The organism is Comamonas sp. CMM03, assembly GCF_019218715.1.
Classification (GTDB): domain Bacteria; phylum Pseudomonadota; class Gammaproteobacteria; order Burkholderiales; family Burkholderiaceae_C; genus Comamonas; species Comamonas terrigena.
Map to the genome: position 1 here is coordinate 508,932 of NZ_JAHUXB010000004.1, position 115,343 is coordinate 624,274.

General features: G+C 66.2%; 94 protein-coding genes, 1 pseudogene and 1 riboswitch (2 of these 96 cut by a window edge). Of the genes and pseudogenes, 48 read left to right on the forward strand and 47 right to left on the reverse strand.

Annotated features, from left to right (window positions below; genetic code table 11):
- On the forward strand, positions 1 to 275 hold the final stretch of the coding sequence (locus KW830_RS16175; protein ID WP_280025223.1) for an alkene reductase. 838 nt of this gene lie to the left of the window's left edge; 275 of the gene's 1,113 nt are visible here — the last part of the coding sequence; its start codon lies off the left edge, out of view; it ends in the stop codon at positions 273 to 275.
- A 23-nt stretch (positions 276 to 298) separates the two neighbouring features.
- Here the strand turns inward: KW830_RS16175 and KW830_RS16180 are convergent, their stop codons facing one another.
- Together KW830_RS16180 and KW830_RS16185 are read right to left on the reverse strand one after the other, a co-directional pair.
- Positions 299 to 1,294, reverse strand: coding sequence for a porin (locus KW830_RS16180; RefSeq protein ID WP_370626144.1), 996 nt, complete (start codon positions 1,292 to 1,294; stop codon positions 299 to 301).
- Between the two features lie 183 nt (positions 1,295 to 1,477).
- Positions 1,478 to 2,485 carry a LysR substrate-binding domain-containing protein gene (locus KW830_RS16185; RefSeq protein ID WP_218333725.1) on the reverse strand — a complete coding sequence of 336 codons (1,008 nt, stop codon included), beginning with the start codon at positions 2,483 to 2,485 and terminating at the stop codon, positions 1,478 to 1,480.
- Positions 2,486 to 2,619: 134 nt separating this feature from the next.
- Here KW830_RS16185 and KW830_RS16190 point away from each other — a divergent pair, with 134 nt between their 5' ends.
- The gene (locus tag KW830_RS16190) at positions 2,620 to 3,372 is read left to right on the forward strand and encodes a sulfite exporter TauE/SafE family protein (protein ID WP_218333726.1); all 753 of its coding nucleotides are present in this window, start codon (positions 2,620 to 2,622) and stop codon (positions 3,370 to 3,372) included.
- Between the two features lie 128 nt (positions 3,373 to 3,500).
- On the opposite strand, the gene gdhA is transcribed toward KW830_RS16190, so the two are convergent.
- From gdhA to KW830_RS16210, 4 genes are all read right to left on the reverse strand, one after another.
- Complete coding sequence (gdhA, locus tag KW830_RS16195) at positions 3,501 to 4,847, reverse strand: NADP-specific glutamate dehydrogenase (RefSeq protein ID WP_218333727.1); 1,347 nt, start codon at positions 4,845 to 4,847, stop codon at positions 3,501 to 3,503.
- A 718-nt stretch (positions 4,848 to 5,565) separates the two neighbouring features.
- On the reverse strand, positions 5,566 to 6,411 hold the full coding sequence (locus KW830_RS16200) for a MurR/RpiR family transcriptional regulator (protein WP_066536420.1): 846 nt from the start codon (positions 6,409 to 6,411) through the stop codon (positions 5,566 to 5,568).
- 92 nt (positions 6,412 to 6,503) lie between these two features.
- A complete protein-coding gene (mutL, locus tag KW830_RS16205) occupies positions 6,504 to 8,579 on the reverse strand; it encodes a DNA mismatch repair endonuclease MutL (protein WP_218333728.1) in 2,076 nt (691 codons plus the stop codon).
- A gap of 192 nt (positions 8,580 to 8,771) precedes the next feature.
- Positions 8,772 to 9,008: a glycine zipper 2TM domain-containing protein gene (locus KW830_RS16210; protein WP_066536417.1), complete on the reverse strand. Its 237-nt coding sequence runs from the start codon at positions 9,006 to 9,008 to the stop codon at positions 8,772 to 8,774.
- A gap of 345 nt (positions 9,009 to 9,353) precedes the next feature.
- Between KW830_RS16210 and KW830_RS16215 the strand changes: the two genes are divergently transcribed.
- Positions 9,354 to 10,010: a DedA family protein gene (locus KW830_RS16215; protein ID WP_218333811.1), complete on the forward strand. Its 657-nt coding sequence runs from the start codon at positions 9,354 to 9,356 to the stop codon at positions 10,008 to 10,010.
- A gap of 142 nt (positions 10,011 to 10,152) precedes the next feature.
- Here KW830_RS16215 and KW830_RS16220 read toward each other — a convergent pair whose 3' ends face one another.
- The 7 genes from KW830_RS16220 to tsaE form a co-directional block, all read right to left on the reverse strand.
- Positions 10,153 to 10,374, reverse strand: a complete 222-nt coding sequence (locus KW830_RS16220) for a glycine zipper 2TM domain-containing protein (protein ID WP_066536412.1) — start codon at positions 10,372 to 10,374, stop codon at positions 10,153 to 10,155.
- A gap of 142 nt (positions 10,375 to 10,516) precedes the next feature.
- The gene (pgaD, locus tag KW830_RS16225) at positions 10,517 to 11,044 is read right to left on the reverse strand and encodes a poly-beta-1,6-N-acetyl-D-glucosamine biosynthesis protein PgaD (protein ID WP_218333729.1); all 528 of its coding nucleotides are present in this window, start codon (positions 11,042 to 11,044) and stop codon (positions 10,517 to 10,519) included.
- On the reverse strand, positions 11,041 to 12,387 hold the full coding sequence (pgaC, locus tag KW830_RS16230) for a poly-beta-1,6-N-acetyl-D-glucosamine synthase (protein WP_218333730.1): 1,347 nt from the start codon (positions 12,385 to 12,387) through the stop codon (positions 11,041 to 11,043). The genes pgaD and pgaC overlap by 4 nt, the downstream gene beginning before the upstream one ends.
- Positions 12,384 to 14,426: a poly-beta-1,6-N-acetyl-D-glucosamine N-deacetylase PgaB gene (gene pgaB / locus KW830_RS16235; protein ID WP_218333731.1), complete on the reverse strand. Its 2,043-nt coding sequence runs from the start codon at positions 14,424 to 14,426 to the stop codon at positions 12,384 to 12,386. The genes pgaC and pgaB overlap by 4 nt, the downstream gene beginning before the upstream one ends.
- Positions 14,427 to 14,434: 8 nt before the next feature.
- Entirely contained in the window at positions 14,435 to 16,747 is a 2,313-nt protein-coding gene (gene pgaA / locus KW830_RS16240) for a poly-beta-1,6 N-acetyl-D-glucosamine export porin PgaA (RefSeq protein WP_218333732.1), read from the reverse strand.
- A 698-nt stretch (positions 16,748 to 17,445) separates the two neighbouring features.
- Positions 17,446 to 18,927, reverse strand: coding sequence for an N-acetylmuramoyl-L-alanine amidase (locus KW830_RS16245; RefSeq protein ID WP_098066429.1), 1,482 nt, complete (start codon positions 18,925 to 18,927; stop codon positions 17,446 to 17,448).
- Positions 18,924 to 19,439 carry a tRNA (adenosine(37)-N6)-threonylcarbamoyltransferase complex ATPase subunit type 1 TsaE gene (gene tsaE, locus KW830_RS16250; protein ID WP_370626145.1) on the reverse strand — a complete coding sequence of 172 codons (516 nt, stop codon included), beginning with the start codon at positions 19,437 to 19,439 and terminating at the stop codon, positions 18,924 to 18,926. Before tsaE ends, KW830_RS16245 begins: the two co-directional genes overlap by 4 nt.
- 12 nt (positions 19,440 to 19,451) lie before the next feature.
- On the opposite strand from tsaE, the gene queG reads away from it, so the two are divergent.
- Complete coding sequence (gene queG / locus KW830_RS16255; RefSeq protein WP_218333812.1) at positions 19,452 to 20,510, forward strand: tRNA epoxyqueuosine(34) reductase QueG; 1,059 nt, start codon at positions 19,452 to 19,454, stop codon at positions 20,508 to 20,510.
- 4 nt (positions 20,511 to 20,514) lie between these two features.
- Here the strand turns inward: queG and KW830_RS16260 are convergent, their stop codons facing one another.
- Positions 20,515 to 21,420 (reverse strand): AEC family transporter, encoded by a 906-nt coding sequence (locus KW830_RS16260; RefSeq protein ID WP_370626146.1) that lies wholly within the window; start codon positions 21,418 to 21,420, stop codon positions 20,515 to 20,517.
- Positions 21,421 to 21,719: 299 nt separating this feature from the next.
- On the opposite strand from KW830_RS16260, the gene KW830_RS16265 reads away from it, so the two are divergent.
- Entirely contained in the window at positions 21,720 to 22,688 is a 969-nt protein-coding gene (locus tag KW830_RS16265) for a tripartite tricarboxylate transporter substrate binding protein BugE (protein WP_066536388.1), read from the forward strand.
- Between the two features lie 173 nt (positions 22,689 to 22,861).
- Here KW830_RS16265 and rpoD read toward each other — a convergent pair whose 3' ends face one another.
- The 4 genes from rpoD to KW830_RS16285 form a co-directional block, all read right to left on the reverse strand.
- Complete coding sequence (gene rpoD / locus KW830_RS16270) at positions 22,862 to 25,321, reverse strand: RNA polymerase sigma factor RpoD (protein WP_066536386.1); 2,460 nt, start codon at positions 25,319 to 25,321, stop codon at positions 22,862 to 22,864.
- A 557-nt stretch (positions 25,322 to 25,878) separates the two neighbouring features.
- Positions 25,879 to 27,984, reverse strand: coding sequence for a DNA primase (dnaG, locus tag KW830_RS16275; RefSeq protein ID WP_218333735.1), 2,106 nt, complete (start codon positions 27,982 to 27,984; stop codon positions 25,879 to 25,881).
- An 837-nt stretch (positions 27,985 to 28,821) separates the two neighbouring features.
- On the reverse strand, positions 28,822 to 29,352 hold the full coding sequence (locus KW830_RS16280; RefSeq protein ID WP_218333736.1) for a Fur family transcriptional regulator: 531 nt from the start codon (positions 29,350 to 29,352) through the stop codon (positions 28,822 to 28,824).
- A 148-nt stretch (positions 29,353 to 29,500) separates the two neighbouring features.
- Positions 29,501 to 30,517, reverse strand: coding sequence for a cytochrome-c peroxidase (locus KW830_RS16285; protein ID WP_218333737.1), 1,017 nt, complete (start codon positions 30,515 to 30,517; stop codon positions 29,501 to 29,503).
- A gap of 294 nt (positions 30,518 to 30,811) precedes the next feature.
- Between KW830_RS16285 and KW830_RS16290 the strand changes: the two genes are divergently transcribed.
- Together KW830_RS16290 and thiC are read left to right on the forward strand one after the other, a co-directional pair.
- Positions 30,812 to 32,455: an acyl-CoA synthetase gene (locus KW830_RS16290; protein ID WP_066536376.1), complete on the forward strand. Its 1,644-nt coding sequence runs from the start codon at positions 30,812 to 30,814 to the stop codon at positions 32,453 to 32,455.
- 139 nt (positions 32,456 to 32,594) lie between these two features.
- Positions 32,595 to 32,713: riboswitch (TPP riboswitch) on the forward strand.
- A 319-nt stretch (positions 32,714 to 33,032) separates the two neighbouring features.
- Entirely contained in the window at positions 33,033 to 34,979 is a 1,947-nt protein-coding gene (gene thiC / locus KW830_RS16295) for a phosphomethylpyrimidine synthase ThiC (RefSeq protein WP_255578479.1), read from the forward strand.
- A 172-nt stretch (positions 34,980 to 35,151) separates the two neighbouring features.
- Here thiC and KW830_RS16300 read toward each other — a convergent pair whose 3' ends face one another.
- From KW830_RS16300 to yjgA, 5 genes are all read right to left on the reverse strand, one after another.
- The gene (locus KW830_RS16300) at positions 35,152 to 35,664 is read right to left on the reverse strand and encodes a GNAT family N-acetyltransferase (protein ID WP_066536373.1); all 513 of its coding nucleotides are present in this window, start codon (positions 35,662 to 35,664) and stop codon (positions 35,152 to 35,154) included.
- Positions 35,665 to 35,765: 101 nt separating this feature from the next.
- Positions 35,766 to 36,974, reverse strand: a complete 1,209-nt coding sequence (locus tag KW830_RS16305; RefSeq protein WP_066536372.1) for an ABC transporter substrate-binding protein — start codon at positions 36,972 to 36,974, stop codon at positions 35,766 to 35,768.
- Between the two features lie 238 nt (positions 36,975 to 37,212).
- Positions 37,213 to 38,421, reverse strand: coding sequence for a multidrug effflux MFS transporter (locus tag KW830_RS16310; protein ID WP_066536370.1), 1,209 nt, complete (start codon positions 38,419 to 38,421; stop codon positions 37,213 to 37,215).
- A gap of 298 nt (positions 38,422 to 38,719) precedes the next feature.
- On the reverse strand, positions 38,720 to 39,334 hold the full coding sequence (gene mog, locus KW830_RS16315) for a molybdopterin adenylyltransferase (RefSeq protein WP_218333738.1): 615 nt from the start codon (positions 39,332 to 39,334) through the stop codon (positions 38,720 to 38,722).
- Positions 39,327 to 40,004: a ribosome biogenesis factor YjgA gene (gene yjgA, locus KW830_RS16320; protein ID WP_218333739.1), complete on the reverse strand. Its 678-nt coding sequence runs from the start codon at positions 40,002 to 40,004 to the stop codon at positions 39,327 to 39,329. The genes mog and yjgA overlap by 8 nt, the downstream gene beginning before the upstream one ends.
- 65 nt (positions 40,005 to 40,069) lie before the next feature.
- Between yjgA and pmbA the strand changes: the two genes are divergently transcribed.
- From pmbA to KW830_RS16340, 4 genes are all read left to right on the forward strand, one after another.
- Entirely contained in the window at positions 40,070 to 41,479 is a 1,410-nt protein-coding gene (pmbA, locus tag KW830_RS16325; protein ID WP_066536363.1) for a metalloprotease PmbA, read from the forward strand.
- Positions 41,480 to 41,718: 239 nt separating this feature from the next.
- Positions 41,719 to 42,639 (forward strand): EamA family transporter, encoded by a 921-nt coding sequence (locus KW830_RS16330; protein ID WP_066536361.1) that lies wholly within the window; start codon positions 41,719 to 41,721, stop codon positions 42,637 to 42,639.
- A gap of 402 nt (positions 42,640 to 43,041) precedes the next feature.
- Positions 43,042 to 45,648, forward strand: coding sequence for a GGDEF and EAL domain-containing protein (locus KW830_RS16335; RefSeq protein ID WP_218333740.1), 2,607 nt, complete (start codon positions 43,042 to 43,044; stop codon positions 45,646 to 45,648).
- A gap of 169 nt (positions 45,649 to 45,817) precedes the next feature.
- Entirely contained in the window at positions 45,818 to 47,611 is a 1,794-nt protein-coding gene (locus tag KW830_RS16340) for a monovalent cation:proton antiporter-2 (CPA2) family protein (protein WP_066536359.1), read from the forward strand.
- Positions 47,612 to 47,721: 110 nt separating this feature from the next.
- Here KW830_RS16340 and KW830_RS16345 read toward each other — a convergent pair whose 3' ends face one another.
- Together KW830_RS16345 and KW830_RS16350 are read right to left on the reverse strand one after the other, a co-directional pair.
- Positions 47,722 to 48,792, reverse strand: a complete 1,071-nt coding sequence (locus KW830_RS16345) for a hypothetical protein (protein WP_218333741.1) — start codon at positions 48,790 to 48,792, stop codon at positions 47,722 to 47,724.
- 183 nt (positions 48,793 to 48,975) lie between these two features.
- Positions 48,976 to 50,067 (reverse strand): tartrate dehydrogenase, encoded by a 1,092-nt coding sequence (locus tag KW830_RS16350; RefSeq protein WP_098066235.1) that lies wholly within the window; start codon positions 50,065 to 50,067, stop codon positions 48,976 to 48,978.
- Positions 50,068 to 50,159: 92 nt separating this feature from the next.
- Between KW830_RS16350 and KW830_RS16355 the strand changes: the two genes are divergently transcribed.
- A complete protein-coding gene (locus KW830_RS16355) occupies positions 50,160 to 51,080 on the forward strand; it encodes a LysR substrate-binding domain-containing protein (RefSeq protein ID WP_227657915.1) in 921 nt (306 codons plus the stop codon).
- A 97-nt stretch (positions 51,081 to 51,177) separates the two neighbouring features.
- Here the strand turns inward: KW830_RS16355 and KW830_RS16360 are convergent, their stop codons facing one another.
- Positions 51,178 to 51,624 carry a GatB/YqeY domain-containing protein gene (locus KW830_RS16360; RefSeq protein WP_066536352.1) on the reverse strand — a complete coding sequence of 149 codons (447 nt, stop codon included), beginning with the start codon at positions 51,622 to 51,624 and terminating at the stop codon, positions 51,178 to 51,180.
- A gap of 199 nt (positions 51,625 to 51,823) precedes the next feature.
- A complete protein-coding gene (rpsU, locus tag KW830_RS16365) occupies positions 51,824 to 52,036 on the reverse strand; it encodes a 30S ribosomal protein S21 (RefSeq protein ID WP_003052999.1) in 213 nt (70 codons plus the stop codon).
- Positions 52,037 to 52,535: 499 nt separating this feature from the next.
- Between rpsU and KW830_RS16370 the strand changes: the two genes are divergently transcribed.
- The gene (locus tag KW830_RS16370) at positions 52,536 to 55,787 is read left to right on the forward strand and encodes an EAL domain-containing protein (protein ID WP_083520424.1); all 3,252 of its coding nucleotides are present in this window, start codon (positions 52,536 to 52,538) and stop codon (positions 55,785 to 55,787) included.
- A gap of 64 nt (positions 55,788 to 55,851) precedes the next feature.
- Here KW830_RS16370 and KW830_RS16375 read toward each other — a convergent pair whose 3' ends face one another.
- Positions 55,852 to 57,132 carry an NAD(P)/FAD-dependent oxidoreductase gene (locus KW830_RS16375; protein WP_066536349.1) on the reverse strand — a complete coding sequence of 427 codons (1,281 nt, stop codon included), beginning with the start codon at positions 57,130 to 57,132 and terminating at the stop codon, positions 55,852 to 55,854.
- A gap of 174 nt (positions 57,133 to 57,306) precedes the next feature.
- Between KW830_RS16375 and KW830_RS16380 the strand changes: the two genes are divergently transcribed.
- From KW830_RS16380 to KW830_RS16405, 6 genes are all read left to right on the forward strand, one after another.
- Positions 57,307 to 57,789, forward strand: a complete 483-nt coding sequence (locus tag KW830_RS16380; RefSeq protein WP_066536347.1) for an acyl-CoA thioesterase — start codon at positions 57,307 to 57,309, stop codon at positions 57,787 to 57,789.
- Between the two features lie 130 nt (positions 57,790 to 57,919).
- Positions 57,920 to 59,899, forward strand: coding sequence for a PhoX family phosphatase (locus KW830_RS16385; protein WP_066537296.1), 1,980 nt, complete (start codon positions 57,920 to 57,922; stop codon positions 59,897 to 59,899).
- 235 nt (positions 59,900 to 60,134) lie between these two features.
- Positions 60,135 to 60,629 (forward strand): nickel-responsive transcriptional regulator NikR, encoded by a 495-nt coding sequence (gene nikR, locus KW830_RS16390; protein ID WP_218333742.1) that lies wholly within the window; start codon positions 60,135 to 60,137, stop codon positions 60,627 to 60,629.
- Between the two features lie 181 nt (positions 60,630 to 60,810).
- Positions 60,811 to 62,838, forward strand: a complete 2,028-nt coding sequence (locus KW830_RS16395) for a TonB-dependent receptor (RefSeq protein WP_255578501.1) — start codon at positions 60,811 to 60,813, stop codon at positions 62,836 to 62,838.
- A 55-nt stretch (positions 62,839 to 62,893) separates the two neighbouring features.
- Positions 62,894 to 63,610, forward strand: coding sequence for a DUF4198 domain-containing protein (locus tag KW830_RS16400; protein ID WP_218333744.1), 717 nt, complete (start codon positions 62,894 to 62,896; stop codon positions 63,608 to 63,610).
- A 133-nt stretch (positions 63,611 to 63,743) separates the two neighbouring features.
- Positions 63,744 to 64,250: a RidA family protein gene (locus tag KW830_RS16405; protein WP_218333745.1), complete on the forward strand. Its 507-nt coding sequence runs from the start codon at positions 63,744 to 63,746 to the stop codon at positions 64,248 to 64,250.
- A 190-nt stretch (positions 64,251 to 64,440) separates the two neighbouring features.
- On the opposite strand, the gene cobA is transcribed toward KW830_RS16405, so the two are convergent.
- Positions 64,441 to 65,259 carry a uroporphyrinogen-III C-methyltransferase gene (cobA, locus tag KW830_RS16410; protein WP_218333746.1) on the reverse strand — a complete coding sequence of 273 codons (819 nt, stop codon included), beginning with the start codon at positions 65,257 to 65,259 and terminating at the stop codon, positions 64,441 to 64,443.
- On the reverse strand, positions 65,256 to 66,200 hold the full coding sequence (gene ybiB / locus KW830_RS16415; protein WP_218333747.1) for a DNA-binding protein YbiB: 945 nt from the start codon (positions 66,198 to 66,200) through the stop codon (positions 65,256 to 65,258). Before ybiB ends, cobA begins: the two co-directional genes overlap by 4 nt.
- Before the next feature lie 410 nt (positions 66,201 to 66,610).
- Here ybiB and KW830_RS16420 point away from each other — a divergent pair, with 410 nt between their 5' ends.
- The 3 genes from KW830_RS16420 to tsaD all read left to right on the forward strand — a co-directional run bounded on the left by KW830_RS16420 (position 66,611) and on the right by tsaD (position 69,120).
- Positions 66,611 to 67,264, forward strand: a complete 654-nt coding sequence (locus tag KW830_RS16420) for a DUF937 domain-containing protein (RefSeq protein ID WP_218333748.1) — start codon at positions 66,611 to 66,613, stop codon at positions 67,262 to 67,264.
- Positions 67,265 to 67,534: 270 nt separating this feature from the next.
- On the forward strand, positions 67,535 to 67,987 hold the full coding sequence (locus KW830_RS16425; protein ID WP_066536329.1) for a CBS domain-containing protein: 453 nt from the start codon (positions 67,535 to 67,537) through the stop codon (positions 67,985 to 67,987).
- A gap of 92 nt (positions 67,988 to 68,079) precedes the next feature.
- Entirely contained in the window at positions 68,080 to 69,120 is a 1,041-nt protein-coding gene (gene tsaD, locus KW830_RS16430; protein WP_218333749.1) for a tRNA (adenosine(37)-N6)-threonylcarbamoyltransferase complex transferase subunit TsaD, read from the forward strand.
- 107 nt (positions 69,121 to 69,227) lie between these two features.
- On the opposite strand, the gene wrbA is transcribed toward tsaD, so the two are convergent.
- Entirely contained in the window at positions 69,228 to 69,830 is a 603-nt protein-coding gene (wrbA, locus tag KW830_RS16435) for an NAD(P)H:quinone oxidoreductase (RefSeq protein ID WP_218333750.1), read from the reverse strand.
- Positions 69,831 to 70,231: 401 nt separating this feature from the next.
- Between wrbA and KW830_RS16440 the strand changes: the two genes are divergently transcribed.
- Genes KW830_RS16440 through KW830_RS16455 form a run of 4 tightly spaced genes read left to right on the forward strand, consistent with a single transcriptional unit; the run spans position 70,232 to position 75,147 of the window.
- A complete protein-coding gene (locus KW830_RS16440; RefSeq protein ID WP_218333751.1) occupies positions 70,232 to 71,719 on the forward strand; it encodes an efflux transporter outer membrane subunit in 1,488 nt (495 codons plus the stop codon).
- A 40-nt stretch (positions 71,720 to 71,759) separates the two neighbouring features.
- Positions 71,760 to 73,142, forward strand: coding sequence for an efflux RND transporter periplasmic adaptor subunit (locus KW830_RS16445; protein ID WP_218333752.1), 1,383 nt, complete (start codon positions 71,760 to 71,762; stop codon positions 73,140 to 73,142).
- Positions 73,139 to 73,942, forward strand: a complete 804-nt coding sequence (locus KW830_RS16450) for an ABC transporter ATP-binding protein (RefSeq protein ID WP_218333753.1) — start codon at positions 73,139 to 73,141, stop codon at positions 73,940 to 73,942. Before KW830_RS16445 ends, KW830_RS16450 begins: the two co-directional genes overlap by 4 nt.
- On the forward strand, positions 73,942 to 75,147 hold the full coding sequence (locus KW830_RS16455) for an ABC transporter permease (RefSeq protein ID WP_066536307.1): 1,206 nt from the start codon (positions 73,942 to 73,944) through the stop codon (positions 75,145 to 75,147). Before KW830_RS16450 ends, KW830_RS16455 begins: the two co-directional genes overlap by 1 nt.
- A gap of 526 nt (positions 75,148 to 75,673) precedes the next feature.
- Here KW830_RS16455 and KW830_RS16460 read toward each other — a convergent pair.
- Entirely contained in the window at positions 75,674 to 76,057 is a 384-nt protein-coding gene (locus tag KW830_RS16460; RefSeq protein ID WP_066536305.1) for an Hsp20/alpha crystallin family protein, read from the reverse strand.
- Between the two features lie 180 nt (positions 76,058 to 76,237).
- Between KW830_RS16460 and KW830_RS16465 the strand changes: the two genes are divergently transcribed.
- Positions 76,238 to 77,542 (forward strand): branched-chain amino acid ABC transporter substrate-binding protein, encoded by a 1,305-nt coding sequence (locus KW830_RS16465; protein WP_370626148.1) that lies wholly within the window; start codon positions 76,238 to 76,240, stop codon positions 77,540 to 77,542.
- A 105-nt stretch (positions 77,543 to 77,647) separates the two neighbouring features.
- Here the strand turns inward: KW830_RS16465 and mltB are convergent, their stop codons facing one another.
- The gene (mltB, locus tag KW830_RS16470; protein ID WP_066536301.1) at positions 77,648 to 78,772 is read right to left on the reverse strand and encodes a lytic murein transglycosylase B; all 1,125 of its coding nucleotides are present in this window, start codon (positions 78,770 to 78,772) and stop codon (positions 77,648 to 77,650) included.
- 351 nt (positions 78,773 to 79,123) lie between these two features.
- On the opposite strand from mltB, the gene KW830_RS21560 reads away from it, so the two are divergent.
- The 14 genes from KW830_RS21560 to KW830_RS16540 all read left to right on the forward strand — a co-directional run bounded on the left by KW830_RS21560 (position 79,124) and on the right by KW830_RS16540 (position 94,989).
- A complete protein-coding gene (locus KW830_RS21560) occupies positions 79,124 to 79,297 on the forward strand; it encodes a hypothetical protein (RefSeq protein WP_218333815.1) in 174 nt (57 codons plus the stop codon).
- On the forward strand, positions 79,251 to 80,204 hold the full coding sequence (locus KW830_RS16480) for a histone deacetylase family protein (RefSeq protein WP_066536299.1): 954 nt from the start codon (positions 79,251 to 79,253) through the stop codon (positions 80,202 to 80,204). Before KW830_RS21560 ends, KW830_RS16480 begins: the two co-directional genes overlap by 47 nt.
- Before the next feature lie 36 nt (positions 80,205 to 80,240).
- Positions 80,241 to 81,032 (forward strand): enoyl-CoA hydratase, encoded by a 792-nt coding sequence (locus tag KW830_RS16485; protein WP_218333814.1) that lies wholly within the window; start codon positions 80,241 to 80,243, stop codon positions 81,030 to 81,032.
- Positions 81,033 to 81,362: 330 nt separating this feature from the next.
- Entirely contained in the window at positions 81,363 to 82,112 is a 750-nt protein-coding gene (locus tag KW830_RS16490) for an electron transfer flavoprotein subunit beta/FixA family protein (RefSeq protein ID WP_218333755.1), read from the forward strand.
- Between the two features lie 27 nt (positions 82,113 to 82,139).
- Positions 82,140 to 83,072 carry an electron transfer flavoprotein subunit alpha/FixB family protein gene (locus tag KW830_RS16495; RefSeq protein WP_218333756.1) on the forward strand — a complete coding sequence of 311 codons (933 nt, stop codon included), beginning with the start codon at positions 82,140 to 82,142 and terminating at the stop codon, positions 83,070 to 83,072.
- 189 nt (positions 83,073 to 83,261) lie between these two features.
- The gene (locus KW830_RS16500; protein WP_066534164.1) at positions 83,262 to 85,052 is read left to right on the forward strand and encodes an acyl-CoA dehydrogenase; all 1,791 of its coding nucleotides are present in this window, start codon (positions 83,262 to 83,264) and stop codon (positions 85,050 to 85,052) included.
- Between the two features lie 93 nt (positions 85,053 to 85,145).
- Positions 85,146 to 86,108, forward strand: a complete 963-nt coding sequence (locus KW830_RS16505; RefSeq protein WP_066534163.1) for a nitronate monooxygenase family protein — start codon at positions 85,146 to 85,148, stop codon at positions 86,106 to 86,108.
- A gap of 205 nt (positions 86,109 to 86,313) precedes the next feature.
- A complete protein-coding gene (locus KW830_RS16510; protein ID WP_098066227.1) occupies positions 86,314 to 86,988 on the forward strand; it encodes a hypothetical protein in 675 nt (224 codons plus the stop codon).
- 346 nt (positions 86,989 to 87,334) lie between these two features.
- The gene (cydD, locus tag KW830_RS16515; protein ID WP_218333757.1) at positions 87,335 to 89,092 is read left to right on the forward strand and encodes a thiol reductant ABC exporter subunit CydD; all 1,758 of its coding nucleotides are present in this window, start codon (positions 87,335 to 87,337) and stop codon (positions 89,090 to 89,092) included.
- Positions 89,089 to 90,825: a thiol reductant ABC exporter subunit CydC gene (gene cydC, locus KW830_RS16520; RefSeq protein ID WP_218333758.1), complete on the forward strand. Its 1,737-nt coding sequence runs from the start codon at positions 89,089 to 89,091 to the stop codon at positions 90,823 to 90,825. Before cydD ends, cydC begins: the two co-directional genes overlap by 4 nt.
- Positions 90,826 to 90,843: 18 nt before the next feature.
- Positions 90,844 to 92,430 (forward strand): cytochrome ubiquinol oxidase subunit I, encoded by a 1,587-nt coding sequence (locus KW830_RS16525; protein ID WP_066534157.1) that lies wholly within the window; start codon positions 90,844 to 90,846, stop codon positions 92,428 to 92,430.
- Between the two features lie 23 nt (positions 92,431 to 92,453).
- Positions 92,454 to 93,605, forward strand: a complete 1,152-nt coding sequence (gene cydB, locus KW830_RS16530; protein WP_218333759.1) for a cytochrome d ubiquinol oxidase subunit II — start codon at positions 92,454 to 92,456, stop codon at positions 93,603 to 93,605.
- A 20-nt stretch (positions 93,606 to 93,625) separates the two neighbouring features.
- On the forward strand, positions 93,626 to 93,763 hold the full coding sequence (gene cydX / locus KW830_RS16535) for a cytochrome bd-I oxidase subunit CydX (RefSeq protein WP_066534155.1): 138 nt from the start codon (positions 93,626 to 93,628) through the stop codon (positions 93,761 to 93,763).
- Between the two features lie 320 nt (positions 93,764 to 94,083).
- Positions 94,084 to 94,989: a DUF3014 domain-containing protein gene (locus KW830_RS16540; protein WP_218333760.1), complete on the forward strand. Its 906-nt coding sequence runs from the start codon at positions 94,084 to 94,086 to the stop codon at positions 94,987 to 94,989.
- A 94-nt stretch (positions 94,990 to 95,083) separates the two neighbouring features.
- Here KW830_RS16540 and KW830_RS16545 read toward each other — a convergent pair whose 3' ends face one another.
- Together KW830_RS16545 and rnk are read right to left on the reverse strand one after the other, a co-directional pair.
- A complete protein-coding gene (locus tag KW830_RS16545; RefSeq protein WP_066534154.1) occupies positions 95,084 to 95,680 on the reverse strand; it encodes a GbsR/MarR family transcriptional regulator in 597 nt (198 codons plus the stop codon).
- 129 nt (positions 95,681 to 95,809) lie between these two features.
- Positions 95,810 to 96,220, reverse strand: coding sequence for a nucleoside diphosphate kinase regulator (gene rnk / locus KW830_RS16550; protein WP_066534149.1), 411 nt, complete (start codon positions 96,218 to 96,220; stop codon positions 95,810 to 95,812).
- Positions 96,221 to 96,599: 379 nt separating this feature from the next.
- Between rnk and KW830_RS16555 the strand changes: the two genes are divergently transcribed.
- Positions 96,600 to 97,757: a PA0069 family radical SAM protein gene (locus tag KW830_RS16555; RefSeq protein ID WP_066534144.1), complete on the forward strand. Its 1,158-nt coding sequence runs from the start codon at positions 96,600 to 96,602 to the stop codon at positions 97,755 to 97,757.
- Positions 97,758 to 98,001: 244 nt separating this feature from the next.
- Here KW830_RS16555 and KW830_RS21390 read toward each other — a convergent pair.
- The 11 genes and pseudogenes from KW830_RS21390 to KW830_RS16605 form a co-directional block, all read right to left on the reverse strand.
- Positions 98,002 to 98,214, reverse strand: a pseudogene (locus KW830_RS21390) (tripartite tricarboxylate transporter substrate binding protein); the annotation flags it as partial.
- A gap of 253 nt (positions 98,215 to 98,467) precedes the next feature.
- The gene (locus KW830_RS16560; protein ID WP_066534142.1) at positions 98,468 to 99,388 is read right to left on the reverse strand and encodes an SMP-30/gluconolactonase/LRE family protein; all 921 of its coding nucleotides are present in this window, start codon (positions 99,386 to 99,388) and stop codon (positions 98,468 to 98,470) included.
- Between the two features lie 86 nt (positions 99,389 to 99,474).
- Positions 99,475 to 100,374, reverse strand: coding sequence for an amidohydrolase (locus KW830_RS16565; RefSeq protein ID WP_218333761.1), 900 nt, complete (start codon positions 100,372 to 100,374; stop codon positions 99,475 to 99,477).
- 4 nt (positions 100,375 to 100,378) lie between these two features.
- Positions 100,379 to 101,335, reverse strand: coding sequence for a tripartite tricarboxylate transporter substrate binding protein (locus tag KW830_RS16570; RefSeq protein WP_066534140.1), 957 nt, complete (start codon positions 101,333 to 101,335; stop codon positions 100,379 to 100,381).
- 67 nt (positions 101,336 to 101,402) lie between these two features.
- A complete protein-coding gene (locus tag KW830_RS16575) occupies positions 101,403 to 102,374 on the reverse strand; it encodes a tripartite tricarboxylate transporter substrate binding protein (RefSeq protein WP_066534138.1) in 972 nt (323 codons plus the stop codon).
- Between the two features lie 23 nt (positions 102,375 to 102,397).
- A complete protein-coding gene (locus tag KW830_RS16580; RefSeq protein ID WP_218333762.1) occupies positions 102,398 to 103,366 on the reverse strand; it encodes a tripartite tricarboxylate transporter substrate binding protein in 969 nt (322 codons plus the stop codon).
- Between the two features lie 170 nt (positions 103,367 to 103,536).
- Positions 103,537 to 104,466: an NAD(P)-dependent oxidoreductase gene (locus KW830_RS16585; protein WP_218333763.1), complete on the reverse strand. Its 930-nt coding sequence runs from the start codon at positions 104,464 to 104,466 to the stop codon at positions 103,537 to 103,539.
- Positions 104,463 to 105,149: an RraA family protein gene (locus KW830_RS16590; RefSeq protein ID WP_218333764.1), complete on the reverse strand. Its 687-nt coding sequence runs from the start codon at positions 105,147 to 105,149 to the stop codon at positions 104,463 to 104,465. Before KW830_RS16590 ends, KW830_RS16585 begins: the two co-directional genes overlap by 4 nt.
- Before the next feature lie 61 nt (positions 105,150 to 105,210).
- On the reverse strand, positions 105,211 to 106,227 hold the full coding sequence (locus tag KW830_RS16595) for a tripartite tricarboxylate transporter substrate binding protein (RefSeq protein WP_218333765.1): 1,017 nt from the start codon (positions 106,225 to 106,227) through the stop codon (positions 105,211 to 105,213).
- Positions 106,228 to 106,246: 19 nt separating this feature from the next.
- Positions 106,247 to 107,152, reverse strand: coding sequence for an amidohydrolase (locus KW830_RS16600; RefSeq protein WP_218333766.1), 906 nt, complete (start codon positions 107,150 to 107,152; stop codon positions 106,247 to 106,249).
- 36 nt (positions 107,153 to 107,188) lie between these two features.
- The gene (locus KW830_RS16605; protein ID WP_218333767.1) at positions 107,189 to 108,187 is read right to left on the reverse strand and encodes a tripartite tricarboxylate transporter substrate binding protein; all 999 of its coding nucleotides are present in this window, start codon (positions 108,185 to 108,187) and stop codon (positions 107,189 to 107,191) included.
- 119 nt (positions 108,188 to 108,306) lie between these two features.
- On the opposite strand from KW830_RS16605, the gene KW830_RS16610 reads away from it, so the two are divergent.
- Positions 108,307 to 109,107, forward strand: coding sequence for an IclR family transcriptional regulator (locus tag KW830_RS16610; RefSeq protein WP_083520311.1), 801 nt, complete (start codon positions 108,307 to 108,309; stop codon positions 109,105 to 109,107).
- A 640-nt stretch (positions 109,108 to 109,747) separates the two neighbouring features.
- Positions 109,748 to 111,358 (forward strand): phosphoethanolamine transferase, encoded by a 1,611-nt coding sequence (locus KW830_RS16615; protein ID WP_370626147.1) that lies wholly within the window; start codon positions 109,748 to 109,750, stop codon positions 111,356 to 111,358.
- 32 nt (positions 111,359 to 111,390) lie between these two features.
- On the opposite strand, the gene KW830_RS16620 is transcribed toward KW830_RS16615, so the two are convergent.
- Positions 111,391 to 112,242 carry a LysR substrate-binding domain-containing protein gene (locus tag KW830_RS16620; protein ID WP_218333769.1) on the reverse strand — a complete coding sequence of 284 codons (852 nt, stop codon included), beginning with the start codon at positions 112,240 to 112,242 and terminating at the stop codon, positions 111,391 to 111,393.
- Positions 112,243 to 112,415: 173 nt separating this feature from the next.
- On the opposite strand from KW830_RS16620, the gene phnD reads away from it, so the two are divergent.
- From phnD to psrA, 4 genes are all read left to right on the forward strand, one after another.
- Positions 112,416 to 113,297: a phosphonate ABC transporter substrate-binding protein gene (gene phnD, locus KW830_RS16625; protein ID WP_218333770.1), complete on the forward strand. Its 882-nt coding sequence runs from the start codon at positions 112,416 to 112,418 to the stop codon at positions 113,295 to 113,297.
- A complete protein-coding gene (gene phnC, locus KW830_RS16630) occupies positions 113,294 to 114,127 on the forward strand; it encodes a phosphonate ABC transporter ATP-binding protein (protein WP_218333771.1) in 834 nt (277 codons plus the stop codon). The genes phnD and phnC overlap by 4 nt, the downstream gene beginning before the upstream one ends.
- Complete coding sequence (gene phnE, locus KW830_RS16635; RefSeq protein ID WP_066534111.1) at positions 114,127 to 114,966, forward strand: phosphonate ABC transporter, permease protein PhnE; 840 nt, start codon at positions 114,127 to 114,129, stop codon at positions 114,964 to 114,966. Before phnC ends, phnE begins: the two co-directional genes overlap by 1 nt.
- 208 nt (positions 114,967 to 115,174) lie before the next feature.
- A protein-coding gene (gene psrA / locus KW830_RS16640) for an iron-containing alcohol dehydrogenase PsrA (protein ID WP_218333772.1) crosses the window boundary here: on the forward strand, positions 115,175 to 115,343 show its beginning. Its footprint extends 923 nt past the window's final position; only the first 169 of its 1,092 coding nucleotides appear in the window; its start codon is at positions 115,175 to 115,177; its stop codon lies off the right edge, out of view.

Here is a 115,343-nt window from a genome sequence, read left to right on the forward strand (position 1 = left end):
CCGAGATGCCGGTGGCGTTCAAGGAAGCGCTGCGTCTGGTCTACCGCGGCACGCTGATCTACGCGGGAAAATACACCGCCGCCACGGCCGAAGCCGCCTTGCAGGCCGGCTGGGCCGATCTGATCGGCTTTGGCCGGCCCTTCATCGCCAACCCGGACCTGCCATACCGCCTGCAGCATGGGCTGGCGCTGAATCCGCCGGACGGCAGCACCTTCTTCGGCGGTGCGGCCAAGGGGCTGACCGACTATCCCCTGGCATCCGCCCTCCCGGCCTGAATGCCGCAGGGCCGGAGGGCGGCTCAGAAATACTGGCGCAGCCCCACGCCGAAGGAGCGCAGATCCCCGCCGGCGGTGCCCGTGCCGTAGCTGGCTTGGGCACGGTTGTCCAGCCGGGTGAACAGGGCGTACAGCTTGGTGCGCGGGCTCAGGTTGTAGTTGTACGCCAGCGTCCATTGCAGGGCCTGGGTGTCGGCCGCGTTGCCGGCCTTGCCGGCGTAGCCCACGTTGACGTGGTATTCGCTGGCGCCGCGGGTGTGGATGGCGGCGATGCGCGTGGTGTGGCGACCGCTCTGGGTCGCGTCCACCGCATAGCCGGCGTGGTCCCAGCCACGGCTGTACTGGTGGTAGGCCGAGAAGGTCCAGCTTTCGCTGAGGACATAGGTGGCACGCAGCGTGGCCTGGCGGGCCGGTCCCCAGTCGCCATAGCCCAGGCCGAAGGACCAGTCGCCCAGCGCGTAGGTGGCGGCCAGGTCCCAGGCGTTCCTGGCGGGCTCGGCGGCCTGTTCGTGCAGGCTGGTGCCGATCTCCACCGTCAGGTCGTTCCAGGTGGGCGTGCGGTAGGACACATGGTTGCTGCCCTGCGACACAAAGGCGTACAGCGCATCCGCCGAGGTGCCGGTGTCGAAGTTGTGCGCATTCACCACATCGGCGGTGGCGTAGTAGGCCTCGCTGATGATGCGGCCCATGCGCAGCATGCCGAAGTGGCCGGACAGATGGACTTCGCTCTTGCGGTTGAAGAACGTGGTGTCGGTGTTCGCTCCGGTGTCGGATTCAAAGCCGCTTTCCAGCTGGAAGCCTGCCCGCAGGCCGCCTCCCAGATCCTCCTGCCCGCGCAGGCCGAAAAAGGATTCGTTGTTCAGCATGCCGGTGGTGCTGACATGGTCCTGGGTGCTGCGTTCCACCGAGGTGTTGATGCGGCCATAGATCTGCAGGCCGGCGGTTTCGGCCTGGGCGGTCAAAGCCAGGGCTGCCAGGCTGGCGGCAACGGCCAGCACGGAAGGGGTGCGTAGGTTCACGGGAATGGGAAAAGAAAGGCTGAAAACACATGCCCGGGCCGCTGCTGGGCAGCGACGGGGCAGCGGGCGCGCATGGGCTAGCGGGGCGATGGCGGCTCCGCGGGCCGGCCATGCGGCAAGGGGCGACATGCTAGGCCAAGCAGGGCCCGGGTGCAGGCTCTGGGGGCCAAAGCGCAGCAGAGGCTATGGGTTTGGGGCGGTGCGGTCGGCCTGGCCCGGCAGATCGGCACAGACCTGCTGCAAGGCCTGGACCAGCAGTTGCTGCTCGGCGTAGCGGGCGCCTGCCTTGCGCTGGAACAGCGTGATCGGCGGCAACTGCCAGCTGAACTGGTGGGGCACGATGGCCACGCCGGCAATGCGCACCAGCTCCTGGGCGATGTCGGCCGGCACGATGGAGACGGCGCGTTCATTGGCCGCCACCAGCTCGCCAATCACCTTGGCGGACAGGCTTTCCACATAGGGCGGCGGGGGCTCCACACCGGCGCGCAGAAAGAAGTCGGTGATCTGCTCGCGCATGGGCGTGTTGCGCGGGCCCAGCACCCAGTCCAGTTCGGCCAGTCCGGCCCAGTCCAGCGGCCGCCGGGCCAGGCGTGCCGCCAGCTTGCGGTGGGCCACCAGCTGCGGTGCCTGGGCATAGAGCACGGTGTGCTGCAGACCGTCCATGTTCAGGATGGCCGAGGTGCGGCCGACCACGCAGTCCAGCTCGTGCGCACGCAGCCGCTCCAGCAGCTGGTCGCTGGTGGATTCGTGCAGCGTGACGGTGATGCGCCGTCCCTGCAGGCGCGTGCGGTCGATGGCCTGGGCCAGCATGCGCCCGGGCAGGAAGGGGATCACTCCCACCTGCAGGTGGGCCGCACGCTCCTGGGCCACGGCGGCCATGTCCAGTGCCCAGTGGTCCAGATCCGCCAGCAGGGTGCGGGCACGGGCCAGCACCAGCGCACCCAGGTCCGTGGGGGCCATGCCCCGGGACGAGCGGGTGAACAGCGGTGCGCCGAACAGGGCTTCCAGTTCCGCCAGGGCCTGGGTGACGGCGGGCTGGCTGGTGGCCAGCTGCTCGGCCACGCGTGTCAGCGAGCGCTGCTCGGCAATGGCCACCAGCAGCAGCAGGTGCTTCATCTTCAGCCGCTGGGCCAGGCGGCGGGCCAGTGCCAGCTGGGGCAACGGTGTGGCGGGGGCTGCAGGGGGCTGCATGGCAAGCGTTATTCCATAAGTAAAAAGATATGAGGCAATAAAAATACGCGATTTTCTGCTTATGGCAAGTGGCCAGAATCCCCGCCATGGCCCGCGCCTTTGCGGGCGGTGCAGACACGAGGGAGGGGCAGGACATGGAATCGCTGTGGATGGTGGTGGCGCTGGGTGCCGGGGTGGCGGGGTTTGTGCAGGGGCTGTCGGGCTTTGCTTTCGGCATGGTGGCCATGTCGCTCTGGGCCTGGGTGCTGCCGCCGCAGCTGGCGGCGGTGCTGGTGGTGTGGGGGGCGCTGCTGGGCCAGTTGCTGGCGGCGTTCACGGTGCGCCGGGGCTGGAGCTGGGCGCTGCTGCTGCCGTTTGTGCTGGGGGGGCTGGCAGGCATTCCGCTGGGGGTGTGGTTGCTGCCGCAGCTGGACATGCGCTGGTTCAAGGCGCTGCTGGGCGGCCTGCTGGTGCTGTGGTGCCCGGTGATGCTGCTGGCGCCGCGCTGGCCGGCACTGGTGGTGGGCGGGCGCTGGGGCGACGGGCTGGCTGGCATGGCCGGTGGGGTGCTGGGCGGCGTGGGCGGCTTCACCGGCGTGGTGCCCACGCTGTGGTGCACCCTGCGGCGCTACCCCAAGGAGCTGCAGCGGGGGGTGATCCAGAACTTCAACCTGTCCATGCTGCTGGTGACCATGGCGGTGTACCTGGGCACGGGCATGGTCACCCGCGAGATGCTGCCGCTGTGTGCCGTGGTGGCGCCGGCCATGCTGCTGCCGACCTGGCTGGGCACCCGGCTTTATATCGGCATCAGCGAGGCGCGCTTTCGGCAACTGGTGCTGGGCTTGCTGACCCTGTCTGGGGTGGCCATGCTGGCGGCGGCAGTGCCGCAACTGCTGGCAGCGTCCTGAACCAGCAGGGCGGAGCGGCCAGGGAATAGTCGGGTTGGGATTCTGGTGTGCCGCACCACGCAAAACAGGGACCCGAAGGTCCCTGTTGGAGTGCGTGCACTGCGCGCTGCGGCAGCGCAGCGCCGGGCTTAGATCACGCCCTGGGCTTGCATGGCTTCGGCCACCTTCACAAAGCCGGCGATGTTGGCGCCGTCGATGTAGCTGGTGGTGCCGTCGGCACGCTGGCCGTACTTCACGCAGGCTGCGTGGATGCCTTGCATGATCTGCAGCAGACGGGCGTCCACTTCTTCGGCAGGCCAGCTCAGGCGGGCTGCGTTCTGCGACATTTCCAGGCCCGAGGTGGCCACACCACCGGCGTTGGATGCCTTGCCCGGGGCGTACAGCACGCCAGCGGCTTCGAAGGCCTTGGCGGCTTCGATGGTGGAAGGCATGTTGGCGCCTTCGGCCACGCAGATCACGCCGTTGGCGATCAGGGTCTTGGCATCGGCCAGGTCCAGCTCGTTCTGGGTGGCGCAAGGCAGGGCCACGTCCACCTTGATGGACCAGGGGCGCTGACCGGCCAGGAATTCCACGCCCTGCACCTGTGCGGCGTAGTCGCTGACGCGGCCGTACTTGTTGTTCTTGATATCCATCAGGATGGCCAGCTTCTCGGTGGTGAAGCCGTTCTTGTCGTACACGGTGCCGGACGAGTCGGACACGGTCACGACCTTGGCACCCAGGGCCATGGCCTTTTCCACGGCGTACTGGGCCACGTTGCCGGAGCCGGACACGGAGACGGTCATGCCTTCGAACGACTTGCCGCGGGTCTTGAGCATTTCGTCAGCGAAGTACACGGTGCCATAGCCGGTGGCTTCAGGGCGGATCAGCGAACCGCCGAAGGTCAGGCCCTTGCCGGTGAACACGCAGGCAGCGCTGTTCGACAGCTTCTTGTACATGCCGGCCATGTAGCCCACTTCGCGGCCACCCACGCCGATGTCACCCGCAGGCACGTCGGTGTCCGGGCCCACATGGCGGAACAGTTCCTGCACGAAAGCCTGGCAGAAACGCATGACTTCGGCCGGGCTCTTGCCCTTGGGGTCGAAGTCCGAACCGCCCTTGCCGCCGCCCATGGGCAGCGTGGTCAGTGCGTTCTTGAAGGTCTGCTCGAAGGCCAGGAACTTCAGCACCGACTGGTTGACCGAGGGGTGGAAGCGCAGACCGCCCTTGTAGGGGCCGATGGCCATGCTGTGCTGGATGCGGAAGCCGCGGTTGACTTGGACCTGTCCCTTGTCGTCGGTCCAGCTGACGCGGAACTGGATGATGCGCTCGGGTTCGACCAGGCGTTCCAGCAGGGCGTTGTCAGCGTACTTGGGGTTCTTTTCGATGAAGGGCCACAGGGATTCCATCACTTCGGTGACGGCTTGCAGGAATTCGGGCTGGCCAGGGTTGCGGGCAGCAACTTCTTGCAGGAACTGGTCGAGAGAGGCGTACTTCATCAGGAACTTTCAGCAGACAAAAGGTCGATCGCGGAAATGCGAAGAAGAAAATTATGCCAAAAATGTATGGCGGCATGCACCAAAAAAGACATAACCTCTACAAGACTGGTGCATGAATGATTGTTTTTGGTGCGAATTTGTGGATTTGCGCACAAATTTGGAGCATTTGAGGCGCGAGCCGCGAAGCGGACCGTGCACGCGCCGAGATGGCGCCCAGCAACGGCCAGCGGCCGGTGGGCTGCATGGCGTGCTGCCGGGCTGGCGTGGCGGCAGCGCCTCCAATCCATGTGCAGGGGCGATGCAAGACATCGCGAATGGCGATGGTGTGCGCCTGAAGGGGAATGGCGTGCCGCACCGGTACAGGCCGGTCGCGCAGACTGGCAAAAAGCGGCAGCAAGCGGCAAGGGTGCGGCGGCAGTAGGCGATGCCGGTGCCGCAGGGGGGGGCTGTCCCGGAGGGCTGTGGGTCTAGTCAGACGGTCTTGCGGCGGCCCAGACCGGGTGGTTGCTCACGCTGTTCTGCCGACTGCGCGATTCTGGTGGCCCGCGCTGCGGGCGTGCATGGCGGCTGGCGGGGCCGCTTCATGTCAGGTGCGCCGGTGTCTGTGACTGGCTGCGCACCGATACCGCCCAGGGTCGGCAGGCACTGCGGCCAATCCGTGCCGCGTGCCGTCCGGGCCAGGCGGTTCAGTCCCTGCGCTGCAGCGCTGGCCGGCCGCTCAGATCAGCTCGAACGGCTGGTTGCTCCACTGCACGGCGTGGGCGGTCAGGCTGTAGATCAGGGCCGATGCGGCGGTGGTGTCGAAGACCGGGGGCACATGGCGTTCGGCCCCACCCTGGTTGCGGCTGTAGGCGCTGGTGTGGCAGCGCAGCAGCCAGTCGGATGCCGGGGCGGTGCTGGCCAGATCGGTGATGCACAGCACCTTGGCGCCGGCCGTGCGCGCGGCCTGGGCCACTTCGCCCAGCAGCGGGTCGGTGCTGTGCAGCGCAAACAGAACCACCAGATCGTGGGTGTCCAGGCGCGGCAACACGTCCTGCACGGTTTCGCCCAGGTCGGGCACCAGAAAGGCCCGCTTGCCCAGGCCATGGCGCAGCTGCCAGCGCAGGTGCGTGGCCAGGCTGTGGTTCTGCTGCAGGCCCATGCAGAACACCTGGGGGGCCTGGTTCAGCGCGGAGGCCATGGCATCCATCACCGGAGCGGGAATCTGGGCCACGGTGGCCGCCACGTTCTCCTGCACCTGCTGCCACAGCTGCATGGGGGTGGGCGCATGCTCGGCCACATGCACCGACAGCGGCACGCCACTGGGCGTGCTGTCCAGCCGGGCCTGGCGGCGCGCTTCGTCATAGCTCTCAAAGCCCAGACGGCGCACAAAGCGGGTGACGGTGGCGTTGGACACACCGGTCAGCTGGGCCAGTTCGCTGGCGCTGTAACCGGCCGGGTTCAGCGGCTGGTCCAGCACCATCTGGGCGAGCTTGCGCTCGGTGGGCGAGAAATCGGGCAGCGCCTGGCGCACGCGGGCAAAGAAGGGGGCGGCGGGAGCAGGGCTGCGGGGGGTGGTGGCCATGAAAACAGACGGTTCGGCGGAAACTGGGGCGAAAGTGTAGAGACAAATGGCGGCGCGCGCTGCAGGCAGGCTGCAGCACGGGCCGCCCGGGATCAGCGGCCGCGCAGGAACAGCGCGTCCAGCTCCTTCATGCTCAGCTGGCGCCAGGTCGGGCGGCCGTGGTTGCACTGGTCGGAGCGCTCGGTGGTCTCCATCTGGCGCAGCAGGGCGTTCATCTCATCCAGGGTGAGGCGGCGGTTGGCCCGCACGGCACCGTGGCAGGCCATGGTGGCCAGAATCTCGTTGCGTGCGCGCTGCACCACGCCGCTGGCATCCTGCTGCTCCAGCTCGGCCAGCACGCTGCGCGCCAGCTCCACCGCATCGCCCTGGGCCAGCGTGGACGGCACGGCCCGCACGGCCAGGGTCTTGGGCGAAAACGGAGCCACTTCCAGCCCCAGCTCGCGCAACGTGTCGGCATGGGCTTCGGCCGTGGCCACTTCCTGCGGTGTGGCAGCAAAGGTGGCGGGAATCAGCAGCGGCTGGCTGGCGATGGGCTGGTCGTTGCCCAGCTGGGCTTTGAGGCGCTCGTAGACGATGCGCTCGTGCGCCGCATGCATGTCCACAATCACCATGCCCTGGGCGTTTTCGGCCAGGATGTAGACGCCATGCACCTGGGCCACGGCGCGACCCAGCGGCCAGGCTGCCGCATCGGCGGTGGCCTGGGTGGCGGAGGATGTGCTTTCTGCCGCCGGCGTGCCGGGAGTACCCGGGATGGCCGTGGGCGACGGTGCCGGCACGGTGCTGGCCGGGGCCAGCTGCGGACCGGCCAGGGCAGGTTCTGCGGCCAGGGGCGCCATGGCCGCGAAGGCCGGTGCGGAGGCAGCGGCAAGCGCATCGGCAGCTGCGTCGGTCGCAGCGGCTGCGGGGACTGCCGTGCCGGCCGGGTTGGCTTCGCGCATCGGGGCCCAGAGCGCTGTCATGTCGTTGACCACATGGCCGGCGCGCTCGGTCAGCGGCATGGTGTACTGCACCTGGGGCGTGCGGGTGGGTGTTGGGGTCTGGGGCTGCCAGGCGGCTGGTGCCGCCGCGCTGCCCGCAGGCGTGCCGCCTTCCGGATTCGGTGACTGCGCCTCGGCCTGGGCGGCCAGCAGCGCGGCGCGCGGGGCGGCCAGGGCGTCCTCAATGGCGTGGCGCACGGCCTGGTGCACTTCGCGGCTGTCGCGAAAGCGCACCTCGATCTTGGTGGGGTGCACGTTCACATCCACCCTGGCCGGATCGATGTCGATGTACAGCGCATACAGCGGTTGCTTGTGGCCGTGCAGCACGTCTTCGTAGGCGCTCTTGGCGGCATGCGTCAGCACCTTGTCGCGCACAAAGCGGCCGTTGACATAGCAGTACTGCTGGTCCGGGCGCGAGCGGGCGGCGTCCGGCAGACCGGCACGGCCGATCACCGTGATGCCGCTGCTGCTGGTGCGCTGCACCGGCAGGGTGTTGTCCACAAACTCCTGGCCCAGCACATCGGCCAGGCGCAGGGCCAGGGCGGCGTCCGTCAGGGTGCCGGCGGGCACGGCGCGCCACTGCTCCACCAGCTTGCCTTCGTGCCAGATGGCAAAACCCACGTCCGGGCGGGCCAGGGCATGGCGGCGCACGGCTTCGATGCAGTGCGCCAGCTCGGTGGCATCGCTTTTCAGGAACTTGCGACGGGCAGGGGTGCTGAAGAACAGTTCCTTGACTTCCAGCGTCGTGCCCTGGCCGCGGGCGGCAGGGCGCAGCTCGCCGCTGCGGGCGTCGAGCAGGAAGGCGTTGTCCTGCCCCTGGGGGCGGGAGAGGATGGAGGCCTCCGACACCGAGGCGATGGCCGCCAGTGCCTCGCCCCGAAAGCCCATGGTGACCACGGTTTCCAGGTCGTGCAGATCGCGGATCTTGCTGGTGGCGTGGCGGCGCAGGGCCACGGGCAGTTCGTCGCGGGGAATGCCGATGCCGTCGTCTTCGACCGAGATCAGGCGCACACCGCCTGCCAGCAGGCGCAGCGTGATCTGCGTGGCACCGGCATCCAGGGCGTTGTCCACCAGCTCGCGCACCACGGAGGCGGGGCGCTCCACCACCTCGCCGGCGGCGATCTGGCTGATGAGTTCGTCAGGAAGGTCCTGGATGCGCCGGCGAGCGGGCGTGCTGTCAGAGGAAGTCATTGCCGGTGATTCTATGCAGTGCCGGCCCAGGTGCCCGCCGCAGCGGCCATACCGCAGGCCGGGATAGGGGTGGGCCGGAGCGGGATAGGAGCGGGCATAAAAAAACCCGCAGCCCTGGGGGCGGCGGGTGAAGTGAACGCGCTGGCCGCAGGCAGCCGGCGCGGATCAGTACCAGGTCGACCGGGAAGGGGCTCAGCGGCGGTAGCGGCGGCCGCCTTCGCTGTTCTTGCCCACTTCATTGCCCAGCAGGGCACCGGCAGCGGCGCCGCCGATGGTGCCCACCGGGCCGCCGAAGAGGGCATTGCCCAGCACGCCGCCGGCGACGGCACCCACACCGGTGCCGATCTGGCTGTTCGATGGGTGGTGGGCACATCCGGCCATGCCGAAGGCAGCCAGGGTCAGGGTGGTCAGGGCCAGGGTTCGCTTCATCACAACAATTCCTCCTTATGGAATCACCAACTCTCACCAACGGAGTTGTTGGCGCATGGGCGCACTGTGCCGTCTCGCAGGCCGGGTTTTGCGAAGAACGTGTCGCCAGCACATAAAGATGTGTAACAAAGCGCATGCGTTGACAGGGCAAATGGAATTGCTTGAAAGCAAAAGTTTCTATTGCATGGAAAGGTTTGCAGATATCGCGCAATGCGCAACGGCCCCACCGACAGCGCTACAGTACGCGCAGCAAGCGCGCACCGGTGGGTGCGCGTTCTGGGCGTGTGCCGGAAAATCCGCCGGAATGACGGTCCCATGCCTTACCGATTACTGAGAGAGCGCATTTTGGAAATCATCCAGTTTCTGATCGACTTCATCCTCCACGTGGACAAGCACCTGGAGGCATTTGTGGTGGCCTATGGTCCGTGGGTGTACGGACTGTTGTTCCTCATCGTGTTTGTGGAAACCGGCGTGGTGGTCATGCCGTTTCTGCCGGGCGACTCGCTGCTGTTCATCGTCGGTGCGCTGGCCGGCGCCGGCATGATGGACTATTCGCTGGCCTGCGGGGTGTTGCTGGCTGCGGCGATCCTGGGCGACCAGAGCAACTACAGCATCGGGCGCTTTCTGGGGCCCAAGGTGTTCCAGTGGGAGGATTCGCGCTGGTTCAACCGCCGGGCGTTTGACCAGGCGCACAACTTCTATGAGCGCTATGGCGGCATCACCATCATCCTGGCGCGGTTCATGCCGTTCATTCGCACGTTTGCGCCGTTCGTGGCCGGTGTGGCGCACATGGGACGCGGCAAGTTCACGCTGTTCAACGTGGTGGGGGCACTGATCTGGGTGCTGGGCATCACGGCCGCCGGCTATTTCTTCGGCAATCTGGCATTTGTGAAGCAGCACCTGGAAAAGATCATCTGGGCGCTGATCCTGGTGCCGGGCCTGATCGCCATCTATGGCGCCTGGCGCGCCGGCCGCAAGGAGCAGCAGGTCGCCATCCGCTGACCGGAGGGCGGATCCCGCACGGCGCCGTGCGGGCCGGGATAAAAAAAGCCACTGCAGCGCTGCAGTGGCTTTTTCATGGCGGGTGCGCTGCCAGCCACGCCCGGCACGGTGGCCGGGGGTTGGCAGTCCCCCGTTCAGGCGGTCAGCGGCGGTCCTGGTTCTTGCCGATCTGGTTGCCAATCACGGCGCCTGCGGCCGCACCACCGATAGTGCCGACAGGGCCGCCGAAAACGGCATCCCCCACCACCCCACCGGCGACGGCGCCTACGCCCGTCCCCAGTTGCTGGTTGTTGGCACAGCCACCGAGGCCTGCTGCCAATGCCAGCACGGCGACACAGCTACCTAGGCGTTGCAATGTGTGCATTTCAGCTCCTTTCATCCATCTGTGAGCTGCAGTGCGCAGCCCCATTGCAGACAGTCTTGCCTGCTGGGCTGCACCAGCGTGTCGGACATCCATCGGGTATCCATGTAGGACGCAAGGAGGGCTACGCTTTGTCTCGGTTGTTTCATGCCTGGCGCAGGCTGGGCGGCTCCGTGCGCGAGCGGGGTGCTGCACGCTCCTGGGCGATGGCCGTGATCGAGCCGTCAGGCGCATGGTGGATCACCGATACCGGTTGGGAACGCAGGCTGTCGAGGGCCGCCTGGTCGATGCCGTAGCTGCGGGTCAGACGTGCATCGTCCAGGGCGCTGGCGGAACTGCGGCGGGTCTTGCCGTGGAAACGGCTCCAGTTGTACAGCGCCCAGACCAGCAGGAACAGACCTTGCAGCACCATGGCCAGGGCGTAGATGATCAAGGTGTCCACGGACGGCATGACGCGGGAGAAGAACGGCATGTCCACGCCCTGCATCTGGTTGCTGCCCACGGCCATGATGCCGCGGACCAGCAGGTACAGAAAGGCGCACCAGGCCAGCAGGGTCACGATCCAGTCCACGGCATGCCGGAACGCGGAGCGCTGGCTGCGGATCACCATGGTGGAGGCATCGATTTCAAGCGGCAGGTGGTTGGCTGCCGGTGTGGTGGGGGTGGCCATCATGGTGTCTCCAGTTGTTGGATACCCCGGTCCGGGCTGACCCAGCGGGCGCGCTGGGGCTGGCGGCGGAGCATGACCTTGGGAAAGCTCACCAGGCTGGTGAACAGATTGGTCATCCAGAACACCAGCGGGTACCAGATCACCCAGAACAGGGTGCCGACCAGGCCTTTCTCATAGCGCCGGTCGATGTAGATGCTGACCGCGAACTGCAGCAAGCAGGTCGCACCCAGCACCAGGCCGGTGAACGCCGGCGGGAACAGGGTTTCCACATGGATATGGGTCGGCAGCGGCATGACCTTACCCAGCAGGAACAGCAGGATCGACAGCACAAAGGCGTAGGCCCACAGGGTGGAGACCAGAAACTCCGCCAGCAGCGGCCACATGCGGCGGTTGCGCCAGCGCAGCAGGCTGCCGAAGTTCTTCAGGAAGATCTCGGCGCCGCCCTGGGCCCAGCGCAGGCGCTGCTTCCACAGGCCGCGCAGGGTTTCGGGCATCAGAATCCAGCCCAGCGCGCGGGGTTCGTAGAAGATGGACCAGTGGTCGCGCTGCAGCTTCCAGCTGATGTCGATGTCCTCGGTCACCATGTCCAGGCTCCAGTAGCCCACGCGGTCCAGTGCCTGGCGGCGGAAAGCCGCAATCACACCCGACACGGTGAACACCTGGCCGTACACCCGCTGGGTGCGCTTGATCAGGCCGATGATGGACGAGAACTCGCCGACCTGGACAATGCCCACCAGCGTGGAGCGCGTGCGCACCCGGGGGTTCCCGGTCACGGCGCCGACGCGCGGGTTGTCCAGCATGGGCCGCACCAGAAAGGACACGGCATCGGGGTCGAGAATGGCGTCGCCATCGATGCAGACCAGGTACTCGCTGTTGGACGCCAGCGCGCCCATGCGCAGCGCCATGGCCTTGCCCTGGTTCTCGGCCAGATGCACCACGCGCAGACGGGGGTGGGCGGCGGCCATGCGCTCCAGCAGGACGGCCGTGCCGTCGGAGGAGCCATCGTTGACGGCGATCACCTCCACATTCGCGTAGCGCTGCTGCAGCGCCGCCAGCAAGGTCTCCTCGGCATTCTTTTCTTCGTTGAAGCAGGGGATGATGATGGCCACCTGGGGTGAGCCGGGCAGGGGGGGCACCTCGCGGTCTTCCAGGCGGTCACCCCATTTCCATTCGCGCTCCAGGTGCAGATAGAAATACAGGCCCCCCGCCATCCACAGCGCCGACATCAGCAGCGGGTAGAAGAAGACAAAGTCCAGGACCAGGTCGCCCGTGACAGCCACGGCGACCACGAATGGCATGGCGATGACACACACCATGAGCACAAAGGCAAAGATTCGGTGTTTCATGGGTAGGGATACCAGGTAATGGACATGTGGGGACGGATGTCCTTCAGCACGGGATGGTCCTGGGTGAAGTCATCCGGGTAATAGCCGTAGTGCTGCACGCCACGCAGTTGCAGCCGGCGCATCCAGGTGGCAATCACCTGGGAGTCGATCAGCTGAGCGGTGGAAGACGCGTGCGCGCCGGGTTGGCGCCAGTCGCGCGTCTGCAGCTCGAAAATGGTTTTCTGCAGCGCGCCCGGGCGTTGGGCCATGTGGTCCACCAGCTGGTCCAGCCAGCGGTTGGCGTCCTGCCGGGGCACCGATTCCATGTACGGCATGGCCATCGGTGCGGTCCAGTCATAGGCGTTCAGGAAGTCGTCGGGGTTCTGCGCGAACCATTGTTCGGCCTTGGGGTCCAGGATCGGGGCCGCAAAAATGTTGCGGGCGGTCTTGATTTCCGGGCCGCGGATCCTGCGCACCTTGTCCGTCAGCTCCTGCGTGAACTGCACCAGGGCCTGGGATTTGAAGCGTGTCCAGCGCTGCATCAGCGCCGGATCCGCGCGGATGGCACGGATGTCCTGGGGCAGCCCGGCACGCTCATAGGCCGCCAGGGCATCGGGGCCGGCATCCTCAAAATCGGACAGCAGGGCATCATCGTGGTAGAGCACCCCGGCAAACGATGCATGGCGGGCCAGGTCCTCGTACAGCCTGCCGATGGCCGCGCGGTTGCGGGCATTGAAAGGGCTCAGGCGCTGGTACTGCCCGGGATCGACCGCCACCTGGCCATCGGCCGGGTTCCATCGGCTGACGCGTGGGTAGCTGTCGTCCAGCGCCAGGCTCAGCACCGGCATCCAGGCATAGACGCGCACACCGCCGCGGCTGGCCAGCTGCCAGGCCACACGGTTGAAGAGGTCGGCACGCATGGGCAGCACCGTGTTGGGAAAGTAGACCTCCCGGACCAGACCGTCGCCATCGGGATCGGAAAACGCCTGCAGGAAGACGGTGTTGATCTTCATGTCCGCAATGCGCTGCACCAGCAGGTCCAGGTTCTTGGCCTGCTGCGCCGGATCGGCGTCGTACAGGTAGTCCAGATCGATGTGCGCGACCCGCAGATTGGGGGAGGGAGCCTCGTCCACCATCAGTGCCGCAATCGACTCGATGTTGTCGCGCCCCGTCATCAGCAGGCGCGGCACGTTGTCGGGTTTCTGCACATCGGCCAGACCCACTTCCAGGGTCAGAAACAGCTCGTAGCCTTCTTCGCGGATGACCTGCAGCGCTTCGCCGCTGGCGCGGCCGTAGGGCCAGACCCAGACCCTGGGCTTGCGGCCTGTGGTTTCGATGATGGTGCGCGTGACGGCCCGCACATCGTCGCGCACCCGCTGCTGGAATTCCTGCGAGGTCTCGTAGCGCTGCTGGTCCGGCAGGTACTGGTGGTTGGCCATATGGGGCATCAGATTGCCCTGGGGGTTGCCCTGGCTGCCCTTGTGGGAGGCGAAGGTGTGGGCGCCGATTTCCACCAGCGGCGACTTGGCCACCTGGCCCAGCTCCTTTGCGTTCAGGAACAGCTCCCGGGGGGCAGGTTCATCGCCAAAGATCACGGGCTGGGAGGCCGGGGTCAGCATCCAGCTGCCCACCGGCGCCAGCACCGCCGGCCAGTGGAAGCTGCGCAGCAGAGGGATCACCCGGGTGTAGAAGTCCTTGTAGCCATCGTCGAACGTCAGCAGCACGGCCTTGGGCGGAAGCTCCGGACCGCCTTTCTGGGCGGCCAGGATCTGGTCCACCGACACGGCCTGGTAGCCGTTCATGCGCAGCCATTGCAGCTGCGCCACCAACTGGTCCGTGCGCACGGCAATGAAGGACTGGTCGGCCACGCCGTCCTGGATGGCGTGGTAGGCCAAGGTCAGATAGTGGTTGCGGGGCCAGGCCTTGTCATGGCTGGCGACAGTGCGTTCGGCGGGCGGGGTGAACACCGGAATGTCTTTGGCACAGCCAGCCCCGAGCAGTGCTGCGGCGGACAGCAGCAAGGCCAGCAGGCGGCGGAAGGAGCGGGTGGGTGTGTTCATGGCTTGCTTCAGAATCGGTAAGTCAGATCAAACACAAGACGCCATTCGCGCTCATGCACCCCGTCATAGGGGCGGCGCAGTGCAGACAGCGTGGCCCCCATCTCCAGCACATCGTTGTGCTTGTAGCGCTGCCCGTAGCTGATGAATTGCGCGGCGCCCGTGCCATAGCCCTGCTGGTGCACCCCACCCAGGCCGATGCTGGCTTTCTGGGTCCATTGCGTTTCATAGCGCTGGTAGATCGTGTGGTTCCATTGCAGCGAAGGCATCAGCCCCACTTCACGGCGCGGGCTGTAGTACGGCACATCGGTGCGGGAGTTGCGCGCCGCGTAGCCCTCGATCCCCAGGTCCAGGAACCAGGTGGTGCGGGTCATCAGACGTTCCTTGCCGGTGACCAGCAGCTCGGTGCGGTGGTTGCCATCGCTGAAGCGCGACGGGGTGATGCCGACGCTCCACTCCCGCAGCTCGCTTTGGCGCCAGCGCAGGCCCAGTTCCACACTGTTGCTGGTGATGCCGTTGTGCAGGGCGCGCAGCGGCGTGGCACGGGAGCGCCAGTTGGCCGCAGCGCTCAGTTGCCAGTGGTCGTCGATGTCATAGGCCGCCGCCACGCGTGCCCCGGTCTTGGAGCCCTGCCCGAAGCTGCTGCTGGAGACTTCGGCCTCGGCCCACCAGTCGCGGCTGCGCCACTCCAGGCCGACACGGCCGAAGTTCTGTTGCCCCTTGCCTTCGGGGAAGTTGCCGGTGCGGTGTCCCGCCCCTGCAAACAGACGCCAGTTGTAGTTCAGCGGCGGGGTGTAGAGCGTGGTCTCCAGCCCGAAGTCGCGGCTGCCGAACACGGGGTTGCCGTCGCCGTTGCTGCCGCCCCTGCTCAGCCCCTTGTAGCCGGAAACCTGCAGTTCCGCCATGTTGTGGACCTCCCAGGCGCGGGCCAGGCGCTTGGCGGAGGGAGCTTCCGGAAAGCGGCCAATGGTGTCGGCGCTCAGCAGCTCGGCCTGGCGCCATTCCTGCAGCACCAGCGCCGTCTGGCCCTGGTGGGTTTCCACATTCAGGTCGCGCGGCTCGTAGCCTTCGGCAATCTTCAGTTCCTGCTCGGCCAGGCGCGGCCAGCCCCGCATGCGGTAGGCCCAGGCCAGGTCGGTGCGCAGGCTGTTGTTCCAGGGAGCGGCATCCACCAGATCCTTGAGCCGGGCCTGCCCGCCCGCCAGGTCGTTGGCATAAAGGTCCACCATGATGGCGGTGTGCTGCACTTCCAGATAGGACTCGTTGGGCACATTGGATTTTTCGCCTTCCACATAGCGCCACTTGGCATAGTCCTGCTGCATGGCGCGCACATGCTGCTGTGCTTCGGCCAGCCGGTCCTGGTCGGTATAGGCGTACAGCAGCCCCTGGTCCTGGGCCAGACGTGCCTGGTCGTCGTTGCGCATATAGCCGGATGCCGCCAGTTTCCGGTAGATCGCTTCGGCCTGTTCGGGCTGGCGCAGGTAGAGATAGGCCGATGCCACATCACCCAAGGCAAAGACCGGGATGTCCACGCCCGCGGCCTGCAGGTCTTCGTATTCCCGCACCAGCTCGGACATGTAGGCGCGTGAATGCAGGGCCTGCAGCCGGTCGATGCGTGCCTGCTGGATCAGCGGCGCCGTCTCCGGGCCCTGTGCCGCCCATTGCGCCAGCAGTGCGTCGTAGCGTGCCAGGGCCTGGTCGGCGACCGCGAAGCGCTCGGCTTCGCTGCGGGCGGTAACGCGGGAAAAGCGCACCCACTCGGCCGCTTCATCGGCCTGCAGGGTACGGAACTGGGCGGGGGTAAGCAGGCCGGGCTGGCGCGCGGCCAGTTCCAGTGCCTGGTGGGCCATGCCCGCCCGCTGCAACGCAAAAATGTATTCACGCAGCACATAGCCCTGGCCGGGGGCGATCTGCTGCGCCCGGTCGACATATTCCAGGGCCGCAAAGCTGCCGTTTTGTCGCAGCTGCGTATAGGCCTTGACCAGCAGGGCGTCGGCACTGTCAGGGGCCTGGCGCAGCACGCCATCGGCCAGGGCACTGGCCTGCGCCTGCTGGCCGCTGTCGGTCAGCACATAGATCTCGCCGTACTGGAAGGCCGTGTCCCGGGGGTATTGCGCACGGCCCTGGCGGTAGTACGCCAGCGCTTCGTCCCACTGCTGGGCGTCCCGCTTTTGCTGCGCCAGCTGCAGCAACTGGTCCCGGGCAGCCGGGGCGGAGGGCGTTTGTGCCAGTGCGGCGCTGCCCAGGCAGGTCACCAGCACGGCGACAGAAATGGCCCGGGGCACTCGCTGCAGGAAAGGGCTGGATGCAGAGCGTATGTGCATGGGAAATGGCCTCTCTCGTATGGGCAATGCGGTGCGCAAGAATTGAAAATTTCTATGTAAGTAGATGCTTGCATTTGATTCATGTATTCAAGCACTTTTCCTTTCAAAACCGATGCGACTTTGGAGTGGGAATGACGTTTATTTGAGGTTTCCTAGGGTTTGCACCGAGGTGAGCCGTTGCTGGCGAGACCGCTGTGTCACCATGGCAGTGGGTGCAGGGAAGTGTGTGCACGCACTGATGTGATTTGTTGCAGTATCTGAAATCTATGCCCCGGTAGTTCCTCCCTGGCGGTCCGCGGCCCTGACTGAATGGGGGTGCTGAAATTCGTGTTAATGATTGGAATTTACGAATCGATAGCTGATTTTTATGCTTTGGTGCGCCGCCGCGTTTCGGACCTGTCCTACCCTTTTGTAGGTGGTGAGCGTGGATTCAAACCGGGATGTTTTTCAGACCGAGGGCATTGCGCACTGCTGCAGCGGGGAGGCTGGCCGGGCAGGTCTGCGCCCGGGAACGCGTTGCCGGCCTGTTGCATGCCGGTGGTGTGCAACGTGAACACCCGTGAGGCGGTGTAACCTGGGGTGTGGCGTCGGCCGTGGTGGTGGCCGCGGCGCGGAGGCAGAAAGGGGAGAGGCCGGAATGGCCCATAAAAAAGGCCCATCCGGGGGATGGGCCTGGTCGGGCCGCGGGGGCCGTCGGTTTACACCGTGCGGCTGCGGGCCAGCGGCGGGTTCTTGGCGAAGTAGAGCTTGATGCCGCGCATCAGCGCGTCGGCCAGCTGGGTCTGGTAGGCCGCACTGCGCAGCTTGGCCTCTTCTTCCGGGTTGCTGATGAAGGCGGTTTCCACCAGCACGCTGGGAATGTCGGGGGCCTTGAGCACGGCAAAGCCGGCCTGCTCCACCCGCGGCTTGTGCAGCTTGGCCATGTCGCCAATCTGGCCCAGCAGATGGGAGCCGAGCTTGAGGCTGTCGTTGATCTGGGCCGTGGTGCTCATGTCCAGCAGCATCTGCTGCACATTGCGATCCTGGCTTTTGACGTTCAGTCCGCCCACCAGGTCGGCCTGGTTTTCCTTGTTGGCCAGCCAGCGCGCGGCCGTGCTGGAGGCGCCTTTCTGGCTCAGGGCGAACACGCTGGCGCCTTTGGCGGCGGGCGTGGTGAAGGCATCGGCATGGATGCTGATGAACAGATCGGCCTGCACGCGCCGGGCTTTTTCCACCCGCGTGCCCAGGGGCACGAAGAAGTCGGCATCGCGCGTCAGGAAGGCGCGCATGGGGCTGCCGCCCACGCTGCTGGCGTTGATGCGGTCCCGCAGCAGATGGGCAATGCGCAGCACCACATCCTTCTCCCGCGTGCCGCCAGGGCCGATGGCGCCGGGGTCTTCGCCACCATGGCCGGGGTCGAGGGCCACGATGATGATGCGGTCCGTGCGCTGGGCCGTGGCCACCGTGGGGCCGACCGGACGCTTGGAAGGTGCCGGTTCGGGCGGCGGTGTGACAGGGGGCGTGGGTGCCGTGGCCACCACCGAAGGGGGCGTGGCAGGTGCCGGGGCCGGCGCAGGTTTGGCCGGCACGCTGGGGGCCGGCCTGTTGCCATGCTGGGCAATCAGGTCGCCCAGCGGGTCAGCTTCAGGCGGCACGCCGCTGCCCATGGCGGGCTGGTGGGATTGTGCGGTCTGCGGGCCGGCGTCGCGCAGGCGCTCGCTGATCAGCGCTTCCATCGGATCCACGGCCTTGGCCGGGTAGAGGTCGAACACCAGCCGGTGCTGGTAGGCCGCCACCGGCTGCAGGGTGAAGACCTGGGGCACGGCTTCCTGCTTGAGGTCGATGACCAGTCGCACCACATTGGGCGCGTTCTGGCCCACACGGATGGCTTTGATGTTCGGGTCGTCGGGGCGGACCTTGGCCACCAGGTCCTTGAGGGCCGGGTTCAGGTCGATGCCTTCGATGTCCACCGCCAGCCGGGGCGGCGAGGCCACGAAGAACTGCTTGGCCACCAGCGGCGTGTCGGATTCCAGCGTGACGCGGGAATACTCCGGCGCAGGCCAGACGCGCACCGCCACGATGCTGGCGCCACGGGCGATCTGCTGGCTGCCGAGCAGCAGCACCAGCGAGCCGGCCTGCAGCAGATGGCGGCGGGTCAGCGGGGAAGAAGGGGCGGGACGGTTAGTGGTGTCGTCACTCATGCGGGCCATTGCTGCAGCATCTGGGCGCCAGCTTGCGTATGGGCATGCAAGCTCACGCGGCGCTGCGTGTCATCAATTGCTTCGATATGGATAGCTATGTCCGCAGGAGGCGTGAGCGCTGCGGCCTTTTCCGGCCATTCTGCCAGTTTCAGGCCATCGCTGGCAAAGATGTCCCGAAAACCGGCATCTTCCCACTCGCGCGGATCGTCAAAACGGTAGAAATCAAAGTGCCACACCGGCATGGCTGCGCATTCATGCGGTTCCACCACGGCATAGGTAGGGCTTTTGATGCGGCCGCTCACGCCCAGGGTGCGCAGCAGATGGCGCACAAAGGTGGTTTTGCCGGCGCCCAGGTCGCCATGCAAGGTGATGTAGGCATTGCGCAGCTGGGGCAGTGCGGCCAGCTGGCGGGCAAAGGCGGCGGTGTCGTCCTCGCTGTGCCAAATAAGCTGGCGCGAGGCAAGGGAGAGCGTCATTTCTAAAATAGCGGGGTTATGGTCTGCAGCAGTCAACTCGTTCCTCACATACAAGACTGGGCTCGCGAGTTGGGATTTTCCCAAATTGGCGTGGCCGGTGTCGACTTGTCCTCTGCAGAGCCTGGGCTGCTGCAATGGCTGGCCGCCGGTTGCCATGGCGAGATGCACTATATGGAAAGCCATGGCCTCAAGCGTGCCCGCCCGGCCGAACTGGTGCCGGGCACGCTGAGCGTGATCACCGCCCGCATGGATTATCTGCCCCAGACCACCCCCGCGGGGTGGCAGGCCGTGGAGTTCGGGCGTCTGCAGCGGCCCCAGGAGGGCATTGTCTCGGTCTACGCCCGGGGGCGGGACTACCACAAGGTGCTGCGCGCACGGCTGCAGAAACTGTCCGACCGCATCGCCCAGGAGATCGGCCCCTTCGGCCACCGCGTGTTCACCGACTCCGCGCCGGTGCTGGAGGCTGAGCTGGCCCAGCGCAGCGGCCAGGGCTGGCGCGGCAAGCACACGCTGGTGCTCAGCCGGGAGGCCGGCTCCATGTTCTTTCTGGGCGAAATCCTGGTGGACATGGCGCTGGAGCCGACCGAACCGGTCAGCGGCCACTGCGGCAGCTGCAGAGCCTGCATGCAGGCCTGCCCCACCGGTGCCATCGTGGCGCCGCACCAGGTGGATGCGCGCCGCTGCATTTCCTACCTGACCATTGAGCACGATGGCCCCATCCCGCTGGAACTGCGCCCGCTGCTGGCCAACCGCATCTACGGCTGCGATGACTGCCAGCTGGCCTGCCCGTGGAACAAGTTTGCCCAGCCCAGCCGCCTGGCGGACTTTGATGCGCGCGACGGTCTGGCCGGCAGCAGCCTGGTGCAGCTGTTCGCCTGGGACGAAGCGCAGTTTCTGCGCCGCACCGAAGGCAGTCCCATCCGCCGCATCGGCCATGCGCGCTGGCAGCGCAACATCGCCGTGGCCATGGGCAATGCGCTGCGCAGCCTGCCGGCCGGCGCCGAGCGCGATGCGGTGCAGTCCGCCCTGGCGGCCCAGGCCGCCCACCCCAGTGATCTGCTGCGCGAGCATGTGCAGTGGGCGCTGGCGCAGTGTGCCCAGGCGTAGAGCGCTAAGGAACCAGCGACAGCGCAAACGGCAGGCTGGCCACCCCCAACACCGTGGACAGCGTTACCAGACCCGCCACATACGGCCCGTTGTAGCCCATGCGCGCCGCCAGCACATAGCAGGTGCTGGCCGTGGGCATGGCCGAGAACAGCAGCAGGATCAGCGCCTGCGTGCCTTCCAGGCCCAGCAGGTGGATGGCGCCCAGCGCAATCAGCGGCTGGATGAAGTGGCGGATGGCCAGCATCCCCACGCTCAGGCGCTTGGCGTGGGTCAGCAGGCCCAGTTGCATGCCGGCACCGGCGGACATCAGTCCCAGTGCGATGGAGGCGGCGCCAATGCGGCTGACCGGGGGCTCCAGCCAGCTGGGCATGCGAAAGCCCAGCAGATTGGCCACCAGACCGCAGACCGTGGCCACGATCAGCGGGTTGCGTACCAACTGGCCCCAGAAGCTGTGCTCTCCCGCACGGGCCATGGGCCAGACGGCCGCGATGTTGAACATGGGGACGCAAAAGCCGATCAGCACCGAGATATAGAGCAGCCCCTCGGGCCCGGCCAGCCGGTCGGCCAGCGCCAGGCCGATGAAGGAATTGAAGCGGAACGCCACCTGGGCCGCGCTGGCGTGGTCGCGCAGGTTCACGTGGCCTTTCAGGCCCGGCCACCAGGGCAGGCTGTATGCCAGGGCCACGCCCACCAGGCCGGACAGCACGCCGGCCGCAATCAGATTGGAGGTGGCCGCCCAGTCCAGCGGGCTTTTGACGATGGAGTGAAACAGCAGCACCGGAAACAGCAGGTAGTACACCAGTGCTTCGGCGCCTTGCCAGACGCTGCGGTTCAGCGGCGTGAACCGGCACAGCAGGTAGCCCAGCAGGATCAGGGAGAAATCGGGGAAGAGGAGCTGGGCGTAATTCACGGGCGCCAAGCATACGCCGGGAATGCGCAGCACCGGAGCAGGGGGGCGATGGCCCTGCCACGGAAGTGACAAGCGATGCCGCGCTGCGGCGACGGCGCACAGCGGCCCACGGCGCGAATCTGCGTGAAAACCCGGCATGCCTAGCGCAGAAACAGGGTCTGTGATGTCAGCTTTTGTCAGTGTTTGCGCTAGTCGGGGGTAAACACCTAGGTATTTGGCTGTTGCTAGTGGTCGGCTGGATAAAAGGGCGCTTTAGCATCGCCATTCCCCCCTTGGAGACAGAATTGAGGAGTACTTTCATGGATCGTCGTTGCTGGATGGGTGTTGTGTTGGCGTTGGCCGGTTCGGCCGCCATGGCTGATGCATCGTTCCCCAACAAACCCATCAAGTTGCTGGTGCCGTTTGCGGCCGGCGGCACCACCGACATCATCGCGCGCGTGATTTCCGAGCCCCTGTCCAAGGAGCTGGGCCAGCCGGTGATCGTGGAAAACCGTGGCGGTGGCGGCGGCGTCATTGGCGCGCTGGAAACCTCGCGCCAGAAGGCCGATGGCTACAACCTGGGTATTGCCACCGTGTCCACCATGGCCACCAACCCGGCCATCAACCCCAAGAACCCCTATGACCCGCTGACAGCCTTCACCCCCATCGTCAACATTGCGGCCACGCCCAATGTGATCGCGGTGAACCCCAAGTTTGCCGGTGCGGCCAACTACAAGGCATTTGAAGCCGAGCTCAAGAAGAACCCCGGCAAGTATTCCTACGGTTCCTCGGGTACGGGCGGCATCCAGCACATGCTGATGGAGCTGTACAAGAGCCTGACCGGCATCGAAATGACCCACGTACCCTACCGTGGCGCGGGTCCGGCCCTGAACGACGCTGTGGCCAACCAGATCCCGATGATTCTGGACAACCTGCCTTCGGCACTGCCCTTCATCAAGGACAAGCGTCTGGTGGCCATCGCCGTGGCGGCCCCCCAGCGCCTGAGCGTGCTGCCCGATGTGCCCACCTTCAAGGAAGTGGGCCTGGAGCCGGTGAACCGCATGGCCTTCTACGGCCTGATCGGCCCCAAGGGCATGCCCAAGGAAGTGGTGGACAAGATCAATGCCGCCACCCGCAAGGCGCTGCAGGATCCCGCCATCCGCAAGCGCATCGAAGACACGGGCTCGGTCATCGTGGGCAACACGCCCGAGCAGTTCGCCAAGGAAACCAAGGACGAACTCACCATCTACAAGGAAGTGGTGGCCAAGCAGAAGCTGACGCTGGAATGAGCGCCACCTGAGCTGGAAAAAAAGCCGCGCAGTGCGCGGCTTTTTTGTGCCCGGAAATTCCCTGCAGCAGGGCCGCCGGGGCATGCGGCAGGGCACATGAAAAAGCCTGCGCGGCGGTGGCCGGCAGGCTTTGGTGAATCTCTCCCGCACACGGTGCGGGAGGAGGCTGGCGCTTACAGCGAATCGATGAAGCTGCGCAGCTTGTCGCTGCGGCTGGGGTGCTTCAGCTTGCGCAGTGCCTTGGCTTCGATCTGGCGGATGCGCTCGCGCGTCACGTCGAACTGCTTGCCTACTTCTTCCAGCGTGTGGTCGGTGGACATTTCAATGCCGAAGCGCATGCGCAGCACCTTGGCTTCGCGGGGGGTCAGGCCATCGAGGATGTCCTTGACCACGTCGCGCAGGCCGGCCTGCATGGCGGCATCGATGGGGGCGGTGTTGTTGCCGTCCTCGATGAAGTCGCCCAGGTGCGAATCGTCGTCGTCGCCGATGGGGGTTTCCATCGAGATCGGCTCCTTGGCGATCTTCATGATCTTGCGGATCTTGTCCTCGGGGATCTCCATCTTGGCCGCCAGGATGGACGCATCGGGCTCGAAGCCAAACTCCTGCAAGTGCTGGCGCGAGATGCGGTTCATCTTGTTGATGGTTTCGATCATGTGCACCGGGATGCGGATCGTGCGGGCCTGGTCCGCGATGGAACGCGTGATGGCCTGGCGGATCCACCAGGTGGCATAGGTCGAGAACTTGTAGCCGCGGCGGTATTCGAACTTGTCCACCGCCTTCATCAGGCCGATGTTGCCTTCCTGGATCAGGTCCAGGAACTGCAGGCCGCGGTTGGTGTACTTCTTGGCAATGGAGATCACCAGGCGCAGGTTGGCCTCGATCATTTCCTTCTTGGCATCGCGGCTGGAGCGTTCACCGTCGTTCATGCGCTTGTTGATGCGCTTGAGCTCTTCCAGCGGCACCACCACGCGGGACTGCAGGTCGATCAGGTTCTGCTGCAACTCCTGCACGGGCGGGATGTTGCGGGCCATGACGTTGCTCCAGGGCTTGCCGGCGGCGGCTTGCTTGGTGACCCAGTCCAGGTTGAGCAGGTTGGGCGGGAAGTCCTTGATGAAGGTTTCCTGCGGCATGCGGCACTTGTCCACGATGATCTTGCGCAGCTCGCGTTCCTTCTTGCGCACATCGTCCACCTGGGCACGCACCAGATCGCAGAGCTTTTCGATCGTCTTGGCCGTGAAGCGGATGGTCATCAGCTCCTCGGTGATCGTCTTCTGGATCTTCATGTACGTGGCCGAGCCGTAGCCCTCCTTGTCGTACACCTTGTGCATCTTCTCGAAGTGGCCGCGGATGCTGTCGAAGCGCGACAGGGCTTCGTTCTTCAGCTCTTCGAGCTTCTTGGTCAGTGCCTTGGAGCCGCCCTTGCCGTCGTCGTCGTCCTCTTCGTCGTACTCGTCGAAGTCTTCTTCGGCCACATAGTCGTCGTTTTCGTTGGCGTTCACGAAACCGTCGACCACGGTGGAGATCACGACCTTGCCTTCACGGATTTCCTCGGCCATGCCCAGGATTTCCGCAATGGTGGCGGGGGAAGCCGAGATGGCCTCCATCATGTCCATCAGACCGCCTTCGATGCGCTTGGCGATTTCGATTTCGCCTTCGCGCGTCAGCAGTTCCACCGTCCCCATTTCGCGCATGTACATGCGCACAGGGTCAGTGGTGCGGCCGAATTCCGAGTCCACGGTGGACAGGGCCGCTTCGGCTTCTTCTTCCGCTTCTTCTTCCGTGGTGGCCGATTGTCCGGTGTTGTTCAGCAGCAGGGTTTCGGCGTCGGGCGTCTGCTCGTAGACCGCCACACCCATGTCGTTCAACATGGAGATCACGACTTCCAGCGTTTCGGCATCGACCAGCTTGTCGGGCAAGTGGTCGGAGATTTCCGCGTTGGTCAGGTAGCCACGGGTCTTGCCCAGCTTGATCAGGGCCTTCAGGCGCTGGCGGCGGGTGTTCAGTTCGTCTTCGGTCAGGACGGTTTCGTCCAGGCCGAATTCCTTCATCAAGGCGCGTTCCTTCGCCTTGCTGATCTTCATGCGCAGGGGCTTGGCCTTCTCGGTGGTGGTCGTGGTCTCCACTTCCACTTCGGCTTCGGCCTCCACTTCGACATCGCCATCGATGTCGCCGTCAATGTCACCGTCCAGATCGGCATCGTCCATGTCATCCGACATGTCCTTGGGCTTGCCGCCCTTGGCGGCCGTTTCGGCCTTGGGCTTGCGGCCGCGCTTGGCGGGCGCCTTGTCGGTGTCGGCTGCAGCGGCCTTGGCCGTGGTGGTCTTCTTGGCCGCGGCCTTCTTGGCGGCGGCAGGCTTCTTGGCGGGGGCTTCGGCTTCGTCGCCGTCTACAGCTGCAGCTTTCTTGCTGACGCGTTTCTTGGAATCCGCTGCGAGCAGCGCGTCGGCCAGGGCTTTGAGTTCAGCTTGTGATTTGGTTGCCACTTTGGTGTCTTTCTTGGCTTCGGCCGCCTTGGACGAGGCGGGCTTTTTCACGGCAGCGGTCTTTTTGGCAGCTGCAGTCGTGGAAGAGGTCTTGGACTTCGCGGAAGCATCGGGGGCCTGCTGGGACTTCGCGGACTTTGAAACGGGCATGCATACCTCACGGTCAAAAGCGGACACACAAAGAAAACTCGCAAGCGCCTCGAAAACCGGCGCGCACAACACATGCCATGGACGCGCCAAGGCATGTGGGGAGCGGACGGGCTCCCGGGGCAAGATGGGTGGGCGAACATTTGGTGTGCAGTCCTTGCGGTGGAATTGGCCATGCACTTGCTGCAATCCGCGTGAGTTCTGTCACGGGGGCCGGGTCCGGAGGTGCTGCTGTCGCTCTTGCCGAATAGCCTTTAATTATACCTTCGGCAGAAAAAATCAAGAGGTTCGGCGTTATTTTTTCAAAAAAACCTTGCGGATCAATAGTGGCTTGCTAAAGATGCTACGGTTTTTGATGAATTTGAGGGCTGTATGGCCGTTGATCCTGCCCGTACGGCAGCCAGGGGCATGGTGCACCAGGACCCCAGCAGCGTATTTAGAGTAGCTAGCCACAACCCTTGATTCACCGTTGCTTCGCCTTGTCGTACGGCTGTACTGTCTGCGGCTTCGCGCCTCGTCTCCACCGCAAACCTGTGGTTTGCTGGGTCGTGTTGCCGCTCTTATTCGCCGACCTGCGGCGCAGGTGCCGCCGCCAGCTGCTTGCGGCGTTCCTGCAGCGCGCGGTAACGGTGCACGGCCTGCGGGTCGGTGGCGACTTCGGCCAGGGCCTGGGCTTCCAGCGTCTTCAGGCGCTTGACCAGCATCAGATTGAGCACGCTGCGCAGCTCGCAGCGCAGCTCGGGCAGCTCGCCTTCGGGCTGGCCATGGGGGCCGTCCATCAGGGTGCGGGCCAGCTGGGCTTCGCCGCTGCTGCCCAGGCGGGACTGCAGCACCGCCCAGGATTGGGGGCCATGCTCCTGGTACTGGCTCTCTACCCAGGCGAACAGCGGGCCGTGCGGGGCGGGCTGGCTGACCAGGGCATCCAGGTCTTCGTTGGCCAGCTCTTCCATGAACTCCATGTGCGACAGCAGCAGGCGGGCGGCCTGGTCCGGGCCCAGCGGCTGGGCGATGCGGGGCGGGCGCGGGGCTTCGTTCCAGCCCGTATTGCCGGCGCGGTCGCGGCCCCAGGGCTTTTTGCCCCAGCCGTTGCGGCCTTCGCCGCGCGGGCCGTTGCCATTGCGAAAGTTGCCCCGGTTGCCATAGCCATTGCCGCCCTGGCCGCGCGCGCCGCCGGCATAGCCCGTGTAGGTGTTGCCACCACCACCGGCATCGCCCCAGCCGTCATGGGCGCTGTGGCCGTAGTCTGCGTCCGGCGGTGCCCATTCGGCCGAAGGGGGGACGGACGCGGCCGGGAAGGCCTGTGAACCTGTCGCAGGGGTGGGGTTGGCGCCACCGGCACCGCCACGCTGCCAGCGGTTTTCCTGGGCAGCGGCCTGCTCCCACAGCTCGGTCAGGTCGCTGCTGGACAGCTGGGCCTTGCCCGCCATTTCGGCCAGCAGCTGGCGCTTCAGTGCGCCGTCGGGCAGCAGGTTCCACAGCGGCCGGGCCTGGCTGGCCATGCGTGCGCGGCCTTCGGCCTGGCCCAGATCGCAGCCTTCGCTGACGGCGTCCAGCAGAAAGCGCGACAGCGGCAGCGCATCGCCCACATGGCGGGCAAAGGCATCCGGGCCGTGTTCGCGGATGAAGCTGTCGGGGTCGTGCTCGGCAGGCAGGAAGAGGAACTTCACGCTGCGCGTGTCGCTGGCGTAGGGCAGGGCGCCTTCGAGCGCCTTGCGTGCAGCGCGGCGGCCGGCGGCGTCGCCGTCAAAGCTGAACACCACCGCATCGGTGAAGCGGAACAGCTTGTGCACATGCTCGGGGGTGCAGGCCGTGCCCAGCGTGGCCACGGCATTCGGAAAGCCCAGCTGTGCCAGGGCCACCACGTCCATATAGCCTTCGGTGACCAGGGCATAGCCTTTTTCGCGCAGCGCGTTGCGGGCTTCGAACAGGCCGTAGAGCTCGCGTCCCTTGTGGAACAGCGGCGTCTCCGGCGAGTTCAGGTATTTGGGTTTCTCGTCCCCCAGCACGCGGCCGCCAAAGCCGATGCACTCGCCTTTGACATTGCGGATCGGGAACATGATGCGGTCGCGGAAGCGGTCGTAGCGCTTGTCATCGTCTTCGTTGACGATGACCAGGCCCGCTTCCTGCAGTTGCGGATCGTCGTACTGCGGGAATACGCCCGCCAGGTGGCGCCAGCCGGCCGGGGCATAGCCCAGGCCGTAGCGGCTGCAGATGGCGCCGGAGACGCCGCGCTTTTTCAGGTACTCCACCGCATGGGCGGAATCCTTGAGCTGCTTGCGGTAGGAGTCGCCCGCGCGTTCGAGCACATCGGTCAGCGACGCCTGCTGGCGCTTTTGCGCGGCCTGGCGCTCGCGCTCGGCCGGGCTGATGTCGTCCTGCGGCACCTGCATGCCCACCTGCTGGGCCAGGTCCTGCACCGCCTCCACAAAGCCCATGCCGGTGTGCTCCATCAGGAAGCTGATGGCATTGCCGTTCTTGCCGCAGCCAAAGCAGTGGTAGAACTGCTTGGAGGGGCTGACGCTGAACGAGGGCGACTTTTCCCCATGGAAAGGGCACAGCCCCATGAAGTTGGCGCCGCCTTTTTTCAGCGGCACATAGCGGCCGACCACGTCAACCACATCGACGCGGGCAAGCAACTCCTGGAGGAAAGACTGGGGGATGGACACCGGCCGTATTGTGCGCCAAGGCGCCTACCCGGTGCAGCCACAGCAGTATCGGAAGTGCTGCCAGCAGCCTGCTTTCGCCGGGGTGTGCCGGGCCTGCCGTGCACCGTTGCGGCAGGGGGGGGCACCCAGACTGGCGCCGCTTGGGGACATACCGTCAGGGGCGGTGGCTGTGGCGTGCCGGAAACACCTCGGATGCCCATCAGCCGCCAGGGTCTGGAGGGCCGGCCTGCGGCTGGCCGGGCGTTGCGCCATAAAAAAGGCCCGCATCGGTGGATGCGGGCCAGTCTCCTCCGCCCTGGTACATGCCAGGGCGTTTCCTCATTGATGCACAGGATGCAAAGGACGGTGCCGACTGCCCTTGCGGGCGGGGTCTGCACAACCCATGGCGGCATTGTAGGGAGGAAAACGCACAAATCGCTATTTGTGTAATTTATGTCTTATATAAGACGTAAGTTTGTGCAATCTCTGGAATGGTGCTAGTAGGGATGTGGATGCTGCTAACTGATTGATTCATTGGGGTAGGTTGCAGTTTTGTGGGACCGGTTGCCACCGCGGTGCGATCCGGAATGTGCACAAAAATAGACTGCTGCATGGGGGCAATGTGTATGCGTTCGGCATCATTTTGTGCAGAAATTGCATGGCCGCATGCCGGCCGCAGAGGGGCATGCCCGCACGGCGACCCGGCCACCACCGCGCAGGGGGCCGGGCCAGCGCCAGGCCGTGGCGGCGGCACAGGCGTGCCATGCCACCAGCGGAGCGGCAGCGCCGGGCGGGTGTGAGAGCCGGTGCGGCGGAGCGTGAACGCACAGGCGCGCGGAGCGCGGGCCTGCGGGACGATCAGGCCGCGCTGGCGGCTGCGTCTGGCGCAGCCGCAGTGCGGCGCACGCGCACCACCATGTCGATGGCGGCCACCTCCAGGCCCGGGGCCAGGGGCGGTAGCGCATCCCAGCGGATGCAGTCGGGCGGCAGGTCCAGAACCTCGCCGCTGTCTTCGATCAGCAGGTGGGGGTGGACTTCGGTGCTGGAGTCATAGACCGTGTGCTCCAGCCCCAGCGGCAGGGCGCGCAGCAGGCCGCGCTCGGCAAACAGCGGCAGGCTGGCGTAGACCGTGGCGCGTGACAGGCTGGGGTAGTGCTGGCGTGCCGCCTGCAGCACCTGCTCGGCATGCATGTGCACCGGCGCACCCAGCAGCACCCGGGCCATGGCCAGACGCTGGCGGGTGGGCTGCAGGCCTGCCTGGCGCAGGCGCTCTGCCAGCTGTGCGTCCTGTGCCTGCTGCGGGACCTGCGCGGCCAGCGCCCGCGGACGGCGCGCGCGCACGGGGGCAAGGCGGGTGGCAGCAGTGGTGGCGGTGGTGCGCGGGGGCATGGCGGGTCGCAGTCGGGCAATCAAGGTCAGGGTCGCTATTGTGATGAAAAAAAGCGCACCCGGCAAAACACCGGGTGCGCGAGGAAAGGCCCTGCCGCAGCGCGGGCTATGGCGGGGCGGAGCTAACAGGTCGGTATCCGGGTTGCGGTCACTTCTTCTTGTCGAAGGGCGTGGGGCGCGGGGTGGCGTCGCTCGAGGGCGGCAGCACCGGCATGCCGATCTGGGGCTGGTCGCCGGTCAGGGTCTTCAGGAAGGCCACGATCTTGGCGTTCTCTTCCTTGGTGAAGTTCTTGCCCAGCTGCACGCGGCCCATGGTGTCCACGGCCTGGCCCAGGGTGTCGGCCGCACCATCGTGGAAGTAGGGGTAGGTCAGTTCCACGTTGCGCAGGGTGGGCACCTTGAAGTTGAAGCGGTCGGCGTCCTTACCGGTCACTGCGGCACGGCCTTCGGCCGGGTTGCTGGTCTTGTAGGCTTCGACCAGACCCATGCGCTGGAAGGAATTGCCGCCCACGGCCGCACCGTTGTGGCAGGCCACGCAGCCGCTGTCACGGAACAGCTTGTAGCCTTCCAGTTCGGTCTTGGTGATGGCGTTGGCATCGCCCTTGAGCCACTTGTCAAAGCGCGAGTTGGGCGTGACCAGGGTTTCCTCGAACGCCGCAATGGCATCGGTCACCTGGTCGATGTCGATCTTCTGCTTGCTGAACACCTTCTTGAACTCTGCCTGGTAGCCGGGAATGGAGTTCAGCATGTCCACGGCCAGCTCGTGGGTGAAGGCCATTTCGCCCGGGTTGGCGATGGGGCCGCCGGCCTGCTCCTTCAGGTTGCCGGCACGGCCGTCCCAGAACTGGGCCACGTTCATGCTGGAGTTCAGCACCGTGGGCGAGTTGATGGGGCCTTCCTGCCAGTTGTGACCGATGGAGGTCTTCAGGTTGTCGCTGCCACCCATGGACAGATTGTGGCAGCTGTTGCAAGAGATGAAGCCCGACTTGGACAGGCGGGGATCGAACCACAGTTTCTTGCCCAGTTCCACCATGGCCGGGTTCTTGACCACGGCAGGCGCGATGGGCTGGATGGGTTCCTGCGCGCCTTGTGCATGGGCGGGCAGTGCCAGGAAGGCGGCCGCGGCGGCCAGGGCTGCAACGAGGGGTCGGAGGGTGGTTTTCATTGTGTGCTTCCAAACGCTTGTGTGGTGAATGCCTGGTGCGCAGCCAAGGCGGCACACCCGCCACCTGCCGGTACGGCCACGTCATCCTCTGCGTGGTTTGGACTCAGTCCAGATGGCGTAACCATTGCACCGCATCACCTGACGGGTGGTATTGCGCAGTATCAAAAGTGCGGCGGGGCACGTCCGTGGCATGCGGGCTGAGGCCTGGGAATGCATGAGTGCAGCCAGGGGCTGTAAGCCTGTGTTGTGGCGTTGGCGCAAAATGCACAAAAAGACACGCTTCGGAGACATTTCATGAGCAAGTACAACGAGCACCTGGACCGCAATGCGGCCAACTTTGCGCCCCTCAGCCCGCTGAGCTTTCTGGAGCGCACCGCCAGCGTCTACCCGGACCGCCTGGCCATCGTGCACGGGGATCTGCGCCAGACCTGGGGACAGACCTACCGTCGCTGCCGTCAGCTGGCCAGTGCGCTGCACCAGGCCGGCGTGGGCAAGAACGACACCGTGGCCGTGATGCTGCCCAACACCCCGCCGATGGTGGAGGCCCACTTTGGCGTGCCCATGTCCGGCGCCGTGCTCAACACCCTCAACACCCGCCTGGATGCGGAGACCCTGGCCTTCATGCTGGACCACGGCGAAGCCAAGGTGCTGATCGTGGACCCGGAATTCACCGCCCTGATGGCCAAGGCGCTGCCGCTGCGCAAGTCCACCGCCCCGCTGACAGTGATCCGTGTGGAAGACGCGCTGTACGGCGACGCCGCCGTGCCGCTGGGCAACACCACCTACGACGATTTTGTCGCCCAGGGCGATCCGGATTTCGCCTGGGAGCTGCCCGCTGACGAGTGGGATGCGATTGCGCTGAACTACACCAGCGGCACCACCGGCAACCCCAAGGGCGTGGTCTACCACCACCGCGGTGCGGCCATCAACGCCATCAGCAATGTGCTGGAATGGGACATGCCCAAGCATGCGGTCTACCTGTGGACGCTGCCGATGTTCCACTGCAACGGCTGGTGCTTCCCCTGGACCGTGGCCGCGCGCGCAGGTGTCAATGTCTGCCTGCGCCGCGTCGATCCGCAGAATATTTTCGACGCCATCCGCAACCACGGCGTCACCCATTACTGCGGCGCGCCCATCGTGCAGTCGCTGCTGGTGAATGCCCCGGCGGCGATGAAGCAAGGCGTGCCTGCCGGCGTCAAGGCCATGGTGGCCGGCGCCGCGCCCCCTGCCTCGATGATCGAAGGCATGGAAGCCATGGGCTTCGATCTGACCCATGTCTACGGCCTGACCGAAACCTACGGCCCGGCCACCGTCTGCGCCCAGCATGCGGAATGGGACCAACTCGACATCGGCGAGCGTGCCCGCCTGAATGCCCGCCAGGGCGTGCGCTACCATCTGCAGCGCGATGCCCAGGTGCTGGACCCCGAAACCATGCAGCCCGTGCCGCACGACGGCGAGACCATGGGCGAGATCATGTTCAAGGGCAATATCGCCATGAAGGGCTATCTGAAGAACCCGCAGGCCACGGACGAAGCCTTCCGTGGCGGCTGGTTCCACAGCGGTGACCTGGCGGTGCAGTACCCGGACGGCTACATCAAGATCAAGGACCGCAGCAAGGACATCATCATCTCCGGCGGCGAGAACATCTCGTCCATCGAGGTCGAAGACGTGCTGTACCGCCATCCTGCCGTGCTGGCTGCGGCCGTGGTGGCCAAGCCCGATGCCAAGTGGGGCGAGACGCCCTGCGCCTTCCTGGAAATCAAGGCCGGCGCCACGGTGACCGAGGCCGACATCATCACCCATTGCAAGCAGCACCTGGCCGGCTACAAGGTGCCACGCGCCATCGTGTTCGGCGAGCTGCCCAAGACCAGCACCGGCAAGATCCAGAAGTTCGAGCTGCGCAAGCTGGCAGGCTCGGCCACCGCCATTGCGGTGTGAGGCGCTGACATACACCGCAGCCGGGTGACCGGGGTACTCGCCCCGGGGTGCTGCGGTGCACCCCGCCCCATACTGGGGAAACACATAACCCAATGGGAACCGCAAAATGGTGGCATTCGCGCTGTGCTGGCCTATACTCGCGGCTGCTCCGGGGTGTGCGAAAGCGCTGAGATGCGGGCTGCTGTGACAACAGCGGTCTGCGAACCCGACGAACTTGATCCGGTTCATACCGGCGGAAGAAGAGCGGGACCCTGATGCAGGGCCATGGACAGGCAGGCGCGAAGGCGGGGGTGCGAACGCACACGCCACGCAGCCCGTCCACAGGCACAGCAAACCCCAGGCGCCTCGCGCACTGGGGTTTTGTCTTTTCTGGACGGTCCACAGCGCGCACCAGCCCTGGCCGGAATCACCCGATTCCGGTGGATGCACCACCCCAATGGGCCACCAGTGGGACGGTACAGCCAGGTGCAAGGCGGTTGGTGGATGGACCAGGACAGGACCATCCCCGGCGCCATCAGAGCGGGGCCGGCACTCCACGGAGCGTTTGATGCATTTCAACCGCTTTATGGAGACCGCGATGAACGCCCCTGATGCCATCTTCACCCCCCCCGCGTCCAACTTCTCGGGCGATGCCCCCGACACCGCCCGCTTTGCCGAGCTGCTGGCCCAGTCGCGCCAGCCGTTTCCGGCATCCACCAAGAGCTATCTGAGCGGTGCCATCCACCCCGGCCTGCGCGTGCCGGTGCGCGATATCGCACTGACCAATGGTGAACAGGTCAGCGTCTACGACACCTCCGGCCCCTACACCGACCCGGCGGCGCAGATCGACGTGCACCAGGGGCTGGCCAGCGTGCGCGGCAGCTGGATCGAAGCGCGGGGCGACAGCGAGTTCTATGTGGGTCGCCAGCGCGTGGCACTGGACGATGGCGGCAAGCGCGGCGAGGAAGACGCTCGCGTGGCCCAGCTGCGTGCCGAAGCCGCCGCGCTGCAGCGCCAGCCGCGCCGCGCCAAGAGCGGTGCCAATGTGACCCAGATGCATTACGCCAAGCGCGGCATCATCACCCCCGAGATGGAATACGTGGCGCTGCGTGAAAACGGCCGCCGCGAATGGATGGCGCAGTACCAGCAGGATGCTGCGCGGGAAGCCCGCCTGGCCGGCAACAGCCTGGGCGCCGCCATTCCCAAGATCATCACCCCCGAATTCGTGCGCGACGAAGTGGCCCGCGGCCGCGCCATCATTCCCGCCAACATCAACCACCCCGAAATCGAGCCGATGGCCATCGGTCGCAATTTCAAGGTCAAGATCAACGCCAACATCGGCAACTCGGCCGTCACCTCCAGCATCGAGGAAGAGGTCGAAAAACTGGTCTGGGCCATCCGCTGGGGTGCGGACAACGTGATGGACCTGTCCACCGGCCGAAACATCCACACCACGCGCGACTGGATTGTGCGCAATTCGCCCGTGCCCATCGGCACCGTGCCCATCTACCAGGCGCTGGAGAAAGTCGGCGGTATCGCCGAAGACCTGACCTGGGAAATCTTCCGCGACACCCTGGTGGAACAGGCCGAGCAGGGCGTGGACTACTTCACCATCCACGCGGGCGTGCGCCTGGCCTATATCCACCTGACGGCGCAGCGCCGCACCGGCATCGTGTCGCGCGGCGGCTCCATCATGGCCAAGTGGTGCATGGCCCACCACCGCGAGAGCTTCCTGTACGAGCATTTCGAAGACATCTGCGACATCATGAAGCAGTACGACGTGAGCTTCTCGCTGGGCGACGGCCTGCGCCCCGGTTGCGCCAGCGACGCCAACGACGAAGCCCAGTTTGCCGAACTGCACACGCTGGGCGAGCTGACCCAGACTGCCTGGAAGCACGATGTGCAGACCATGATTGAAGGCCCCGGCCATGTGCCCATGCACATGATCCAGCAGAACATGACGGAGCAGCTCAAGCACTGCCATGAAGCGCCGTTCTACACGCTGGGCCCGCTGACCATCGACATCGCGCCCGGCTACGACCATATCGCCAGCGCCATCGGTGCGGCCATGATCGGCTGGATGGGCACGGCCATGCTGTGCTACGTCACGCCCAAGGAACACCTGGGTCTGCCCGACCGGGACGACGTCAAGCAGGGCATCATCGCGTACAAGATCGCGGCCCACGCCGCCGATGTGGCCAAGGGGCACCCGGGCGCACGTTCGCGCGACGATGCACTGAGCCAGGCGCGTTTCGACTTCCGCTGGGAAGACCAGTTCAACCTGGGTCTGGACCCCGACACCGCGCGCGCCTTCCACGACGAAACCCTGCCCAAGGACAGCGCCAAGGTGGCGCATTTCTGCAGCATGTGCGGCCCCAAGTTCTGCTCCATGAAGATCACCCAGGAAGTGCGTGACTTCGCCAAGCAGCAAGGCGTGGCGGCCGAGCAGGGCATTGCCGTGGGCATGCAGGCCAAGGCGATGGAGTTCAACCAGGCTGGCGGGGATTTCTACATCCCCATTGCCTCGGACACCACGGCGCGGTAAGCCGTGCGGCCCGGCGCCTGCGTAGGCCCTGCGCCTGCCGGGCCCTGGCCCTGACCGGGAACCGCAGCGGCTGCATGCAGCTGCCGGTGTACAAACGGTGGGCGGCGCGGGGTTGAAAAAATCTTTTCAACCCCGCGCCGAATGCGGGCGTCGTCCCGCCGCCGCGTCTGCCTTACTGCGGGCGGTGCGCCTCGAAGTGCAGCAGGTCAAACCATTGGCCGTTCAGCTCCATGCTGCGGCGCGAATGGCCGAACTGGACAAAGCCCTGCTTGCACAGCACCCGCACGGAGGCCGGGTTTTCCGGGCGGGCAATGGCCTCGATGCGCTGCAGACCGTGCGTGGTGAACGCCTGGTGCAGCACGGCGGCCACGGCCTGGCTGGCCAGGCCGCGCCCGCCGCAATCCGGTGCCACGCGGTAGCCCAGGGCGGCGCTGTGGAAATAGGGACGCCGCACCTGGGTCAGGTTGATGCGGCCGGCTAGGCGCTGGCCCTCCCACATCAGGTAGTGGAAAGCCTGGTCCTGCTGCTGGCGCTGCAGCGAGGCTTCCATTTCCTCGGCAAAACCTTCGGCGGTGTAAAAGCGCGCAGACCGGGCCTGCACCCATTGCTCGAAATAGGCGCGGTGGGCGGTTTCAAAATCCCAGAGCGCAGGGGCGTCGGTGGCGGCAAGCAGGCGGATGTCCATGGCAGTTCGGCAGGCAGAAACAAACACAGGCTGACACCCGCAAGGGTGCAGCCCGTGCATTCTAGGCAGCCACCGGGGTGGCTGCCTGTCGCCGACTCAGCTCATTTCCAGTACTGGCACTTGCTCTCGGCCTTGGTGGTCCACACCTGGTCGGCGGGCAGTTTCTTGATGATCTTGTAGTAGTCCCAGGTGCCCTTGGATTCGGCGGGGGACTTCACTTCCATCAGGTACATGTCGTGGGCGTAGCGGCCATCGGGGCGGATCACACCTTCACCGAAGAAGTCCTTGATGGGCTTGCCCTTCCATTCGGCCATCACCTTGTCGGCCTCCAGCGTGCCGGCGCGCTGCACGGCCTGCAGCCAGGTCATGGTGGCGGAATAGTCGGCGGCCTGGATCTCGCTGGGGCGGCGCTTGGTCTTGGCCATGAACTTGTCGGCAAACTTGCGCGACTCGGCGTTCATGTCCCAGTACCAGGGGGCGGTGAACTGCATGCCTTCGGTGTTCTTCACCCCCAGGCTGTGGATGTCGCTGAAGAACACCAGCAGGCCGGCCAGCTTCATGCTCTTGGTGACGCCGAATTCCTTGGCGGCCTTGATGGAGTTGACGGTGTCGCCACCTGCATTCGCCAGGCCCAGGATCTGCGCCTTGCTGTTCTGTGCCTGCAGCATGAAGCTGGAGAAGTCGCTGGCGTTCAGCGGCGTCTTGACGGCTCCCAGCACCTTGCCGCCGTTGGCCTGAACGATCTTGGTGGTGTCGGCTTCCAGCGCGTGGCCGAAGGCATAGTCGGCGGTCAGGAAGAACCAGCTCTTGCCGCCGGCTTCCACCACGGCCTGGCCCGTGCCCTTGGCCAGGGCCACGGTGTCAAAGGCATAGTGCACGGTGTAGGGCGTGCACTGCTCGTTGGTCAGGGCCGAGCTGCCGGCGCCGTTGTCCACGAAGATGCGCTTCTTCTCGGCGGCCACCTGGGCCATGGCCAGGGCCGTGGCGCTGTTGGTGCCGCCAAACACCAGGCTGATGTCCTGCTGGTCGATCCACTCGCGTGCCTTGCTGGCGGCGATGTCGGCCTTGTTCTGGTGGTCGGCCGTCATCAGCTCGATGGGCTTGCCCAGCACCTTGCCGCCAAAGTCATCGATCGCCATCTGGATGGCGGTGGCGCCATGCTTGCCTTCCACGTCGGCGTAGAGGCTGGACATGTCGGTGATGAAGCCGATCTTGACGGTGGCCGGTTCCTTGAACTGGGCCTGTGCCGCACCGTGGGCCAGGCCCAGTGCACAGATTGCCATGGCCAAGGGCGTGAGTTGCTGCCGCATGCGAGTGTCTCCTGTAGATGTTGTGGTCCGTGGCGCTGAACGCCACCTGCACTGCACATGCTGGCACTGCGGCCCGCGGCCGGATAGCGGGCAAGTGCGCAGGGGAAACTCCGGGCTTGCCAGGTCAGGCCAGCCGCTGGTCACCGACGTGAGGGGCAAACGCGGGTCACCAACTCGGGTCACCAACCGGCCCTGCCGATGCAGGCGGTGGCGCCGGTGGACACGGCAGGCAGGGCGCTCAGGCCACGCGGCTGCGGTCGGCCTGCGGGACCGGTGTGCGCGTGGCCCACCACCAGATCAGCGCCCCCAGCGAGACGGTGATGGCCTGGCCCAGCGCCAAGGCCAGGCCGCTGTGAAACAAGTGGGGTACCACGGCGCCGGCCATGGTGGCGAACACGCTCATCTGCGTGAACCCCTGCAGCGACGAGGCCAGGCCGCGCATCTGCGGGAACATGCCCATCACCTGCAGCGTGAGGATGGGCATCAGCAGCGAAATGCCCAGCGTGTAGCAGGTGATGGGCAGCACGGCCCAGGGCACCACGGGCGCATCGGTGAAGGCGTTGTAGAGCACATTGCTGGCGCAGCCGGCCAGCAAAAAGGTGTAACCCATGGCCTTTTGCACGCGGGGGGGAATGCGCTTGGCCAGCGAGCCGGACAGGGCCGAGCCGATCATGGAGCCGCCGATCAACGGGATGAACAGCCAGCCGAACGAGGTTTCCTCCAGGTGCAGCACGTTCAGGATGAATTCCGCCGCCGAGCTGATGTAGACCGAATTGGCGCCGGCCATCAGTGCCAGGCCCAGCACCATCAGCCGAAAGCGGCCGTTGCGCAGGGCGGTCAGGTAATTGCCGGCAATCACCCGCAGCTTCAGCGGCACGCGCTTTTCGGGCGCCAGGGTTTCCGGCAGCGCACGCCAGCACAGCAGGGCCAGCAGCACGCCAAAGCCGGACAGAAAGAAGAACGCTGCGCGCCAGCCGCCATGGGTCTGCAGCCAGCCGCCGAAAATCGGCGCCAGCGCCGGGGCCAGGCCAAAGCAGAACATGACCATGCTCATCATGCGCTGGGCATCGGCGCCCTGGAAACGGTCCTGCACCATGGCGCGCACCACCACCATGCCGGCACCGGCCGTCAGGCCCTGGACAAAGCGCACGGCAATCAGTGCCTCGATGCTGGTGGCAAAGGCCGCCACGCAGGAGGTGAGGGCAAAGCCCATGGCCGCACACAGCAGCACGCGCTGGCGGCCGAAGGTGTCGCTGAGCGTGCCGTAGAACAGCATGGTGATGGCCATGGCCAGCACATAGGCGCTCAGCGTCTGCTGCACGGCCGCAGGGCCCACGGCAAATTCCTGGGCGATGGCGTGGAACGAGGGCAGGTAGGTGTCGATGCCCAGTGGACCGATCATGGTGCACAGGGCAAACAGCAAGGTCAGGGCGATGGACGATTTCATGCAGCGGCAACAGGGACAGGCACCACAGCCGGGCTGGGTGCTCTGGAATAACTGGCGATGGCAGCGCCTTGGCGTGGCGCCAGCGGTGGATTGGACGGGAAAACGCACCAGCCCGCGCGCCGGGCGCGCAAGACCGCTGCAGGTGGCTGGGCACCGCCGGTAAACGCTGCGTAAAGCGGCCGGCTGTGCGCAAGCGGGGGCACGTGAGCGGCAGGGGGAAGGGCGCCCGGGGAGTGGGGCGGCCCTGGAAGCGTGGCCGAGGGCCGCCACGGCGCCACGCGGCGCCGGAGTCAGGCAGTCAGGCGGCGCGCACGCGCACCGCGTTCTTGGGGCGGAAAGCCTTGCAGACGCTGTCCTGGGTCTCCAGGTAGGGGCCGCCAATCAGGTCGATGCAATAGGGCACGGCGGCAAAGATGCCATGCACCTTCTGCACGCCCTCGGCGTCCTTCAGGCCTTCCAGCGTCTCGGCGATCGCCTTGGGCTGGCCGGGCAGGTTGATGATCAGGCAGTTGCCGCGGACCACCGCCACCTGGCGCGAGAGAATGGCCGTGGGCACAAAGGCCAGGCTGATTTGGCGCATCTGCTCGCCAAAGCCGGGCATTTCTTTGTCGGCCACGGCCAGCGTGGCTTCGGGCGTCACATCGCGCAGCGCCGGGCCGGTGCCGCCGGTGGTCAGCACCAGGCTGCAGCCGGCATCCACCAGTTCCACCAGGGTCTGGCTGATGGTGGCCTGCTCGTCGGGGATCAGGCGCGCGGCGAAGGTGATGGGGTTGTGCAGCGCACGGCCCAGCCAGTCCTGCAGTGCCGGCAGGCCTTTGTCCTCGTAGACCCCGCTGCTGGCGCGGTCGCTGATGGAGACAATGCCGATCTTCACCGGATCGGCGGCAGGCGCCTGGCGCACCTCCTCATTCATCGGTATCGTCCTCGGCGTCACCGCCTTCGGCAGCTTCACCACCGGTGATGTGGAAGCGCACCAGCTGGAACAGTTCGCGGTAGGCGCGGCCCTTGGTAGCGGGCGGGGGCGTCAGGCCCTTGGCTTCGGCCTCGGCGGCCTTGGCCTTGGCGGCGGCATCGTCCTTGCGGGCCTGGCGCATCAGCGCGCGCAGCTGCTGGGTGTCGGTGGCCGGGAACTGGTCCATCCACACGCCCAGGTGGTCGTCGCTTTCGATCAGGCGGTCGCGCCAGTGCTCGGCAATCTGCGTCTGCTGCTTGCCGATGCTGGCGCCGTTGCGTTGTTCATTGAGCGCGTCCTTGATGGCAGCGATCTGCTGCTCGTCGAGCTTGCGCATCTGCTTGCCGATGAACTGCATCTGGCGGCGCTTGCCTTCGAAGTTGGTGATGCGCAGCGCTTCGGCCAGTGCTTCGACCAGCTTGTCGGGCAGTTGCAGGCGCTCCAGCAGGCCGCGGCGCAGCGTGAGCAGCTCCTTGCCCAGGTCCTGGAGGGCATCGCTTTCGCGCTTGAGGTCGGTCTTGGTGGAATCCCAAGTGCCTTTGAGTTCGGCCTTCAGTTCAAGGTCGAGTTCGCTGCCTTCGGCGACGAACTTGCCTCGTACGAAGTAGCCCTTGGTGGGTTTGCGTGACATGGTGAGGGGGCAATTGTCTTGGCGGCGCAGGGAGCGCCGTAGTGGCAAGTATCATAGCTGCCGCTATGAAAAAACCCCGTCCCAGCTCCACAAGCACCAGCAGCGTGCAGGCCGATTCCGGATTCAGCTACCGCCGCGACTTTTTTGAGGGCCTGGTCGACCAGGCGCTGGCACATGCCAAAAAGCTGGGAGCCACCGATGCCGGCGCCGATGCCTCCGAGGGCTGCGGCCTGAGCGTGAGCGTGCGCAAGGGCGAGCTGGAGACGGTGGAACGCAACCGCGACAAGTCGCTGGGCGTGACGGTCTATGTGGGCCAGCGCCGCGGCAACGCCAGCACCTCCGACTTCTCGGAAGAAGCCGTCAAGCGCACGGTGCAGGCCGCCTATGACATCGCCCGCTTCACGGCCGAAGACCCGACCGCCGGTCTGCCCGACGCCGAAGACATTGCCCTGCCCGGCACCCACCGCGATCTGGACCTGTTCTTCCCCTGGGACGTGAGCAGCGAAGAAGCCGCACGCATCGCCCTGGAATGCGAAGCGGCCGCCCTGGGCACGCACAAGCGCATCACCAACAGCGAAGGCGCCAGCGTCTCGGCCCAGCAAAGCCATTTCTTCAGTGCCCACACCCGGGGCTTCAGCGGCGGCTATGCCAGCTCGCGCCACAGCCTGTCGGTGGCGCCGATTGCCTCGCTGCCCGGCCGGAACGGCGAGATGCAGCGCGATTACTGGTACAGCTCCATGCGCGATGCCAAGGAACTGGCATCGCCCGAGGCCGTGGGCCGCTATGCCGCCCAGCGCGCCCTGAGCCGCCTGGGCAGCCGCAAGATCCCCACTACCGAATGCCCGGTGCTGTTCGAGTCCACGCTGGCATCCGGCCTGCTGGGCGGTTTTGTGCAGGCCATCAGCGGCGGCACGCTCTACCGCAAGAGCAGCTTCTTGCTGGATTCCCTGGGCAAGAAGGTTTTTCCCAAGCACATCGACATCGCGGAAGACCCCTTCATCCTGCGCGGCAAGGGCAGCTCGCCCTATGACGACGAAGGTGTGAAGGTGCAGGCGCGCAAGGTGGTGGACGCCGGCCGGGTGGAAGGCTATTTCCTGTCCAGCTACTCGGCACGCAAGCTGGGCATGAAGACCACCGGCAATGCGGGCGGATCGCACAACCTGAGCCTGACCTCGCGCCTGACCCGCGCGGGCGACGACCTGGACGCCATGCTGAAGAAGCTGGGCACCGGCCTGTTCGTGATCGAGCTGATGGGCCAGGGCGTGAACTACGTGACCGGCGACTATTCGCGCGGCGCCAGCGGCTTCTGGGTGGAAAACGGCCAGATCGCCTTCCCGGTGCAGGAGATCACCATCGCCGGCAACCTGAAGGACATGTACCAGGGCATCGAAGCCGTGGGCGCCGATGCCTACAACTACGGTGCCAAGACCGTGGGCTCCATCCTGATCAACCGCATGAAGGTGGCCGGCAGCTGAGCGCTGCACAGGGCCGTCTCCGTGAAAGCAGCCTGCGGGCTGCTTTTTTCATCGTGGCCCGCACATGCCTGGCGAGCGCGCAGGGGGCCTGGCCGGGGTTTGCACACAGCCCGGCGGACCCGCCATGGCCACGCGGCACCGTGGCATCCAATTTGCTGCATGCCATCTGGCCTGCACGGCGGGCGCAGTCGGGCGATACTGAACGGCTGCTTTCCATTCACGCATAACAACAAAGCTTCATGACTTCTGCCTCCCCTTCTGCCACCGCGGGCATGTCCCGCGCCGACTGGCTCAGCGCTCTCATCGTCATCGTGGTCTGGGGGCTGAACTTTGTGGTGATGAAGTGGGGCCTGGCCACGCTCTCGCCCTTGCTGCTGTGCGCGCTGCGCTTTGTCGCGGCATCGCTGCCGTTTCTGCTGTTCGTGCGCCCGCCGCGCAATCTGTCCTGGGGGCTGCTGGCCGCCTACGGCCTGGTGCAAGGGGTGGGGCAGTTCGGCCTGCTGTTCACCGGCATGAAGCTGGGCATGCCGGCCGGCATGGCCTCTGTGGTGCTGCAGACCCAGGCCTTCATCACCATGCTGATGGCCGCTGCGCTGCTGGGCGAAAAGCCGCAGCGCTGGCAGTGGATCGGCCTGACGGTGGCCATTGCCGGCCTGGTGCTGATTGGCGCGGCCCATGGCGACGGAGCCAGCCAGATGACGCTGCTGGGTTTTCTCTTCACCGTGGGGGCTGCTGCCATGTGGGCCAGCTCCAATCTGCTCACGCGCATGGCCGCCAAGCAGGGGCCGTATGAGCCGGTGTCCTTCATCGTCTGGACCAGCCTGTTTCCCATTGTTCCGCTGCTGCTGCTGTCGCTGTGGCTGGACGGCGCCGACCAGGTGGCGCAGCAGCTGCAGGCCATCGGTGTGCGGGAGCTGGGGGTGATCGCCTACCTGGCCTTCCTTTCCACACTGCTGGGCTATGGCCTGTGGACGCGCCTGCTGCAGCGCTATGCCGCCAGCACCGTGGCGCCGCTGTCCCTGCTGGTGCCGGTGATCGGCCTGCTGTCGGCCATGCTGCTGCTGGGGGAGTTCCCCACGGCCTTGCAGTGGCTGGGGACCGCCGGGGTGCTGCTGGGCATGGTGGTCAACCAGTTCGGCGGGAAATGGCTGCGGCGCTGAGCGCGCCGGGCGGCACAGGCCGCCTCCGGCCTGGGGTCGCGGCAAGAGCGGCCGCATCGTCAGTAAGCTGACACGCAACTGATAACCCTGTGGCTTGGGGCCATGGGGTGCAGCACTCCTGGCATGGGGGTCGGCTTGGTGGCTCCTGCTGTGGTGGGCGGTTACTTTTCACAGATGGACAGGCGGCTGCGGCCTGTCCATGTGGCGGACGCCGTGCCGGTCGTCTGCAGGCGGCAGCAGGGCGGCGCCGGTGCGCGAAATACACCAGATATATAGTTTGTAAATATCGCGTTCGTCCTTATTATTATTGCGATCAATATAAAAAGTCACCGGTCCACGCAGAGGAGGGCTGCCGACCGTTGCCTCGCCACCGATTCGTCGGATGAAGCAAAAGGAATCAGCATGCAAGAGGGAGCTGCGCACGGCGCACTGTCGCAGGCGCTGCAACTGGCACAGTTGCAGGCCCTGGACCGGGTGATGGCCATAGCCGCGTTCGAGGTCGATGGCACCTTGTGCCATGCCAATGCCAATTACCTGAAACTGATGGGGCTCTCAGCGGCACAGGCCCGGGGGCGCCGCCACAGCAGCTTTTGCACGCCCGCCCTGCTGGGCAGCGACAAGTACGAGACCATCTGGTCCAGTCTGTGCGCGGGCCATGCCTATTCGGGCATAGTGGAACGCCTGCGCAGCGACGGCAGCAGCTGCTGGCTGGAAGCCACCTATTCGCCGGTGCTGGATGCCCAGGGCCGGGTGCTGCAGATCCTGAAGGTCGCCACCGACATCACGGCGCGCCATGCCCGCGAGCAGGCGCAGCAGGAGCACTTGCGCCGCCTGTCGCTGGTGGCGGACGCCTCCGACACGGCGGTGCTCATCAGCGACGGGGCTTCCTGCATCCTCCACGTCAACGGCGGCTTTACCCGTATGTTCGGCTGGACCACCGAAGAAGTGGCCGGGCGCACACCGATCGCCCTGCTGGCGCCCCAGATGTCGGAAGAATTCGTCAACATCTACCGCACCGAGCTGCGTGCCGGCCGGCCGGTGGGGCGCGAAGAGATCGTGGTTGGCAAGAACGGCCAGCGCTACTGGGCCAAGGTCATCAGCAATCCGATTCTGGATGCCGACGGGCAGTGGCGCTACACGGTGTCCATGCTCACCGACATCACCCGCTCCAAGATGCACGAAGCGCTGCAGCACCGGGTGCTCGAAGCCATGGCCCGCGAGCGGCCGCTGGCCGAGGTGCTGGAAATGGTCTGCCAGGAGGTGGAGCGCATCGCCCCGGAAGTGACGGCGTCCATTCTGGAAGTGGATGCGCAGGGCCTGATGCACCCGCTGGCGGGCCTAAGCCTGCCAGCGTCGTATTCGCAGCAGCTCGACGGCGTGGCCATCGGTCCCCAGGTGGGCTCCTGCGGCACGGCAGCATGGCGCAATGCGCCGGTGCTGGTGGACGACATCGCGCAGGATCCGCTGTGGAGCAACTACAAGCACCTGATCCTGCCGCTGGGCTACCACGCCTGCTGGTCCACCCCGATCCGCAACAGCCAGGGCCATCCCATCGGCACCTTTGCCTTCTACTACCGTGAACCCCGCACCGATGCCTCGTCGGCCTTTCACCAGCAGCTGGTGGATGCCTGCTCGCAACTGTGCGCGCTGGCGCTCGAGCGGGAACATGCCCGCGCACGCATCCGCCAGCTGGCGTTCTATGATGGCTTGACGGGCCTGCCCAACCGCAGCCTGCTGCAGGCCAAGGCCGACCAGGCCATTGCCTCGGCCGCACGCAACGACGAACAGCTGGCCGTGCTGTTCATCGATCTGGACCGCTTCAAGCAGGTCAATGACTCCCTGGGCCACCCGGCCGGCGATGAGCTGCTGCGCAATGTCGCCAGCCGCGTGCAGCAGGTGCTGCGCGGCTCCGACATTGCCGGGCGCCTGTCGGGTGACGAGTTTGTGGCGGTGCTGCCGCAGTGTGACGCCGAGCATGTCGCCAACACCATCGAGCGGCTGCAGGAGCTGCTGGCCGCACCGCTGACCATTGCCGAGACCTCGCTGGCCGTGTCCGCCAGCATCGGCATCGCCATGTTCCCGGCCGACGGACGCGATATGGAAACGCTGGTACACCGCGCCGACATGGCCATGTACCAGGCCAAGAGCCAGGGCCGCGGCCGCTTCAGCTTCTTCAGCAGCGAGATGAACCGCCTGGCCCAGGAGCGGCTGGCATTGGAGACCGCACTGCGCAAGGCGCTTCAGGAAGGCGGGCTGCGCCTGCACTACCAGCCGCAAATTGATATGGCCAGCGGCCAGCTCTACGGCGTGGAAGCCCTGGCCCGCTGGACCCATGCGGAGCTGGGCGAGGTGTCGCCGGCCCGTTTCATTCCGCTGGCGGAGGAGTGCGGTCTGATCGCGGATCTGGGCCGCTGGGCACTGGGCGAGGCCTGCCGCCAGCTGGCGCAGTGGCGCACCCAGGGGCTGGCGGTGCCGGCGGTGTCGGTCAACCTCTCGCCGTCGAGCTTCCACAACCTGGACCTGCCGCGCATGATTGCCGACACGCTGGACCGCAATGCGCTGGCCCCCCAGGATCTGACGCTGGAGCTGACCGAAAGCATTCTGCTGGACACCAACCCCAGCACCATGAAGACCATCGACGAGGTGCATGCGCACGGCGTGCGCCTGTCCATGGACGACTTCGGCACCGGCTATTCCAGCCTCAGCTATCTGCGCCGCCTGCCGGTCAGCGAGCTGAAGCTCGACCGCAGCTTTGTGGCGGACCTGGAGCACGACGAAGCTGCCCGCGCACTGAGCAGCGCCATCCTGGGTATCGGCAAAAGCCTGCACCTGACCGTGGTGGCCGAAGGGGTGGAAACCGCCACCCAGAACGTGATGCTGCGTGAACAAGGCTACCCGGTGGCCCAGGGCTTTCTGTTTTCGCGTCCGCTGTCGCCCCAGGACCTGGAGCAGTGGCTGATACGGCGCCAGGCGGAAGCGCCGGCCTTGGCGCCCGTGGCGCAGCTCTGAGCCGCTGCTGCCCGGGCTCTGAGGCCGCCGGTGAAGGGGCCTCAGCCGGGGCATTTCTGCCGCATGGCCATCCCGCGGAAGCGGCCGAAATGGCATGGGATGTGCGTTAGCATCGCTGACCCCGCCGCGCTTGCCGTGGCATTCGGAATGCACGTACAAGGAACTGCCAATGGCCGCAGACGGCAATACCAGCCAACTGGTGGGAATCGTGACTTTGCTGGGGGCCGCCGTCGTCGGTGTGCCGCTGTTCAAGCGCCTGGGGCTGGGCGCCGTGCTGGGCTATCTGGCGGCCGGTCTGGTGATCGGCCCATTCGGCATGGGCCTGCTGACCGATGCGCAGACCATCATCCATGTGGCTGAGCTCGGGGTGGTGATGTTCCTCTTCGTCATCGGGCTGGAGATGAAACCCTCCCATCTGTGGGGCCTGCGCGGGCAGATCTTCGGCCTGGGCAGCATGCAGGTGGTGCTGTCGGCCCTGCTGCTGACCGGGGTGGGGGTGTCGTTTGGCTTCCCGTGGCAGGTGGCCTTCGTCAGCGGCGCGGGCTTTGTGCTGACGTCCACCGCCATCGTGATGCAGGTGCTGGCCGAACGGGGCGATCTGCATGCGCCACAGGGCCAGCGCATCGTGTCCATTCTGCTGTTTGAGGATCTGTTGATCGTGCCGCTGCTGGCGGTGGTGGCCTTTCTGGCGCCGGCCGATGCGGCCGCCGCCAGTGCATCGGCCTCGCCGCTGTGGCAGCGCATCGGCGTTGCCGTGCTGTCGCTGGGCGCGCTGGTGGCCGCCGGCCGCTGGCTGCTGAATCCCATGTTCCAGGTGCTGGCCCGGGCCAAGGCACGCGAGGTGATGACCGCCGCCGCGCTGCTGGTGGTGCTGGGGGCGGCGCTGCTGATGGAGTGGGGCGGTCTGTCGATGGCGTTGGGGGCCTTTGTGGCCGGCGTGCTGCTGTCGGAATCCAGCTTCCGCCACCAGCTCGAGGCCGATATCGAGCCCTTCCGCGGCCTGCTGCTGGGCCTGTTCTTCCTGGGGGTGGGCATGGCCCTGAACCTGGAGGTGGTGGGGCGCAACTGGCCACTGATCGTGGCCGGGGTGCTGGCACTGATGGTAGGCAAGGCGCTGTGCATCTATCTGGTGGCGCGCTTTGCCAAAAGCCCGCATGCCGAGGCCATGGACCGCGCCATCCTGATGGCGCAGGGTGGCGAGTTCGCGTTCGTGCTGTTCACCGAAGCGCTGAAGCTGCGCGTCATGGACGCCGAGGTGAACGCCAATATGACAGCCATCGTGGTGCTGTCAATGGCCCTCACGCCCCTGGTGGTGGTGCTGTACAAGCGCTGGGCGCGGGCCGATGCGCTGTCGCTGGACGGCGTGGAAGCGCCGCAGGACCTGCAGGGCAACGTGCTGATCATCGGCTTTGGCCGCGTGGGGCAGATCGCCAGCCAGGGCCCGCTGGCCAAGGGGGTGCAGCTGTCCATCATCGACAACGACCCGGACACCATCCGCGCGGCGGCGCTGTATGGCTTCAAGGTCTATTACGGCGACGGTGCACGGCCGGACATCCTGCATGCGGCAGGGGCCAAGCACGCCCAGGCCATCGTCGTCTGCGTGGACGACAAGGCCGCGGCCACCCGCATCGTGGAGAACGTGCGGCGCGAATGCCCGCATGTGCAAATGGTGGTGCGGGCCTTCGACCGGGAACATGCGCTGGAGCTGGTGCGCCAGGATGCCGACCATGTGGTGCGCGAGACCTTTGAATCCGCCATGGTGATGGCCCGCCAGACGCTGAAGGTGATCGGCGTGGACGACGGTGAGGCCGACCTGCTGCTGGAACAGGTGCGCAGCCGCGATGCCGAACGCTTTGCGCTGGAAACCGCCGGAGGCATGTTTGCCGGCCGGGCCCTGGTGCTGGGCAATATCGAGCACATTGCCCCGCCGCGCCACGACGACGAGGCACGCAAGCAAGGCTGACGTGGGGCCGTCCGGGCTGTCAGGACTGTGTGTGGCCTTGCGTCAAGGGCTACGGGCTCTGGGGGGGAATGCGGGTGCGCCCGCCGCTCCGCAGTCCGGTGCGGGCGGGACTAGGCTTTGCCCCAGACCAGGGGCTGGGGGGCGGGTGCCAGGGCTTGCCCGTCCAGCTTGCCCAGTGCCGCTCCTTCCAGCCGGGTCACGCCCAGCGCGGCCAGCGTGGCGGGGTCCACCGCATCCAGCGGCCCCATCTGTGGCCCCTGGAAATGCGCACAGAAGGCCACGGCGTCGGCCTTTTTCACAAAGTACGCCCACACGGCCTCCAGGCGCAGGTGGCCGTGAAAAGCCTGCTCCAGCACCACGCTGTAGGGCGAGGCGTCGAACGGCACATAGTGGATGCGCTGGCGCAGCGCCCAGGAGGTGGGGCGTGCGGCCCGCTCGGCCAGCTTGAGCAGGCGCGGGCGGTCCTCCTGCACGCCCACGTAGAACAGCACGTCGCGGGCATTCACTTCCACCTCGCCGGCCTCGCTGGCGAAGCGGGCCTGGGTGCCGCTGTCCGCGCTCCAGCCGAGAAAGCGGCTCAGGCGCGTGGGCATGCCTTCCTTGCCCAGCAGGTACATGCGGTAGCGGTCGGTGACGGAGCTGAAGTCGTCCAGCTCGCGCGGTGCGTGCAGCTGAAAGAACCCCCCACCATGGGGCATCACGCGGCGATAGTCGCTGAAAAAGGCCGACGCGTTGAAGCTGGGGTTCTGCTGCGCAATGTGGCGGGTGAGCATGGCATGCAGGCTGTCGGTGACCACCTTGCACAGCGCCGCCACCGCGGGCTGATGCAGCACTTGCACGGCGGCTTCACCGTCCTCGTGGCAGTGCACTGCGAGGATGGGGGTGCCGTCCAAGGTGAGCAGGTGCCCGGTGGTGCGCCAGTGGCGCTTGGATTCTTCCTTGAACCGGTCTGCGGCCAGGCCAAAGCTGTAGACCTCATGCAACAGCAGCCGGTCTGCGTAGTGGGTCTGCAGTTGCTTCAGGATGTGCAGCGCAGCCGGGTCGCGCGGTGCGACGCGGATGGCCCCGCCGCTGAGCTGGCCCAGGGCCGCAAAGAAAATCTTGCGTGCCGTGCTGTCCCCCAGCGCAGGGGTGCAGGGCGACGCCTCCAGAAAGGAGTGCAACAGCTGGTCTGTGTCCATACCGGCTCCAGAAAAGGAAAAAGCAGGAAGCCGTCGCTGTGCACGCGGCCACCTGCTTTCTAGAGCCGGAGCGGCCGGAACGCAAAGGTTCCGGTCTGAAAGGCCGGGAAAACCGTTCCAAAGGCAGGACCGGCGATGCCGATGGACGGCCGCGCTGACCGCCGCCGCCCCTTTGTCAGCGCATCAGCCCTGGGCAATCTGCGCTGCAATGGCCTCGCCCACCTGCGTGGTGTTGGCGCTGCCGCCCAGGTCGGGTGTCTTGGGGCCGGTCTTGATGACGGTTTCGATGGCCGCCACGATGGCATCGTGGGCGGCGCGCCAGTTGCCCTCGCTGTGGCCCAGGAAATCTAGCATTAGCGCGCCGGACCAGACCATGGCGATCGGGTTGGCGATATTCTGGCCATAGATGTCGGGGGCCGAACCGTGTACGGGCTCGAACAGCGACGGGAAGCTGCGCTCCGGGTTCAGGTTGGCCGACGGAGCCAGGCCGATGGTGCCGGTGGTAGCCGGGCCCAGGTCGGAGAGGATGTCGCCGAACAGATTGGTGGCCGCTACCACATCGAAGCGGCCCGGCTGCAGCACAAAGCGCGCGGTCAGGATGTCGATGTGCTGCTTGTCCAGCGTGACTTCGGGGTAGGCCTGGTGCATGGCGTCGGCCTGCCTGTCCCACCACGGCATGCTGATGGCAATGCCATTGCTCTTGGTGGCCAGGGTCACATGCTTTTTGCTGCGGCTCTGCGCCAGATCGAACGCGTATTTCAGCAGGCGCTGGGCGCCGTGCTTGCTGTAGACCGATTCCTGGATGCAGATCTCGCGGTCCGTGCCTTCGAACATGATGCCGCCCAGCGCGGTGTACTCGCCCTCGGTGTTCTCGCGCACCACGTAGTAGTCGATATCACCGGGCTTGCGGCCGGCCAGCGGGCAGGGCACGCCTTCGAACAGGCGCACCGGGCGCAGATTGATGTACTGGTCGAACTCGCGGCGGAACTTGAGCAGCGAACCCCACAGGGAGACATGGTCGGGCACGGTGGCCGGCCAGCCCACGGCGCCGAAGAAGATGGCGTCCATGCCGCTGAGCTGGGCCTTCCAGTCGTCCGGCATCATCGTGCCGTGGGCCGCGTAGTAATCGCAGTGTGCCCAGTCGAAGTGGTGGAATTCCAGCGGCAGCTGGAATTTCTCGGCCGCGGCTTCCAGCGCGCGCAGGCCTTCGGGCATGACTTCCTTGCCGATGCCGTCGCCGGCGATGACGGCAATTTTCTTGGGGGGGATGCTCATGGTCGTGCTTTCCATCAAAGTGCGTGGGCCTGATTCTGACCCATGATGTAATGAAGCCAATCCTTTGTTTGTGCTTTGATTATTTACATATCGTGTTTAAAAACCTGCTGCCTGAAGACCTGCGCGTGTTCCTGGTCGTGGTGCGCCGCGCCAGCTTTGTGGCGGCCGCGCAGGAGCTGGGGGCCTCGCCGGCCTATGTGAGCAAGCGCATCCGCCTGCTGGAGCAAGAACTGGCCGTCAGGCTGTTGCACCGTACCACCCGCCGCGTGGCGGTGACGGAGGAAGGTGAGCGCGTCTTCCAATGGGCACAGCGCATCCTGGATGACATCGACCATCTGGTGCAGGATGTGAGCACCACCCGCGCCGAAGTGCGTGGTCTGCTGCGCGTGAGCAGCAGCTTTGGCTTCGGCCGCAATGTGATTGCGCCGGCCTGCTCCAGGCTGATCGCGCAGCACCCCGGCCTGCAGGTGCGGCTGGAAGTCTTGGACCGCATTGTCGACGTGGCGGCCGAAGGGTTCGATCTGGATGTGCGGGTGGGCGACGAGATTGCCCCCCATCTGCTGGCCAGGCGGCTGGCGGCCAACCACCGCGTGCTCTGCGCAGCACCCGCCTATCTGCAGCGGCGCGGGGCACTGCGCAGCATCGATGAGCTGCCGGCCCACGACTGCCTCGTCATCAAGGAGCGCGACCACCCGTTTGGCGTGTGGAAGCTGCGCGCCGGTGCCGAGGAGCGCACGCTGAAGGTGACCGGCCCGCTGTCCACCAACAACGGGGAGATGGCCGTGCAATGGGCCGTGGATGGCCACGGCATCATCCTGCGCTCCATCTGGGATGTGCAGCCCATGCTGGACGACGGTCGTCTGGTGCCGGTGCTGGCCGGCTGGACCCAGGAGGCCAATGTCTGGGCGGTCTATCCCAGCCGCCTGAGCCGCTCGGCCAAGGTGCGCGTGGCGGTGGAGTTCCTGCAGCGCTACCTGGTGGAGGAGGCGGGCCTGCAGGGGCCTGGCGCGTGAAGCCCGCAGCGGATGAGCAGCTGGCTGTAGCTGTGCTGCAGGCATAAAAAAAGCGCCCGCAGGCGCTTTTTTCCATGGCTCTCCAAGAGTCCGGCGCTTACTTGCTCAGCGCAGCCTTCACGGCGGCCGACACCAGTCCCATATCGGCCTTGCCTGCCAGCTGGGACTTCACGGCGCCCATGACCTTGCCCATGTCGCCGGGGCCGGTGGCACCGACTGCGGCCACGATCGCGGCCACGGCGGCGGTGATTTCGGCCTCGCCCATGCGTTCGGGCAGGTAGACCTTCAGCACTTCCACTTCGGCCTTTTCGACATCGGCCAGATCCTGGCGGTTGGCGCTTTCGAAGGCGGCGATGGAATCCTTGCGCTGCTTGATCAGCTTGTCGACGATGGCGATGATGGCTGCATCATCGAGCTCCACGCGCTCGTCCACTTCCTTTTGCTTCATCGCGGCCTGCAGCAGGCGGATGGTGCCCAGGCGTGCGCTGTCCTTGGCACGCATGGCGGTTTTCATATCTTCGGTAATCTGGGCCTTCAAGCTCATCGCTCTCTCCTGGGTGCGGGCGGATGGGGCGTGACACTGGTCACGGCGTTGCAGTGCCTTGCCTCGGTGTGGCGCTCCATCTGCGGGGAGGTCACTGCGCCGCAATCTGTGTTCGCAGTGGCCAGAAAACAAAAAACCCGCGCTTGGCGTCCCTAGCGCGGGTTGCGGCTTTTAAGGGCCGACGAATCCTAGAGGCTGATTAGTACAGCTTCTTGGGCAGCTGCATGCTGCGCACGCGCTTGTAGTGGCGCTTGACGGCGGCAGCCTTCTTGCGCTTACGTTCAGCGGTGGGCTTTTCGTAGAATTCACGAGCGCGCAGGTCGGTCAGCAGGCCCAGCTTTTCGATGGTGCGCTTGAAGCGGCGCAGAGCAACTTCATAGGGTTCGTTTTCTTTGACGCGGATGGTAGTCATTCAATTTCCAGATATATCTGTGCTGCCAGCGGGTTCTCGGGAAGATCGGGCCTAAGAGCCATGTACAGCGGTTGTCCCCGTCTCTATGAACTAGTATGGCGGACGGGGTTGCCAGCAAAGTCGAGCATTATAGCCGCATCCTTGGCGCATGCAAGCCGCCCGGCCGCAGCCAGCGCATTTCGCCCTGTCTCCGCTGCGCGCAGGGGGGCCTGCGGATTCCTCTGGAAGGCGCTGATGCGGCGGGCGGCCCCGGCAGGAACCGGCCCGCAGCGCCGCCTGCCGATTCCTGTCGTTCTCAGTGGCTTCCAGTCGCTGCCCATCGTTTCCTGTCGTGTCCCGCCTCCAGCCTGGGCTTCGCTGCGCTCGCTGTCGCCTGGGGGCCACCGCCGCCACGCATGCCGGTGCAATTGGGTGCGGAATTTGCTAGAGCCTCCAGGCTTTGTCAGATTCACCACAGGGCGGCCGCTGCCAGCGCAGGACGGGCCGCCGCGGAGGCGCCATGTCGTTGATGTACCGGGTTTCGAGTTGGTTGGGACGCCTGAGTGTGGGTCGCAAGTTGATGCTGATTTACCTGCTGGACCTGTCCGCGGTGATTTATGTCTCCAGCATCCTGATCCACGAGAAATACCTGTCCATCGATTTCACGCGCAAGGAAATCGTCGGCACCACCTACGCCGCCGTGGTGCGCGACGGCCTGCTGGGCCGCTTTCTGCCGGCCGACCAGCAACCCCTGCCCGTCGCGCAGGCCCTGGAGCGGCTGGCCCAGGTGCGCCAGGCGCATGACGCGCAGTTGCAGACCACCCAGGCCAGCCAGGAGTTTGCCGACACCTTGCAGGCCCTGGCCCCGCTGTCGCCCCAGGAAGGGGCGGCGCTCTCGCGCCTGCGCAACCAGCTGCTGCGCGACGGGCGCGAGCTGCTCACCACGGTCAGCAACCAGTCCAACCTGATCCTCGACCCCGACCTGGACAGCTACTACGTGATGTCGCTGGTGGCACTGCGCTACCCGGTGCTGCTGCAGACCGTCTACGACACCATGGGCTTTCTGGCCGCCAGCCCGCTGGCGCGCAACCCGCAGTGGTCGTCGGACCTGCTGACCCTGGCCGGGCGGCTGGATGCGGTGGCGCAAGGCATAGAGTCGGACTTCAACCAGGCTTTTCTGGCCGGTTCCCCGCAGATGCGCGAAGCCCTGACCGGGCCGCGCCAGCAGCTCAAAGCCACGCTGGACGACTTCCAGCGGCAGATCCAGGACATGGCCAACGGCGATGCCACGGGCACGCTGGCCCAGCTCAGCACCCATGAGGCTGCGGTGCTGGGGGCGCTGACCGGCGCCTGGAATGTCGGCATCACCGAGCTGGAACGCCTGCTCCACCAGCGGGTGGACAGCCTGTTTGCGCGCATGTGGCTGCACCTGGGTACGGCCCTGGTGCTGCTGGGCTGCATCCTGAGCCTGGTGACGCTGGTGGCGCGCCAGATTGCCCGGCCGCTGCAGCAACTGGCCGGTGTGGCCGACAAGGTGCGCACCAGCGGTGACCACACCCTGCGTGCGCACTGGAACAGCCGCGACGAGATCGGCCGCCTGGTCACCGCCTTCAACGGCATGCTGGCCCAGCTGGACCACGAACGCCTGCTGCAGCAGGAGCTGGCGGCCAGCGCCCGCGCCGCCCAGGCGCAGCGCGAACTGGTGGAGGCTTTCCCGATCCCGATGGTCGTGACCTCGATTCCGGAGCACCAGGTGCTGCACGCCAATGCCCCGGCGCAGCCCTGGCTCAACGGCCGGCGGCTGGACCCCTGGGCCGTGGGCCTGGAGGCCGGCGTACGGGCACGCTTCTTCCAGCGGCTGGCGGACCAGGGTGTGGTGGACGAATTCGAGGTGCGCTGGAAAGGCGGCGCCGAACCCTCGTGGGCGGTGCTGTCGGCACGGCGCCTGCAGTTCCAGGGGCAGGATGCGGTGCTGACGGCGTTCACGCCCATCAATGTGCTCAAGGTGATGGAGCAGCGCCTGGAGCTGTGGGCCAAGGTGTTCGAAGCCTCTTCGGAGGGCATCATCATCATGAACGCCGAGCAACACATCATCAGCGTGAACAAGGCGTTCTGCCGCAGCACCCAGTACGACTTCTACGAAGTCATCGGCGAGAGCCTGGACCTGCTGCTGGAAGAACGGGAAGGCGAGCCGCTGTCGGCACAGATTTCGCGCACCATGGTGGAGAAGGAATCCTGGCAGGGCGAGGTGCGCTTTCGGCGCAGAAACGGCGAAACCTATCCCGCCTGGCTCATGGTCTCGGCAGTGCGGCCGGTCAAGGGCGAGGCGGTGCTCAACCACATCGGCATTGCGATCGACATCACCGACCGCAAGCTCAATGAAGAGCGCATCCAGTTCCTGGCCCACCACGATGTGCTGACCGAGCTGCCCAACCGCTCGCTGTGCGTGCTGCGGTTGCAGGCGGCGCTGGCCCAGGCACAGCTGACGGGCGAGAAGGTGGCCGTGCTGTTCATCGACCTGGACCGTTTCAAGACCATCAACGACACCCTGGGCCACCACATCGGGGACGGCCTGCTGCGCTCGGTGGCCGGGCGGCTGCAGCAGTCGGTGCGCAGCTGCGACACGGTCAGCCGGCTGGGCGGGGACGAGTTCGTGGTGGTGATGCGCGGCGTGACCGGGCGCGCCGATGTGCAGAACATGGTGGAGCAGCGCCTGATCCGCCTGATCCGCCAGAGCCATTCCGTGGAAGGGCACGAGTTGAATGTGTCCTGCAGCGTGGGCATTGCGGTCTACCCCGAGGACGGCGCCGACATCGAGGAGCTGATGCGCCGCGCCGATGCCGCCATGTACGAGGCCAAGACCACTGGCCGTGACATGGCCTGCTTCTATTCGATGGAAACCGACCTGCGGGGCCAGGCGCGCCAGACCATGGAGCAGCAGCTGCGCCGCGCCATCGAGCGGGGCGAGCTGAGCGTGCACTACCAGCCCCGGGTGGGGGCGCGCAGCGCCCAGCTGCTGGGGGTGGAGGCGCTGCTGCGCTGGAACAGCGCGCTGCTGGGATCCGTGCCGCCCAGCGAATTCATTCCCATCGCCGAAGAAACCGGGCTGATCCGCAGCCTGGGTGCCTGGGTGCTGGAGCAGGCCTGTGCGCAATGGATGCGCTGGCAGGACAGCACGGTGGCGGGCGGTGCGCTGATGGGCGTGGGGCTGTCGGTCAATCTGTCGGCCGTGCAGCTGGCCGATCCCTCGCTGGCGGCCGACATCCGCGCGGTGCTGGAGCGCACGGGCATGCCGGAGCAGCACCTGGAGCTGGAGATCACCGAATCCCAGCTGATGGAAAGCGCCCCCAGCGTCGCCGACCAGGTGGTGGCGCTCAAGCTGCTGGGCGTGCAGCTGTCCATCGATGACTTCGGCACCGGCTACTCCAGCCTGGCCTACCTCAAGCGCTTTGACATCGACCGGCTGAAGATCGACAAATCCTTTGTCCACGACATGCTGGACGATCCGGCCGATCTGGCCATCACGCGCGCCATCATCAGCCTGGGGCACTCGCTGGGCCTGAAGGTGGTGGCCGAAGGCGTGGAAAACCGTGCCACGGCCCAGATGCTCAGCGCACTGGCCTGCGAGGAATTGCAGGGCTTTTATTTCAGCCGGCCCTTGCCGGTGCCCGAGCTAGAGCGCTGGGCGCATGCCTACCTCGGGTCCGATCCGCTGTGGCGGCCCGGCACGGCGGGCGGGACCGTGGCCGGCGGGGCGGCGCTGGCGGAATAGGGTGCGAAATAAGCGGGGGCGCTGCGGCTGCAGCCGCCAGCGGGGTGGCGGGTGGCGGGTGGCGTCAGTCCGCTGCCATGCCGGCCGACAGCGCCATGGCCTCGGCACAGGCGGCTGCGCTGGCCCAGGCCCACTGGAAGTTGTAGCCGCCCAGCCAGCCGGTGATGTCCACCACCTCACCAATGGCGTACAGGTCGGGCTGGGCCTTGCACTCCATGGTCTGCTGCGACAGCGCCTTGGTGTCGATGCCGCCCAGCGTCACTTCGGCCTTTTTGTAGCCCTCGCTGCCGGTGGGCGTGATTTCCCAGCGGGTGATCTGGTCGGCCAGCTTGGCCAGGGCCTTGTCGCTGGCCTCGTTGATGGGGCGCTGCAGCTCGGGGTGCTGGGCCACCCAGGCCTCGGCTAGGCGCGTGGGCATGTGCTGGGCCAGCTCGTTCACCACCAGCTTGCGCGACTGCAGCTTGGCACTGGCCAGCAGCTGCGCCACGTCCACGCCGGGCAGCAGGTTGATGTGCAGCGGTGCACCGTCCTTCCAGTAGCTGCTGATCTGCAGCACTGCCGGGCCGGACAGGCCGCGGTGGGTGAACAGCAGGTCTTCCAGAAAGGCCATGCGGTCTTTCTTGCTGCCGGTGCTGATTTCCACGGGCAGGGCCAGACCGGCCAGCTGGGCATAGGGCTGCCAGGCCGCGCCGTCAAAGGTCAGCGGCACCAGGCCGGCACGGCGCTCGATGAGCGGCAGCTGAAACTGCTGGGCCAGGCGGTAGCCGAAATCGGTGGCGCCGATCTTGGGGATGGACAGGCCGCCGGTGGCCAGCACCAGCCTGGGCGCGCGCACCAGGCCGCGGTCCGTGTGGATCTGGTAGCTGCCCGTGCCCTCGGTGTCCGCCCCCGCATCTGCGGGCGCATGCACCACTTTCTCGACGCGGCAGGGCTGCCAGCGGGTCACGCCGCCGTCGGCGCACTCGGCCAGCAGCATGCGGATGATATCTTCGGCGCTGGTGGTGGCAAACAGCTGGCCCTTGTGCTTTTCCTCGTAGGGAATGCCGTGCCGCTCCATCAGGGCGATGAAGTCCTGCGGGGTGTAGCGCGACAGGGCCGAGCGGCAGAACTGCGGGTTCTGGCCCACATAGTGCTTGTGCGGCGCGCGCACATCCAGATCGCGGTTGGTGAAATTGCAGCGTCCGCCCCCGGAGATGCGGATCTTCTCTGCCACCTTCTCGGCATGATCGATCAGCAGCACCTTCAGCCCGCGCTGGCCGGCCTGGGCGGCGCAGAACAGCCCGGCCGCACCGGCCCCCAGGATCACGGCGTCAAAGTGCAGGGCGGAGGTGGTGTCGGAAGGCATGGCGCGGTGAAAGCAGGCAGGTCAGGGCCGCCGGTGGCGGCTGCTGGGGGGCAGGTGCGGCGCCAAGCACAGGCGCCGCTGCAAAGGCGGCAGTGTAGCCAAGCCCTGTGCAGGCGGTGGGTTGAGCACGCCATGCCCTGCCAAAACGGGTGGCGCTTTCTACAATCGCCGTCCATGAACCTGCCCGCACACCAACTCAGCATGACGGTGCTGATGTCCCCCGATATGGCCAACTTCTCCGGTAATGTGCATGGGGGCGCCATCCTCAAGCTGCTGGACCAGGTGGCCTATGCCTGTGCCAGCCGTTACGCGGGCCGCTATTGCGTGACGCTGAGCGTGGACCAGGTGATGTTTCTGCAGCCCATCCATGTGGGCGAGCTGGTGACCTTTCTGGCCAGTGTCAACTACACCGGCACCTCGTCGATGGAAATCGGCATCAAGGTGGTGGCCGAAGACATCCGCAGCCAGGTGGTGCGCCACGTGAACAGCTGCTTCTTCACCATGGTGTCGGTGGACGACGACAAAAAGCCCGCCCCCGTGCCCGCACTGCAGCTGGAAACTGAGGAGCAGACGCGCCGCTGGCAGGCCGCGCTGATCCGCAAGGACATGCGCAAGGAAGTGGCCCAGCGCTTTGCCCAGACGCGCAAGCCCAGCTGACGGGCTGCAGCGCATGTGACGCTCCGGTGGCAGTGGTGTGACCGCCGCGGTCACACCGGGCCGGCTTGTCACGCGACTGTCATGGCGGCTTTCCACAATGCCGGCATCCCACACGATGCCCGAGGAAAACATGCCATTTGCCCGCACCACGCCGTCTATTGCGATCGACAGCGAAGACCTGCCCACCAACCTGTCTGACAACCCGCATTTCCAGAGCGTGGTGGAACAGGCCGTTTCGCGCCGGGGCTTTTTGCGCAGCGGCACCGGTCTGTCGGCGGCCCTGTTCCTGGGCCTGGGCGGCGGCGTGGCCGGCCTGGCGGGCTGCGCCACGGGCGGCAGCCGCAGCGGTTCCCCGCTGATGGGCTTCACCGCCATCCCCATCAGCACGGACGACGCTGTGCACATCGCCCCCGGTTACACCGCCACGGTGCTGGCACCCTGGGGCACGCCGCTGCTGGACGGTGCGCCCGCCTTCAAGGGCGACGGCAGCGAAGATGCCGCGGCCCAGGCGCTGCAGCTGGGCGACAACCACGACGGCATGCATTTCTTTGCCATCGACGGCAAGAACGACGAAGGCCTGCTGGTACTCAACCACGAGTACTGCACCGTGGACGACAAGAAGAAGCACTATGTCTGGCTGTTCGGCGCCCAGGGCGAAGCCGTGGCCCGCAAGTGGGGCCGCGACCATGTGCACAAGGCCATGAATGCGCATGGCGTCTCGGTGGTGCACATCCAGCGCAATGCCCAGGGCCGCTGGGACCTGGTCAAGGACAGCCTCTACCACCGCCGCATCACCGCCCACACTGCGATGGAACTGACCGGCCCCGCCGCAGGCGATGCGCTGCTGCAGACCCAGGGCGACCCCAGCGGCCGCCGCGTGCAGGGCACGTTCAACAACTGCGGCAACGGTTTCACCCCCTGGGGCACCTACCTGACCTGCGAAGAGAACTTCAACAACTACTTCGGCACCACCAGCGGTGCCGACCAGCGCACGGTGGCGCAAAAGCGCTACGGCCTCTCGGCCCAGGCCAGCCTGTTCCAGTGGGAAGGCCACGAGCCGCGCTTCGACTATGTGAAGCACCCCCAGGAAAGCCACCGCTTCGGCTGGATCGTGGAGATCGATCCCTTCAACCCCACCAGCATGCCCAAGAAGCGCACGGCGCTGGGCCGCATCAAGCACGAGAACGCCGCCTTCGCCCTGAGCAAGGACGGCCGCGCCGTGGTCTACATGGGCGACGACCAGGCCGATGACTACATCTATAAATTTGTCTCAGACGGCAAGTATGTGAAGGGCGGCGACAACAGCCGCCTGCTGGACAGCGGAAAGCTTTATGTGGCGCGCTTCGGCGCCGGTGCCACGCCGGGCGACTTTGCCGGCACCGGCGAATGGCTGCTGCTGGACAAGGCCGCAGACCCCAAGCTCCAGGCGGACAGCCGCTTTGCCAACCAGGCCGCTGTGCTGGTCTACACCCGCCTGGCCGCGGACGTGGTGGGCGCCACCAAGATGGACCGGCCCGAATGGGTGGCCGTGCACCCGCATACCGGCGAGGTCTACGTGACCTTGACCAACAACAGCGGCCGCAAGGCCGCGGACGAAGCCAATCCGCGCGAGAAGAACATCTACGGCCAGATCGTGCGCTGGCGCGAAACCGGCGGTGATGCCGCTGCCACCACGTTTGCCTGGGACATCTTCGTGCTGGCCGGCAACCCCATGGTGCACACCGACCGCAAGGATTTGCGCGCCGGATCGGCCAATGTCACGGCGGACAACAGCTTCAACAGCCCAGACGGCCTGGCCTTCGACAACGACGGCCGCCTGTGGATCCAGACCGATGGCAAGTACAGCAACCGTGGCGACTACGCCGGCCAGGGCAACAACCAGATGCTGTGCGCCGACCCGGTGAGCAAGGAGATCCGCCGCTTCTTTGTCGGCCCCAAGGAGTGCGAGGTCACGGGCATCAGCTTCACGCCCGACAGCAAGACCATGTTCATCAACATCCAGCACCCGGGCGAAGAGGGTGACAGCCACTGGCCCGGCGGCGGCAACAGCATCCCGCGCTCGGCCACTGTGGTCATCACCAAAAATGATGGTGGCGTGATCGGAACTTAAGGCGCGCACGCGCATCCATAGACAGGACATGCATCCGGGCCCACAAGGCCGGGGCGCATGGCAAGGGCTGGCGCAGTGGTGGATGTGCCAGCCCTTGTTGTTTGGGGAAGGCGCTTTTGGTGCATGCCAGTGCCAGGCACCAAGCTGGTGCAGAGATGCACCGGGTCGGTGGCGGCCGCGCGGGGAATTTCGGCCTTATCCTCGGCGACAGGCACCGTACTTGCTAATTTTCCGCATGCAAAGATTCACCATCTCCCTGGACGACGAACTGGCCGACGAGTTCGAGCGCTACATGCACCGGGCCGGCTATGCCAACCGCTCGGAAGCCATCCGCGACATGCTCTACATCCGCCTGGGCCAGCAGCGCGAGCAGGCCGACCACCAGGGCGACTGCATGGCCGTGCTGTCCTATGTGTACGACCACCACGCGCGCGATCTGACGGAGCGCCTGGCACGCCTGCAGCATGCGCGCCACCAGCTGACCATCTCCACCACCCATGTGCATGTCGACCCCTTGCAGTGCCTGGAAACCGTGCTGCTGCGCGGCCCGGCGGGCGAGGTGCGGGCGCTGGCCAACGCCATCATGGCCGAGCGCGGTGTGCACCATGGCCAGCTGAATGTGGTGATGGGCCAGGACGCACAGGGCCATTCCCATGAAGCTTCCCACGGCGGCTCCCATGGTCATGCACATGACCATCCCCATGAGCACTCCCATGACCATTCCCGTTAGCGACGGCCTGCAGCGGGCCTGACGGTACGGGCAGGCCTGCCGGATGCGGACCCCGGCGGCAGCGGTGTGGCGGTTGGTATGAAGTTTGCATAAATCTTCATAACTGCATGGCAGATGCAGGACAGCCTTTCCCGAAAGGCATGTACCACCACCACGTTTGCCCGTCCCGATGTCCTCTCTTTTGCGACAGACTCCCCGTTCTCCGTTGCTGACCGCCGCGGCGCTGGCCGCACTCTGCGCCTGCCTCCCCGCTGCGGCCCAAGAGGCCCGGCTGGCCGCCCTGACCGTCAAGGGCCAGGCCCTGGCCGCCAGCCAGGCCGCCTTCAGCACCCAGCATCTGACCCAGGAAGACCTGGCCGCCACCGGCGCGCAAGAGGTCGAAGACCTGTGGCGCCAGGTGCCCGGCATGCATGTGAACGACTACCAGCTCAGCGGCGTGGCCAACGCCGTGGTGCTGCGCGGTTTTGGCGGGGGCGGCCACGGTGGCGACATTGCTGCCACGCTGGACGGCATCACCCTCAACGAAGCCATGTCCCATGCCGACGGGTATTTCGACCTGAATGTGGTCGTTCCGCTGGAGGTGGAGGAAGTCACTGTGCACAAGGGCCCGGTGTCGGTGCTGCAGGGAAATTTCAACCGCGCAGGGCTGGTTGCACTGCAAACGCGCCGCTCCGGCACCTACACCGAGGCGCAGCTGCAGGCCGGCTCGCACGGCACCTACGACCTGCAAGGGGCGCTGGGCCGCCAGCTCGGGGCGGACGACCAGATGTTCCTGGCCGCACAGTCCTACACCACGGATGGTGCACGGCCCGATGCCGATGCCCGGCGCCATACGCTCAGCGGCCGCTGGCACCACCGGGTGGACCGCCGGCTGGACTTTGCGTTGTCGGCCCGCTGGCACGAGGCACGCGGCGACTCGCCCAGCTACCTGACGCAGGCCCAATGGGAGCGCGACCCGCAGGGCAAGGACCCGCGCGTGCAGGGCGACGGATCGGAAAAGACCTTCGCCACGCTGCGCCTGGATGTGAACTATGCGCTGGGCGACAGCACCAAGCTGCTGGCCTTTGCCTACGGCACCCGGCAGGATTTCGTGCGCTGGTTCACCCGCCCGCGCAGCGGCACCTGGATGCAGCGCGAAGAGCGCTATGACCGCGACGTGCTGGGCATGGGCCTGCAGCTCAGCGGCAGCGCAGCGCTGGCGGGCTCGCCGCTGGAATGGCTGCTAGGCACCGAGCGCCTGCAGGAAGACACCGACTACGGCTATTGGGAAGGCACGCAGAACCGCCAGCGCATGGCGGCGGCCGTCAGCGACCGGCGCACGGCACTGGACACCACGGCCGCCTACGCGCAGGCGCACTGGAAACTGGCTCCCTGGCTGCAGCCCAGCATGGGCGTGCGCTGGGACCGCTTCACCGGCGATTGCCGGCGCCTGGGCGCGGAAACCGGCAGCGACACCTGCGAGCGCATGGCCACCACCCGCCATGCCAGTCCCAAGCTGGGGGTGACATCGCAGATTGCACCGCAGACCACCTTGCGCGCCAGCTGGTCGGAAGGCTTTGCACTGGCCAGCGACTTTGCCAAGTACGCACTGGGCACCGCCGGGCTGGACCCCAATGTCTTTCGCCAGACCGAGCTGGGTGTGCAATGGGCACCCCACCGCAGCCTGTGGCTGGATCTGGCCGTCTACCGCACCACCTCCAGCAACGAAATCCGCAACGTGGCGCCGGGCGTGTACGAGAACTTTGGCAGCACGCGCCGCAGCGGGGCGGAACTGCAGGCGCACTGGACGCCATTGTCCAAGCTGGAGCTGCAATGGAGTTACGGCCGCATGCACTCGCGTGTGACGGAAAACGCCAACGCCGCGCTGGTGGGCAAACAGGTCACCGCCGTGCCCGCCTACACCAGCACCGTGCAGGCCAGCTACCGGCCCACTGCAGGCTGGACGCTGCGCGCCATCTGGCGCCATGTGGGCCGGGGCGCGGTGGATGCCGCCAACACCCAGTGGAGCCGCGCCTACCAGGTGGGCGATATGGGGGCGCAGTACGCGCTGCCGCGCAGCCTGGGCTGGGGCGATGCCCAACTGAGCCTGTGGGTGCGCAACGTGACCGACCAGCGCTACGCCAGCAGCACCAGCGTGATCGGTGGCGAACGCCTGGTGGCCCCCGGCGCACCGCGCACCGTGACCGTGGGCCTGAAGTTCGCGCTGTGAAGCGGCTGTGAGTCCCAGTTTCTTTTTTTATCGTTTTCCCAAGCAGGAATTCCCCATGACACCCTCCTTCCCCCGCCGCCTGCGCTGGCCTGCGGCCCTGGCCGCCCTGTGCCTGTCCGGTGCCGCACTGGCCCACAACGTCTGGCTGGAGCCGGACTCTGATGGCAGCTACCTGCTGCAGTTTGGTGGCCATGCCGGACAGCTGGAAGCGTTTGACCACGCCAAGCTGCAGAGCGTGACCGCCTATGACCGGCGCGGCCGCAGCGTGCCCGCCCAGGTCCGGACCGTGGCCCAGGGCCTGAAAGTCCACCCCGATGCCCAGGCCGCGCTGCTGGCCGTGGAGCTGGACAATGGCTTCTTCAGTGGCCAGCCTGGCGACAAGGCCATGCGCAACCTGCCCATGGACCAGAACCCTGGGTCCACACGCGGGGTGTGGGCGCGCAAGTACCACAAGACGCTGCTGGTCTGGGGCGCGGTGGCGCGCAAGGAACTGGGCCAGAAGTTCGAAGTGACGCCCCAGCAGGGCCAGGTGCCGCACGCGGGCGAGCAGGTGCTGCTGCAGGTCACGCTGGACGGCAAGCCGCTGGCCGGTGTGCGTCTGAGCCAGGGCGAGAACGGCAGCCCCGTGACCACCGATGCCCAGGGCCTGGCCCGCGTGCCGGTGGTGGCGGGGACCAACACCATCCAGGCCATCTACCGCCAGCCCGTGCAGGGCGATGCACGCACCACGGAGCTGAGCTTCGAACACCTGCTGCGCTTTGCCGTGCACTAGCCCGGGCACTGCTGCCTGCACCACGGTGCGCATGGAGGTCGGCACGGTGGCCGAGGGCCTACACTGGCCGCATCTGTAACCGGGGCTGCGCCGCAGGGGCCGTGCCCCATGCCCGAAGGGCAGGGAGAGCGAGATGACGACACGGGATCAGCGGCTGGCACAGGCCGCCCAGGCACTGGATTGCCCCATGGATGTGGAGATTGCCCCCGGCGGCAGCTACCGCCCGGTGGTGCGGGATGAGCGCATGCTCTATGTCAGCGGCCAGCTGCCGCGCCTCAACGGGGCCATGGCATCGCTGGGGCCGGTGGCGCCGGCCTCCGCCGCACCGGCCCCCGGGACCGCCACGCTGGAACAGGCACGGCGCGCGGCCCGGGTCTCGGCCCTGCGCAGCCTGATGCTGGTGCAGCGCACGCTGGGGAGCCTGGAGCCGGTGCAGCGCATCTGCCGCATGACGGTGTATGTGCACTGCACCAGCGACTTCACCCAGCACAGCGAGGTGGCCGACGGCGCCTCCGAGCTGCTGGTGGAAGTGCTGGGCGACATCGGCCTGCCCGCGCGCTCGGCGATCGGCGTGGCGCAACTGCCCAAGAACGCCTCGGTCGAGGTGGAACTGACGGCATCGGTCCATTTCGCGCTGTGACGCTGTAAGGGCGCAGACCACTGGGGTGGCATGTCGCCAGCACAGTCCGCATGCCTGAGGCATCGCAGGTGTCCGCCGCCTTCAGGTCCTGCGAGCCACCCAGCTGAGCCGTGCACCGCAAAAAAAAGAGCGCCCCTTGGGGCGCTCTTTTTTTGGGGGACCCGTGGTCCCGCCGCGGTGCGGAAGCGGCCTAGCCCGCCACCGCCTGCAGCGCTGCGGCGGCGTGCGCGCCGGCCGAGTTCTGCAGCGCCCATTGCGACACGCCGCGCACCACATCGCCAATCACCAGCACGCTGGGGCTGCCCAGCTGCTCGTCGTGCAAGGTGGCGGGCAGCTGGCCCAGCGTGGTGATGGCGTGGCGCTGCTGTGCCAGGCTGGCGTGCTGGATGACGGCCACGGGCAGGTGGCCGGGCAGGCCGCCTTCCTGCAGATCGTGGGCAATCGATTCGGCGGAGCGCACGCCCATGTAGATCACCAGCGTCAGCTTGGCCGCATGGGCCGTGGCGGCCAGCGCGCGCCAGTCGGTGCCGGCGTCACCGGGCTTGGCGTGGCCGGTGATGAAGACGACGCCATGGGCATGGTCGCGGTGGGTCAGCGGCGCGCCCAGGCTGGTCAGCCCGGCCAGACCGGCGGTGATGCCGTTGATGACCTGCACCTCAATGCCTTCTGCGCGCAGGTGCTCCACTTCCTCGCCCCCGCGGCCAAAGATGAAGGGGTCACCCCCCTTGAGGCGCACCACGTCTTCACCTTCCTGCACGGCCTGCAGCATCAGCTTTTCGATGAAGGCCTGGGGCGTGCTCTTGCAGCCGCCGCGCTTGCCCACGTACACCACGCGGGCCGTGGGGGCGGCATGGGCCACGATCTCGGGGGAGACCAGGTCGTCCACCAGCAGCAGCGTGGCGTTCTGGATGGCTTTGAGCGCCTTGATGGTCAGCAGCTCCGGGTCGCCCGGGCCGGCACCCACCAGGGTGCAGCGGCCGGTGGGGAGGGGCGTGGTGGCGGTGGTCATGGTGTGGCTCCTTGCGCAGCGGTGCTGCGCAATTGGCGGTGCAGTGCAGTCAGATACTGCACTTGTTGGGCAATCGGGGCGGGAACGGGCTGGCGCTCTGCGAGCACGTTCTCGATATAGCGGGCCGTGGACTCTACATCATGGCTGGGCGGAAGCGCAGGCAGATCGGTCAGCGTGCCGCGCTGGTTTTCCTGCAGCGGCTGCAGCTGGCCGCGCAGCACGGCCGTCATGGCCGGGTGGCGACGCGGGTCGGCCACGGGCTCGCCCTCGGTTCCGCGCAGCAGCAGGGAGGTGGCGCCCACCAGGGCCTGGGTGGCGGCCATGGAGGTGGCGTATTCGGGGTGGGTGTAGCTGCCCACCACCAGCGTGTCGTGGCCGCTGCGGCCCAGCGGGTTCAGCAGCTTGACCAGGCTGTGCGACGGGTTGCGCAGGCCGATGGCGGCGCGGGCATTCAGCAGCCTTTGCAAACCGGTGTGCAGCGCGCCCGTGGCGCAGTGCAGCAGCTGGCCGGGGGCGATGTCGGTCAATGCAGTGGCAGGGGCATGGCCCAGCGCCAGCAGCACCTGGGCGCTGGTGGTGCGGCTGGATTCGGTGGTGCTGCCGTGCAGCAGCACCGGCAGGCCTTCGCGTGCCAGCAGCAAGGCCAGCAGCGGGGTGAGCACCGGCAGCTTGCGCGCGCCGTTGTAGCTGGGCAGCACGATCCAGGGCTGCTGGGGCGCAGCCAGTGCGGGCAGGCGCTGGTGGATCGCATCCAGAAAACCGGCCATCTCTTCGGGCGTTTCGCCCTTGATGCGCATGGCCACGCAGAAGGCGCCGGTGGCCAGATCATCCACCTGGCCGTCCAGCAACTGGCCCATCAGGTCGGCGGCCTGGTCACGCCGCAGCGCCCGCGCGCCGTCTTTGCCGCGGCCGATTTCTTTGAGGTAGTGCTGGATCGACATGGGGTATATATTGTCTTTCGTTGTTATGGTTTGTTTTTAATATTTATTTTTCATATGCAAATGGTGCCAGCGGTCGAAAGACTGGACGGGAGCCCAGACCGGCTGCACCGCTGCTGCGGCTATTTTCGTGCTGAATGGATGCGGTGTTCGCGCAGGGGGCCGCTGGGGCGGTCGCTGTGCACATTTTTTTCTGTTCTTTGAAGGGCCGGTGCAGGCGCGGGTCTGCGTTGCAGGCCATCGGAAAGCCTGCAGTCACAGTGGGAGGGAACCGTCGTTGGCCCGGGGGGCACACTGGGCGGTGCACCGGGTACGGCAGTGATGATTGTTCACGATGGCAGCCATGGCTTTCGGTGGACGCCGCGTGTACGGTCTGTACGATGGGGTGCTGAATTTCCTCAGGAGTCACTGCCATGAACGCTTCCCCCTCCCTGGTCGATGAACTGATGTCCCAGCTGCAAGGTGCCCCCATGCAGCAGATGGCACAGCAACTGGGTACCGACACCGAGCAGACGCAGTCGGCCGTGGGCGCGGCCCTGCCGCTGCTGCTGGGTGCCTTGGGTCAGAACGCAGCCCAGCCCCAGGGCGCCGCCGACCTGCTGGGGGCCCTGCAGCGGGACCACAGCGCAGCCGTGCCCCAGGGCCTGGGCGGCCTGGGCGATCTGCTCGGCTCGGTGCTGGGTGGTGCACAAGGTGGTAACGGTGGCAGTGGTGGTGGCGCCGGACTGGGCGGCGGGGCCGACATCCTGGGCCACATCTTTGGCGGCAACCAGCAGCGCGCGGAAGCGGGTCTGGGCCAGGCCACCGGTCTGTGCGGCAATGCCGGCAATCTGCTGCAGATGCTGGCGCCCATCGTGATGGCGTTTCTGGCCAGCCGGGTGCAGTCCGGTGGCCTGGATGCCGGCGGACTGGGCCAGGCCCTGGGGCAGGAGCGTGAGCGGGCGCAGGCCCAGGGCGGTCTGGGCGGCGGCTTGCTGGGTAGCCTGCTGGACCAGGACGGTGACGGCCAGGTCGGCATGGGCGATCTGTTCAAGATCGGTGGCGCGTTGCTGGGCGGACGCCGCTGAGCGCCGCCGGGACAGCGCTGGCCGTTTCTGTATGGGATCGGCACGGACCGAGAGTCGGATGAAAAAAGGCAGCGCAAGCTGCCTTTTTTGTGGGCGCTCGGCGCAGGCCGGGGTAGGAGAGCGGCGCGAGGGCTGCTTACCCGCTACCGGGATACGGGCATCGCCTGATTGCTGCATTGCCGCGATGCCGCCACACTGGCGCTGCGAGTCTGGTTGGTATGCATGCCAATGGCAGTTCCGTTGGCGCTTTTTGTCCCAAGGAGATGCGGTATGACGACTGTGGCTGACATCCTGCGAGCCAAGAACAACAGCCCCGTGCACAGCGTGGCCCCCACCGACACCATGCTGGCGGCGCTGCAGCTCATGTCCGACAAAGGCATCGGCGCGCTGCTGGTGCTGGACGGCGGGCGCATCGCCGGCATCGTGACCGAGCGGGATTACGCCCGCAAGGTGGTGCTGCAGGGGCGCAGCTCCAGCACCACCCAGGTGCAGGAGGTGATGACGTCCCAGGTGCACTGTGTGCTGCCGCGCCAGACCACGGCCGAATGCATGGCGCTGATGACGTCCCGGCGCATCCGCCATCTGCCGGTGGTCAACACCGAGCACCAGGTGCTGGGCATGGTCTCGATCGGGGACCTGGTCAAGGAAATCATCTCCGAGCAGCAGTTCACCATCCAGCAGCTGGAGCACTACATCACCGGCTCCGCGCACACCACCAGCTGAGCACCGGCAGCGCTAGGCAGGATGGCAAACGGCAGGCCGGGCCAATGCCCGCCTACCAGCGCCGCTGCGCCGCAGGTTCTACACTGGCGGCCATGAGTTCGCTGATCCTCGGTATCGAATCCTCCTGTGACGAAACGGGCGTGGCCCTGGTGCGCCTGCCCGATGGCGGCGCCGTGCCCCAGTTGCTGTCGCACGCACTGCACAGCCAAATCGACATGCACCGCGCCTATGGCGGGGTGGTGCCGGAGCTGGCCAGCCGCGACCATATCCGCCGCGTGCTGCCGCTGACCGAACATGTGCTGAAGGAAAGCGGCACCACGCTGCAGGACGTGGACGTGGTGGCCTTCACCCGTGGCCCGGGCCTGGCGGGCGCGCTGCTGGTCGGTGCCGGTGTGGCCTGCGCCCTGGGCGCGGCGCTGGACAGACCGGTGCTGGGTGTGCACCACCTGGAAGGGCATCTGCTGTCGCCCTTTCTGAGCGAGGATCCGCCCGAATTTCCCTTCATCGCCCTGCTGGTCTCCGGCGGCCACACCCAGCTGATGCGGGTGGACGGGGTTGGCGACTACGCCATCCTGGGCGAAACCATCGACGATGCAGCCGGCGAAGCCTTCGATAAATCGGCCAAGCTGATGGGCTTGCCTTACCCCGGTGGGCCCGAACTGTCCCGCCTGGCCGAAGGCGGCGATCCGGAAGCCTTCAAGCTGCCGCGCCCGCTGCTGCATTCGGGCGACCTGGACTTTTCCTTCGCCGGCCTCAAGACAGCGGTGCTGACCCAGGCCAAGAAGCTGGGAGACGAGCTGGAAGCGCGCAAGGCCGATCTGGCTGCCAGCACCCAGGCGGCCATCGTCGATGTGCTGGTACGCAAGACGCTGACGGCGCTGAAGGACACCGGCATGCGCCGCGTGGTGGTGGCCGGCGGCGTGGGCGCCAACAAGCTGCTGCGCGCCCAGCTGAATGCCGCGTGCGCCAAGCGCCAGATCCGCGTGCACTACCCCGAGCTGCACCTGTGCACCGACAACGGCGCCATGATCGCCATGGCCGCCGCCATGCGCCTGCAGGCCGGGCGTGAAAAGGCGGAAAAAATCTATGCTTTTGATGTGAAGCCGCGCTGGCCGCTGGATTCACTGAAATAAAGTCCAGCGTCAGAAGCCTGGTTGCAGGATCTTCGGGTCTTGCCATCCACAAAAAAGCAGCCCCTGGAGGCTGCTTTTTTGTGGGACGGTATGGCAGTGACCGTGGCTTACCCCGCCAGCTTGACGGCCAGTTTGGCGACGGTGGCGCCCTGGTTGCGCGCAATGGCCAATTCATCCGGGTGGGGCTGGCGCGAGCCGTCCGGGCCGGCAATGGTGGTGGCGCCATAGGGCGAGTTGCCTCCCTTGACCGCCGACAGATCGGTCTGCTGCGGCAGGGCGTAGCCGATGGGCACGATCAGCATGCCATGGTGGGCCAGCGTGGCCCAGGTGGTGGTCACCGTCATCTCCTGGCCGCCGCCGGTGCCGGTGGATGCAAACACGCTGGCCACCTTGCCGATCAGTGCCCCCTTGGCCCACAGGCCGCCGGTCTGGTCCCAGAAGCTGCGCATCTGGGAGGTCATGTTGCCGAAGCGGGTGGGGGTGCCCACGATGATGGCGTCGTATTCCGACAATTCCTGCGGGGTGGCCACGGGCGCGGCCTGGTCGGCTTTGCCGCCGGCATTCTTGAACACGTCGGCAGGCATGGTCTCGGGCACGCGCTTGACGGTGACCTGGGCGCCGGCCACGCTGCGTGCGCCGTCGGCCACCGCATTGGCCATGGTTTCGATGTGACCGTACATGGAGTGATACAGAACCAGAATCTTGGCCATAGTGCTTTCCTGCAAGGGTTGGGGAAGGGGTCCCGAAGAGGCCCCGATGAGGGCCTGGGTGGGACAGAGAAGACGCCCGTGCATCGTAGGCAGCCGTGCGGGGTTTGAGAAGGCCCCATCCAGCGCCACTCTGTAGGCGCATGCCCCGTGGTGCGATGCCGGCCTGCTGCGGGCGGCCACAGTGGCGGGCAAAGTGCAGTTAGTAGGGCGGGCCACAGGGGCTGCAAATCGCCCGGGAGGGCAGGGCTTCAGAGGCAGGAGCACCTGCGCATCTCGGCACAATCGCGTGCCGTACGGATGACAGCCTGCTCTTTACCAGGGCTTCACACACAGTTTGTCGCAGCCCTACAGAGCTTGCGCACAATCCGTCACAGTTCACGGCACGATCCACCAGGGCCTTCATGCATTTTTCTTCCTCTTTCCCTGTCCTTGCTTCCTCGGCGCGGCGCCCGGCCGCACTGCCGTTGGCGGTGGCCTTGGCTGGCGCCCTGGCGCTGGCCGGTTGCAGCCACACCACTTCCTTCACGCCCGCAGGCGCCATGCCGGCAGTGCCCACGGCATGGCACGCCGCCCAGGCGGAGCCCCAGCAGCAGGCCCCGGCAGATCTTTCGCGCTGGTGGCAGCGCTTTGGCGATGCCCAGCTGACCGCCCTGATCGACCAGGCCTTGCAGGCCAACCCCAGCCTGCGGGGCGCCCAGGCGGCCGTGCGCCAGGCCCGGGCCACCCGCGATGTGCAGGCCGCCGGCCTGCTGCCCAGCGCCGGTGCCAGCGCCAGTGCGGGACGCAGCCGCCAGGGCAATAACGACGCGCGCAACAGCTATTCCGCCGGGCTGGACGCCAGCTGGGAGCCGGACTGGTGGGGGGAGCAGGGCAACCGGGTCGACGCCAGCGAAGCCACGGCCCGCGCGGCCCAGGCCACATTGGAAAGCACCCAGGTGTCGCTGGCGGCCGAAGTGGCCCAGACCTATGTGGAACTGCGCGGCCAGCAGGACCGTCTGCGCATCGCCCAGCAGAACCTGGCGCTGCAACAGCAGACCCAGCAGATCACCGAATGGCGGGTGCAGGCCGGGCTGGCCACGTCGCTGGAATCCGAGCAGGCCCGCCAGTCCACCAACCAGACCGCCGCGCAGATTCCGGCGCTGCAGACCAGCCTGGCACAGTCGCGCCATGCGCTGTCCATCCTCACCGGCCAGCCGCCGGCCGCGCTGGAGGAGCAGCTGCAGGCGCTGCAGCCCGTGCCCCGTGCGCCGGACGAGCTGGCCCTCACGCTGCCGGCCGACACGCTGCGCCAGCGTCCCGATGTGCGCGCGGCCCAGCACCGGCTGGAAGCCGCGCTGTCCACCTTGTCGGCCCAGGAAGTGGCCAACTACCCCAGCCTGCGCCTGAGCGGCTCGCTGGGCCTGAGCGCCCTGACCCTGGGCGCGCTGACCAATGGCGCCTCGGTGGCGGCCAGCATGGCAGCCGGTCTGTCGGCCACGCTGTTCGACGGCGGTGCCAACCGGGCCCAGATCCGTGCCCAGAGCGCGGTGGTGGACCAGGCCCAGGCCAGCTACCAGTCTGCCGTGCTGACGGCGTTGCAGGAAGTGGAAGACGCGCTGGTACAGCTGCAGGGCGACAAGGGGCGCCTGGTGCGCCTGCGTGCGGCCGAAGCCGCGGCACGCAATGCCTCGCTACTGGCCAACCAGCGCTACCAGAGCGGGTTGATCGACTTCCAGACCGTGCTGGACACGCAGCGCACCCTGCTGAGCTCGCAGGACAGCGTCTCCACCGTGGCGGCCAGCATCAGCACCGACCACATCCGCCTCTACAAGGCCCTGGGCGGCGGCTGGACGCCGACCGTGGCGACTGACGCCGCCGCCACGCCCGTGGCCCGCAACAGCCAGCCCTGAGCCACGCTGACCGCAGAAGAATCAACAGGATCTACCGAACATGAAAAAGAACAAAACGACTTCCAGCAGCCAAGAAGTGCAGGACCTGCTGGGCGACGGCCTGGCCCGCAAATGGTGGCAAAGCCCCACGGTGTGGATCAGCGCCGTGGCGGTGGCCGTGGCGGTGGGCGGCTTTGCCTGGTGGCAGGCCGACCAGAAGGCCAAGGCCAAGCCTGTGTATGTGACCGAGGCGCTGAAGAAGGGCACGCTGTCGCTGACCGTCTCGGCCAACGGCACCTTGCAGCCGACGCGCACGGTGAACGTGGGCTCCGAGCTGTCGGGCACGGTGCGCAAGGTCTATGTGGACGTGAACGACAAAGTGAAAAAAGGCCAGGTGATGGTCGAGCTGGACACCGACAAGCTCATGGCCCAGGTGGGCCGCTCGCGTGCCACCATGGCCTCGGCCCAGGCCAAGCAGAGCCAGGCGGAAGCCACGCTCAAGGAGGCCCAGGCCAATCTGGCGCGCCTGGAAGAGGTGCACCGCCTGTCGGGCGGTCAGGTGCCGTCGGCCACCGAACTGGATTCCGGCCGCGCCACGCTCGACCGCGCCAAGGCCGATGTGGCCGCCGCCAAGGCTTCGGTGGAAGACGCCCGCAACGCGCTGTCCACCGATGAGACCAACCTCTCCAAGGCCTCCATCAAGGCCTCGATCGACGGTGTGGTGCTGACCCGCACGGTGGAACCCGGTCAGGCCGTGGCCGCCTCGCTGCAGGCCGTGACCCTGTTCACCGTGGCCGAAGACCTGAACAAGCTGCGCCTGGAAGTGGCGGTGGACGAAGCCGACGTCGGCACCGTGCAGGCCGACCAGCGCGCCAGCTTCACCGTCAGCGCCTACCCCTCGCGCCGCTACCCGGCCAAGGTGACGCGCGTGGACTACGGTTCCACCAAGACCGACAACGTGGTCACCTATGTGGCCCGTCTGGAAGTGAACAACGAGGACCTGAGCCTGCGCCCCGGCATGACGGCCTCGGCCACCATCCGTGCCAATGAACGCCAGGATGTGCTGCTGGTGCCCAACTCGGCCCTGCGCTTCACGCCCACCGGCATGCAGAACCCCGGCCAGGTGGCTGCGGGAGGCGTTGCGGCGCGCGAAGGCGGCAAGCCGGCAGGCGGCGCGCCTGGCGCCAGCGGTGGCAACAGTGGCGGCATCGTCGGCCAGCTGATGCCGCGTCCCCCGCGCCAGGGCGGCTCCCGCCAGGGCGGCCGTGAACAGGCCCAGGCCCCCGGCCAGACCCGCTATGTGTGGGTGCTGCAGGGCGGCCAGCCCGAAGCCCGCCAGGTCAAGACCGGTCTGAGCGATGGCCGCATGACCGAGGTGGAGAGCGAAGCCCTCAAGGAAGGCGATCTGCTGATCACCGACCAGCGCAGCGGGGCCGCCAAATGAGTGAGCTGTCGAGTGCGCTCTCTCCCAGTGCCGCAGGGGAAGGCGGCCTGCCGCTGATCCGCCTGCGCGGCGTGACCAAAACCTACGGCGAAGGCGGCCTGGCCTTCCAGGCCCTCAAGGGCGTGGACCTGGACATTGCCCAGGGCGACTTCGTTGCCATCATGGGCCCCAGCGGTTCGGGCAAGTCCACGGCCATGAACACCCTGGGCTGCCTGGACCGGCCCACCACCGGTGCCTACCTGTTCAAGGGCGTGCACGTGGAAGGTCTGTCGCGTGACGAACGGGCACGCCTGCGCCGGCGTTACTTCGGCTTTGTGTTCCAGGGCTTTCACCTGCTGCCGCGTACCACGGCGCAGGAGAACGTGGAACTGCCGCTGCTGTACCGGGGCGAGCCCACGGCCCAGCGCCACGCCGCCGCCGCCCGCGCGCTGGATGCGGTGGGGCTCAAGGGCTGGGAACACCACACGCCGGCCGAACTGTCGGGCGGCCAGCAGCAGCGCGTGGCCATCGCCCGGGCCATCGTCTCCGACCCGGCCGTGCTGCTGGCCGACGAGCCCACCGGCAACCTGGATACCCAGCGCAGCGAGGAAATCATGGAGCTGCTGTGGAAGCTCAATAGCGAAAAAGGCATCACCGTGCTGATGGTGACGCACGAGCCCGAGATGGCTGCCTACAGCCGCCGCATCGTGCGCTTCAAGGATGGGATGATGGACACCGATACCCCCAACACCCCGCTGGTGCTGCGCCGCGCCGCACTGGACAGCCAGGCCCTGGCCGCGGCCGAGAAAGGCGGTGCCTGATGCTGTGGAACACCATCTGGCTGGCGCTGCGCTCCATCCGTCGCAACCTGCTGCGCTCGTTCCTGACGGTGCTGGGCATTGTGATCGGCGTCAGCGCCGTGATCACCATGGTCACCCTGGGTAACGGCGCCACCGTGGCCGTGCAGAACCAGATCTCCGGCCTGGGCACCAATCTGCTGCAGGTGCGCTCCGGCCAGCGCATGGGGCCGGGCGCCACCGTGGCGCCGTCGTTCAAGGACACCGATGCCACGGCCATCGCCCAGCAGATCGGCGGCATCCAGGCCGTGGCCCCCGAGGCGCGTTCCAGTGCCACGGTGGTGGCTGGCGGGCGCAACTGGTCCACCAGCGTGATCGGCAGCACCAATGACTGGCTGATCACCGGCAACTGGAAGCTGGCTCAGGGCCGTGAGTTCACCGATGAAGAACTGCGCGCCGGTGCTGCCGTGTGCATCATCGGCGCCACCTTGCACCGCGAGCTGTATGGCAACAGCGCCGATGTGATCGGTCAGCAGCTGCGCATCAAGGGCTTTTCCTGCAGCGTGATCGGCCTGCTGGACTCCAAGGGGCAGGGTGCCTTCGGCAACGACCAGGACGACACCGTGCTGATCCCGCTGAACACGCTGCAGCGCCGGGTGACCGGCAGCAAGCGCCTGAACACCATCCTGGTATCCATGGAAGACGGCAGCGACCCCGAGCGTGTCAAATCCAGCATGAACCAGTTGCTGCGCGAGCTGCGCAAGCTGGCCCCCAGCGATGAAGACAACTTCAACGTGCTGGACACCAAGCAACTGGCCGACACCATGGCCGGCACCACCAAGGTCATGACCACGCTGCTGGGTGCGGTGGCAGCGGTGAGCCTGCTGGTGGGCGGTATCGGCATCATGAACATCATGCTGGTGAGCGTGACCGAGCGCACCCGGGAAATCGGTCTGCGCCTGGCCATCGGCGCGCTGGAGCGCGAAGTGCTGCTGCAGTTCCTGATAGAGGCGGTGGTGCTGGCGGCACTGGGTGGGCTGGCCGGCATTCTGATTGCCACCGCCGCGTCCTATGTGCTGGCGCAGGTGATGGGCGTGCCCTATATCTTCAACGCCGGGGTGAATGCGCTGTCCTTCATCTTCTCCGCAGCCATCGGCGTGGTGTTCGGCTACTTCCCTGCCCGCCGCGCGGCGCAGCTGGACCCGATCGAGGCACTGCGCCACGAGTAAGCAGCTCGTCTGCCTGCACCGTGGCGGTGGCCACACCCCGAACGCCATCCACCCGGATGGCGTTTTTTCATGGGCGTTCAGGTGCCTGCACTGGCGGAGCCCACTGCCGGTAGCCGTGACCGATGCTGTGTGGGGTAGGCGTGCCATGCACGGGGCTACCGCCGGTGCAGGGGTTCCGGTGTCTGGTGCTGGGGAGGCTGTGGATGGAGCGCCTGTCCTGGAGAGGCCGCAGCCCTGTGCCCCCTTTTACCTTTTTACCCTTTGAGCGTGAGCGCTCCTTGGCACCAGGCGCCGGCGGCGTTCACCACCACCGATGGGGCAGAACAAGGGACGCTGCGGGCAATGGCACCGTGCATTGCACCGCGACGCTCGAAACCCGCAGGCAAAAAAGAAGCCCGTCAACGTCGTGCAACGTTGCGGGCTTCATGCTGTCTGGCGTGCCGGTGCTAATCAAGAGGAGAAGAAAGGTGGCAGGCCAGTCAACAAAAGGTGGGCAGCGCGCGCTGCACTGCCCGGGAAACGGGCGTTACTGGATGCTCAGCTGCACCGAGGTGTCGACCGGCTTGCGCTGCGCCAGCACCAGGGTCAGCACACCGTTTTCCAGTTTGGCGCTGCTGGCAGCGGCATCGATGGCATGGGGCAGTTCCCAGCTGCGCTGCACCTGGCGGGGTGCGCCTTCCACGCTGCTGAGGTGCACCTGGTGGTCTTCGATGCGCAGTTGCAGCTGCTCGCGGGCCAGGCCCGGCACATCGACGGACAGCGTGGTGGCGTCCTCGGTGGAGGTGGCGGTATAGCCGGCGGTCTTGGCAGCGGCATGCTGCGAGGCTTGCAGGAAGCGCTGCAGGGCCAGATCGGCTTGGTGGGAAGCGTTGAAGGCAGAACGGCGGATGACAGGCGATGCGAAGAACATGGTTGTTGGGCTCCTATACACTGCGCGGCGCTCCGGTTGGTTGCCGCATGCTCAGCAATTGCAGGCTGTGCCGGGGTTTTCAAGGGATGATTTGGTATGAATAAATTTGGCTCGCAGGGCTTGAAAAACCACCAACCAGCGCCATCGCGCATGCATCAGGTGGCATCTTCACTGCGCAAAATGGTGCTGGCCGGGGTGGCGGGTGCCACGGTATGGGGCCTGGGGGGCGTGGTTTCGGCAGCGTTGGCGGCCAGCCCCGCCAAGTCCGGTACGGCCGCTGCAGCGCCCACCGGCGCCCCCATCCAGCTGGCGCTGGTGGAAAGCCTGTCCGGCCCGTTTGCCAACACGGGCGAAGCGGTGTTCCGCAACATCCTGATGGCGACCGAACGTGTGAACGCGCGCGGTGGCGTGCGCCTGCAGGGCGATGCTGCCGCCCAGCCGCTGGTGGTGCAGCGCTTTGACAGCAAGGGCCAGAACGAAGAGGCGCTGTCCGCACTGCGCGCCGCCATCGACGGCGGTGCGCGCATCATCCTGCAGGGCAATTCCTCGGCCACGGCTTCGGCGCTGCTGGACGCCATCAACAAGCACAACCAGCGCGAACCCAAGAAGCGGGTGCTGTTTCTGAACTATTCGGCCGTGGACCCGGCCTTCACCAACGAGCGCTGCAGCTTCTGGCATTTCCGCTTTGACGCCCATGCCGACATGCGCATGGCCGCGCTGATGCAGCTGGTGCAGGCCGACAAGGCGCTCAAGAACGTCTACCTGATCGGCCAGGACTACAGTTTTGGCCAGGCCGTGCTGGGCGAAGCCCGCCGCCAGCTGGCCGCGCGCCGCCCGGAAGTGACCGTGGTGGGCGACGAGCTGCACCCCGTGGGCCGCATCAAGGACTTTGCCCCCTATGCGGTGAAGATCAAGCACAGCGGTGCCCAGGCGGTGATCACCGGCAACTGGGGCAACGATCTGACGCTGCTGGTCAAGGCCGCGCGCGAAGTGGGCTTTGACGGCATGTTCTACACCTTCTACGGCAACGCGCTGGGCGCGCCCGCTGCACTGGGCGATGCCGGTGTGGGCAAGGTGGTGGCCGTGGCCGACTGGCTGCCCAACACGCCGGGCGCCGCCAGCGAACAGTTCTACCAGAGCTTCCGCCAGCGCTTTCCCAAGCCCGAAGACGACTACGCCCACCTGCGCATGCAGATGATGGTCGAGGCCCTGGCCCAGTCCATGCAGAAAGCTGGCAGCACCGAAGCCGCCGCCGTGGCCCGCGCCATGGAACAGGTGCAGGTGCAGCTGGCCGGCCGCACCGGCTACATGCGTGCCGCCGACCACCAGTTCCAGCAGCCGCTGGCCGTGGGCGTGATGGAACGCCAGGGCACACCGGGGGTGAAGTTCGATGTGGAAGGCTCGGGCTATGGCTTTCGCGTGGTGCGCGAGATCACGGCCTTGCAGGCCGAACTGCCCAGCACCTGCCAGATGAAGCGTTTCTGAGTTCCGGGGACGGCTGTGGCATGCTGCCGTGCTGTCCCGTACCGCTGCGCAAGGACAAAAAAGGCCCGCATCTGCGGGCCTTTGGCATGGGGCACTGCGCGGCGCTTACGGGGCGCTCGCCGCGGAACGGGGCGCCTGCGGTGCTGGCTCCAGGCTGGCTTCCTGCACGGCGGCTGCCACTTCCTGGCCCAGGTCGTACACGGCCATGGCGTAGTAGCTGGACATGTTGTAGCGGGTGATGGCGTAGAAGTTCTGTGTGCCGATCACATAGGTGGGCGCATCTTCGCCGTTGAGCAGTTCCACCAGCGCCAGCGGTCCCTGGTGGCGCATGCCGCCATCCAGCGGAATGGCACCCAGCTGCAGCATCTGGTCTGCGGTGAAACTGGGCTTGATGTCCGGTGCCAGCAGCGTGGCCATGTCGGTGCCGTTGGGGTTGAATGCCACGCCGTACTGCACCGCCATGCCGGGCTGCCAGCCGTGGCCGCGGAAGTAGTTGGCCACGGAGCCAATGGCGTCCACGGTGCTGTTGTAGAGGTCGACCTTGCCGTCACCATCAAAGTCCACGCCAAACCGGGCCAGGCTGCTGGGCATGAACTGGCCCAGACCCATGGCACCGGCAAAGCTGCCCAGCGCCTGGGTGGGGTCCTGGCGGGCACTCCAGGCGGTGGTCAGGAACTGCGCCAGCTCGCCCTGGAAATAGGCCACGCGCTCGGCCAGGCGCGGGTGGTTGGCGGGGTAGTCGAAAGCCAGCGTGGCCAGCGCGTCGAGCACGCGGAAGTTGCCCATGTTGCGGCCGTAGATGGTCTCCACGCCGATGATACCGACAATGATTTCCGGGGGCACGCCATAGGTTTGCTCGGCGCGCTCCAGCGCGGCGGCGTTCTCCTGCCAGAAGCGCTTGCCGGCCTGCACGCGCACCGGGTCGATGAAGCGGCTGCGGTACACCGCCCAGCTGCGGGCCGTGGTCTTCTTCGGGCCGGTGCTGGGCGTCATCAGACGGCGGACCTGCTCCAGCTTCTGTGCCTGGCCCAGTTGCTGGCGCAGCCAGGCGGCATCGATGCCTTGCTGCTGGGCCAGGGTATCGGCCCAGCGCAGCGCTTCGGCACGCTGGCCGTAGCTGTTGTCCACAGCGGCCGCAGCGCGGGCTTTGGAGTTTTTGGGGCTTTGCGCGTAGCTGGGGAGGGCGCAAGCAGCGATGCAGACAAGAGCAACGGGAAGCAGACGGGTCATGAAATCTCGGTGAGGGGGGACGGCCCGGCAGCCAGGGCAGGAAGCGGAACTCCCACCGTAGCGCTTGCGGGCTGGCTGTGCCGGGGTGGCGCAGGCATTGCGGGCATGTTCCATGCATTCCCGCCAGGCCGGCAGCGCCGCGGCACCGAACCCTTATTGTGCGATGGTCCGCACTGCTCCCACGCAAGTCCATGTGCCGGGCAGTGGGTATTTTTTTGTGGAGGGCCGCACCGGGCCGTTGCGCGGTGCGCAAAGCCGCCGTGCACACCGCCTCCGTCCGCGGCAGCAGGCCGTGGCGCACAGCGCTTCGCTGCCAAGCTGACCGCCCGCCAACAGGCCAGCAACGCAGTCGTGTACTCGCTGCGGGCGGCCCGCAATGACCGTGTTAAGCTGGTCTGGAAGGTCCTTGCGCAGCGCCTGTGCGTGCTGCATCCATTGGGGGCCATGGCTGAAAAAAACAAAAACGGGGACAAGGAAAATGGGCAGAACAGGCTATTTTTCCCACAAGGATTGCTGGAAGCATGAGATGGGTCCTGGGCATCCGGAATGCCCGGAACGACTGGACGCCATCGAGGACCGCCTGCTGATCACCGGGGTGTTCGACGGGCTGGAGCGCGTGGAAGCGCCGCTGGCTTCGCTGGCCGATGTGGAGCTGGCCCATGACCGCATGCATGTGGCGGCCCTGCGCGGCCTGACGGACCGGCTCAAGGAAGAGGTGCAGGCCGGCGGCCCCGCGTATTCGCCGCTGGACACCGACACCTCCATCAATGTCCACACCTGGGATGCGGCGCTGCGCGCCGCCGGGGCGGCCGTGGCTGCCACCGATGCGGTGATCGACGGCAGCCTGGAAAATGCCTTCTGCGCCACCCGCCCGCCCGGCCACCACGCCGAGCGCGCCAAGTCCATGGGCTTTTGCTTCTTCAACAACGTGGCGATTGCGGCCTTGCACGCCCTGCAGCGCCGCCACCTCAAGCGCGTGGCCATCGTGGACTTCGATGTGCACCACGGCAACGGTACGGAAAACATCCTGGCCGGCGACGACCGGGTGCTGATGGTCAGCTTCTTCCAGCATCCGTTCTACCCGTTCAGTGGTGACAAGGAGCCGGCGTCCAACATGCTGAACCTGCCGGTGCCGGCCTATACCAAGGGCATGGATATCCGCGAGCTGGTGGAGATGATGTGGATTCCCCGCCTGGAAGCCTTCAAGCCCGAAATGATCTTCATCAGTGCCGGCTTCGATGCCCACCGTGAAGACGATATGGGCCAGCTGGGGCTGAACGAGCAGGACTTCGCCTGGATCACCGAGCGCATCAAAGACGTGGCGCGGCGTTTCTCCAAGGGCCGCATGGTGTCCTGTCTGGAAGGCGGCTATGTGATGAGCGCCCTGGCTCGCAGCGTGGAAGCCCACGTCCGCGTGCTGGCCGATATCTGATTTCGTCTGGGCATAGCAACAGGAGCGTCGGCCATGATGGATTTGCAGAATGTGGACCAACTGGTGGAAGTGCAGCGCAGCCCGCAGGGCGTGGTGCGCATCACCTTGAACGATCCCCAGCGTTTCAACGCACTGGGTGCCGAGATGCTGGTGGCGCTGCAGCAGGCCCTGGATGCCGTGGCCGCCGATGCCTCGGCCCGCGTGGTGGTGCTGGCCGCGCAGGGCAAGGCCTTCTGCGCCGGCCACAACCTGAAGGACATGGCGGCCAACCCCCAACTGGCCTATTACCAGCAGCTGTTTGCCCAGTGCAGCAAGATGATGGTGAGCATCGCCCGCCTGCCGGTGCCGGTGATCGCGCGGGTGCAAGGCATGGCCACGGCGGCCGGTTGCCAACTGGTTGCGCAGTGCGATCTGGCGGTAGCCAGCAGCGCGGCCAGCTTTGCCACCAGCGGCATCAACTACGGGCTGTTCTGTGCCACCCCCAGCGTGCCGCTGGTGCGCAACCTGCCCATCAAGCAGGCCATGGAAATGCTGCTGACCGGGGACTTCATCGATGCGAACACCGCTTTCGCCCGCGGGCTGGTGAACCGGGTGGCCGAACCCGACGCGCTGGATGCCGCCGTGGAGGCGCTGGTGCAGTCCATTCTGGCCAAGCCCGCGGCGGCCGTGCGCATGGGCAAGGCCCTGGTCTACCAGCAGCGGGAACTGGGGCTGGAAGCGGCCTACCAACTGGCAGGCCAGACCATGGCGGCCAACATGATGGATGCCGATGCCCAGGAAGGCGCACAGGCCTTCGCGCAAAAGCGCAAGCCGCACTGGCAGGGCTGAGGCGGCTGTCCGTCCTCCTGCCCTCCTGTGACGGGGCGCTGCGCAGGCGCCCCGGATGCCGGGCCTGCCAAGCCATGTCGCCATCCTCTGCCGGTCCGTGCAGGCCAGGGCGGGCTGCCGGCGGGGCTACTGAATAGGTGGTAACCCGAGGTTGGGCCGATTTCCATGCACACCGCTGCCGTTGTGCGCATAAAATAGAACGATCGTTCTTTTTTGTGCCGGCAAGGACCGTGTGAATTGTCAGGAATTCCGCCGCTGCTGCTGCAGCGCCGCATAAAATGAGTCGGTTTACGTAAACGTCAATCTTCCAAGAAATCAAGGAGCCGCAGCATGAAGGTATTGGTCCCAGTCAAGCGGGTGGTGGACTACAACGTGAAGGTCCGCGTGAAGTCGGACGGCACGGGCGTGGACATCGCCAACGTCAAGATGAGCATGAACCCGTTTGACGAGATTGCGGTGGAAGAAGCCGTGCGCCTGAAGGAAAAAGGCGTGGTCACGGAAGTGATCGCGGTCTCGTGCGGCGTGGCCCAGTGCCAGGAGACGCTGCGCACGGCCATGGCCATCGGTGCCGATCGCGGCATCCTGGTGGAGACCGATGCCGAGCTGCAGCCGCTGGCGATCGCCAAGCTGCTCAAAGCCCTGGTGGACAAGGAACAACCCGGCCTGGTGATCCTGGGCAAGCAGGCCATTGACGGCGACAACAACCAGACCGGCCAGATGCTGGCGGCCCTGGCCGACCTGCCCCAGGCGACCTTCGCCTCCAAGGTCGAAGTCGCGGGCGACAAGGTCAACGTCACGCGTGAAGTGGACGGCGGCCTGGAAACCGTGGCCCTGTCCACCCCGGCCATCATCACCACCGACCTGCGCCTGAACGAGCCGCGCTACGTGACGCTGCCCAACATCATGAAGGCCAAGAAAAAGCAGCTGGATGTTGTCAAGCCCGAAGAGCTGGGCGTGGACGTGGCGCCCCGCATCAAGACGCTGAAGGTGGCCGAGCCTGCCAAGCGCGGTGCCGGCGTGAAGGTGCCCGATGTGGCCGCCCTGGTGGACAAGCTCAAGAACGAAGCCAAGGTCATCTAAGACAGGCAGCACAAGGAGATCATAGAAATGACCGCACTCGTTATTGCAGAACACGACAACGCTTCGATCAAGGGCGCAACGCTGAACACCGTGACGGCCGCCAAGGCCTGCGGCGGTGATGTGCACGTGCTGGTGGCCGGTGACAACGCCGGTGCTGCGGCTGCTGCCGCAGCCCAGATCGCTGGCGTGTCCAAGGTGATCCACGCCGACGGCGCCAGCCTCAAGGACGGCCTGGCCGAAAACCTGGCCGCCCAGGTGCTGGCGATTGCCGGCAACTACAGCCACATCCTGTTCCCGGCCACTGCCTCGGGCAAGAACGTGGCTCCCCGCGTGGCCGCCAAGCTGGACGTGGGCCAGATCAGCGACATCACCAAGGTGGACAGCGCCGACACCTTCGAGCGTCCCATCTACGCCGGCAACGCCGTGGCCACCGTGCAGTCGGCCGATGCTATCAAGGTGATCACCGTGCGCGGCACCGGCTTTGATGCAGCGGCTGCCACCGGCGGCGCTGCGGCCGTGGAAACCGTGGCTGCCGTGGCGGACTCGGGCAAGAGCAGCTTCGTGGGCCGTGAAGTGACCAAGAACGACCGCCCCGAACTGACGGCCGCCAAGATCATCGTCTCCGGCGGTCGCGCCCTGGGCTCGGCCGAGAAGTTCAACGAAGTGATGACCCCGCTGGCGGACAAGCTGGGCGCGGCCATCGGCGCTTCGCGCGCGGCAGTGGACGCGGGCTACGCCCCCAACGACCTGCAGGTGGGCCAGACCGGCAAGATCGTGGCGCCGCAGCTGTACATCGCCGCTGGCATCTCGGGCGCGATCCAGCACTTGGCGGGCATGAAGGACTCCAAGGTGATCGTGGCGATCAACAAGGACCCGGAAGCACCGATCTTCTCGGTGGCCGACTACGGTCTGGAAGCCGACCTGTTCCAGGCCGTGCCGGAACTGGTGAAGGCGCTCTGAGCCACCACCACAGGAAAGAGGGGCTGCGTGCCCCTCTTTTTCCGTCTGCCATCAGCACAGGATGCATGGGCATGCCACCGCCGCGTGGTGCCATGCCCATGGACCCTGGCGCCACAGCGGTTGCACAGCGCAGCCAGCGCGCACGCGCCGAACCCATCCCTCAATCAAACCCAAAGAGAAGGTGACAAGATGAGTTACACAGCCCCCGTCAAAGACATGCTGTTTGCCATGGAACATCTGGCTGGCATCGCGCACGTGGCGCAGATCCCCGGCTTTGAAGATGCCGGTCTGGAGACCGCGCAGGCCGTGCTGGAAGAGTGCGCCAAGCTGTGCGAAGGCGTGGTGGCGCCGCTGAACGTGCCGGGCGATGTGAACCCCTCTGCGTGGAAGGACGGCAAGGTCACCACCACCCCCGGTTTTGCCGATGCCTTCAAGCAGTACGCCGAAGGCGGCTGGCAGGGCCTGCAGCACCCCACGGACTTCGGCGGCCAGGGCCTGCCAAAGACCATTGGTGCGGCCTGCATCGAAATGCTCAACAGCGCCAACCTGAGCTTTGCGCTGTGCCCGCTGCTGACCGATGGCGCCATCGAAGCGCTGCTCACGGCCGGCAGCGATGCGCTCAAGACCACCTACCTGGAAAAGCTGATCTCCGGCCAGTGGACCGGCACCATGAACCTGACCGAGCCCCAGGCCGGCTCCGACCTGGCCCTGGTGCGCACCAAGGCCGAGCCCCAGCCCGATGGCACGTACAAGGTATTCGGCACCAAGATCTTCATCACCTACGGTGAGCACGACATGGCCGAGAACATCGTCCATCTGGTGCTGGCCCGCGTGGCCGGTGCGCCCGAAGGCGTGAAGGGCATCAGCCTGTTCGTGGTGCCCAAGTTCCTGGTCAATGCCGACGGTTCGCTGGGCGCGCGCAATGACGCGCACTGCGTGTCCATCGAGCACAAGATGGGCATCAAGGCTTCGCCCACGGCCGTGCTGCAGTTCGGCGACCACGGTGGCGCCATCGGCTACTTGGTGGGCGAGGAAAACCGCGGTCTGGAATACATGTTCATCATGATGAACGCGGCGCGCTACGCCGTCGGCATGCAGGGCATTGCCGTGGCCGAGCGCTCCTACCAGCACGCCGTGGCCTACGCCAAGGACCGCGTGCAAAGCCGTCCCGTGGATGGCTCGGTCAAGGCCAGCGCCACCATCATCCACCATCCCGATGTGCGTCGCATGCTGATGACCATGCGCGCCTACACCGAAGGCTGCCGCGCCATGGCCTCGGCAGCGGCGGCGGCCTACGATGCCGCCCACCACCACCCGGACGCCGAAGTGCGCCAGGCCAACGCCACCTTCTATGAATTCATGGTGCCGCTGGTCAAGGGCTACAGCACGGAGATGAGCCTGGAAGTGACCAGCCTGGGCGTGCAGGTGCATGGCGGCATGGGCTTCATCGAAGAAACCGGCGCCGCGCAGTACTACCGCGACGCCAAGATCCTGACCATCTACGAAGGCACGACCGCCATCCAGGCCAATGACCTGGTGGGCCGCAAGACCGCACGCGATGGCGGCACCTCGGCCAAGGCCATTGCCGACCAGATCGCCAAGACCGAAGCCGCGCTGCGCGCCAGCGGCACGGCCGACGCCCTGGCCCTGGCCCAGCGCCTGCAGACCGCACGCGAAGCCTATGTGCAGGTGGTGGATTTCGTGGCCGGTCAGACCAAGGCCAGCCCCAACGCCGTGTTCGCCGGCAGCGTCCCCTACCTGATGCTGACCGGCAACCTGGTGGCCGGCTGGCAGATGGGCCGTGCGCTGCTGGTGGCCCAGGACAAGGCCGCCCAGGGCGAGGATGTGCAGTTCATGCAGGCCAAGGTGGCCACGGCGCGCTTCTATGGCGACCACATCCTGACCAAGGTGCCCGGCCAGGCCGAGTCCGTGCTGCACGGCGCCGATGCCGTGATGGCGCTGCCGCACGAAGCTTTCTAAGTCAGGCTATCAAAAAAGTGAGCTGGAGTCGCTTGTGTGGCAGGCACTCCAGCCTTTTTTTGTCATATTAGAACTTTTAGAGGAGACATCGTCATGTCCAAGATTCCTGCGGCGCTGCAAAAACTGGCGCTGCCCGTCATCGGATCGCCGCTGTTCATCATCAGCAACCCCAAGCTGGTGATTGAGCAGTGCAAGGCCGGCATCGTCGGCTCCATGCCGGCCCTCAACGCGCGCCCTGCGGAACAGCTGGAAGACTGGCTGGCGGAAATCACCGAAACCCTGGCCGCCTGGGACAAGGCCCATCCCGAACAGCCTTCGGCCCCGTTCGCCATCAACCAGATCGTGCACAAGAGCAATGACCGCCTGGAACACGACATGCAGGTCTGCGCCAAGTACAAGGTGCCCATCATCATCACCAGCCTGGGCGCGCGTGAGGACGTGAACCAGGCCGTGCACGGCTGGGGTGGTGTGGTGCTGCACGACATCATCAACAACAAGTTCGCCCGCAAGGCCATCGAAAAGGGCGCTGACGGCCTGATCGCCGTGGCAGCCGGTGCCGGCGGCCACGCCGGGGTGAAAAGCCCGTTTGCCCTGATCCAGGAAATCCGCCAGTGGTTCGACGGCCCGGTGGCGCTGTCCGGCTCCATCGCCACGGGCGACGCCGTGCTGGCCGCCCAGGCCATGGGTGCAGACTTTGCCTACATGGGCTCGGCCTTCATCGCGACCGAGGAAGCCCGCGCCGCCGACGAGTACAAGCAGGCCATCGTGGCCGGCAATTCGGACGACGTGGTCTACAGCAACCTGTTCACCGGCGTGCACGGCAACTACCTGGCCCCGTCCATCCGCGCGGCCGGCCTGGACCCCGACAACCTGCCGGTGTCCGACCCCAGCGCCATGAACTTCGGCTCGGGCCGTACCAAGGCCTGGAAAGACATCTGGGGCTGCGGCCAGGGCATCGGCGCCATCGAGCAGGTGGTGCCCACGGCCGAACTGGTGGCCCGCCTCAAGCGCGAATACGCCGCCGCCCGCCAGCGCCTGCAACTGGCCGCTGCCTGAGCCCGTGTTCCAGTGCACCAGTCCGGTGCGAGACTGGACGCATTGCCGGTGATTGTTACAATTGATCTGCCCCGGTAGGCCCAGGTCTGCCGTGCGCAGCCGCCAAGCCCCTGTGTGCCATTGCCCTCTGCCAAGAGGGAGGTGTACCGCAGGGGTTTGTCTTTTTTTGCGCGCTCCGTGGAGCGCGGTTTCTTGTTTTTTCTCTATGCAATTGAAATCCCTCGGCGCCGTGGCGCTGGCATCGCTGGCGTTGGCCACTTCCGTACAGGCCGCTGAACCCACGCCCCAGGCCGTGACCGACATGTTCCTGAAGTCCATCGTGCACATCGATGCCAAGTCCATGGAAGCCCTCAACGCCTACCTGCGCCCGGCGCGGACCTTTCCTGGTCAAGGCGATTTCATCAATGTGAAGGAAATGCTGGAAGTCGACCGCGACTACGCCAAGGAAATGGCGGCCACCTTCCTGGAAAACGTGAAGCTGAGCGACGCCGACAAGAAGGCGCTGGAGCCGGCTGCCGTGCAGCTGTTCGCCAACGTGCGCGATTCGCAAAAGCGCATCACCTGCACCATGGGCCAGCCCCAGAAGGTCACCGAAGGCGTGCATGCCGAGATGTTGGCCGTCAACGTGCCGTTCAAGTGCCTGGCGCCCAATCCGCCGGAAAAGGTCGTGGCCTTCCTGCAGCGCGCAGGCGGTGCCAAGTGGGACCTGGCCCAGTACCGTGAAAACGTGCAGACCCTGGCCAAGGGCTTCGAAGCCGCTCCGCTGACCCAGGTCTGGGAAGCCGAGTTCCCGCTGGCCACCGAGAAGAAGAAAAAGCCGCTGGTGTGGCAGAACAACTTCCCGCGTGAAACCATCGACGTCACGCCGCTGCAGTACTGATCGGCATTCGGCGGACCTGCACCCCTGCTGGTGGCTCCGCCACCGATGCGGTGCAGACCGCCATCGTGACCCTGGACCCCGGTGGGGTGGCGGTGTGCCATCTCCCGCCCTCCGCCGGTGCCTGCGGCACCTGCACACAAGCGCCCCTCGGGGCGCTTTTTCTTTGCCTGCGCAGCGCAGGGTGACAGCCACATGAAACCGGCTTTAGCCCTGTTGCCGTCCGGGTGAATTGATGAAAATCAACGCCGCAGTGTTTCACTCGACTACCTGAGCCAGCGTGGAAGTTGTTTTGCAGAAACCCTAGCATCTGCATAAATTTCAGTAAATACTGAAAATTCAGAAACACATGAAATCGACTGACTTCGATCAAACGGCAGGCGCACCGGCAGGCACACCCCAGGCTTCACGCCTGCGTGCCGACCACGGCACTGCGTGGTCGGTGCTGGCGTCGCTGCTGTGGCTGCCTCAGGCGGCATTGCTGGCGGTCGCCGTGCAGTGGATTGCCGAAGGGCGGGCCGCCGAAGTCGGGCGTCTGGCACTGGGCCTGCTGGTGCTGGGGGTGGCCAAGGCGGTCTGCGAGGGCCGTGGCATGCGGCTGAGCTTTGATGCTGCCCGCACCCAGCTGCAGGCACTGCGCGCCCAGGTGGTGCAGCAGCTGGCCAGCAGCTCGCCGCTGGACACGCAGCGCGCGCCGTCTGGGCAGGCCGCCAGTGCGGTGGCCGAACAGGCCGAAGCCATCGTGCCCTGGCTGTCGCGCTACCAGACGGCCATGTGGCGCACGACCGTGGTGCCGCTGGTGCTGCTGCTGGCCGTGGCCTGGCAGTCCTGGGTGGCGGCCCTGATCCTGCTGGTGGCCGCGCCGCTGATCCCCTTGTTCATGGCCATCGTGGGCTGGCGTGCCCAGGCCGCCAGCGAGGCGCACATGGTGCAGCTGGGCCAGATGAATGCCTTTTTGCTGGATCGCCTGCGGGGCCTGACCACCTTGCGCGCCCTGGGTGCGGTGGATGCCACCGCACAGCGCCTGCGGGCCCATGCCGAATCGCTGCGCCAGCGCACCATGCGCGTGCTGCGCATCGCCTTTCTGTCCTCTGCCGTGCTGGAGCTGTTTGCCGCGCTGGGCGTGGCCATGGTGGCCGTGTATGTGGGCTTTCACCTGCTGGGCTATCTGGAGTTCGGCACCTGGCAGGGCCGGCTGAGCCTGGGCGAAGCCCTGTTTGTGCTGCTGTTGGCCCCGGCCTTCTTTGATCCGCTGCGTGAACTCTCCGCCGTCTGGCACGACCGCGCCGCCGGCACCGCCGCGCTGCAGACCTTGCAGCACATGGCCTGTGGTGCCCAGCCTCTGCCGGGTGCGCTGGCGGAGGTCGCTTCCACTGCGGAAGCTGCCCCCGCCCGCGTGACCCTGCAGGCGCTGCAACTGCCCGGTTCGGTGGCCGCCACGCCGCTGGTGCCGGTGGATGTGGACATCCAGCCGGGTGAACATGTGGCCCTGTGGGGTGCCAGCGGCAGCGGCAAATCGCTGCTGCTGGCCCAGATCGCCGGCCTGTTGCCCACAGACCAGGGGCAGGTGCTGGTCGATGGCGTGCCCATGGCCGATGCCTCGGCACCGGCGCTGCGCCGCCGCATGGCCTGGATGGGCCAGCACCCGCATGTGTTCGCCGGTTCGGTGGCGCGCAATATCAGCCTGGACCGCCCCGATGTGGCAGGGGCAGACATTGCCCCGGCCTTGCAGCAGGCCGGCCTGGGCACGGTGCTGCAGGCACGGCCCAGCAGCAGCCTGGGCGAAGGCGGGCAAGGCCTGTCAGGCGGCGAAGCCGTGCGCCTGGCTCTGGCGCGCCTGGCCGTGGCCGCCCCCCATGCTGGCGTGCTGCTGGTGGACGAACCCACGGCCCACCTCGACCCCGCCACGGCCGCGCAGGTCACGCAGGCGCTGCTGCAGCTGGCCCAGGGCCGCACCCTGGTGGTGGCCACCCACGATCCGCTGCTGGCTGCCCGCATGGACCGGGTGGTGCAGCTGCAAACGCAAACCCCCATCCCAACCCAAGCCCAAACCCCGGAACAAGGCCCAGCGCCAGCATCCGCTCAGGTGCAGGAGGGCGCGGCATGAAGCGCACACGTCCATCGCTGGGCGCCATGCTGGCAGCGCTGGCTGCCATGGCACCGCGCCGCCTGTGGCTGGGCGGCATGGCACTGGCCTGCCTGACGGTGCTGATGGGCATGGCCCTGCTGGGCCTGTCCGGCTGGTTCATTGCCGCCACGGGGCTGGCCGGGCTGGTGCCGGCCACGGCCCTGGTGTTTGATGTATTCATGCCCAGCGCCGGCATCCGGCTGCTGGCCCTGGGGCGCACCGCCGCCCGCTATGGCGAGCGTCTGGTCACCCACGATGCCACGCTGGCCGTGCTTGCCGCGCTGCGCGAACGCCTGTTCCGCAGCTGGGCACCCGCTGGTGCTGCCTCGCAGCTGCGCCTGCGCCCGGCACGCTGGCTGCAGCGCCTGACCGGCGATGTGGATGCGCTGGACAGCCTGTACCTGCGCCTGGCCGTGCCCCTGGTGTCCGCCTGTGGTGCGGCGCTGCTGGCGGCCGTGGTGCTGGGCGCCATGCACTGGCAGCTGGGCCTGCTGCTGGGGCTGTGGCTGCTGCTGGTCGGCACCGCCATTGCCGTGGTGCTGGCGCGGCGCGCCCGCCGGCCCGCATTGCGCCGCGCGGCGGCGCTGGAACGGCTGCGCTCCCAGGCTGTGGACCTGGTGGCCGGGCAGACCGATCTGCTGATGGCGGGGCGCCTGCCGGCACAGTGCGCGCGCCTGGCGGCGACCGAGGCCTGCGTGGCCCAGGCGGACCGCCAGCTCAATCGGCTGGAGGCGCATGCCACCGCCGCCTATGGAGTGGTCAGCACATTGACTTTGGTGGGCGTGCTGCTGGCCGTGGGCTGGCTGGCCGAGCAGGGCGTGATCGGCGCCCCGGGGGCCGCACTGGCCTTGCTGGTGGCCCTGGCCGCGATGGAGCCGTTTGCGGCGCTGCGCCGGGGTGCCGTCGAGGCAGGACGCACCTGGCTGTCCATCCAACGGCTGGCACCCCAGGTGGTGCAGGCACCGGTGGCCGATACTGCCGTCCATCTGCCGCCGCCCGGTGTGGCGGCCATGCTGGAGCAGGTCAGCGCCAGGCACCAGGGCAGTCCGCGCTGGGCCTTGGAAGCGGTGAGCCTGCAGATCCCGGCCGGCACCCAGGTGGCGGTGGTGGGGGCCAGCGGCGCTGGCAAAAGCACGCTGCTGTCCGTGATCGCGGGCGAGCTGCCCGCCACGCAAGGCCATGTGGCCGCGCAGCCCGGCACCTGGCTGACCCAGCGCACCGAGTTGTTCCAGGACAGCCTGCGGGACAACCTGCTGCTGGCCTGCCCCGGTGCCAGCGACGAACGGCTGTGGCAGGCGCTGGAAGACGCGGGCCTGGCCAGCGATGTGCGCGCCATGCCCCAGGGGCTGGAGAGCCGGCTGGGCGAGGGCGGTCTGGGCCTGTCCGGCGGGCAGGCGCGCCGCCTGGCGCTGGCGCGGCTGCTGCTGCACCCGGCGCCGTGCTGGCTGCTGGACGAGCCCTCCGAAGGACTGGATGCCGCCACCGCGCGGGATGTGCTGGCCTGCCTGCAGCGGCAGATGAAAGGGCACACCGTGATTGTGGCTACCCACTTGCGCAGAGAGGCGGAAAGCGCCGATCGTCTGCTCTGGGTGGAAGGTGGTCGCTTGCTGGGCGACGCCCGGCGCGGCACAGCGGATTTTGACAAGCTGCTGGCACGGCTGCGCGATGACGCCGCCACCCCGGCAGCGCATGCAATGGCCAAGGGTTTTTAAGAGAGAAAGGAATTCCCCATGGACCTCGACATCGTCGACTTATCGCGGCTGCAGTTCGCGATAACGGCGCTCTACCACTTTCTGTTCGTGCCGCTGACCCTGGGCCTGTCGATTCTCATCGCCATCATGGAGACGGTGTTTGTGATGACCGGCCGCACCATCTGGCGCGACATGACCAAGTTCTGGGGCGTGCTGTTCGGCATCAACTTCGCCATGGGCGTGGCCACGGGCGTGGTGATGGAGTTCCAGTTCGGCATGAACTGGAGCTACTACAGCCACTACGTGGGCGACATCTTCGGTGCTCCGCTGGCCATTGAAGGGCTGATGGCCTTCTTCCTGGAAGCCACCTTCGTGGGCCTGTTCTTCTTCGGCTGGGACCGGCTGAGCAAAGTCAAGCACCTGATCGTGACCTGCCTGATGGCCATCGGCACCAACTTCTCGGCGCTGTGGATCCTGGTGGCCAACGGCTGGATGCAGAACCCCGTGGGCGCCGCCTTCAACCCGCAGACCATGCGCATGGAAGTGACCGACTTCTTTGCGGTGCTGACCAACCCGGTGGCACAGGCCAAGTTCGTGCACACGGTCTCGGCCGGCTATGTGATGGCCTCGCTATTCGTGCTGGGCGTGTCGGCCTGGTACGTGCTCAAGGGCCGCCACCTGCACCTGGCCAAGCGCTCGATGACGGTGGCCGCCTCGTTCGGTCTGGCCGCCTCGCTGTCGGTGGTGGTGCTGGGCGACGAGTCCGGTTACCTGTCGTCCGAACACCAGAAGATGAAGCTGGCCTCGATCGAAGCCATGTGGGAGACCGAGCCCGCACCGGCGGCCTTCACCGCCATCGGCTTCCCGGACCGCGAAGCGCGCGAAACCCATTTCGCCGTGCACATCCCCTGGGTGATGGGCCTGATCGGCACGCGCTCGCTCAACACCGAGATCCCCGGCATCAACCAGCTGGTGAGCAACGCCGAAGGCTATATCCGCAGCGGCATCGACGCCTATGACGCGCTGCAGACTATCCGCAGCGCCAGGTCGGACGCCGAAGTCCCTGCCGAGGCGCGCACGCGCTTTGAGGAAAAAGGTGTCTACCTGGGCTACGCGCTGCTGCTCAAGCGCTATGTAGACGACCCGCGCCAAGCCACCGCCGAACAGATCCAGAAGGCGGCGACCGACACCATTCCCCCGGTGGGCCCGTTGTTCTGGAGCTTCCGCGTCATGGTGGCCCTGGGCATGTTCTTCATCGTGCTGACCGGCACTTTCTTCTGGCTGTCCGTGCGCCACAGGCTGGATGCCTACCCCTGGCTGCTCAAGGTGGCCGTGCTGTCCATCCCGCTGCCGTGGATTGCGGCCGAATGCGGCTGGGTCGTGGCCGAGCTGGGTCGCCAGCCCTGGATCATCGAAGGCGTGCTGCCCACGGCCATGGCCGTCTCCCACCTGGGCGCCGGCACGCTGCTGCTGACGATTGCAGGCTTTGTGCTGATCTACACCGTGCTGCTGGTGATCGAACTCAAACTCATGGTGCGCGCCATCCAGAAGGGGCCGGAGCATGAGAGCGAGCCGCACCTGAGCTTCTACGAACCCATGATCCAAAAGCTGGCCCGCGCCCGCTGAATGCAAGCAAGGAGTACACAAAAATGATCTTGCATGAACTGATTTCGTATGACGTGCTGCGCGTCATCTGGTGGCTGCTGCTGGGCGTGCTGCTGGTGGGCTTTGCCGTGACCGACGGGTTCGATCTGGGCAGCATGGGGCTGCTGCGCGCCACGGCCAAAACCGATGTGGAACGCCGCACCGCCATCAACGCGGTCGGCCCCGTGTGGGAAGGCAACCAAGTGTGGCTGATTCTGGGCGGCGGTGCCATCTTTGCCGCCTGGCCGCAGCTGTACGCGGTCTCCTTCTCCGGCTTTTACCTGGCCATGTTCGCCGTGCTGGTGCCGCTGATCCTGCGCCCCGTGGCCTTCAAGTTCCGCAGCAAGCGCGAGAGCGCTGCCTGGCGCAACGGCTGGGACTGGGTACTGTGCATCACCGGCCTGGTGCCAGCGCTGCTGTTCGGCGTGGCCGTGGGCAATGTGATCCTGGGCGTGCCTTTCCGCCTGGGTGACGATATGCGCATCTACTACGACGGCAGCTTCTTCGGCCTGCTGACACCGTTCGCGCTGCTGTGCGGCCTGGTGTCGCTGTCCATGCTGCTGATGCACGGTGCGTCCTGGCTGGTGTTCAAGACCGAGGGCGAAGTCGCCCGGCGCGCAGCCAGGTACGGCGTGCTGTTTGCGCTGCTGACCACCTTGCTGTTTGCCGCCGCCGGCGTGTGGCTGGGCAGCATCAACGGCTATGTCATCACCAGCGAGATCAGCCACATCGGCCCCTCCAATCCGATGAACAAGACCGCTGCCGCAGTCGCTGGCGCCTGGATGCACAACTTCCAGTCCTACCCCGCGCTGTGGGTCGTGCCCGGTATCGGTCTGGTCATGCCGCTGATCGTGGCCCTGGGCCTGCGCAGCCGCCGCGAATGGCTGAGCCTGCTGGGCAGCGGCCTGGCGATTGCCGGCATCATCCTGACCGTGGGCGCTGCCATGTTCCCCATGATCCTGCCGTCCACCGTCGATCCGCGCTTCAGCCTGACGGTGTGGGATTCCTCCTCCAGCCATGTGGTGCTGTTCATCATGCTGGTGTGCGTGCTGATCTTCCTGCCCTTGATCCTGGCCTACACCAGCTGGGTGTACGCGGTGCTGCGCGGCAAGGTTGATATCGCTGCGATTGCCACCGGCAAAGGCCACTCTTACTAACCGGTAGAAAGGAATTCGATATGTGGTATTTCGCGTGGATTCTGGGCCTGCCACTGGCCGCCGCTTTTGCTGTGCTCAATGCCATGTGGTACGAGCTGATGGATGACGAGGCCACCCGCCGCCGCATCCTGGAGCGCACCAGCAAGCTGCCCGAGTAAAGGCCGCAGGCACAGTGCCTTTCGTCGCTGCATGGCGGCGGAGTCGCAGAGACTTTGCAGAGCCGCGGTGACCGAAGGTGCAGTCAGCCGCTCCGGATTCGGTCGCCCGTTCGGGTGCCCAGGCAAGGCCTGGTGCTGTGATGGCACCAGGCCTTGTGTTTTTGGGGGCGGCGCATAGCAGAGGATGCAGGCCCGTTTTGTACCGCCGTTGACATCTGGTCATGCAACAAAGCGTGTGCATGCGGTGCACAGCCACCGATTGCTGCTAGGGTAGTCCGGTCAAGATTCCCATCTCTATCGCACAGCAAGGAGGAGCCGTGATGGAAGCGCGCAGCGAACCGATTTCCCGCCAACACCACCGCAAAGAGGGCCTGGGCACCACCGGCCGATGGGCGCTGGTGGCCGTGGTGTTGCTGGGAGCGGGCTATGCCGGTTGGCACTACTGGGGCAGGGCGCCGGCAGCCCTGGAGACACCGCCTGTCGCAGCGCCCGCCCCTGCGGCCCCGGCGCCCACCATCACGGAACCCGCACCGGCAGCGCCTGCGGCGGAGCCGGCCGCTGACACCGCCCATCCGCTGGAACCAGCGGCCGACGCCCAGGGCCGCCCGCCGCTGGCCAGTGGCGATGGCGACGGCCTGGCCCAGGCTGTCACGGAATGGCTGGGGCGTGAACGCACGCTGCGCTTTGTCGCCACCGACGCTCTGGCACGCCGCATTGCGGCCACGGTGGACAACCTGGCGCGCAGCCAGGCGGCCTCGCGCTTGTGGCCGTTGCACCCGGTGGGCGGGCGCATGGCCGTCACGCAGACCGACGACGGACGCATGGAGATCGCGCCAGCCAACGCCGCGCGCTACGAAGCCGTGGTGCGCTTTGTCGTGGGCCTGGATGTGGAGCAGGCCGGTGTCCTGTACCGCCGTGTCTACCCGGTGCTGCAGCAGGCCTATGAAGAGCTGGGCTATCCCGGCCAGCGCTTCAATGACCGGCTGGTGGCGGTGATCGACCACCTGCTGCAGACCCCCGAACCTCCCGGGCCGCTGGCGCTGAAACTGGTACAGGTGCAAGGCCAGCTGGCGCCCCAGCAGCCGTGGCTGCGCTACGAGTTTGCCGATGCGGATCTGCAGTCCCTGTCGGCAGGGCAGAAGATTCTGCTGCGCATGGGCGTGGAGCACACCCAGCGCATCAAGGCCCAGCTGCGGGCACTGCGGGCGCAGATCACCCGGCGCTGAGCAAAAAGGGCCTGCAGTTGCAGGCCATTTTTTTGTGGTCGGCGCAGGGGCTGACAGCGCAAGCACCAGGGCAGCGCCGTGCCCCTGCAGGTACTCAATCCTGCGGGTCCTTGCCGCCCTTGGGGTCCTTGGGCTTGGCACGGCCGGTGAGCTTGTCCTTGATCTCCAGCACCCGCGTCACGGCGGCGCCCATGCCCATCAGCTGCATGGCGGTTTCGGGTTGCAGGCGCTGCACATCGTCAAACCAGGTCATCAGCTTTTCGATCAGCTCGTACATCTCCTGCATGCGCTTTTGCGCATGGCGTTCGTCGTCGGACTGGGCCTCTTCCAGCAGCGCCGAACGCAGCATGGACTGCGTGGGTTCGATCTCGCGGCGGCGGCGCTCCTCGGCCAGGCGGCGGAAGATGTCCCACACATCCTGCGGCGCCTCAAAGTATTCGCGGCGGTCACCGGGCTGGTGGCGCAGGTTCACCAGGCGCCACGACTGCAGCTCCTTCAAGCCCATGCTGACGTTGGAGCGCGAAAACTCCAGCGTCTCCGCAATCTCTTCCGCATTCAGCGCGCGCGGCGACAGAAACAGCAGCGCGTAGATCTGACCCACCGTGCGGTTGATGCCCCAGCGGCTGCCCATCTCGCCAAAGTGGGAGACGAACTGCCGGTTCAGGGAAGGAAGGGGTTGAAGCTGACTCATAAAGGAATTGTGCCTGTGAATTTAAGAATTTCAGCACTTCCTGAAATTGTCCGCAATGCAGGCTGGGCCGGGGGGCGGCCGCGCCGAACGGTGGCTTGCATCGGGGTCACCGGCCCGGCGCGGGCGGGCTCAGCGGTGCAGTTCGCCCGCGTTCTCGGGCTGGAAGTCGATGCCGTCCACCCGCACCGTCACCTTCTGGCCCGTGGGGCTGGGCATCTGGAATTCGTCGCCCACGCTCAGGCCCAGCAGGGCAATGCCCACCGGGGCGAACACCGACACCTTGTCCGCGCTGCCATCCATGTCCTTGGGGTAGACCAGGGTCAGGGTGTTGCTCTTGCCGCTTTCCAGCAGGGTGAAGCGCACGGTGGAATTCATGGTCACCACGGTGGCGGGCATCTGGGCCGGCTCCAGCACATCGGCACGGTCGAGTTCGGCTTCCAGCACGGCGCGGCCCGGAAACTCGCCCGGCATTTTCTCCAGCAGGGCTTCGATGCGCTCCAGGTCCAAGGTCGACAGAGTGATGGTGGGCTTGCGCTCCATGGCGGTGCTCCTTGCGGGATGGGGTGAAAGTCGGTCCGCCAGGCTCAAAAAAACAAAAGCCCACACGGACAAAAGCCCGGGCAACGGGGTTGTCCGGGCCAAGGCAATGAAAAGCACCAATTTGGTGCGCTGTCCGTATTGTGGCGCTTTGCCGCGCTCCTGCCAAGCCATCTCGCACGCCGCCAGTGCGAATTGCTTCGGCGGCGTGCAGCTTTCAAAAAAGGAGCTAGCTGTGGGCGCCGGTATTTGCTGGGAAGCGCTGCGGCACCGGCCACACCGTCTCCGGGCCTGACGAAACCGCCACTGAACAAGCCCCTGCTTGCATCAAGGTTCCGGCACCTGTATTGCTTGAATAACTGTATTTATATACAGTTATCTCATGTCTTCCTATCGCGACCAGCATTCCGATCTGCCCGCCCAGCCCGTGCCGCTGCACAAGGGCCGGGGTGCGGCCAGCTGGATCGCCCACCGCTTTGCACGCGATGCCCGGGAAGCGTTTGACGATGGCTGGGCGGATCCGGCGGTCAATGCGGCCGGCGCAGAAGGGGACGACGGCGAAGCGGCAACTGCCTTGCGCACGCAGCTGGAATGGGAGCAGTGCAAATCCGCCCTCAGCCGGCATGACTCTCCCGACCTGCCGTTTCACCTGGGCCTGAATCCCTACCGGGGCTGCGAGCACGGTTGTATCTACTGCTACGCCCGGCCCACGCACAGCTACCTGGGCTACTCGCCAGGGCTGGACTTTGAAACCCGGCTTGTCGCCAAAGCCAATCTGCCCGAGGTGCTGGGGGCCGAGCTGTCCCGCCCCCGCCATGTGGCCGCACCGGTGATGCTGGGTTCGGTCACCGACTGCTACCAGCCCATTGAGCGCGATGTGGGCCTGACCCGCCGCACCATCGAAGTGCTGGCCGCCGCGCGCCACCCGTTTTCCATCGTCACCAAGGGCAGCGGCATCGAACGCGACCTGGACCTGCTGGTGCCGCTGGCCCGGCAGAACCTGGTGGCGGTCTATGTCACCCTGACCACGCTGCAGCCCGATCTGGCGCGCAGGCTGGAGCCCCGCGCCGCCGCACCGCACCGGCGCCTGCGCACGGTGCGCGCCCTGGCGGAAGCCGGCGTGCCCGTGGGGGTAAGCCTGGCGCCGCAGATCCCGTTCCTGAACGACGACCTGGAACAGGTGCTGGCCGCCGCGCAGGCCGCCGGCGCACGCCAGGCCTTCTATGCCGTGCTGCGCCTGCCATGGGAGCTGGCGCCGCTGTTCGAGGAATGGCTGCGCCTGCACTACCCGGACCGCGCCCAGCGCGTGCTGGAGCGGGTGCGCGATCTGCATGGCATCAGCGAGGAGGGCCGTGCCGAAGGCAAGGTCTACCAGAGCCAGTTCGGCCAGCGCATGAAAGGCACCGGCGCCTGGGCCGACATGCTAGCCCAGCGCTTTTCCCTGGCTTGCCGCAAGCTGGGCCTGAACCGCGAACGTGTGCAGCTGGACTGCAGCCAGTACCACCCCAGCCTGCTGGGTGGCCAGCAAAGCCTGTTTTGAGTACGGATGACCGTACAAGAAAAAGGTGAAACCGCTGTGCGGCGGCGCCCGCCGCTAGGCTGCAGCCGGTGTATTCGCACAACGAACAAAACAGACAAAAAAATAGACAACAGCGCGCGAATCCCATGGGGACATCGGCCCCTGTACAGGCACTGCGGCCCAGCGGCTGGCGCGGCTCACCCCCCACATGCGCCCCACACACCATGCATACCTCCTGCCTCGCACGCTGCGGCCGTCGCCACAGCGGTGCGCTGGCCACGGCCTGTGCAGCCGGGATCGTGTTGGCGCCAAGCTTGTTGTCAATGATGAAGGCCTGTCCCAGCGCGCGGCTTGCATGGTCGGCGAATGCCTGAGTCACCACGTCGGTGGGGCTGCCTGCGGCAAAGCACACTACCAGCTTGATGGGCGTCGCAGAGGCTATGAAAAGTGCAACTGCCAGCGATGGGCAAGCCCGCATCGCATGCGATTTTGTCGTCGGTAAAGCGGTACTGGCCACACCAGCTCCAGGCCTGACGGGACCGCAACTGAACAAGCCCCTGTCTGCATCAAGGTTCCGGCCTACCGTTTCACCTGAGCTGGGATCCCTGGCGGGGTTGTGCGCCGCAGTGGTGGAGATCCTCGAAAGCAGCGCGGACCGGGATCGTCACGTTTTAGCTTCAGCTTCGGAGCATCTGCGATGCAAGGATGTTGGATTCACATCCTGTCGACTGTTAGTTCTTGCGCGGGTGTATGGGTTGCCCAGGGGTATCCAACGTCGTAGTCAAAATGCGGCCGTGGGTGGAATCTGTGACAAACAGCTGCTTGCGCTGCACGCCGCCAAAAGCCAGGTTGGTGGTGGAGCTGCCTGGCACACCACGCAGCACCTGCACCGGTTCAGCCCGGTGGTTGAGCACCCACACATGGCCCAGTCCGGGGTTCGCCACCAGCACATGGCCTTGAGCATCGACAGCCAAACCGTCAGGGCCGCTCGGCCCATACGACGTAAAGAACTGGCTGACCTTGGCCACACTGCCATCGGGCAACAGCGGCACCCGCCACACGCAGTTGCCCCGTGTGACCGCCAGGTACAGAACGCGTCCATCGGGCGACAAGGCCACTCCGTTGGGGCTGGGCACGTTGTGCAGCAGCAGATCAAGCTGGCCGTTGGGCCGCAGGCGGTACAAGCGTCCGCTGGGGTCATGCAGGCCGCTCTGCCCCTGGTCCGTGAAGTACAGATTGCCTTCGGCGTCAAAGATCAGATCGTTCACACCTTTGAAGCTCTCGCTGTTGCGACGCTCCAGGAACGGGGTGACAGCGCCGCTGGCCACATCCAGGCGCACCAGCCCGTTCTTGTAATCCGTGATCAGCAAGGTGTTGGCATCCAAAAATTTCATGCCATTCGGTTCGCCGTCGTACTCGGCCACCAAGCTCCACATGCCCTGCGGGTCAATGCGGAAGATGCGGCCCCAGGGAATGTCGGTCACGTACAGATTGCCGGCTCCGTCAAACACCGGGCCTTCCAGGAACGAGTCGGTGATGGTGCCTCCCCGGTTGGCATCGGCCCAAACGCTGGGCGCGGGGCGGCGGAAAACGTCCGGCATGACGCTGAACGTTTCCAGTTCGCGGACTTCAGGGGGCTGCAGCAGAAACATAAGAACAGCTTTCCTATTTGTGAAACATCAAATCCCGGCCCGCCGGATCCGACCAGTTGGCTGGGCAGGGACATCCAATGGGATTTTCAACAGTGATCGAACCCATAGAGCTGGCCCGGGTTGTCCGACAGGACGCGGTGCATGGCCGATGCGGAGCCGCACCAGGCTTGGAGCAGATCGACCAGGTCGGCGTCATTCACGCTACCCGGAGCCTCGGTGGTGTGCGGCCAGTCGCTGCCCCATACCAGCCTCTGCGGAGCATCTCTGACCAAGGCATGACCCAGGGGCAGGGTGTCGGCATAACTGGGGCCGTGCACCGACGAGCGCATGTAGGCCCCTGAGAGCTTGACCCAGGTCCGGCCACCATCGAGCAACCGGCGCAGCACCCCATAGGCCTCGGCTGCCGGACCTTCGGATGGATCTATGTGCCCCAGGTGGTCGATGACCAGCGGCACCGGCAGCTTGTGCAGCCAGGGTGCCAAGGCCACTATTTGCTCAGGGTGGGCAAACACCTGCAGGTGCCAGCCTGCGCAATCCCTGTGGCGAACCACCTTATCGGCCAGGGTGGTCAGCATCTCGGCTGTGGTGCGTCCCCAGGACTGGGGCGAGACAAAGTTCACCCGCAGCCCGCACACACCGCGGGATGCAAGATGGGTCAGTTCAGAGTCATTCACCGTGGCATCCACCACAGCCACACCGCGTGCGCTGTCGCCCAATTGCGCCAACGCATCGAGGGTACAGGTGTTGTCGGTGCCATAGGTCGATGGCGTCACGACCACCGTGCGCGATGTCCCCAGGCGCTGCTGCAGCATCCTGTAAGCTGCCACGGGAGCCGAGGGCGGTGTGCGATGCCAATGCGGCGATGGAGCGAAACGCGCGTCAAAAATGTGCATATGGCTGTCGCACGCAAGCGCAGGCAATGTGCATGAAGGGCGGTTCACGCCAGCGGAATGCGGCACGGGGGTGGATAGCGGCGGCAGCTCCATCGCTTCAGTCCAGCTTGATGTGGCCCTTGCGCACCACCTCGCCCCATTTCGCATCCTCCTGCTTCAGGAACACAGCGAAATCGGCGGGTGTCGATCCAATAGCCTGGGCACCCAGGTCGGAAAGGCGCTGCTTCACGGCATCCTCCTTCAGCACTTCGGCCAGGGTCTGCTGCAGCTTGGCCGCCACAGGCTCGGGCGTGCCGGCCGGCAGGAACACCCCGTTCCATTCATACGCCTCATAACCGGGGATTACCGTCTCGGCCACGGTCGGCACATCGGGCAGGCGCTTGGAGCGCTCGGGAGCCGATACAGCCAAGGCACGCAGCTTGCCACCCGAAATCAAGGGGTAGGTGGCAGCGACGGTACCGAACATGAAATCCACCTGCCCGCCCATGACATCGGCAATTGCCGGGCCACCGCTCTTGTAGGGCACGTGCACCATGTCCAGATTCAGTTTCTGGCGGAACAGTTCTGCCGCAAGGCGCTGCACGGTGCCGCTGCCACCGGAGGCGAAATTCAGCTTGCCTGGCTCGGCCTTGGCCCTGGCAATCAGGTCGCTCACGCTCTTGAGCGGCGAATCGGCCTTCACGACCAGCGCATTGGGCGCCAGCAGCACCAGCGACAGCGGCTGCAGCGCGTTCGCTGCGTACGGCATCTTGGGGAACAGGTGCGGGTTGATGGATTGCGGTGTGGCGTCGTACAGCATGGTGTAGCCATCCGCGGGTGCCTTGGCGACGAAGCCTGCGCCGATGGTGCCGCTGGCTCCAGCCTTGTTGTCCACGATCACGCTGACTCCCAGCTTGGCGCCCAGACGCGTGGCCACCACGCGCGCCACCGCATCTGCCGCACCGCCGGGGGCATATGGCACGACCATGGTGATGGTGCGCTCGGGAAAGGCTGCATGTGCAGCCACGGCGGCACAGGCACAGGCCGCCAACAGGTATTGCTTGAGGGATTTCATGGTGATTGCAGGCTGATTAGAAGAAAAATCTGCTGCTCTGGGTGCAGGGCGCAGCGCGGCCATGCCGTCATTGCTTGTCGATGCCGACCTTGGCGGCCACGGCCTCCCACAGCAGGGCATCGGTCTTCAGTTTGTCGGCGAATGCCGGGCCGCTGACCACCCGCGGCACTGCGCCCAGGTCGTTGGCAAAAGCCTGCACGTCAGGGCTGGCCATGGCCCTGGCGATTTCCGTGCGCAGCCGCTCCAGTACCGCATCCGGTGTGCCCTTGGGAGCCCACAAACCCGTGAAATTGACCACCTTGTAGCCGGGAACTCCGGCTTGTGCAAAGGTCGGAACCTCGGGCAGCGCCTGCAGGCGCTGGTCGCCGCTCACAGCCAGTAGGCGCACCTTGCCGCCACGCACCTGTCCCATCACCCCCGGGGTCGAGGCAATCTGGAAGTCGATGGTGCCGCCCAGCAGCGCCAGGGTGGCCTCTCCTGCGCCTTTGAATGGCACGTGGGTGGCTTTCAAGCCGCTGCTGCCTTGCAAGGCCTCCGTCGCAAAGTGCGGCATGGTTCCGGCACCACCGGTGCCATAGTTCAGCTTGCCGGGGTTGGCCTGCGAATAGGCCACCAGATCGCCCAGCGTCCTGAAAGGCGATCCCGCCGCCACCACCACAGCGGTGGGTGCGAAGTTGAAGCCTGCTACCGGCACCAGGTCCTGCGTGTAGTCCCAGGGCAGTTTCTTGAAGACCTGCGGCAGGATGGAGTAGGTGGTGTCGTTGGCCATCAGCGTGTAGCCATCGCCTGCTGAACGTGCCACCTGCTGGGCTCCGATCGTGCCAGTGGCACCGGCCTTGTTCTCGACGAAGAAGCTCTGGCCGGTCTGCTCGGTGAGCTTTTGCGCGATCCGGCGTGTGACCTGGTCCACGGCCCCGCCCGGGGGATAGGGCACCACAATCTTGACGGCCTTGTTCGGATAGGGCGATGGCGGCTGTGCGCTGGCGGCACTGCTTGCCAGCGCCAGGGCCGCGCACAGGGGAAAATACATGCGTTTCATGGATGTGTCTCCTTGCGAAAGCGTCATTCGGCCTTGAGGTTCAGGTCGCGTGCGATCTGCGTGTAGGTAGCGACTTCGCGCTCCACCTGCTTGGAAAAGGCTGTACCGCAGGTGGCGTTGGCGTCCAGTCCCAGGCCGCGCAGCTTTTCGGCTGCGGCAGCACTGCCGGAGAATTCGCGCGCGACCTTTTCCAGCTGCTGCGCGATGGGGTCCGGCAAGCCGGCAGGGGCCAGCACGCCGTACCAGGCGTCGGCCGAATAGTTGCCTCCACCGGCCTCGGCGAACGTGGCCACTTGCGGCAGCAGCGGCGAGCGCTGGGGTGAAGCCACGGCCAGTGCCTTGAGCTTGCCGCTCTGGATCTGCGCCAGCACCGAGCCCAGGGTGGCGAACGAGCTGTCGAGCTGGCCGCCCATCAGGTCGGTGACCACGGGCGCTGCACCCTTGTAGGGCACGTGGTTGAGCTGCAGGCTGTTGGCACGCGCGAACATCTCTGTGGCGAAATGGCCCGAACTACCCATGCCCGCCGTGCCGGCCGTGGTGCGGCCCGGCGCCTTGCGCACGTGGGTCATGTAATCGGCCAGCGATGCCACTGGCAGGCTCGGCCCCACCACGAGCACCGTCGGGCTGGTGGCCACCGTGCACAGCGGCTTGAAGGACTTCACTGCGTCGAACTTCACCCGGCCGCTGTATAGCCCCGGGATCATCGTGTGGTTGGTGGCGCCGAACAGCAGCGTGTAGCCGTCGGCCGGTGCGCCGGCCACGGCTTGTGCAGCCAGGATCGTGTTGGCGCCTGGCTTGTTGTCAATGATGAAGGCCTGTCCCAGCGCGCGGCTTGCATGGTCGGCGAATGCCCGCGCCACCACGTCGGTGGGGCCGCCTGCGGCAAAGCCCACCACCAACTTGACGGGCTTGGACGGGTAGGCGGCTGTCTGTGCGTGGCAGGTTGCAGAGGCGATGAGAAGTGCCACTGCCAGCGATCGACAAGCCCGCATCGCATGCGATTTTGTTGTCGGTGAAGCGGTCCGGGCGACCTGGCAGGGCGCAGCGGAGCCCCGCTGGCCTGAGCGTGTGTACATGTCTTGTCTCCTGTAGTGGACCCCGTCGAGCGGGGTCTCTTTTATGGGAGGAAGCCTGGAGCAGGCTCCAAGCTTCGCAGCGGGCCTCAGGCCACGGTTGTCTGGGCCAGTACGGCCAGCAAGTTCTTGGCAGCGCCGACGCCCATGTTCACGTAGGCATCGCTGGTGACGCCACCGATATGCGGACTGAGAACGAAGTTCTTCTCGCCCTGGAACGGATGGCCTGTGGTCATCGGCTCCACCGCAAAGCTGTCGAGACCGGCGGCCATCACCTGGCCGGAACGCACGGCGGTCAAAAGGTCTGCCTCATTGACAAGGCCTCCGCGTGCCGTGTTCACCACGATCACGCCGCGCTTGCACTGGGCCAATGTGGCGGCATTCAGCATGCCGCGGTTTTCGTCGGTCAGAGGGCAGTGCAGCGAGATGGCATCGGCCTCTCGCCAGATCGTTTCCAGGTCTACGCTCTGCACGTAGTCAGGCAGGTTCTTGGCGAACGGATCGAAGCCGATCACGCGCATGCCCAGGGCATCAGCCATCTTGGCAAAGCGCAGGCCGATGGCGCCCAGGCCCACCAGCCCCACCGTGCGACCAGCCAGCTCCAGGCTCTTGTGCGTGGCCTTGTCCCAGTGCCCGGCGTGCATGCGCGCGTCCAGTGCCACCACGGACTTGGCACATGCCAGCAGCAGCGCCAGTGCCTGCTCGGCCACCGCAGCGGCATTGGCACCCACGGCCGCCACCACTTCGATGCCGCGTGCCTTGGCAGCCTCCTTGTCGATGGTGTCTGTGCCGCTGCCATGCTTGGAGATGACCTTCAGCGAAGGCGCCGCGTCCATCACAGACGCACCCACCTTGCCGTAACGCACGATGATGGCCACCGGGTCGTGCTGCCGACTCAGCGCCACCATGTCTTCTTCGGTAGGGGTCTTGCCGGCGTAGACGATTTCGTAGCCGCTGAGCAGGTCCAGCGCCTGCTGCGCCAGGTCGGCGCCTGTGATGATGATGGTGGGGGCGCTCACAGCGATTCTCCTTCCTTGAGCACGCCGGCGGCGTGCAGCGCGGCAGGCAGCCATTTGGAGGCAGTGTCACCGCGGGCGATGGCCTCGATGCGCGCGGCCTCGTCGGCCACTTTCTTGTCGGCCAGGGCCAGCATGGCAGGTGCCTTGGCGCGTTCGATCACGACCACACCATCGGCATCGCCCACCACCAGGTCACCCGGGTTCACCGTGGTTCCACCGGCGGAGATGGGATGGTTGATGCGACCAGGCACATACTTGGTGGGGCCGGCAGGGTTGAAGCCGGCGCTGAATACGGGAAAGCCCAGGTCCAGGATCTCCAGCTTGTCGCGGATGGCACCGTCCACGATCACACCGGCCAGGCCGATCTTCTTGCAGGCGCTGAGCATCAGCGTGCCCATCAGTGCCGCGGTCTGGTCTCCCTTGCCGTCGATCACCAGCACATCGCCGGGCTTGGCCAGCGCGATGGCGGCGTGGATCATGAGGTTGTCGCCGGGACGCACTTCGACGGTGAATGCGGGGCCGGCCAGTTTCATGTCCTGGTGCACGGGGGCAATGCGGGCGTGCATGGTACCGCGGCGGCCGGCCACGTCGGCCAGGATGGCGGCCTGGAAGGTGCCGGCCTTGGCGACCACATCGGCGCTGACGCGCTCGATGTCACGGATCATTTCGGGAAGTTGGCTCATGGTGTGGTTCCAATAGGGTTGGGAAAAAGATGCAGTACGGTCAATGGCAACAACATGGGCCTCACTCGGCCTTGATGTTTCCGTCCTTGATGACCTTGGCCCACTTGGCCGAGTCGGCCTTCTGCAGGTCGCCGAGCTGTTTGGAAGTGCCGCCCACCAGCGTCACACCGAGGCGGTCTGCCAGTGCAATGAGCGCGGGGTCTTTCAGCGCCTGGTTGATGTCCTTGTTCAGCCGCTGCACGACGGCTGCAGGCGTCCTGGCTGGCGCGAACACGGCCTGCCACTGCTCCACCACAAAGTCGCGCATTCCAACTTCGCCCATCGTGGGGACCTCTGGAAGCGCCTTCAGGCGTTGGGCCGAGGTGACGGCCAGCGCGCGCAACTTGCCCGACTGCACGTGCGGCAGCGCTGCGGCAACGGGGGCGAACATGAACTGCACCTGCTCGGCCAGCGTGTCCTGCAGCGCCGGCGTGTCGCCCTTGTAGGGGACATGGATGAAGCGCGCGCCCGTTTGCTGCTGAAGCAGCTCACCCTGCATCTGCAGGATGGTGCCGTTACCGCCCGAGGCGAAGGCCAGCTTGCCAGGCTGCGCCTTGGCTGCGGCCACGAGGTCGGCCACGGTCTTGAACGGTTGGTGTGCGCCGACCACCAGCATGTGTGGAATGGTGCCGATGATGGCCACCGGCTCGAACGCGGCGATATGGTCATAGGACAGCTTCATCAGGTGCGGTGCGATCGCCTGCGGGCCGATGGAGGTGCCCAGCAGCGTGTAGCCGTCCGGCTGCGCCTTGGCGACGAAGGCCGCACCGATGGTGCCGGTGGCGCCGGCCTTGTTGTCCACGATGACGTTCGTTCCCAGTGACGCGCCAATGCGCTGCGCCACGTTGCGACCCAGCACGTCGGTGCTGCCGCCCGGCGGGTACGGCACCACCCAGGTGATGACCTTGCCGGCGGGCCAGTCGCCTTGCGCCTGCAGGGGCGCCACACACAGCGGTCCCAGCAGCGCAGCGCCTGCGGCGGCGATCAGTGCGCGGCGTGTGCGACCCGGTGAAGAAGAGATGGCTGTCGATGCGTTCATGGTTGTCTCCGTATGGTTGTTATGAAGAGGCAAGGGGTGCGAAGCCGTACAGCGCCGCCGGGTTGTCCACCAGCACGCGCTGCAGCGCGGAGGGTCCCCCGTTCTGGTGCGCCCAGTCGGCCAGGCGGTCGATCTGCCGAGCGTCGTCCGGCATGGGCTGCATGCCGGACGAGGCGGTGGCGTGGGGCCAGTCGCTGCCCCATAGCACGCGCTGTGGTGCGGCGCACAGGTAGCCTGCGGCCAGCGCATCCAGCGCGGGGTCGTCCACGGCGTGGTGTTCGCTCACGATGTAGCCACCGGACAACTTGATCCACGCCCGGCCGGCCTGCAGCAAATCGAGCAGCAGGGCATGAGCGGGGTGCCGGCCCGCCAGCGCGGGTGCGATGCGCCCGAAATGGTCAAACACCACGGGTACCGGTAGATGGCGCAACACTTCCCCCTGCATGGCCAGCATGTCCGGCGCCATCAGCAACTGCAGGTGCCAGCCCAGCGGGGCGATGCGGTGCGCCATCGGTCGCAACAAGTCCACCGAACCTGACACGCCGAGTGACAGGTTCAACCGCACGCCGCGCACACCGACGGCGTGCAGGCGCTGTAGTTCGGCATCGCTCTCGCTTCCGTCGATCACGGCCACGCCCCGGGCTTCGGAACCCAGGGAGGCCAGTGCTTCCAGCATGCAGCGGTTGTCGGTGCCGTAGGTGGACGGTGTGACCAGCACGGTGCGCGTGGTGCCAATGCGCTTTTGCAAAGCGCGGTAGTCATGTACCGAGGCATCTGGCGGCAGCAGCCTGGCCCCCGCGGCGGCCGGAAAGCTGCTGTCGTAGACATGTACATGGCAGTCACAGGCCCCCGCCGGGAGCGGCGTTCTGGGGCGCGCGATGCCCGTTGAGAAGCGCACGGGCGCAGCAAGGCTGTCGCGATGCATGGTGATATCCACAGGAGGGGAGAACGCAATGCAGCGTCAGTTCAGGCTGGCTCCAGAGTCCTTGACCACCTTGGCCCAACGAGGAACTTCCGACTGCAGCAGCACGCGGAAGTCTTTGCTGCTCCCTCCAAGGACATCTCCGCCCTCTGAGCGCAATTTCTCCGCGACATCTGCTTCAGCCAGTGCCGAATTGATAGCGGTGTTCAGCTTCTGCACAATGGCATCCGGTGTTCCCGCCGGCGCCAGGATGCCGAACCAGGTGATCGCTTCAAAGTTCTTGCCGCTGGCTTCCGCCATGGTCGGTGTCGCGGGCAATTGGCCGGAACGCTGCTTGGACGTGACCAGCAGAGGGTGCAGTTTTTCGTTGCGCACCTGGCCGATCAGCGAGGGAATGGAGCCCACAAAAAGATCAATCTGTCCGCCAGACAAATCGGTGATCGCCTGCGCAATGCCCTTGTAGGGGATGTGGCGCAGCTTGACCCCGCTGGCCTGTTCGATCTGTGTCACTGCCAGATGGGCCACGGTGCCGTTGCCCGCATAGCCCACGGTAATCATGTCGGGCTTTGCTTTGGCGGCCTTCAGCACTTCGGCCATCGACGTGAAGGATTTGCCGCTGACCATCAGGATGGGTGAAGACGACACCAATGCCACAGGGGCCAGATCCTTCAGCGGATCGTAGGGCAGCTTTTTATACAACGCCGGATTGATTGCCAGGTTGCTGGTCTGTCCCATGACCAGGGTGTATCCGTCTGGCGAGGACTTTGCCGCGGCATCCACCCCCAGATTCCCGCCTGCTCCGGGCCGGTTATCGACAACGATGTTCCAGCTGGTTTTTTCCGTGACTTTTTGGGCCACGGAACGGGCAATCATGTCCGTGCCTCCGCCGGGAGGAAACGGCACGATCAGGCGAATGGGCTTGGTGGGGTAGCCGGCCTGGGCGTGTGCGCTCACCGCGGCAACAGCCAGTACGGAAGCGCCGAACATCCACGTGCAAAGGCGCGCAGACATGGAAATGGCTCGTGTCGTGATGGTCATACGTTGTCTCCGTATCGTTTATTTGTGCTCCCACTTGGTCATGCGCCGAGGGGTGCCTGACTCTAAAAAAAAGTTTCAACGGGTACAATGGAGTTTCGTACAACGAAACAGATTGCACCATGAGCAACCCATCCGCCAGCCACGCAAGCTCACCGTCGAGCGATGTCTCGGCAAGCCAAATCGTCGCGGAACCATCCACCGGCAGCGTGACGGCCGTCGTGCGAGCGATGCAGGTGCTGGATGCCTTTGCTTTGGGCGAGTCGCATCTGCCGTTGGCCGAACTGAGTCGCCGCTGCCAGTTGCACAAAACCACGGTGCTGCGCATCGCGCGCACGCTGGCCCTGTCTGGCTATCTGGTCCAACGCGAGGATGGGGATTGGCGTCTTGGCCCTGCGGCGGGCTGGCTCGGTGCACGGTACCAAGCGGGCTTTGATGTGCAGAACGTGCTGGAGCCGGCCTTGCGTGCATTGACATCCGCCAGCGGAGAGAGCGCTGCGTTCTATGTCAGAGAAGGAAGCGTGAGAACCTGCCTCGTGCGTGTCGAAGGACCTCAGGCGCTGCGGCACCACGCGCGCATGGGTGAAGGCCTGCCTCTGGACCGGGGCTCGCCAGGGCGCGTGATCCTGGCGTTCTCGGGGGAGCCTGGCGCGCTGTATGAAGAAATCCGCCAGCGGGGCTTTCACTGGTCCATCGGGGAGCGCGAGCAAGGAGTTGCAACCATTTCAGCTCCTGTTTTTGGAAAGCACTGGCGCCTTCTCGGTTCGGTGTGCGTGTCTGGTCCAGCCTCCCGTTTGCCACAGCAAAGACTGGAAGAGATGGCCCCCACAGTGATTGCTGCCGCCAATCAGCTCTCTTATGCATTGGCAGGCCATACCGGTGCGACGGCGCCTGCAGTCAGAGCAAGCCATTGGCACCCTTGATACATGCCCACGCCTGGTGTTTCGCGCACGAAAACCGCGGGTAGTGCTTCGATGAATTGACCGAGCAGTTCTCAGGCGATTGGGCAACCGATGACTGGGCCATTCCCCGGGGCTGGACGGTGCAACCCGGTTCGTCAGGCCAACCTGCCCGAGGTGCTGCGGGCCTGGCTGTCCCCCCAGCCTGCTGGGCGGCCAGCAAAGCCTGTTTGGGGTGTGGATGACCGTACAAAAAGCAGGTGAAACCGCTGCACGGCGGCGCCCGCCGCTAGGATTCCAGTCGGTGTATTCGCACAGAGAACAAAACATTCCAAGAAACAAAGCAAAGCGCGCGAATCCCGTGGGGGCACCGGCTCCTGCACAGGCATTCCTGCCAGGCGGTGGGCGCCACAGCCTCAGCGCCCACCACGCAACGCTTGCCCCCTGCCCGCGCACGCTGTCGCAGCACTGATAGCGGTACTGCTAGCTGTACCTGCTGTGGTGCACGGCAGGCATTTCCAAACTTCCAAGCAGCTGCAAGCAGTTCCCCACTGAGATGGCCGATCTATCCCCTGACGCTGTATCCCGCCCCGCACCCCACGGCCCATCCCATGCCGCACCTGGTCCTGCCCCGCGCTCTGGATGGCGTGCGAGCTGGCCCACGGTGGCCGCACTGGGGGCGCCCGGCCTGTGCTTCATCGTGCTGGGCTATGAGGGGCGGCGCGTCGCCCAACTGCTGACCTTGCTGCTGCCCCTGCTGCTGTGGTTGCGCATGCCCCTGCGCACCCCCGTGGGCATCATGGTCCGGCGCTGGCTGGTCACCTTGGGCATCCTCATGTTCGTGCTGGACGGTGCGGCGCGCACCTACCTGCTCAGCAGCTACCAGGCCGCACCGGACTCCACGCTGGTGCTCAGTGCCATGGCCAACACCAATCTGCGCGAAAGCCTGGAATACGCCGCCCAGTCCTGGCGCGGATTGGCGCTGTTCGGTCTGGTGCTGGCGGCCGTGGCCGCGTGGGTCTGGCAGGTGTCGGGCCGGCTGGAGCAGGCGCCAGCGGCTGGCCCGGGCCGCAAGCGCTCGCTGATGGAATACGCGGTGCTGGTGCTGATCGGCATCCTGCTGCTGTTATCAGCCGCGGCCTATGCCAACAAGCCGTGGCGCCGCCTGCACCCAGCGCTGTTCTGGCCCCACTGGGTGGAAAGTACGGAGAAACTGCGCAAGGGCTGGGCCAACCAGGACGCGGTGCGCAATGAGGCGCTGGAACGTGCCCAGGCCGCTGCGCCCGTGGTGCTGCGCGAAGGCCCTTCCACGGTGGTGCTGGTGCTGACGGACAGCATCAACCGCGACAACTTCTCGCTCTATGGCTATGGGCGCAAGACCACGCCCGGCCTGCAGCAGCACCAGCGGCAGCTGGGCGCGCAGATGCAGGTGCTGCGCAACGCCTGGTCGGTGGATGCCGCCACCTTGCCCGCAATCGGCAACCTGTTTTCCTTCGGCATGCCCGAAGCCGACGACGCCCAGCACCTGCTGGCCATGGCGCGGGTGGCAGGCTACAAGGTCTGGTGGATCAGCAACCACGACGATGTCGCCATCGAACAGCAGCATGCCCGCCATGCCGATGTGCTGCAGATGATCAACCGCGAACCCGGGCGCTCCAGCATGTCGCTGGATGGCGAGATGCTGGACGAATTCAACACCGCCCTGCAGGCGCCGGCGCAGCGCAAATTCATCGTGGTCCATATGCAGGGCGCGCACCCGCACTACAGCCTGCGCTTCCCCAAAGGGCACAACCCCTTTGATGATGCCGATGACGCGGTCGATGCGGCCATGACCCAGCAAGGCCGCCCGGTCTGGGTGCGGGAGCTGCGCCAGAACTACGACGCCGCGCTGCTCTACCACGACTCGGTGGTGTCCGAGCTGCTGCGCCTGTCGCGCGAAGCGGCGAAGCCGCAGGCCTATACGGGCTGGATGTACCTGTCCGACCACGGACAGGAAGTCGGCCATGTCGGCAACCATGTGGGCCACAGCCCCGGCACGGCGGCAGGCTACCGCATACCGGCCATCGTGTGGCAGTCGCACACGGCAGCGCCCATTCCGGCAGACTTTGCCCAGCGGCCCTTCCGCGCGGACTGGGCGGCCTGGACACTGGCGGACCTGCTGGGGGTGCAGTGGCATGGCCAGCAGGCGCAGCGCAATGTGCTGCATGCCGACTACCGCTGGCAGGCGCCGCACATGCCCCAGCTGGGCGCCCAGATCACCTCGTTCACCGATTGAGTGTGCTGTAGTTCCTCCAGCCGCTCCACGGCTTACACCGCATCCCAGAACGACCGTACCAGCACGCTGTCGCTGCGCTCCTGCATGCAGTACAGATAGGTGGTGGTGCTGGCCGGGGCGCCCGCAATGCGGATGGGCGTGAAGCGGGTGTCGGGAATGAACTCCGCTTCCGACACCGCGCCAATGCCCAGGCCGCGCGCCACCGCCTCGCGGATGGCTTCGCGGCTGCCGATTTCCAGGCCCAGCCGGGGCTGAACGCTGGCGGCGCGCAAGGCCTGCTCCATGGCCGTGCGGGTGGTGGAGCCGGGCTCGCGCAGCAGCAGCGGCTGGCCGTGCAGGGCGGTGATGTCCACCTCGTCGTGCCGCGCCAGCGGGTGGTCCACATGGGCAAACAGAATGATGGCGTGGCGCGCGTATTCGCGCGCCAGCAGCTCGGGGCGTTCATACAGACCGGCCAGCACCGCCACATCGGTGCTGTAGTGGGCCAGGTCGTGCAGCACCTGCTGTGAATTGCCCATGCGGATCGACAGCTGCATGCCGGGGTAGCGCGCACGGTAGGCGGCCACCATCTCGATCACATGGAAAGGGCCAACCGCGCCCAGCTTCAGCTCGCCCTGGTGCAGCTTGCCCGAATCGCGCAGAAAGAACGCGGCCTCGGACTCCAGCGCCAGCAACCGCTGCGCCAGCGACAGCAGCTTGCTGCCGGCCGTGGTCAGCGCCATGCGGTAGCCCTGGCGGTGGAACAGCTCCACCTGGCTTTGCCGCTCCAGCGCGGCAATCTGGGTGGAGACCGTGGGCTGGCTCACGCCCAGCGCGCGTGCGGCGGCGCTCAGGCTGCCGTGGTGGGCCACGGCCACAAAGGTGCGGTAGCGGGCATTGCTCATGGGGCCGCACTCCGGCGGCAGCAGGGGAGAAGATTCATCTCAAGGTGTGACCTATGGAAACTGTGCAAACCGATTCTGAAACCTTCACATGACAGTCATATGTCGTCCCTAGCATTCCATCCATCGCACGGCATCCCGCAAGTGCGAATGCTGAGATGCAAAGGATTCCCCCCATGTTGATGACCCGTAAAGCCTGGCTGCAATGCGCCACCGCAACCCTGGCCCTGGCCGCCGCCGGCATGGGCGGCAGCGCCATGGCCCAGTCCACCGAACTGCGTGTGGGCCTGATCCCTTCCGAAGACGCGCTGGCCATGATGCGCGCCAGCCAGCAGGTGATGGACCAACTGGCCGCCAAGACCGGCATGAAGGTCAAGCCCTTTGTGGCCAACGACTACAACGGCGTGATCGAAGCCATGCGCTCGGGCAAGATCGACGTGGCCTACTTCGGCCCGTTCTCCTATGTACTGGCCAGCCAGATGGCCAACGCCGAAGCCTTTGCGATTCCGGTGACCAAGAAGACCGGCCAAAGCTCGTACCACAGCATCATCATCACCAAGAAGGACAAGGGCCTGACCACCGTGCCCCAGCTGCAGGGCAAGACCTTTGCCTTTGTGGACCCCAGCTCCGCATCCGGCCACCTGTTTCCCAAGGCCGGCCTGAAAGGCGAGGGGGTCGACACCGACAAGTACTTCTCCCGCGTGATCTTCTCGGGCTCGCACGACGCCAGCATCATGGCCGTGGCCAATGGCAAGGTCGATGCCGCCGCCGTGGCCGATCCCATCTTCTCCAACGCCATCACCAAGGGCCTGGTCAAGGCCGAAGATTTCCAGGTGGTGTGGCGCTCCCAGGCCATCCCCGAATCGCCCATGGCCTGGCGCAAGAACCTGGACGCCGCCACCAAGCAGAAAGTGGCCGCCGCCATGGCCGAGATCAAAGGCCTGCCCTGGGGCGACCGGGGCGAGCTGAACGGCTTCTCGTCCACCAACGACCAGGCCTATGACGTGGTGCGCACCACCGCCAAGGCCCTGAATCTGGACCTGGGAAAAATGAAATGATCACCATCCGCAACCTGCGCAAGAGCTACGGCAGCAACCATGTGCTGCACGGCATCGACATGGATGTGAAGGCCGGCGAATTCGTGGTCATGCTGGGCCTGTCGGGCGCCGGAAAGTCCACCCTGCTGCGCTGCATGAACGGCCTGAACCAGCCCGACAGCGGCACCCTGCAGGTGGGCGGCATCGACCTGATGCAGACCCATTCCCGGCGCGAGCTGGCCCACCATGTGGCCATGGTCTTCCAGCACCACAACCTGGTGCAGCGCCTGACGGTACGCAAAAACGTGCTGACCGGACGCCTGGGCCAGGTGGGCACCTTGGCATCGGTGCTGCAGTTCTTCAAGCACAGCGACATCGCGCTGGCAGACCAGTGCCTAGAACGCGTGGGCCTGGCCCACAAGGCGCTGGAACGCACCGAAGCACTGTCCGGCGGCCAGATGCAGCGCGTGGGCATTGCCCGCGCCCTGGCCCAGCAGCCGCAGGTGATTCTGGCCGACGAACCCGTGGCCAGTCTGGACCCCAAGACCGCACGCCGTGTGCTGCAGTACCTGGGCGACGCCACCCGTGAAATGGGCATTGCCGTGGTCTGCAATCTGCACCAGGTGGACTACGCCAAGGAGTTCGGCGACCGCATCGTCGGCCTGTCCCAGGGCCGCATGGTGTTTGACGGCACACCGGCCCAGCTGGATGACGCTGCCCTCAACGCCATCTACAGCACCGATACGCAAGCGGCGGATGCCGCCACCAGCCCCAGCCACACCGTGCATGCACCCACAGGCCCGTGGCATGCCGGCAGCGCCCAACTGGCCACCAGCGCAGGAGCCCTCTGATGCACAGCCCAACATTGAAGACACCACGTGACAGCTGGCAGTGGACCGCTGGTCGCCCGGAAACCACCAGCGGCTGGCTGGGCTACGCCGCACTGGCACTGGCCATAGGCTGGGTGCTGCACTGGAGCGCCGGTGGCGCGCAGATGAGCTGGGGCGAACTGGCCAATGGCATGCCCCAGATCGGCGACTTTCTGGCACGCTCCGTACCGCCGGATCTGGACATCCTGCCCCGCCTGTGGGCGCCGGCGCTGGAGACCATCCAGATCGCCATCTGGGGCACCCTGCTCAGCGTGGTCCTGGCGCTGCCGCTGTCCTTTGTGGCCGCCAGCAATCTGCACGGCTGGCACTGGCTGCGCCGTACCACCCGCCAGTTTCTGAACGTGGTGCGCAGCATCAACGAACTGATTCTGGCCCTGGTGTTTGTCTCGGCCGTGGGCCTGGGCCCGTTCCCCGGCGTGCTGGCCCTGGCGCTGCACGGCATGGGCATGCTGGCCAAGTTCTTTGCCGAGGCGATTGAAGAAATCGACGACGGCCCGCTGCAAGCCCTGCGCAGCGCCGGTGCCAGCCAGCTGCAGGTGATTGCCTTTGGCGTGGTGCCCCAGGTCATCACGGCCTGGATTGCCGTGGTGCTGTACCGCTTTGAAGTGAACCTGCGCTCGGCCACCGTGCTGGGCATGGTGGGCGCGGGTGGTCTGGGCTTTGAGCTGGTCAGCAGCCTCAAGCTGTTCCGCTACCAGGAAACCGCTACCTGCATCATCGTCATCACAGTGATGGTGATTGCCGCCGACATGGTCTCCAACTGGCTGCGCAACCGCATCCAGCAAGGCCCCCGCCACTGACGCGGTGCGGTGGTGCCGCCTGGCCTGCAGAGCCTGCACGGCCACGGCACACACCGCGCACACCGCAGGTGCTGCGTCGTCGCTCGGCAACGCCGCCACACCCGCCACCCCCAACCCGTACACAACACCCTTTCAACCCCCTCTGTCTGCACTGGCCCGCCAGTGCGGCAGGCCGGTCTCACCCTGAATTTTGCAAAGGTCGTATCCCGTGTGGACTTATCACAACCCCGTGCGCGTCACCGCAGGCAATGGCAGCCTCAACCAGCTACCCGCGCTGCTGGCCGGCCGCAACTGCCTGCTGGTCACTTTCCCGGAGGCTGACAGCCTGGGCCTGGTGCAGCGCGTGCGCAGCCTGATCGGCGCCCAACTGCGCGGCG

Bases quoted from the DNA above. Each gene is read 5' to 3' on its own strand.
- KW830_RS16610 (WP_083520311.1), top strand. From the start codon at position 108,307: ATGAGCAACCCATCCGCCAGCCACGCAAGCTCACCGTCGAGCGATGTC.
- KW830_RS16370 (WP_083520424.1), top strand. From the start codon at position 52,536: ATGTCGTTGATGTACCGGGTTTCGAGTTGGTTGGGACGCCTGAGTGTG.
- KW830_RS16400 (WP_218333744.1), top strand. From the start codon at position 62,894: ATGACACCCTCCTTCCCCCGCCGCCTGCGCTGGCCTGCGGCCCTGGCC.
- cydX (WP_066534155.1), top strand. From the start codon at position 93,626: ATGTGGTATTTCGCGTGGATTCTGGGCCTGCCACTGGCCGCCGCTTTT.
- KW830_RS16620 (WP_218333769.1), bottom strand. From the start codon at position 112,242: ATGAGCAATGCCCGCTACCGCACCTTTGTGGCCGTGGCCCACCACGGC.
- KW830_RS16510 (WP_098066227.1), top strand. From the start codon at position 86,314: ATGCAATTGAAATCCCTCGGCGCCGTGGCGCTGGCATCGCTGGCGTTG.
- KW830_RS16330 (WP_066536361.1), top strand. From the start codon at position 41,719: ATGACTTCTGCCTCCCCTTCTGCCACCGCGGGCATGTCCCGCGCCGAC.
- KW830_RS16590 (WP_218333764.1), bottom strand. From the start codon at position 105,149: ATGAGCCAACTTCCCGAAATGATCCGTGACATCGAGCGCGTCAGCGCC.
- KW830_RS16290 (WP_066536376.1), top strand. From the start codon at position 30,812: ATGAGCAAGTACAACGAGCACCTGGACCGCAATGCGGCCAACTTTGCG.
- tsaD (WP_218333749.1), top strand. From the start codon at position 68,080: ATGAGTTCGCTGATCCTCGGTATCGAATCCTCCTGTGACGAAACGGGC.
- KW830_RS16460 (WP_066536305.1), bottom strand. From the start codon at position 76,057: ATGTTCTTCGCATCGCCTGTCATCCGCCGTTCTGCCTTCAACGCTTCC.
- KW830_RS16450 (WP_218333753.1), top strand. From the start codon at position 73,139: ATGAGTGAGCTGTCGAGTGCGCTCTCTCCCAGTGCCGCAGGGGAAGGC.
- KW830_RS16555 (WP_066534144.1), top strand. From the start codon at position 96,600: ATGTCTTCCTATCGCGACCAGCATTCCGATCTGCCCGCCCAGCCCGTG.
- KW830_RS16185 (WP_218333725.1), bottom strand. From the start codon at position 2,485: ATGCAGCCCCCTGCAGCCCCCGCCACACCGTTGCCCCAGCTGGCACTG.
- KW830_RS16455 (WP_066536307.1), top strand. From the start codon at position 73,942: ATGCTGTGGAACACCATCTGGCTGGCGCTGCGCTCCATCCGTCGCAAC.
- KW830_RS16425 (WP_066536329.1), top strand. From the start codon at position 67,535: ATGACGACTGTGGCTGACATCCTGCGAGCCAAGAACAACAGCCCCGTG.
- rnk (WP_066534149.1), bottom strand. From the start codon at position 96,220: ATGGAGCGCAAGCCCACCATCACTCTGTCGACCTTGGACCTGGAGCGC.
- KW830_RS16190 (WP_218333726.1), top strand. From the start codon at position 2,620: ATGGAATCGCTGTGGATGGTGGTGGCGCTGGGTGCCGGGGTGGCGGGG.
- phnD (WP_218333770.1), top strand. From the start codon at position 112,416: ATGTTGATGACCCGTAAAGCCTGGCTGCAATGCGCCACCGCAACCCTG.
- KW830_RS16465 (WP_370626148.1), top strand. From the start codon at position 76,238: ATGGTGCTGGCCGGGGTGGCGGGTGCCACGGTATGGGGCCTGGGGGGC.
- KW830_RS16220 (WP_066536412.1), bottom strand. From the start codon at position 10,374: ATGCACACATTGCAACGCCTAGGTAGCTGTGTCGCCGTGCTGGCATTG.
- KW830_RS16385 (WP_066537296.1), top strand. From the start codon at position 57,920: ATGCCATTTGCCCGCACCACGCCGTCTATTGCGATCGACAGCGAAGAC.
- KW830_RS16380 (WP_066536347.1), top strand. From the start codon at position 57,307: ATGAACCTGCCCGCACACCAACTCAGCATGACGGTGCTGATGTCCCCC.
- KW830_RS16480 (WP_066536299.1), top strand. From the start codon at position 79,251: ATGGGCAGAACAGGCTATTTTTCCCACAAGGATTGCTGGAAGCATGAG.
- KW830_RS16525 (WP_066534157.1), top strand. From the start codon at position 90,844: ATGGACCTCGACATCGTCGACTTATCGCGGCTGCAGTTCGCGATAACG.
- KW830_RS16305 (WP_066536372.1), bottom strand. From the start codon at position 36,974: ATGCGGCAGCAACTCACGCCCTTGGCCATGGCAATCTGTGCACTGGGC.
- pmbA (WP_066536363.1), top strand. From the start codon at position 40,070: ATGAAAAAACCCCGTCCCAGCTCCACAAGCACCAGCAGCGTGCAGGCC.
- KW830_RS16495 (WP_218333756.1), top strand. From the start codon at position 82,140: ATGACCGCACTCGTTATTGCAGAACACGACAACGCTTCGATCAAGGGC.
- KW830_RS16570 (WP_066534140.1), bottom strand. From the start codon at position 101,335: ATGAAATCCCTCAAGCAATACCTGTTGGCGGCCTGTGCCTGTGCCGCC.
- KW830_RS16580 (WP_218333762.1), bottom strand. From the start codon at position 103,366: ATGCGGGCTTGTCGATCGCTGGCAGTGGCACTTCTCATCGCCTCTGCA.
- wrbA (WP_218333750.1), bottom strand. From the start codon at position 69,830: ATGGCCAAGATTCTGGTTCTGTATCACTCCATGTACGGTCACATCGAA.
- cydC (WP_218333758.1), top strand. From the start codon at position 89,089: ATGAAGCGCACACGTCCATCGCTGGGCGCCATGCTGGCAGCGCTGGCT.
- KW830_RS16575 (WP_066534138.1), bottom strand. From the start codon at position 102,374: ATGAAACGCATGTATTTTCCCCTGTGCGCGGCCCTGGCGCTGGCAAGC.
- pgaD (WP_218333729.1), bottom strand. From the start codon at position 11,044: ATGATGGCCACCCCCACCACACCGGCAGCCAACCACCTGCCGCTTGAA.
- mog (WP_218333738.1), bottom strand. From the start codon at position 39,334: ATGAATGAGGAGGTGCGCCAGGCGCCTGCCGCCGATCCGGTGAAGATC.
- KW830_RS16445 (WP_218333752.1), top strand. From the start codon at position 71,760: ATGAAAAAGAACAAAACGACTTCCAGCAGCCAAGAAGTGCAGGACCTG.
- KW830_RS16490 (WP_218333755.1), top strand. From the start codon at position 81,363: ATGAAGGTATTGGTCCCAGTCAAGCGGGTGGTGGACTACAACGTGAAG.
- KW830_RS16265 (WP_066536388.1), top strand. From the start codon at position 21,720: ATGGATCGTCGTTGCTGGATGGGTGTTGTGTTGGCGTTGGCCGGTTCG.
- ybiB (WP_218333747.1), bottom strand. From the start codon at position 66,200: ATGTCGATCCAGCACTACCTCAAAGAAATCGGCCGCGGCAAAGACGGC.
- KW830_RS16440 (WP_218333751.1), top strand. From the start codon at position 70,232: ATGCATTTTTCTTCCTCTTTCCCTGTCCTTGCTTCCTCGGCGCGGCGC.
- gdhA (WP_218333727.1), bottom strand. From the start codon at position 4,847: ATGAAGTACGCCTCTCTCGACCAGTTCCTGCAAGAAGTTGCTGCCCGC.
- KW830_RS16345 (WP_218333741.1), bottom strand. From the start codon at position 48,792: ATGGACACAGACCAGCTGTTGCACTCCTTTCTGGAGGCGTCGCCCTGC.
- KW830_RS16485 (WP_218333814.1), top strand. From the start codon at position 80,241: ATGGATTTGCAGAATGTGGACCAACTGGTGGAAGTGCAGCGCAGCCCG.
- KW830_RS16565 (WP_218333761.1), bottom strand. From the start codon at position 100,374: ATGGAGCTGCCGCCGCTATCCACCCCCGTGCCGCATTCCGCTGGCGTG.
- KW830_RS16560 (WP_066534142.1), bottom strand. From the start codon at position 99,388: ATGTTTCTGCTGCAGCCCCCTGAAGTCCGCGAACTGGAAACGTTCAGC.
- KW830_RS16280 (WP_218333736.1), bottom strand. From the start codon at position 29,352: ATGCCCCCGCGCACCACCGCCACCACTGCTGCCACCCGCCTTGCCCCC.
- cydD (WP_218333757.1), top strand. From the start codon at position 87,335: ATGAAATCGACTGACTTCGATCAAACGGCAGGCGCACCGGCAGGCACA.
- yjgA (WP_218333739.1), bottom strand. From the start codon at position 40,004: ATGTCACGCAAACCCACCAAGGGCTACTTCGTACGAGGCAAGTTCGTC.
- KW830_RS16335 (WP_218333740.1), top strand. From the start codon at position 43,042: ATGCAAGAGGGAGCTGCGCACGGCGCACTGTCGCAGGCGCTGCAACTG.
- KW830_RS16300 (WP_066536373.1), bottom strand. From the start codon at position 35,664: ATGGACATCCGCCTGCTTGCCGCCACCGACGCCCCTGCGCTCTGGGAT.
- phnC (WP_218333771.1), top strand. From the start codon at position 113,294: ATGATCACCATCCGCAACCTGCGCAAGAGCTACGGCAGCAACCATGTG.
- KW830_RS16245 (WP_098066429.1), bottom strand. From the start codon at position 18,927: ATGAGTGACGACACCACTAACCGTCCCGCCCCTTCTTCCCCGCTGACC.
- KW830_RS16200 (WP_066536420.1), bottom strand. From the start codon at position 6,411: ATGGCCACCACCCCCCGCAGCCCTGCTCCCGCCGCCCCCTTCTTTGCC.
- pgaA (WP_218333732.1), bottom strand. From the start codon at position 16,747: ATGCACATACGCTCTGCATCCAGCCCTTTCCTGCAGCGAGTGCCCCGG.
- cobA (WP_218333746.1), bottom strand. From the start codon at position 65,259: ATGACCACCGCCACCACGCCCCTCCCCACCGGCCGCTGCACCCTGGTG.
- KW830_RS16595 (WP_218333765.1), bottom strand. From the start codon at position 106,227: ATGAACGCATCGACAGCCATCTCTTCTTCACCGGGTCGCACACGCCGC.
- KW830_RS16405 (WP_218333745.1), top strand. From the start codon at position 63,744: ATGACGACACGGGATCAGCGGCTGGCACAGGCCGCCCAGGCACTGGAT.
- KW830_RS16545 (WP_066534154.1), bottom strand. From the start codon at position 95,680: ATGAGTCAGCTTCAACCCCTTCCTTCCCTGAACCGGCAGTTCGTCTCC.
- KW830_RS16605 (WP_218333767.1), bottom strand. From the start codon at position 108,187: ATGACCATCACGACACGAGCCATTTCCATGTCTGCGCGCCTTTGCACG.
- KW830_RS16375 (WP_066536349.1), bottom strand. From the start codon at position 57,132: ATGCCTTCCGACACCACCTCCGCCCTGCACTTTGACGCCGTGATCCTG.
- KW830_RS16285 (WP_218333737.1), bottom strand. From the start codon at position 30,517: ATGAAAACCACCCTCCGACCCCTCGTTGCAGCCCTGGCCGCCGCGGCC.
- mltB (WP_066536301.1), bottom strand. From the start codon at position 78,772: ATGACCCGTCTGCTTCCCGTTGCTCTTGTCTGCATCGCTGCTTGCGCC.
- KW830_RS16600 (WP_218333766.1), bottom strand. From the start codon at position 107,152: ATGCATCGCGACAGCCTTGCTGCGCCCGTGCGCTTCTCAACGGGCATC.
- KW830_RS16505 (WP_066534163.1), top strand. From the start codon at position 85,146: ATGTCCAAGATTCCTGCGGCGCTGCAAAAACTGGCGCTGCCCGTCATC.
- nikR (WP_218333742.1), top strand. From the start codon at position 60,135: ATGCAAAGATTCACCATCTCCCTGGACGACGAACTGGCCGACGAGTTC.
- KW830_RS16500 (WP_066534164.1), top strand. From the start codon at position 83,262: ATGAGTTACACAGCCCCCGTCAAAGACATGCTGTTTGCCATGGAACAT.
- pgaB (WP_218333731.1), bottom strand. From the start codon at position 14,426: ATGAACACACCCACCCGCTCCTTCCGCCGCCTGCTGGCCTTGCTGCTG.
- cydB (WP_218333759.1), top strand. From the start codon at position 92,454: ATGATCTTGCATGAACTGATTTCGTATGACGTGCTGCGCGTCATCTGG.
- rpsU (WP_003052999.1), bottom strand. From the start codon at position 52,036: ATGACTACCATCCGCGTCAAAGAAAACGAACCCTATGAAGTTGCTCTG.
- KW830_RS16210 (WP_066536417.1), bottom strand. From the start codon at position 9,008: ATGAAGCGAACCCTGGCCCTGACCACCCTGACCCTGGCTGCCTTCGGC.
- KW830_RS16360 (WP_066536352.1), bottom strand. From the start codon at position 51,624: ATGAGCTTGAAGGCCCAGATTACCGAAGATATGAAAACCGCCATGCGT.
- KW830_RS16350 (WP_098066235.1), bottom strand. From the start codon at position 50,067: ATGAGCATCCCCCCCAAGAAAATTGCCGTCATCGCCGGCGACGGCATC.
- KW830_RS16310 (WP_066536370.1), bottom strand. From the start codon at position 38,421: ATGAAATCGTCCATCGCCCTGACCTTGCTGTTTGCCCTGTGCACCATG.
- KW830_RS16540 (WP_218333760.1), top strand. From the start codon at position 94,084: ATGGAAGCGCGCAGCGAACCGATTTCCCGCCAACACCACCGCAAAGAG.
- mutL (WP_218333728.1), bottom strand. From the start codon at position 8,579: ATGACTTCCTCTGACAGCACGCCCGCTCGCCGGCGCATCCAGGACCTT.
- thiC (WP_255578479.1), top strand. From the start codon at position 33,033: ATGAACGCCCCTGATGCCATCTTCACCCCCCCCGCGTCCAACTTCTCG.
- KW830_RS16420 (WP_218333748.1), top strand. From the start codon at position 66,611: ATGAACGCTTCCCCCTCCCTGGTCGATGAACTGATGTCCCAGCTGCAA.
- rpoD (WP_066536386.1), bottom strand. From the start codon at position 25,321: ATGCCCGTTTCAAAGTCCGCGAAGTCCCAGCAGGCCCCCGATGCTTCC.
- phnE (WP_066534111.1), top strand. From the start codon at position 114,127: ATGCACAGCCCAACATTGAAGACACCACGTGACAGCTGGCAGTGGACC.
- pgaC (WP_218333730.1), bottom strand. From the start codon at position 12,387: ATGAAACACCGAATCTTTGCCTTTGTGCTCATGGTGTGTGTCATCGCC.
- KW830_RS16340 (WP_066536359.1), top strand. From the start codon at position 45,818: ATGGCCGCAGACGGCAATACCAGCCAACTGGTGGGAATCGTGACTTTG.